Here is a 115,343-nt window from a genome sequence, read left to right on the forward strand (position 1 = left end):
GAAAGCTGTTCAAGCAAATACGTTCTACTCTTATCATTGAGTGCAAGTCCTAAGCCTAAAAGCAATCTACGATGAGGCTCTACTGGAGAGTATCCTGTCTTTCCTTCTGGCACGATCATGCATAATTGCTCATATAGCGAAATAGCAAACGCACCTACTAATGGTTTATAAATTAATGAAAGCATCCGATAATCTACGGTACTTAATGAGAAATCACGATAACAATAATATTGGTGATGCTCTGTAAATTCAAACAAATGCTGGATCCGCATTAAATCGACTCCATCCCTGACAATCTTCTTTCTATTCTATCATAAAACTACTTCTTTCGTATGTTCGAAAAACTGGGTTATCTATATATATTTCTCCAATTAGAAAACTACTTACTTGAGCTTTATATTCACTATTTTTAAGGTCTATCTTCTATCCAGCTTCTATTAAAAACAAAAATCCCTCGAAATGAGGGATTTTGATTAGAACATTTTAAATCCGCTTTTGCGAAGGGCTTTCATCGTTGTTCCACTTAATAATGCGCCTGCAATAGCTCCAATAACAGGAATGAAGTCGATAACCGTATAATTGCTGATGACATCGATTAGTTTTTCATCATTGCCACCCCAAGGCGCCCATACAGCTAATACGATAATGATTGCAATAATAAAATAAGTTGGAAACCATGTCGTTTTCACAAGCATATTAATTACAAAACCAATACCAAATGCCATTACTAGAAAAAGCATAGTCGCTATTATAATTTGAAGCACAGTGAATGTCCTCCCTTATGAAATATGTATATTATGTAATATTGCTGTCATAAGTGTAAAGAATGATTGCATGAAAGTCAATTACGACGGTGTATTTGTCACAAGTATGCCATTTGCTCCTTTACCATTGATTAGGCTACAATAATACTAGAACATAACTACAATCGAAAAGGAGTACTATATACGATGAGTGAAGTAGCACAAACACTTGAAGGTTGGTATGCATTGCATGATTTCCGTACCATTGATTGGACAGCATGGAGATTGGCCGATGAAGGTGAACGTAGTAAAGCGGTTACAGAATTGAACGATTTTCTAGCGCAATGGTCATCTGTAAGTGAAGCTCGTACTGGCAGCACTGTTGTATATTCTGTTGTAGGTCAGAAAGCTGATCTTGTGTTTATGCATTTGCGTGAAACACTTGAAGAATTAAATGCAATTGAAACAGCATTTAATAAAACAAGCTTCGCTTCATTTACATATAGTGTCTATTCTTATGTGAGTGTCGTTGAGCTAAGTAACTATATGGGACATTCAACAGGTGATCCTATGGAGAACCCTGAACTTGTAGCTCGCTTGAAACCTGCGCTACCTAATGCGAAGCATATTTGCTTCTATCCGATGAACAAACTTCGCAATGGTGCAGACAATTGGTATATGCTTAGTATGGACGAGCGTAAAACTCTTATGCGTAGTCATGGTATGATTGGTCGTACTTACGCTGGTAAAGTTAAACAGATTATTACTGGTTCTGTAGGTTTTGATAATTGGGAGTGGGGCGTAACATTATTTGCTGATGATCCACTACAATTCAAGAAACTTGTATATGAGATGCGTTTTGATGAAGTAAGTGCGCGTTATGGTGAGTTCGGTGACTTCTATATTGGAAATCAGTTAGACTCAGACAAGTGGCAAACTTTACTCTCCATCTAAGAGGTAGTTCAAAATGCGGACTTTGATAACGATGGGTATGCTTACGTAGAATACTCGGCATCGAATATGGAGTGAACTTGGAAAGTACGGTTCGCGTGTACCAATAACGTACACTTGCGCTTCCGCCTTTCTCAAGTAGCGCTCCATCTTCTTGGTTTTGAAAGCCCGCTTTTTGAACCTTCATTTTTATAGGTAGTTCAAAATGCTATACCCATATAAATATTACACAAGCCAACCTGACAGCTATTTGCTGTAAGGTTGGCTTTTTATATGGTGCAACATTTTGTATTTCCCTATCGTTTAATTGGTAATTACTACCTATAAAAGATAATTGGGAGGGCATAATGAAGCGATCAATCATTATTATTAGCTTAGTGCTACTCATATTACTCGTCGGATGTTCGAAGCAATCAAACCTTAATCATAGTACACAAGAGTACTTAACCGAGAATTCATCAAGAGAAAGAAGTTTGGCACAGAAAATTGCTTGGGAAAATCTTTCAGAAGAAGAAGTCAAATCAATTCTGCCATGGACACATGCTACTATTGGGAAAGTGGAAAACTCAAAGATACCTCATCATATAAGAAGTAACAATCCATCAAATGTATACAAAGTCACTTATGCCACTGTAAAAGATGAACTGTTAGGACCGATTGGTATTTACGTAGATATGGATGCATCAGAAATTGTAGGTTATGACCTCAGGCATTAAGCCCATATAAAAGAAAAGATGAGTAGTCTAATGACTACTCATCTTTTTCATCTTCCTCTTCTAAAGCAGCAAGTTCAGCTTGCAGAGCTGCAATTCGCTTCTCTTCAAGATATTGCGCAGTTGCCGCGTCACGAGCACGGCCTTTATCTTTCAATCGCTCAATGGCAGGCTGAATAAGCAAATCAACTTCTTTTTGCACCGTATAGGATAGATCATGGCGCATTTGCGATTCAAGATACGATCCTACCTCCATTAATGCGTTATAACGATCTAACTCATCGCGAGTTAATAACCCTCTAACTTGCACACTACAATGTCTCATTATAGGAACTTTCCTTTTTTCAGCACAAGTGGCACGCCACCGATAATAAATAAGTAACGAATATCTATCATTTTTTTCAACCAAGCAGCTTTACGTCCTCTGTACTTTTTACCGAATGCTAGGCCAATCGCTTCTCCTTTTCCAAGTGAAGCAACCGTACCTTTATTGCTGAATTCGAAAGTTTTCATGTTCTGATTACGAATCGAAGCTACAAGATTATGTGCACAGACAACACCTTGTTGCATAGCAATTTGTGCTGTTGGTGGATAAGGACGACCTTCCTCATTGAACATTAATGAATTGTCTCCAAGTACGTAAATATTTTCTGTACCAGGGCTACGTAAATATTCATCCACCTTCACGCGACCACGCATCGTATCGAAGCCAGCCTCTTCAATTAGACGATTACCACGAATACCACCAGTCCATATAACCGTTGCAGACTTGATTTCTTCGCCTTCGCCAACGACTACACCTTCTGATGTGCACTCTTTAATAGCTGTACCAATTCGGAATGTAACACCCTTTTTACGAAGCACTTCCATGCCATACTCAACTAATTCAGGATCAAATCCAGGTAATGCAGTTGGAGCTGCTTCTATATTGTATATTTTCACAAGTGTAGGGTCTACATCATAAAATTTACATAGTTCAGGTATACGATCAGATAGTTCACCTACAAATTCGATTCCAGTAAATCCAGCACCACCAACGACAAAAGTCAAGTAATCAAGGCGATGTGGTTCACGTTTGTAACGAGCAAATTGATATTCAATATGCTCACGAATGAGGCGAACAGAATTGATACTACGAATATTCATCGCATTCTCAGCTAGACCAGGAATACCAAATGTTTCTGGTTCTCCACCAAGACCGATAACTAAGTAGTCATATGAAAGTGTGCCATCCTCCAAAATAACTTTTTTATCTTGAGGTCGAATTTGCACAACTGTAGATTTTACGAAATCAATTTTGAATTCATCTATTAATCGAGAAATATTCACTCGCGCATTTTCAGGTTTATCCGTTCCTGCTGCAGGCATGTGCAGATGCGTCGTGAAATAGTGATAGTCATGTTTATTGACAAGTGTAACATCAGCTTCATTATAATTAAGCTCTTTTTGTAGACGTAACGCAGTAAGGATACCACCATATCCTGCACCGAGGATTACAATTTTCGGTATGTTACTCATCGTAGAATCCCATCCATTCCATTATCTGTATTTAGTATGCTCCATTATATGTGCATGTTCGACATATTCTCTTTATATGGTGTCGACATCAATTAACTAATAGTTCTATCTTATGATTAACATAAGCTTAGTCTTCCACATATGTAAAAAATAACACAGTCTTGTGTTGTGTTATGAAAAAATCATATATAGGTAAAAGCTAACTCTTTGCGCATTTATTTTTTATTTACAACGCATGATATAAGAGCTATTATGCTTCTAATTGTTATATACATCAGACATATTACAGAGTTTCATAACAATTTTCAAGAGAACATTATACGAAAAAGTTCGGCATAGTGCACAATTTCATAAAGTTGATTTTTGCATAACCTCATTCCTTTATTCGCGAAATTTGCTTATAATAAGAAAGAATATGAAAAATAGATATTTGGAGGTAAATCATGACTAATACAACAAGTCAAACAGATGCAGTAGATATATTGATAATCGGCGGTGGTCCTGCTGGTATGTTTGCCGCTTTTTACGGTGGTATGCGTCACGCATCTGTGAAAATAATTGAAAGTATGCCTCAGTTAGGTGGTCAATTGGCTGCACTATATCCTGAGAAATACATCTATGATATTGCAGGGTTTCCTAAAGTAACTGCTCAAGAAATCGTTGATCGTCTTAAAGAACAACTTTCACTATTTGAGCAAGAAATTTGTTTAGAAGAAAAAGTTACGAATGTGAAGAAGCTTGATGAGCGTCTTTTCGAGGTAACTACTGATTGTGGAACACATTTAGCTAAATCAGTAATTATTACAGCTGGTGTAGGTGCATTCTCTCCTCGCCGCCTTGAGCTTGATAATGCGATGAAGTTCGAAAAAACGAACTTGCATTATTTCGTTGGAGATCTTCAACGCTTCAAAGATCAAAACGTACTTATCAGCGGTGGCGGTGATTCCGCAGTTGACTGGTCTCTAATGCTTGAGCCAATCGCAAAAAGTGTAACGCTTGTTCACCGTCGTGATAAATTCAGAGCACATGAACATAGTGTAGAACAATTAATGAACTCATCTGTTAAAATAATTACTCCTACTGAAATTACTGCTCTTACAGGTGACGACAGCATTACAAGCGTAACGCTAACAGATGTGAAAACTAACGAAACGACTGAAATTCCAGTTGATGCAGTCATTGTTAACTTTGGTTTCATTTCTGCACTAGGACCGATTGCTGAGTGGGGTATCGAAATCGAAAAAGGATCAATTATTGTCGATACTCGTATGGAAACTAATATTCCAGGTATTTTCGCAGCAGGAGATATTACAACTTATCCAGGTAAGTTAAAACTTATTGCTGTTGGCTTTGGTGAAGCTCCAACTGCGATTAACAATGCAAAAGTATATGTTGATCCTACTGCTAAGCTTTCTCCAGGTCATAGTAGTAATATGAAATTATAAACAAAAGATCGCAGTTTCCACTTTCGTAGAAACTGCGATCTCATAAATAGGTAATCTATAGTTATCTATTTGGCTTACATACCAACAAGATGTAGTAAAAAGTATAATTAGAACGAAGAAAAGGTATATTTATTGCTACGCTGTATATTGTTTTTCTGGAAGTATAATTCCTCGTAGTTCCAGTTCAAGTACAAGCATTTGAATAAACTCACGGTCACATTGATAGTGTAACGCTTGAAGATACGTATCAATCAATAATTCATTTGAAAGCAATTTCACTAAAACCACCTCCCATAATTTGGATCAAATTCATCCTACCATTTCATTCCATATCCGACAATAGTCGCTATTATTAACAATATATTGTGGATAGGTTGTTGATTATTTGTGCATATCAGTCAAATTACCCCTATTCTCGCATGGGATAATGTGGATACAGTTATCCACAACCTACTAAACTAGTAATTCCATAAAAAACTTTAATAGATATTAATTTTTCATTAGTTTTTTATATCAGTCTATTAATCTACTAATTAGGACTCGTATTCACTTCGAAGATCCATATTTTACCGTTTTTATCAATGCCATAATCATAGCCAAGATGCGTTATACCGGGAAATCGTTGTTCTAGTACATACGTACACAACCGAGTAAGTTGCTTCATCTCCTCTATTGTATGGGATACTGCTCCCGCTCCTAATGTTCGTCTTATAGCCGTATTGCAATGAAGTACACGTCCCCCTTTACTAATATTAGTAATAGAAAGTCCAGGACGTGCTACCCTACCCAGTATTATTCGATACCTCCACATTCCCTTATCTAACACATATTTTACCCGATAATCTACTGGTGATCCGTCAATTCGTAGTAAGTCAATCCCTTGCTGAATAATATAAGCGCGTTTCATTTTACTACTCGCTAAACCTCTCAATAATGCTTCGTAACTAGTAACTTTATACTTTTTACTGTTTACTTTATAAGAATATCCACCATCTATTTTACTTACTTGAATAACACCATTACCTAAACTACCTTTGATCGGTTTCACAAAAACCATATTATATCTATTTAACATTTCTATTAAATTTGAATCATTATAAGTTTTAGTATGTGGAATATGAGGTGCAATTTGTGGGTGAGCCTCTAATGCATTTTGCTTTAATACTTTGCTCGATACTTTGCGACCTGGATGCCATGTCATGGTACATCCATCTCCTTTCGAGTCTATTAGACTATTGTTTATCTATTACTAAGCTATTGTATGTCAATCTTTCTATTATTCTTGTGCAGATGTACCGCTTTATAGATAGAATTATAGAATTTCACAAAAAAAACGTATGTATAGGTTGTACATTCCGCTCTAAAGGAATGATATACCTTATATACATACGTCTCTTCATTTATTGTTGCTGTTCAAGTGCTGCCTTTAGCTTATCAGCTAGACTATTTCCTATCGATGGCTGCTCTTGATTATATTGCTTCATTAAGCGCTGTGTTTCCTGTTTATTCATTTTCCCACTAGCTTTATCATCTAGCTTTTCAATGACATTACAAGGACGACATTGTGCATATTTCCCAGCCTTACCGTCATGTAGCTCCATTTTTTTACGGCATTGCGGACAACGCTTATTAATTTTCATCGGTTCAGCATGACGCTTGTAAGAACATTCACGATTAGAACAAACATAACGCTTTCCTTGCTTACCCTTCACTTCAAGTAATGGTTCACTGCAATCAGGACATTTGGAACCTGTCATATTATGAGGCTTGTACTGCTTGCTCTCGGTCTTCACCTTATTGACCCATTGCTCGGCTTGCACTCTAATCTGCTTCATAAATTGTTTCGCATCACCTTTACCACGCGAAATAGCTTCTAACTGTTGTTCCCACTGAGAAGTTAACTGTGGACTTTTCAGTTCATCAACGACAAGCTCAATCAATTGTTTACCCTTCTGAGTAGGGAATAAACTATGTCCTCTACGTTCAATGGTCTCTGTTGAAAGTAGCTTTTCAATAATATCTGCTCTTGTAGCTGGAGTACCTAGACCATGTTTTTCCATAATGGAAAGTAGCGATGCCTCCGTATAGCGTGCCGGCGGAGTAGTCATACAATCTTTCAGACTAGATGATTTCAGTTGCACTTGTTGCCCCTTTTGTAGTGCAGGCAATAAGGAAATCTCTTCTTCCTGCTCATCCCCATCTTTCGTTACCGTGTATACTGCACGCCAACCTTTATCCTTCTCAACTCGGCCTTTGGCATAGAAAGTATGTTTTCCAATGGTAAGCTCAACACTCGTCTCATCATAACGATAAGGTGCACAGAATAGTGCAATAAATCTACGGACAATGAGATCATAAAGCTTACGTTCATCTGTACTTAGATTTTGCAATTGAACAAATTGATCGGTTGGGATGATGGCATGATGATCGCTAACTTTACTATCATCTACAATTCGTTTTGTTATTTGTAATGGCTTACGTAATAAAGCTGAAGCTACTTCTCGATATGGACCAATTGCAACTCTCTCCAAACGATCTTTCAAAGTTGATGCCATGTCGCTAGTCAAATGTCTGGAATCGGTACGTGGATACGTTACCAGCTTATGCTGCTCGTATAACTTTTGTAAGACGTTAGAAGTTTGCTTGGCTGAGAAGCCTAGTTTTTTGTTCGCATCTCGTTGTAGTTCTGTAAGATCATAGGCAAGTGGGTGTAGTTCTTGCTTTTCCGTAACTTTCACATGACTTACTTGAGCAGTTTTCGCGTCCTTCACTGCACGCAATTGTTGATCCGCTTCATCTTTATCCCATAACTTCCCATCATGCCCATGGTTGGCTCTCCAAGTCGCAGTAAAGCCTGTCGCCCCCGTTTGTAATAACCAATACGGTTTCGCTTGGAAACCTGTTATTTCTTGCTCTCGCTCCATCAGAATTGACAGTGTAGGCGTCTGAACTCGTCCTGCTGCTAGTTGCGCATTGTATTTGCATGTCAGTGCACGAGTCATATTCAGTCCGATAATCCAATCTGCCTCTGCTCGGCAAACAGCGGATTTATATAGATCATTATATTGTGAACCCGGCTTCAAATTGCGGAAACCTTCTTTAATTGCTTGATCCGTTTGTGAAGAAATCCATAGACGTGAGAAAGGCTTTTTCCAATGAATAAGTTCCATAATCCAGCGGGCAACTAATTCCCCTTCACGTCCAGCGTCAGTAGCGACAACTAATTGTGATAGATCATTACGTTTACTTAACGCTTGAATTGCTTTGAATTGATGCGAGGTTTCTTTCATTACACGAATATTCATCTTAGCAGGTAAGAGAGGTAGATCCTCTAATGCCCATGTTTTATATTTTTTATCATATGCTTCTGGTTCAGCTAACTCAACCAGATGACCCAATGCCCAAGTTACGACATAATTAGGTCCTTCCATATAGTTCTTATGTTTCGTTGTGCATCCAAGAACACGAGCAATTTCCTTTGCTACACTTGGTTTTTCTGCTAATACTAGTGATTTCATTTCCCTATTGCTCCAATCTATTAACATATGGTCACAACATAACATACATCGGAAATTCAATCAATCTATAGAGTGAGTAGCACAGCGTACGTTATTGATACGCGGGCACCTACAATGTTTCTGCAAGAAACATACTTCGAAAGCTTTAGCTTGGCTTTCGATGGAGCGAATCTTCGCCACTGACTAAGCTACAACGCATTACCGCGTAATCACAAGCCAGAATTTTGAACATCATCTAGACAAGCACCTAATTTTTGTGGGGCAGATTAACTACCTTCTAGGTATATATCGGAGTCAAACTAGGTAGTAGACGTATATATTACTAATAGGATTTTAACTAACTAAAGAAAGTAGTGAATGCAGTGCAACATGGATCAGCAAGGCGATCATCACGACGGTTGCTGGCCATATCAGACATTCATGGACAAAGACAAGGATTTCTATCCTTACTAGAAGCTGCACATTACGATCCGAATAAGGATCAGCTTGTAATATTAGGTGATTATATTGAAGCGGGCGAGCCAATTACATGGCGATTGATCGATCTTGTTCACCAACTAGTAGACAAAGGTGCAATTGCTTTACCAGGTAATCATGAACTGAAACTAGCTACATTAAGACGTGGTAGTACGGCACATCGCTTGCGCTATTTGCGCTTCATAAGGCAACTGCCTAGTTATCATATGGAGAATGGCTATTTGTTCGTTCATGCTGGGGTTCGACCTGGTTTACAGCTCCAATTGCATCCGTTACGTGAGTTAACCGAGATTAGAGAGTCGTTTACTCGACATCCACTTTCGACACTCCGCACCAAGCTTGATTCTGATGCTGGTGGTACTGCTGGACAACGAATCGTATTTGGTCATACACCCACATTCAAATTAGGGGTTAACCCTGGCTCATTGTTCGTTGATGAATGTAGAATCGGCATTGATACCGGAGCGAAGCATGGCTATAAACTTTCATTAGTTGATCTGACTAATGGACTTTGTTATAGCTGTTCGACGAATGAGGATTATCGTGCGAGTGATGTTCACGTTTATCATGTACCGAGTGTCCGTAATCGCTAATCATACCAATACAGGAATCTGCTTTGTCATATCTGATTGGTCTCTTTCATTACAGTTCCTCCTCAAATAGGAATACTAATAGGGTATCACCCTGTTAAGCGCATCGTTGTGCTTAACAGGGTGATACCCTCATTTTTTGTCACGCATTCTTTAGCCCTTGCTTGCACCTGAGGTCAATCCTTCTACTAAAAAGCGTTGCAAAAATATAAACAGTAGTGTGACTGGTAAAGCAACTAACACTGCACCTGCTGCAAATAAAGTGAATTCCGTCGAATTACGCTGATTCACCATACGGAACAAACCTACGGCAAGTGTTCTTTGTTCCTCTGTACGCAGAATGAGATCCGCAAATATAAAATCGACAAAGCAACCATTAAAAATCATTAGACTTGCATAGGTTAACATTGGCTTAGACAAAGGAATCATAATAGAAACAAACATTTTTATATGGCTGGCCCCATCTATTCGTGCAGCATCCTCAATACTTTTCGGTATTGTATCAAAGAATCCTTTAGCGACAAACATATTGGTAATAATAGCACCACTGCTGTATACAAGTACAAGTGCCCCATGCGAATTAAGCAATCCCATCGTATTAAGTAGCACGTATATCGCGATCATTGCCATAAAACCAGGAAACATTTGCAGTACCAGCATAGTTGTAAGGGCCGTTTTTCTGCCCTTAAAGCGATATCTTGAGATCGTATATGCTGAGATAAGTAGCAACAACGTTCCAAGCAAGGTAGAGAATATCGCTACTTTTAAAGTATTCATAAACCAAAGAGGATAACTTGTGTTACTGAATAAGTTTCTGTAGTGCTCTAAGGTCATTTCGCGAGGAATCAATGTATCACTGAACAAGCTGTTTCCAGTCTTCAACGAAGACATCACAATCCAAAAAGCCGGAAACAAACTAATTACGCTCATCAGTATAAGCAATGTATAACTTAATCCTGCTTTCGCCCTGATCGAAGCTATTGATTTCATGATAACATATCCTCCTCTTTATAGGATTTGGTTCTTCTATAGCTCCAAATTGAAACAGAAGCAACCAGTACGAAGATGACGATACCGATAACTGATGCGAAGCTATATTGAGATTGATTAAGTGCTAGCTTGAATAACCATGTAACGAGCAAATCGGTATGCCCTGCATACTGATAATTAACATTGACTGGATCACCATTCGTTAGTAAATAGATAACATTAAAGCTGTTAATATTACCTGCAAATTGCATAATGAGTACAGGTGCAGTAGCAAATAATACCATTGGTAATGTAATTAAGCGGAATTTTTGTAAGGACCCTGCTCCATCAACCTCTGCCGCTTCATACAGGTCACGAGGAATTGTAGTCAAAATACCAATAGCCAATATCATTGTTACCGGAATACCAAGCCACATATTACAGATAATTACGGTAACTTTAGCCCAAAATGGATCAGTTAACCAAGGTAAACCCTCGAGTCCTATATTCTGCAAATAACCATTAATAGGTCCAAACTGATTGTTGAACATATTACGCATAACGAGTAATGAAATCATACTTGGAATAGCAAAAGGAACAATCAATAGTGTACGCCACAATTTTTTGAAGCGGATGGTAGGTTGTTGAATAAGGACCGCCGTAAACACCCCACCTACATAGGTCGTCAAAGTTGCTATAATCGCCCATATTAATGTCCAACTAAGCACTCCTCCAAATGTTTTGCTCCATACGTCCAAGTTGAGCATTTTAACAAAATTGTCAAACCCAACCCAATCAACCAAATTTGCAGGAGGCAATATCGGATCTGCATAATTCGTAAAAGCAAGTAGAATAGAGAATATAATAGGAAGAATACTTAAAAACAAAACCGAAATCGCAGGAACAAACAATATAACGTAAGCAAAATGCTTTCGATTCACTTCCTGCAATGACTGTACAAAATGATTTGGCGTGTGCCCCTGGTCGCGTAGCAAGCCGACCAAGTAAGCATCTCGAACATTCAAAACATAGATCGTAAGAAATACAAGTAATCCACATAATGCCATAAGTCCGTCAATCATCATGAAAATGGAGTGATCTCCTGCTACTAATTGAGTAAGCTTCCCTACCTTAGCCATACGGCTGGGCTCAGTGCCGAGTGTAATTAATCCTTTCAAGTAATCCATTAAGTGAAATAGGATGCCATAAAGAGCAGCGGTGTGCAGGCTGATTAACAACAATCCCTTTATGAACTGTCGATTATAAATCTGTCCGACGCCCATAAATAGAATAGACAGTATACTAGCTCCCGTTTTTTTCTGCATGAAACCAACCACCTATTTATTATTTCGAGTCAATATCAGTTTTTATCGTTTTAACAGTTTGATCGAGCAATTGCTTCACATCTTTGCTATTATCATCCCATGCTGCAATGAATACAGCTTTCAACGGCTCCCATACGGAGTTAATTTCGGATACAGATGGCATAGGAATTGAATATTGGAACTGTTCAAAGAATCCGCTAATTATTGGATCATTTTTGATCGCTGGATCCTCACCCGCTTCAATATTGGCTGGAATTGCTCCTGTCATCTCAAAATTTTTCAATTGATTTTCTTTGTTGCTTGCAAAACTCGCAAATAATCTCGCCGCAATAGGATAGCTAGAATACGAATTAACATAATAGGATTTCACTCCTGAGAATGACGTTGAAGGATTACCGTCAGGTGTTTTAGGCAGCGGAACTACACCAAGATTAACCTGATCCTTGAATGCTGCAATTGACCATGGACCGTCTATGTTAAACGCTAGCTTTCCTTCCTGGAATAATTGTGCCTTTACATCATAGGTAACATCTCCTGCATTCATAGGAAGAATTGGCTTAAGACTTTGTAGAAATTCAAAACCTTTAACTGTCCCTTCATTATTCAACCCAATATCACTTACATCTGTATTCTCATCCCCAAAGACATATCCTCCGAAGCTACCAATGAATGGATAAGAGTAATACCCTACAAACTCCCACATAATTGCATACTTATTTTGCTTTGGATCATTATAAGTATTTGCAAAATCCACGACTTCCTGCCATGTTGTAGGCGGGTTTGTCACTAAATCCTTATTGTAGAATAGTGCATATGTTTCTACTGACTTGGGATATCCATAAAGTACGCCTTCATAGGAAGAAGCTTTAATAGCTGCATCAACCATAGTGTTACGAGTTTCCTCCTCGTATAAATCATTGGGCAGAATCAAACCCGCCTTAACTGCCAATCCGATTTGATCATGCGGCAGTGTTAATACATCGCCGGCTAATTTGGAAGGACCATCAGTTGCCAAACGACCACCTTGATCTCCTCCCGCTACCTCTTCAAGTGTTACAGGAATTCCATACTCTGCTTCAAATGATGCAGCCAACTCTTGCATATAAGGCATTTGCTCTTTAGACTCCCAAACCACTAGCTTGGCTCCTTCTTCTGGCTTAATCTCCTCATCAACATTTGAGTTTGAATTTGAATTACTTTGTTCATTGTTCGTTTGAACATTGCCACCTTGGTTAACTGGTGGATTGTTACCATTTTGACTACAAGCTGTTAACATCATAGCTAACACTAGAATTAGCATAGCTGAACCCCATAATTTCCCTTTAGACTTCTTTTGCATAACCCATCTCTCCTTAATCTGAAATATAGTTGTAAAAACTTTACCTCGTCCAAATACAAAAAGGGCACAACCCTCTTTGCACTAAGTGCCGAGGTTGTACCCGTAATAGGTATCATTGCCTTTAGATTATTATCTAGCAACTAATCTTTTTGTCTTAGGCAAATCATACAGTAACCATAAAAGCGTTTGCAAACGTCGTTTTCAACTAAATTAAGTCAAAAATAGATGTATTTTCTATAAAACATCGCTTATTCTTTCTGTAGCTCTTCCTTTCTTCATATTCATTGATTTTCTATTTTTTTCTATTTTCGTTATTGTTTTTTATTTCAGTACTATGCTACAATATAGAAAATTTAAAGGCAATGTAACTTTCGGGTTCAACCTCTGTTCTAATGGGGTTGAACCTTTTTATTGTTACATGGCTAATTACTACGAATCGACATCAATATCCACATGGATAAACTAGTTTCTGACAATATATTTAACTATTGGCAGGCTACCAATCAAGTAGGAACAATAAAAGAGTATCTTTCTTGTACACCATCATGTATACAAAGTAAGATACCCTTTATTACCTTCATTATTATCGTAGTTCTTCCCTTGCTTGCCCCACACATATATCAAAGCGTAGAGAACTAATCGCTAGTGAAAAAGCGATAGCGGTCGTTTTTGTCCTCGGATTTATACCGCTATTACCATTACGATAAATCCGAGGACAACGGCGATTGGAACAGGGATTAGTTCTCGGAGTGGACTCCGATTGGAACAGCGACTTGTTCTCGGAGCGGACTCCTAATTAGTAACAGTAATTGATCCTTTTCGAATACTAGATAAATAGCTTCGACTGGCAAATAAGAAGTAAATCCCTTGCATAACAATGTATATTCCAAATACAACGAAAGAATATATCCAATTCGATGATTCTAATATGCTATCCAACGCAAACATTGCAAATAATGCATGAGAAATACCAACGACACAAGGCAAGAAGAAGATGATACCAATTTGGGTGATGACAACTTTTCTCATTTCCTTATATGTCACACCTATTCTACTTAAACTTTTGAACATCGTAATGTCTTCATCGCGCTCAGTAAATAATTTGAAGTAGATTAATGATCCTGCAGCGATAAAGAACAATAAACTAATGAACAACCCAATAAAAATAGTCAATGACATCGTCTGTGTATATTCAACGTAATAAATAATTTTATTCATATCTAATTTTTCATCAGTATCATTCGTATCCGCTTGAATCTTTTCTACGAGTGGTAACGCTTTTTTCCAGTTAGAGATTTCTATCCCATGAAACACAATGCGGTCTTGATCAGTACTTTGTTGATCCCATGTCGAATAGAGTTCATCTGGGACAACAATAGTTTCTCTATATTGAATTGCATGATTATTCATTAATGTTTCTTCATTCATTTTAGTAATTTCATACTCAATCGTTTCACCATTAATTTGTCCTACTAGTTTAGCTTCATGTGAATCAATATAACTTACACTAATATTTACAGCAGCCAGTTCATTCTCATCAAGATCTTTTATTTGATTCTCTTTTGAAGCATATTGATTATAGGTAGAGAGTGGGATCATGATCGCATCATAAAACCTCTCCGATTCTTCGCGTGATCCTAAAATAACGTTACTATTATGAAATGCAAGCGAGAAATTACGTAATAGTAATCCTTCCATCGTTGCCTTTTTCTCAATAAGATGCTTAGATTGTTCCACTACTTCTTCCATATATGCTTCTGTAGTAACAGGATTAGCGTCATTTTTCTGCTCTGTCCAAGCTATAGAATATGGTCTTCCATAACCATATTGCTCTTTGCCAAGTAGTTGCATAATATAAATTGTACCCATCGCCGTCATAACTACTGCACTTAGTATTGTAATCGTAAATAGAATACGTGCGTTATCTTTAATTTTATATCCGAGTTGGCCAATAATAAGCATATTGGATTTATTGTAGTAGAGATTACGATTTTTTTTCAATAGTTGTAAAAACACAATGCTAAGTTGTGAGTACAAGAAGTAGGTTCCTGCTACTACGAGAATTACAACCGGTAAAGCAACGACAATAAATGTCTCGATCGTCATCGTTGCGGCAAGACCATAGCCCCCCACGATACATATAGCGCCAAGTATGACTTGCCACATTGAATATTTCAACTGTCCTTTTGGCTTTTTATGAGCATGTAATAAGTCGATAATTTGCCCTTTACCCATGCGAAGTGTCGCATATAATGTAATAACAAAGAAAATACCTACGAATATGCTAACCGTAACTACTACCGCGCTTAATGGAATAGCAAAGCTAATATTTTCTTTCAAGTGTAATAATGAACCCAGTGCAAGGAAGAACAATTTGCTACAGAGAATACCAACTGCAATCCCTACTCCAGTGGATAGCACTCCAATAACCATGTTTTCAATAAAAACAAGCTTTCGCAACTGACGCTTCGTCATACCAAATAAGGAGAATAGACCGAATTCTTTTTTACGAGTTTTCAAAAATGATGTACTTGAATAGAGAATGAAAATAAAACTGAACATAGCTATAATATACAAGCAGAATTTCATACCCGATTTCACTTTTGAAGCTGCTGCTATATATCCACTAGTCACATCTGGATGTTGAATGAAAGCTATATAAATATAGAAAATAGCTACTGAGAAGACACTACTTAAGAAAAATGCACTATAGGAACGCCAATTTTCTTTTACATTTTTAAGCGCGAGGGAACGAAACGTCATCGAAATCGCCTCCTAGCAAACTTAATGTATCTAATATTTGTTGGAAGAAAACTTGGCGATTTGAGCCACGATAAATTTCTGTAAATGGTTTACCATCTTTAATAAAGATGATTCGTTTGCAATAGCTTGCTGAGAATGGATCATGCGTAACCATTAGAATCGTAGCATTCATATTCGTATTCATCTGTTGCAATGTATCCATTACATCCTTCGCTGACTTAGAATCTAGATTACCTGTGAGTTCATCTGCTAACAATAATGATGGCTCATGAATAATCGCTCTAGCAATCGCCGCTCTTTGTTTCTGACCACCTGATATTTCATATGTTCGCTTAGCAAGTAAATCTTCAATTTGTAGCATCTTCACAAGCGGACGCAGTCGCTCTTCAATTACTTTCGGTTTTAAGCCTTCCATAACAAGCGGAAGAATAATATTTTCTTGTACAGATAAAGCGTCTAATAAGTTAAAATCTTGAAACACAAATCCTAACTCACGGCGTCTGAATAACGCTAACTGATGATCATTTAATTTAGCTGGGTTAATCCCGTTAATTTCTAGCTGTCCACTAGTCGCCTTATCGATGGTAGCCAATATATTCAATAGAGTAGTCTTACCACTACCTGATGGCCCCATTACTCCAACAAATTCACCTTTTTCAACTTCAAGATCAAGACCTTGCAACGCAGTGTATAATACATTATTTTTTCCACCATACACTTTACTTAAGCCCTTCGTTTTCAATACGCTCATTATAATAACTCCTTTATATAAATGATAATGTTTTCGTAAATGTGTTGTTCATATGTTCATTATAATGGAGCTTTCTAATGACAGTAATCGAAGAAGCTTTCAGTATACAAAACAAACCTTACAGCTTTGTCACCTTTTATAGGTAGTTCAAAATGACCGCACGTGATCACGATGAATAAGCTTCGAAGGTTATTCGACGGCGAATATGATGGAGAAGTGCTACAGTCTATGGATCCCTGTTGATTGAATCGCTATGATGAAGGTTGCTCCTTCTCCTAGTTGCGATTCCACCGTAAGTTTATGTCCTAGACGCTGACAAACCTCTTGTGCCAAATACAGTCCCATACCCGTTGACTCTCCGATGGTTCTACCGTTTTCTCCTGTGAAAAAAGGCTGAAATACACGGCGAATATCGCTCGTTGCAATACCAATCCCTTGATCAATTACTTTTACAGTAGTGAGAGACTCTGTTTGTTCAAACTCTATAGTTAATGTCTTATTACCTGGTACTGGTTTGCTATATTTTAACGCATTACTAATGATCTGATGCATAACAAAACTGAACCATTTCTGATCTGTAGAAGCTGTAGCTTCCCCTATAATCCGAGGATAGATATTATATTGAATACAGATGCGTTTGTAACGATTAATAATATCTCTTGTTACTTCATGTAACGGAACAGATCGAACATAAAGATCAAGTTCAAGCTTGTCTACCCTTGCGGAATGCAACATCATCTCAAGTCCAGATTCTAGTCTATTGGATTCCTCTTGAATGCTAAGATATAACTCTGCTTGCTCTTGCAAATTCATTATTGATCTATGTTTAACCCCATCTTGAGCTTGTTGCATTAGCATATCGATAACCGATACTGGAGTTTTCATCTGATGAACCCATTGCAACGTAAAATGATATTGAATTTCTTGTTTTCTTCTTAAATTATCTAATTGCTCCATATACATCGATTGCTGATTAAGGAGTAGTTGCTTCATAAGCTGTTGCTCACTAGTTCGTGCATCCTGCAATAACTGAACCGCATATAGAGGATCTTCAGCAATTAATGCTTTAGATAATGATTCATAGTATGGCTTGATTCTGAAGTAATTAATAATAAGCCAACATAACAATATGACCGTAGTGAATACAATAAAGTAACTCATTGTACCCAGATCAATGTCTCCACTGGTTCTTTTCCATTCCAACATAAATAATCCTGCACCTAATAAGCATGCAAGATAATATATGAATATGTAATATTTTTGATCTGATATATACATACGTAGCATTGGAAACTTACTCTTCATATCCTAATACCCCATTCTCTCCTTACACAGAAGACTATTCGTACTATGTTAACTTGAGCATTCATTTCATATGCTCTACTGCTACACGAGCTTGAGTTTATAACCTAGACCACGAATCGTCTCGATAGCTGAAGGTAGTCCCAATTCAGCAAATTTCTTGCGGAGTCTAGTCATATTGACTGTTAAAGTATTATCATCGACGAACTGAACATCATCCCATAAAGCTTCCAACAACTTGTCCCTTGTAACAACTTCACCATAATAGGTAAAAAAGCATTCAGCAAGTAACAATTCATTTTTCGTTAGATCCACTAGCTGTTGCCCATAACTCAACTCATTACGAGAAAGCCATAGCGTCATACCTTCTATCTCAATTTTACCGATCTCTCCATCAGTATTCGAGAGTAAATTATCATCCACTAGAGCAGAATTTGTTGGAGTAATCGCATATTCGCCGTAAGCTCTTCGCAATTGACTTCTAACCTTGGCAACTAATAATTCAAGTTGCACTGGCTTCGTAATATAATCATCTCCACCATTTTCAATAGCCATAACTTGATCCATTTCACCGTCTCTAGCGGAGATAAATATGATCGGAATATTGTAATTTTTACGTACTTGCCTACACCAATAGAAACCATCGAAATACGGTAAATTAATATCTAATAACAGAATATGTGGTTGAATTAGTTCAAATTGATCCATTATATTTTTCAATTCGTTAGCGATAAACGCTTCGTAACTATATTGCTCTAACTTCGACTTTAATACTTGAGCAATTTTGGGGTCATCCTCAACAATCATAATCGAATACATCGTATAACTCCTTTTCTCATGGCCGGTTACAAAATAGAAAGACACCGCTCCGTTTGGCATAGTGAAAGTATTGAACCGTCACTATAATACAGAAGAGGTGTCCACTACATAATAGATCAAAACATATAATGAAATCAACTTTCCAATACCATCATATCATCTATCCAGTATAAGGAGATTGTTACTCTTTAATTTCTTCAAAATTCGCATCATAGAGTCGAAACATTGTTTTGTAACCAGACTCATCCACTTTAACACCCACATCAAGTCGACCAGTAATTTGAAGTGGTTTGGATGTATAACGTAGCTTCGTTCCATCCTCAACATAGACGATCATTATTTTGTTCCAATAGGTTTCATCTCCATTATCAAAGGGACATTCAGCACCAGGCTCTGGAATAAGAAGAAACCAGTTTTTATCTAAAGAGAGTATCTCACCCATGAACCCTTTTATTTGTACTGTACTTTTCGCCTCAGATAGATCCCAAAAGTCATTTGAAGGCGTATTTTGTTCTACGTTATCAAAGAAGCCATTCCAACTAATAGATTGATACTTGCTTTTCTTTGTCTCTTTTTTCGGTTCAGTATCAGGTTTTATAGGCTCAACAGTGGGAGCTTTTGTCGGTTCAGGCTTTACTTTATCACTAGGTTGCTTATTAGTAGCTGCATGTGTGGATGTTGATTGTTGTTGTGTTGAAACTTGCTCGGTCGGCTTAGATGTTGGAATTGCTATTGGCACCGTTGGTGTTGGCAACGTGGAATCTACTTCCTTGCTCCCTTGAGGCGATGGTATAGCAGACTCTTTAACGTTAATCTCATTAAGATCGGTCTGAGGTTCCAATTGTTGCTCTGGAACCAGCTTTTCTGAATCATTATGTTTCAAAAGTATTGGTATTGTTGCTATCGTATTTGCTGAGTCTACTGATTCGTCAGTTATTGTAATCCCTTCGCGAAAAGATCCCACTTGTTCCGCAGACTTCTGCTCCCCACAACCGGCAATCAGGAATAGTATAACAAGCATACATCCAATCGTTATAATCTTGCTAACACGATGATGAATCAATGAGATTCCCCCCTCTAATTACGAAACAAAGTTATCGCATCGGTGCGATAAACTTTCAATGCAGGTCCTAACGATGCAAGTAAAGCTAGAGATAATGTTGCGATAATAAGAAGCCACTCGTAGGTAGCAATCTGGAACGCCTGTAATTGCACGCCAGTTTGAATAAACAGAGAATCACTTATGACAACACCTACAATATGACCCAGTATAAGGCCCGCTATCAAACCTATTGTTGCTAACGCCATTCCTTCTGCTATCAGTGTACTCAATATGTAAACTTTAGACTTACCAATTAAGCGTAGCAATCCAACATCACGCTTCCTCTCTTGAATGGATGCTGTCAATGCTAGAAGTAGAGCTGCCATCGCAAGTAAAACACAGATAGACATGACAATCATAAGTAATTGAGAACCTGTATCCACTACATTCAATACATCTGCCACCGCTTTACTTGAATAAACAGCTTGCACATTATCCAATGTATCGAACTGTTGTTTCAAAGATTGAATACCTACCAACGATAACGGTTTAACAATAATTGAAGTTATTTCTTTAGCGCTATCATCATCATTATGAACCGCCCACGCATATTCCAATCTTGTAAATACGGTGCGATCATCAGCAGTGTTCAGCTTTGGTAATATACCCACTACTTTATAGTGAAAACTATTATGTTCATCTTTTTCATTACTTTCATGATCAAGATCAACATGTTCGACTAATCCATGAGCACCACTGAATTGATCGCCAATATGCATGCCGAGCTCCTTCGCTACTGCATATCCAACAGTAACTTCACCTAGCGCTGCATATAAATGTCCTGCTTCCAGATGACGATCCTCATATCGAGTAGCAAAATAAGCTGGAGAAACACCAACAATCGGATATCCATTATAATTATCCCCTGTTGTCAAACCATACGCTACATCAGTATGTTCACTCTTTTCTATTGTACTAAGTAGCTCTAGTGGAATATTGCCTGTTGGCACTCCTACACGATAAAAAGTGTTAAGAACTAGCTGTGAATCGCTTCCATCAGCACCAATGACTAGCTCAAATGGACCATATCCTTTTTGCGCACCATGCTCTACACTATCTTTACTTATGAGGAGAAGAACAAATAATGCTACCGTAATCATGACAGCAAATATGGTTAATGCAGACAAAAGAGAGCGATATCGCATATTGTTCCAGATATATTTCCAACCATTCATATTCTTCACCCTTTCTTCGAGAGTGCATGATGCTGTATACATAAATTAATATTGTCCATTTGAACGGTTGCAGGATACAATTGCGCTAAATGTAAATCATGTGTTACCGTCAATAGCGTCGCATTATTTTCTTCACATATATCTAGTAACAATTTCATAATAAACGCTGCTGTTTCCCAGTCCAAGCTTCCCGTCGGCTCATCTGCAAGAATTAGTGGAGGATGATTGATTAATGCACGGATAATAGCTACACGTTGTTGCTGCCCACGTGATAATTGATAAGGACGTTGATTCTGCTTCCCGGTAAGCCCCACTCGTTCAAACCATTGCTCAATCAGCTTATTATGCTCACTTCTACTCAAATTACGTTCCATAACAAGCTCGACATTCTGCTGCGCAGTGAGTGAAGGAATCAAATAAAAATCTTGAAAAACATAGCCAACCTTTCTGGCACGAAATCGATCCCGTTGCATTTCATTCATCTCACTAATAACTTCTCCAGCCACTTCAACTGTGCCTTGATCAACTGCTAATATACCCCCAATAAGATGAAGTAGTGTACTTTTCCCGCTACCACTAGGCCCAAGAAGTGCGATACGCTCACCTTTCTTCACAAACCATGAAGAGACACTAATAATGGGAAGTGCTCGTTGATGCAATTTATATGATTTTTCCAGACTGTTAACTAAGATCATATTTTCCATTACGATATAACTCTCCTCTCTCTGTTGTGAAAATGGACAGGAGAGCAATGCTCCCCTGTCCATAAGTCTTGCTTTTGAAAAAACAATTACTTCACAATGCGCTCAGATAAAGAGTCCCAAGTCATATTTTTTCCTGTAAGTTTATTGAAAGCAGCAAGTGATAAGTACAACTTGCCATTATCGAGATGACCTTGTAGTCCTGTATTTGTTCCGTTAAGGTTAACTTCGAGTTTGTTAGTTTCTACTTTCATAACGTTCGTGCCACTTGTAATTGTAATTAAGTGGGCAGTAGCGTTCCATTCTACTTTTGCACCAAGTGCCTCAGCAAGAACTTTAGCTGGGTATAGAACTTCATTATCTCTTGTAATCTTGAACTTAGGATATATATATTTTGCTTGCATAGTCGTTGATGTCGCCGTAAGATCAACATCAATAATTTGTGCTGATGCTTTGGCAATTTGTGTATTATCAATTTGACCACTCACGAAATCTAAAATTGGACCATACGCCCACACACCAACATCAACTGCCGAATGACCGTGACCGCTCCAACCAATTAGTAATCTTTTGCTAATCACTTGGTTATACCCACCTTCTCTTCCATATGAAGAGCCATCTCCTGCAAGAATAATTTTTGCTTCCTCATCTGTAAGGTCAGTAATCCAAGTATTTGCTTTCACAATTTTTTTGATATCATCAATAGTTACAGCAGCATTAAGTTTACTAATAAGATATTCTGATGAATTAAGTTGCTTATCCCATAGATCTAGATTCATTTCATAAATATTATCTCGAGCTAATGATAAGCCGCCCGTCTCGTGGTCTGCAGTAATTACGACTGAAGTATTGCCATATTTTTTAGCGTAATCTAGCGCTACCTTTACTGCTGCATCAAAATCAAGAACTTCCTGTACCGTTGAAGGGAAATCATTTGCATGCGAAGCATGGTCAATACGACCTCCTTCAATCATAATTGCAAAACCATCTTCATCTTGCTCTAGAATGCTAAGTGCCTTTGATGTCATTTGCGCTAGTGATGGTATTTCAGCTGTTCGATCTAACACATAAGGTATATGAGAGCTACTGAACAAACCAAGCGCTTTACCACTGGTTGCTGATAATGATTGAAGTTCTGAAGCATTGTCTATATAGGAATAGCCCTTAGCTTCAAAATCAGTAATGATACTTTTGTCTGTTCGCTTACCTCCATCAGCTTTGCTGAGGAAGAATGAGCTACCACCACCGAATAAAACATCTACGCCACTATCCAAATATTGCGAAGCAATGGCAGATTCATTATCACGGCTGCGGACATGGGACGCATACACCGCTGGTGTAGCATGAGTAATACGAGCTGTCGTTACAAGGCCTGTCGCTTTTCCCGCTACTTCCGCTGCTTCAATAACAGAAGCGAACGGTTTCGATACATCTTCGTTAGAAACACTAATTCCAGCATTGTATGTTTTGTGACCTGTTGCAAATGCAGTTCCAGCTGAGGCAGAATCAGTAACGACTCCAGATACAATTGTGCCACCATCTTCACCACGGTCTGCGTATGTAGTGGCTTGACCAACATAAATGCTATCAAGCGTTAAATAATCGATATTCTTGTTGTACTTCAAATAATTACGAGCTGCTGAAACTTGTGCAGGACCCATTCCATCTCCAATTAATACAATAAGATTTTTGGATTTTGCACTTTCAGATGTTTGGTTGTCTGCTGCTAGAACTGGATGAATGGATAAAGTAGAGAATACGAGACAGCTTGCTAGCGCTGCTTTAATAACTTTCTTTTTCAAATTAATCCCTCCATTTGTATGTTCCTAACCAACTCATTACTTCCTTATTATCCATAACAAAAGTTAAGAGAGTATTATGAAATTATATAGGTAATGTAAATTTAAGGGGTATTAAACAAATCAAAGCTGTTGAGCGCAAAAAAAAGAGTATAATCTAATGTTCATTAGACTACACTCTTCTTCTAATTCTATTGTTCAAAATTGCTACCATCTTCCTCCACGGAGATGTTCAATTATCGATTTAAGTTCTCCATCATGCTGTGGAGAATCATCTCCACCCTTTATCTCGATTTTTGTAATATCAAGTTTATAAGTTTCTTTAGCGTTTGTTGGAGCAAATATAAGTTCCTGTTCATTTTCAAGCTGAACCTGATACCCTAACTGCGCGAAAGCTGCAATGAAGTCTTTAATACTAGGTTTACGATCATCCGGAAGGAAGATAAGTGCTCTAAGCATTTTCGTATTCGGACCATCAATAAATTTGAAATGAAATATACATTCTCGAAGTGCCATTATTCAAATTAGCCCCTTTCATGTTGTTTTAAGCTATTTTAACCTTTTTTGAATCGTGTTGCCAGTTTAGCACCAACATTTTGTTTCAACCATGGAAGAACGAAGAAGTCACCACCGAATTTACCTGCGTTACCAGCTGCTAGCATAACGATAAAGCCAAGAAGAATCATATATGGGTTAGTACTAACTGTTCCAGCGAACATGAACATGAAGTTCATTAGTAGACCAAAGAATGCGGCTGGTAATGTTAGAACACCTAGAATTAAACCAACACCTACAAGAAACTCACCCCAAGGTAGAATGAAATCAATTATTCCTACGTTTGGCAATGCAAAATGCTCAATAAATGCATTATATAGAGGATATAGTGCTTCATCACCTTTTGCAACTGGATTAGTAACAGCGTTTTGTAGATATCCTGCTGCAGTGAATTCACCGCCAGTTATTTTTCCCCAACCACTTGTAATCCATTTGTATCCTAATACGATCCTTACTATTGCCACTATAGCGGCTGCGATTTTATTTTCTCTCCAAAACTTTAACATATCAATCACTCCCTGTTGTTTATGAACCTAGTATACGATGGCACCATAAATGAGTATGTGATTTTAATCACATATATAGTGAAATAATTCACATTTATTATTTGGAGGTTATTCAGTGGGATAAAACAACTGAAAGCGGTGTAGTTGTTGGGTTCACCCTTAATTACAATGGAATATAATTACATTGTTTTGTATCTATGTCATAATAGTAATACCTAGCTCTCTATAGACGAACATTACAATAGTCTTCTATTTTATTAGATTGTTTTATACGTTGAAGAAAGGTTTGATTACTATGAGAAAGGTTATTGCGATTGTTATCCTTTGTTTATTTCTTAATGCTCTGAGCTTGTAAGCGTTCGAACCTCTATGACGGCTGGTATTGGAGATACTATAAAAGTCATTAAACAATATAAAGGAAGTGATACTTTCAATAACAGTACGTTGGACTATGTCTCCAAAAAGCAGCTATCTAACGATGGGGATCAATTTCTAATGTTTTAATTGAAAACAACAATATCTATTACTCCTCACCTTATTACTCCACATTTATTAGTACGAATCCATTGCAAGATAATGTATTTCTTAAAGGTCCTTTTTCTGGATATAAATTGAAAGATATTATAACTCAGATCAAGACAAGGAAGCATCATAGCCAAAAGCGATAAAAGCAATTGGGAATCCGCTTATGAAATATTGAACAAGCTTCCTTAGATATCTTATATTTTGGCATTTGTGGTAGCTGACTCTGTATACAACTTCCTGTACGTATCCTACTGTGGAACTTAGGGGTAATAAGTTAGGCTACGGGAAGAAATTATTGGAATTTATTGATAAGACGTTTATTGAAATGGACTGTTAATCTAACAATGGAGTTGGTCAATGATGCCGATTATAAAAAGGTTATCGTTTTGGTTTATTATATTTTCAATTTTGATATGCTTTTTCAATATGTCAGGATATGATGATTATAGCATAATCATTTTTATTACAAATCCGATACACTGGCTGAACATTAAATGGTTAACAAGAATCAATGTAAACCCCGATACTACTTATTTGTTCTTACCAATTGTTTATTTACAACATATAGCCTTTTGGGCGATACTTGGACACTTAATTGATTTAATGAGAGTAAGAGTAAGGAACAATAGAAAAAATGATATTGTGTAACGAAAAAATAGACGCATATCCCAACCGAAGGATACACGCCATAGAGAAGAAGAAAAAAAGATTATGAAAGTCGGTAGGTTATGACCTCTTTCACGATCCTATGTCGTAGTATTAACGACTTTGTAATGAATATACTTCCATGTCTGTCATGGCCTTGAAATTTCCTTCATTGAAGATATAACGTTATAGATCAAAAACGACCGCTATAGGGAAAGTCCCTACAAAGCGGTCGTCTGTTTATTTCTATGACGTATTGTTATTTCGGCATTGTTAGTATTATTCGTGTTCCTTTTCCTGACTCAGAAGCGACTAGAAGTGCACCCCCAACACTGTTGGCACGCTCCTCCATACTGAATAAACCTACCCCCGTACGATCCAGCTCAGCATAATTGAAGCCTACACCTTGATCACTAATCGTAATTACGACTTGCTCGGCTTGATCTTCAAAAGAGACAACAGCTTCATCTACGTCTGCATATTTCGCAATATTCGTCAAACCCTCTTGAATAATTCGGTAAATAACCGTTTCCTTCATTGACGTCATTCGGTGCTTCAAACGACCAACTAGCTGGACTTTTATTCCGAAATGTTCGGTGTAATTGTCCATATAGGTTTTAATTGCTGGTTCAACACCAAGATCATCAAGGACAGATGGACGTAGTTGCCATGCCATACTACGAACATCTTGCATCATCGTAGCTACATTACTTCTCAACTGCTGAAGTTCCGATAATTGTTCATGGTCTGCTAACATTCTATCGATTTGAATCATAAAGGAAAATAAACTTTGCCCGATACCGTCATGTAATTCTCTGGAAATACGTTTACGCTCTTCCTCCTGAACTTCCATTACTTTAACCATCATATCTTTAAGATCTTTTTGCGCATCTTTAAGTTTAGTTACTTCATTACGAATCGCTAAGTACTGATATGGTTGATCAGATTCATCTAGAAATGGGACAATCGTCGTATTTACCCAATAAAACGTGCCATCTTTTGCACGATTTTTAATCTCACCCATCCATACTTCTCCACGAGAGATTGTACTCCATAACTCCTTGAAAAAAGCTTTAGGATGATAACCAGAATTGATAATACGATGGTCTTGTCCAATTAGTTCTTCTTCCGAGAATTTCGATATTTCTACAAATTTATCATTAATATATCGTATTTTTCCACGCACATCTGTAATTGCAACGATCGAAGATACACCTAATGCAAATTGCACATCAATCAATTCTGTTAATGATTTTTTCGTACGTTCATACAATTCTTGATCTTCCATCACTTCTTCAAGTCGAGACAGCAGTACATCAATATGTTCAAAGTGTTGCCGACGATTTCGATTATTGCTCATCTTCATCAAATTGCAGCAGCCCCTTTTGCAAAGCGAATTTAATCAACTCTGGTCTAGTTTTCAAACTCAGCTTCTCCATAATGTTACTTTTATGAGCTTCAACCGTCTTCACACTAATATATAGATTTTGAGCAATCTCTTTGTTCGCATACCCTTTGGCAAGCCAACTTAATACTTCTTTCTCACGTTCAGATAGACTCATATAAGCTGTATCATCTATTGTCTCTACACTTTGACGATTCATAAATTCGCTCATTAACGTTTTCGTTGCTGAAGGATAGAGATAAGCTTCACCCTTGGCAACAGCTTGAATTGCACCTACAAGTTCATCATGAGGGGCGTTTTTCAGTATATATCCAGAGGCTCCAACCTTTATTGCTTGGAACAAATATTGCTCATCATCATGCATCGTCAAAATAAGTATATTAACTTGTGGAAGCAGCTTTTTCAATTCTGTCGACGCTGTCATTCCATCCTTGCCATGCGGCATACTCAAATCCATAAGTATAACATTAGGTAAAAGCTCACTTGCTAGAGCAATTGCCTCATTACCTTCAGAGGCTTCACCTACTACCTCTATGTCATAACGACCATGCAACAGCATCGCTAGACCTGATCGAACAACTGCGTGATCATCGCATATAAGAAGCCTAATCATCTCTACAACCCTTTCATCACGGCATCATCTACATTTATTATAACGGTAAACGAGAATGTTTACAGCAAAATGTACGAATTCCGTAATTTCTAAACGGGTGTTTAAGCGATTAGGCTTTATTATTAATATTATATAAAGTATTTGGAGCAGTAAACAGATAGTTCATGCACAATGTCTGTTCCCGCTTCAATTTGCTCAGTGTTATATTTTCCTTCAATACGTTTACCTATTAATATAGCTCCGTAGATTTGAAGGTCGTTAAATATAATTGGCCATGCTGCCGCATGCAGAAGTTTCTCTGTCATCATAATAGATTCGCCTAAATCGAATAATTGATGTTTTGCAGCACTTGTTTGTAAAAAGCGTCCTGTACGGAGAACTTCACCTGTGAGACCAATATTAATCTGTTGTCTAATACGCTCCGTCCGATTACTTACACTGCCATACACGGAATACCAATGGATCTTTCTAGTTGCCCGATCTAAAACTCCAATAGCTGTTAGATCACTTTGTGTACGCTTTAACAATAGTTGTAGTTTTTCTTCTACAAAAATTTGAGTTGGAGTCATAAACCTGCTCCTTTCTGCCTAGTCGATCCAATAGTATTTGCTTTACCCTTATATTAACAGGCTAATGGTCATATGTATGTTAGGGAGATACCTTAAACAGATGTAGGGGATTCCCCAATATTAAGTATGATCATTTCAACGTATAGTATAGATATATAAACCGCACCAGAAAGGATGAAGCTTAGATGAGTATTTATTACGATACAGAGACAACTAAAGTGAAAAGACCGAGCAGCAATCATAGACCTGGTTCTCTAAGCACAGTGTTTACAGAAGAGCAACTCGATATTCTTGCTTCGGTTATGCACACCAAAAAATACTCTGCCGGCACACACCTATTCTGGGAAGGTGACGAAGCGAATGCAGTGTATTGGATCTTGAAAGGTCGCGTTAAACTGCGTAAATCTACTTCTGATGGCAAAGATCTTCTACTTTCTATTCTACAACCTGATGATATGATTGCCGACATTGACGCATGGGATACGACCCATCGTTACACTGCGGAAACGATTGATCAAGTAGAAGTAGGAATTATTCCTAGATTGCAACTTGAAATGCTAATGGTCAAATACGGTGATTTTGCTTATCGTTATGCGATGTGGATGGGGCTTATCCAACGCAAGACAGAATCTAAGTTGCGCGATTTACTAATGGGTGGAAAAACTGGCGCACTTGCATCTACACTTATTCGTCTATGTAATAGCTTTGGTGAAAAACAAGCTAATCACATTCATATTGATATTAAATTAACAAACAACGAGCTGGCAGAATTAGTAGGAACAACTAGAGAAGGTATTAATCGCTTGTTAGCTTCTATGAAAAAAGATGGTATCGTCATTAGTGAGGGAACAGGCTACTTGAAAGTAACAGATCTTGAGGCTTTGAAAGAAATGGCTGGTTGTCCGATGTGTCCAACTTGTCCAAAAGAAATATGCCGATTATAAAAAGCAACACAAAAAGACCAATAATGATGCTGAATCAAGCATATTATTGGTCTTTTCTTATTATCTTTTCTCCTAAGAAATTGAGTAAGGTTCCTCGATATCTGGGTTGATAAAATATTGCTCTTTATCTGATATTTGAAATCTCTCATCTCCGAACAGTTCCTCCCATATCCAAACAAAAAAATCTTTAGCATTTGTCGGATGATCAAATGGTGGGAGACAAGAATGGAACACTCTTTCAAAATCAATCTCAGAAGTCGATAAATAATAATTCAATGCTAGTTTTACCTTCTCTTGGTTCTCGATTGTTAGACTGTAAAAAGAGGCCGGAATTATCCTTCTAATAATTGCTCTATATTGTTCTTTATCTGCTATATCTAATTCTCTGTACTTCTCTACTTCCTCATCGACATCAGCCATTCCAGTAATTGGAATCAGCAATTGACTAAGAAAATGTGGATTAATGGTAATCAAACTGCATCACGCCTTTTCATAATTATTCTCCAATGACAGGAAATAACGTTATCATGTCACCATTTCTAAATACTGCAGTTACTCTTTTCGTTTTTACAAGCTTATCGTCTCGCACTCTATATCCCTCGCCAATCTCATAGTTAAGATCAAAGGTAAAGACATCCTTTTTCGTAACGTCATGTATTTTTTCTGCACGTTGAAGTACTTCTAGCTCTATAGCACTACTAAGAAATCTTGAAGAATCAACAGCTCTGCCTCTTACTCCATCAGGAGTTTCTCCTGTCGTTGCACGCTTTCTCTGTTCTCTTCGTGTCGTTTCAGCTCCATGCCTTGAAAAAAAATGAGCACCTGTTGTTCTACTCTCCACTTTTTCTAACTTCTCACGTGCTTTCCGTTCATCCTCTTTTCTTTTTGCTTTACTACCTTTAACTTTTCTCTCAGGGTTAATTTTAATATGAACATATGCTTCAGGTGTATCCCTATCAATAACTTCTATAATACTCAACCGAAATCGGACTTTTATAGATGGAAAATAAGTTTCAACTTCCTCCAAAGATCCATCATATTGGGTCAAGATTTGATCTATCGTTTTCTGAGCAAGGTTTAAATCTCTTTCCATCACTTCGCGATTTCGTTTCTCTGGTGATGGTGGCATAGCCAATATCTCTTCAACTGACATGTTTTCCATTGACTCTTCCATTATTTTATCATGACGCTGCTCCTGCTGATCTAGAGGCTCATTTTCCTTATACATACTACTCATGTATTGTTGTATTGCTTTATTACCTATACTTTGCTGTGCCTGCATCATTTGAGCAGTCATGAATAAATTCGGAGTCCTCTGATCGTGCTTTATCGTTGAATTATTTCCTTGCTTCCGCACGCTCTTCTGTTGATTTCCAGAAACTCTTGCTGGGTACTGATTAAGCATACAAATTCCCCCCAAGTTCTAATAAAACATTAGATTTTCAGTTGATTATATCAGTTATACAATTTTTACCATAAAAACACAATTGTTTTCCTTACTTACTCTACGCTCAACGTTGCAACACAATTGCAACGATTCATCAAAAACTTTGTGATATTTAGCACATCGTTTCACTGTTATCTACTCTACAATGTAATTATTATCATCGTTATATTGCAAGAAAAGTATGAAAAGTTTAAGGAGTGATCTGCTATGGCAGTAAAAGAGTCCAAACTCCAACATTTCAATAAAGATGATCTGCATATTCAACTATGTATTGAGCGAGCAAGCATAGCCGCCCAGCATTTCAGTACGATGGGCCAAGAACATATCGATGAAATGGTTCAACGTATGGCACTTGCAGGAATAAATCGACATATGGAGCTTGCAAAGCTTGAACTTGAAGAGACCAACCGTGGTGTATTCGAAGATAAAATTTTGAAAAATATGAATGCCACGGAGAGCATTTATCATCAATTGAAATATATGAGAACAGTTGGAGAAATTGAGAACAATCAATATGAGCAATACAAAGTGATTGCTGAGCCAATCGGTACGATTGTGGCCTTGATTACAGAAGTGTCACCTGTTGCTAATACACTGTTTCAATGTTTAGTAGCAATGAAAACACGTAATCCTATTATCTTTGTATTCCAAAAAGAAGTGACTCGTTGTGGCATTGAAGCCGTGCAAAGCGTTCGCGATGCAGCAATTCTTACAGGTGCATCAGCATTTTGTATTCAATGGGTTGAACATCCTACCCATGCATCGACTCTAGAATTAATGTCTCACGATGATGTTGCTTTAGTTATATCTAATGGGGATGATCTTTTATTGAAAGCTGCTAAACAACTTGGAAAATCAACATTAAGTGTTTCCTATGGAAACGTACCTTGCTATATTGAACGCACCGCAGATTTGAAACAGGCAATAACAGATTTGATATTATCTAAAAATTTCGACAATAGTATGATGTTCACTTCTGAACAAGCTCTACTAGTAGATCGACATATATATAATCAAGTGTTACGCATGATGAAAGTACTAGGCTGTCATTTCCTTGACGTAGACGAGAGCACTAAGCTTATGAATTATATCTTCAATGAGCAAGGTCAACTGAAAAGTTGCTATATCGGAAAACCAGCGGTTGATATCGCCACTGCCGCTGAATTAGACATACCTGAAGATACGAAGCTATTAATTGTTCCACAACAATATGTTGGCGTATCATTTCCCTTCTCAGGAGTAAAAGCTTGTCCGATCATCGCACTCTACATTGTAGAAGATGCTGAAATGGCGATTACAATAGCTCAACAACTTATTGCATTAGGTCATGGTAAACATTCTGCGATTATTCATAGCCATAATGAGCTAATCATCCAGAAATTCAGTCAGCGATTATCGAGTAATCGGGTCATTGTCAATGCACCAGCCATTCAAGCAGCAATGACTTATCAAGATCGTGAACAGTTACCATTCGCAGCTTTTGGCTATCAATCATCTACCAATCATCAACGAATAAATAGTGAATTACTTCACCTTAAACATGTTTCTAATCGTAATGTGGATATGCAATGGTTCAAAATACCACCGAAGCTATATTTCTCAGCTGGTGCAACACAGTATTTGACGAAAATGCCCAACATACACCGCATTATCATCATTACCGATCAACGGATGGAACAACTGGGGTACGTTGATAAAGTTCAATACTTCCTACGCAAACGTAGTGAACCAATACAGATCGAAATTTTTGCAGAGGTAGAACATGAGCCTACAATAGATATCGTTATGCAAGGTACAGATCGTATGAACGCTTTTCAACCAGATTGTATTATTGCACTTGGTGGTGGTTCTGTTATAGATGCTGCCAAAGCGATGTGGTTATTCTATGAAAGCCCTGAAACTAGCTTTGATACCATCAAAATGAAATTTATGAATATTCGTAATCGAGTATATAAATATCCGCATCTCGGTAAGCGGGCGAAGCTTGTTGCCATTCCAACAACATCAGGTACTGGATCTGAAGTAACGTCATTCGCAACGATTACAGATGTTAGTAAAGGTCATTCAAAATATCCATTAGCGGATTATGAATTGACACCTGATGTAGCAATTATCGATTCAGAATATACTGCTTCACTTTCACCTACGGTCATCGGTGATACCGGAATGGATGTTCTAACTCATGCGATAGAAGCTTATGTTTCCATCATGGCCAATGATTTCAGCGACGGTCTATCTATTAAAGCCATACAATTAGTAATTGAGAATTTAGAAAAATCACATGCGATAGCTGATCCAGTTGCACGAGAGAAAATGCATAACGCTTCAACCATTGCAGGCATGTCATTTTCTAATGCATTTCTAGGAATTTGTCATAGCCTCTCTCATAAATTCAGTGCGGAATTTCAATTGCCGCATGGTCGAGTCAATGCGATTCTGTTGCCTCATATTATTCGTTACAATGCTTCTCGACCAACCAAGTTTCAAAATTTCTCAAACTATAAGCATTTCCAAGCTGATGTACGTTATGCAGAAATAGCCCGCTTAGCTGGCTTACCCGCACATTCCACAACAGAAGGTGTGAATAGTTTAATTCTATGTGTTAGACAGCTAAATCGTTCACTTGGCATACCTGAAAGCTTCGAGCAATGTGGCATCTCAGCTATTTCATTCGACTCAAAAGTTGAATATCTTGCCGAGCGAGCATTCGAGGATCAGTATACGAATTATAATCCAAGGCTCCCTTTAGTATCTGAGCTTTCTCAACTATACCGTCAAGCTTTCTATGGTGAATTTCAATAATTATACTTCAGCAGCAACATGACGAGGAGGAATTAATAATGAGCACATTAAGCACAGTAACAGGTAATATAGTAGCATGGCGTAACTTTGAAGAAGGACAATGGACAAATGGCATCGATGTGAGAGATTTCATCGTGCGCAATATGACACCCTATCTAGCTGATGAGCAATTTCTAGCACCTTCAACCGAAGCAACTGATAAGCTTTGGGATCGAATTAGTCAACTATCACGTGAAGAGATAGCACGTGGCGGCGTATGGGATGTAGATACAACTACTGTCTCCACTATTACTTCTCATGCAGCTGGTTACATCGATCAAGAGCTTGAACAAATTGTCGGTGTACAGACTGATGCTCCATTTAAACGTTCTGTGCAACCATTTGGTGGGATTAAGATGGTCGTAGATGCTTGTAAAGCCTACGGATATGAAATTCCACAAGAACTTATCGATGTGTTCACTGTTATTCGTAAAACGCATAACCAAGGTGTATTTGATGCTTACACACCTGAGATGCGACTTGCTCGTAAAACGGGGATTATTACTGGATTACCAGATGCTTATGGTCGCGGTCGTATCATTGGAGATTATCGTCGCGTTGCTTTGTATGGTGTTGATCATCTTATTCAGTGTAAATTAGCAGACAAAACGTTAACTGATGCTGCACCAATGAATGAAGAAACCATTCGTGAACGCGAAGAGCATTCTGAACAAATTCGTTCGCTTCAAGAATTGAAAGAAATGGCAGCTACTTATGGCTATGACATCGCTCGTCCTGCAGAAAATGCAAAAGAAGCGATTCAATGGTTATACTTCGCTTATCTTGCAGCTATTAAAGAACAAAATGGTGCTGCTATGAGCTTAGGTCGTGTCTCTACATTCATCGATATCTATATAGAACGTGATCTGCAAGAGGGTAATTTGACGGAGCAAGAAGCACAGCAATTAATGGATCACTTCGTTATGAAATTACGTATTGTGAAATTCCTTCGCACTCCAGATTATAATGAATTATTCAGTGGTGATCCGACTTGGGTAACAGAATCTATTGGTGGGGTTAGCATCAATGGTAAACCTATGGTTACGAAATCTTCATATCGTATTCTGCATACGTTGTATACGCTTGGACCATCTCCTGAACCGAACTTAACGGTGCTCTGGTCTAATGATCTACCAGCAGCATTCAAGAAATATTGCGCTAAAGTATCAATTGAAACAAGTTCCATTCAGTATGAAAATGATGATCTAATGCGACCAAAATTCGGCGATGACTATGGAATTGCCTGTTGTGTATCGGCAATGCGTATCGGCAAACAAATGCAATTTTTCGGTGCAAGAGCTAACTTAGCTAAAGCATTACTATATGCGATTAACGGCGGCGTTGATGAGAAAATGAACGTTCCTGTCGTTTCCGCAGCACTGCCAGCTCTTCAATCCGAAGTACTTGATTATGAAGAAGTCATGCAACACTATGATCATGTACTAGATTGGCTTGCAGGATTGTACATTAATACATTGAATGTCATTCATTATATGCATGATAAATATAGCTATGAAAGATTAGAATTTGCGCTACATGATCGAGAAATTGTTCGTACGATGGCATGTGGTATTGCTGGTCTATCCGTTGTTGCAGATAGTCTGAGCGCTATTAAATTCGCTAAAGTATATCCGATTCGGAATGAGCAAGGTATTGCTGTTGACTTCCGCACAGAGGGCGAATATCCACAATACGGTAACAATGATGATCGCGTTGACCAAATTGCTGTAGATCTTGTTCATCGCTTTATGGAGAAACTAAGAAAACATCCAACCTACCGTAATGCGATTACAACGCAATCTGTGCTTACCATTACTTCGAATGTTGTGTATGGTAAGAAAACAGGTACAACACCAGATGGTCGTAAAGCAGGTGAACCATTCGCTCCGGGTGCTAACCCTATGCATGGTCGCGATCGTAAAGGCGCACTGGCATCACTGACTAGTGTTGCAAAACTACCATATGACGATTCGCTTGATGGTATTTCTAACACTTTCTCAATTGTCGGTCGTGCTCTTGGTAAAGATGAAATCACTCAGAAGAACAATTTAACTTCACTACTAGATACTTATATGTATCAAAATGCGCATCATCTTAACGTAAACGTATTTGATCGGGAGACATTGCAAGATGCGATGGAACATCCAGAACTGTATCCACAGCTAACTGTTCGTGTATCTGGCTATGCTGTTAACTTTATTAAGCTGACGAAGGAGCAACAGCTTGAGGTCATTAGTCGTACGTTCCACGGAGAAATGTAATGACTGATCTTGCAAAGCAAATAGAACATGACCGTCATATGAAAGGACGTATTCACTCCTTCGAAACGTTCGGAACTGTTGATGGTCCTGGTATTCGGTTCGTACTCTTCATGCAAGGTTGTGCGCTTCGTTGTCAATTCTGTCATAATCCAGATACATGGGATATGACGACTGGAAAAGTTATGACAGTGGATGAAGTTATTGCAGAAATCGAACCTTATCTCGCTTACTATCGTACTTCTGGCGGCGGTGTCACCTTCTCAGGTGGAGAGCCGTCGCTACAAGCTCCTTTTCTTGCAGCACTAGGTAGGGAGTTGAAACGTAGACATCAGATGCATATCGCTATGGATTCATCTGGATTTTGCGAGCCATCTCATCTCGACTCAACTAGATTGTTAGATGTATTAGATCTGATCTTGCTTGATCTTAAGTTAGTTAATGAGCAGAAACATATGATACTAACTACACAATCTAATGAGCGCATCTTAAGAATGGCTCGTCATGTAACTGAGCATGGTACGAAATTATGGATTAGACATGTTGTTCTGCCTGGTATTACAACTGAACCTGATGATGTTGAGGCGTTAGCTAATATGGTCGCTAGTTTACCTACTGTAGAAAAAGTCGAATTATTACCGTATCATGAGATGGGTAAATTCAAATGGAAAAGTCTTGGATTAGACTATGAGCTAGACCATATTCATCCTCCTTCACAGGAGCAAATGGCTAGCATCAAGCAGCAACTTGAATCTTCCTTAAACATTCCTATTATAGTATAAAACACTAAAAAACAAGTTGATTCTGGTATTTTACTGGAATCAGCTTGTTTTACTTAGTTTAAGGTCGATTTTGTCTATAAAATGAAGCAGTCGAATTTTCTTCTTTGTGCTTCTTCATTACTTCAGATAAGATAAAGATATTATTATGCTACTTTGAAAACTCACCTCTTTAAATAAAGTATGTAAATTGTACTATTGACAATTCTTTAATATAAAGATAATCTTGAAATAAATTACTAATATACATTTTACTGGGATTAACAAGTAATTAGTATGTATATTGTTCCTGAGAACATTTGTGAGAACTATCACCTTACTCCGATTTAGGACAACCTCGTCCGCTACTGTTTGTAACTAGATCAAGTAACTCCATGATCCAATCTCAAATAACTACATCTCGCACAATATAAAGTAACCGCTTACTATCTGACTTTATTCAATTCTTACCCACTCCAATCATCCACTAATTTCAAAAATTGTATTTAAAAGCTTAGTTTCTTTGTACAAGCTTTAAACTCTTCCCTTCCCTCGTAATTTCCATACGCATGAAGCGTGTATCCTATCTTGTCTCTTCACTTTTTATTTCATATGTTATAAAGCTCAGCCCTTTTCCAATATCAGTTAATCTCAACCTTAACTTAATTACAATAATATGTATGCGTTTTCATTCTTTCTTTGTACAATACCATACTCTAATAAGGGGGTGAATAACAACTCAAAGTCAGCTTCAACAACAAGGTTCAACTGCATTCTTCACAATGAATTAAATATGAGGAGGAAATGTTAATGTTAACCTACACCTATCGTAAATTATCTACTTTTTTAGTTGTCACCTTGCTATTAGCAAGCTTCATCGTGGAGACACCTCAAGTCGCACAGGCAGCAACTAGTGAGCCTTACAAGTGGCAAAACGTTGTTACTAACGGCGGCGGCGGCTTTATTCCTGGTATCATATTCAATCAATCAGAACAAGATCTCATTTATGCAAGAACTGATATAGGTGGCGCTTATCGCTGGAATCCAGCAAACGAAACTTGGATTCCACTATTAGACTTTGTCGGGTGGGACGACTGGGGAAAATCTGGGGTTGATGCGCTTGCAACCGATCCAGTTGATCCTGATCGTGTCTACATTGCTGCAGGAACTTATACCAACAGCTGGGAGTCAAACAACGGATATATATTAAGATCTACAAATAGAGGCGATACATGGCAGGAAACTGAGCTTCCCTTCAAAGTGGGTGGCAATATGCCAGGACGCTCGATGGGCGAACGTTTACAAATTGATCCCAATGATAACTCAATCTTATACTTTGGAGCTCGTAGTGGAAATGGCTTATGGAAGAGTACAGACTATGGCGTTACTTGGTCAGAAGTAACCAGCTTCCCTAATGCTGGTACGTATATACAAGATCCATCCAATGAATATCAAGGTGATATTATGGGGCTGGCTTGGATCACATTTGATCCTACTACCGGAACAGCTGGAAATGCTACCCAAACGATTTATGTCGGTGTAGCTGACTTAGCGGAAAGCGTCTACCGCAGTACAGATGGCGGAACAACATGGCAAGCTGTACCTAATCAACCGGTTGGATACTTGCCACATCACGGTGTGCTTTCCTCCAATGGAGAATTGTATATCACTTATAGTGACGGCATCGGTCCTTATGACGGTGAAAAAGGTGAAGTTTGGAAATTAAAAACGCAAACAGGAGTATGGACGAATATTAGTCCAGTAGCAGCGATTGATAATTACTTTGGTTATGGTGGTCTTGCTGTCGATGCACAGCAACCGAATACGATTATGGTCTCCTCGCTTAACTCGTGGTGGCCAGATGCGATTATTTTCCGAAGTACTGATGGTGGAGCAAACTGGACTCGTATCTGGGACTGGGATGGCTATCCGAATCGAAGTCTACGTTACACACATGATATTACTGCAGCACCATGGCTAGACTTTGAACAAAATCCAACGATGCCAGAAATAACTCCTAAGCTTGGTTGGATGATTGGAGCGCTAGAAATCGATCCATTTGATTCTAATCGAATGATGTATGGTACTGGTGCTACGATCTACGGTACAAAAAACCTAACCGCTTGGGACAACAATCAAAAATTCAAGCTTGAGGTTATGGCAAAAGGTATCGAAGAAACTGCTGTGCAAGATTTGGTAAGCCCTCCAACTGGACCACATCTCGTTAGCGCAATGTATGATGTTACTGGCTTTAGACATGATGATTTATTAACAGCACCCGCCAAAATGATGACTAATCCGAATAGCTCATTGAGCATCGACTATGCTGAACTTAACCCTACTTTCTTCGCTCGTGTAGGCACTGCGGATTACACATTAGACCCTAATGCCAAATCAATTGGATTCTCGTATGACAGCGCTGCTAATTGGAACAAAGCAAATAGTGAGCCTACTGGTACAAAAGGTGGCGGCAATGTCGCTGTCTCAGCTAACGGAAATGCCATTGTTTGGAGTACCAAGGATGTCGGTGTCTACTACTCTAGTTCAAGTGGAAACAATTGGACGAAAAGCACTGGTGTTCCAGATGGAGCAAAGGTACGCTCTGATCGTGTCAACTCTAGCAAATTCTATGCCTCAATTGAGGGTATGTTCTATGTAAGTACAAATGGTGGGGCTAGTTTTACTCAAACTGTATCGACAGGTTTACCAGCGGAAGGCACTCTGAATTTCAAAGCAATGCCTGGACATGAAGGAGATATTTGGCTTGCTGGTGGTAATGATGAAGGCGGCGTATATGGTCTATGGCATTCGACTGACTCAGGACAAAGCTTTACGAGGTTAAGTAATGTTCAAGAAGCAGATACCGTTGGATTTGGTAAAGCGGCACCTGGCCAAACCTATATGGCTATCTATGTTACTGCAAAAATTGATAATGTACGTGGCGTTTATCGTTCTGACGATGCTGGCACATCTTGGATTAGAATTAATGATGATCAACATCAGTATGCAGTTCCTAATACAACAATTACTGGCGATCCAAGAGTATATGGCAGAGTGTATCTTGGAACAAACGGTAGAGGAATTCTGTTCGCAGATCCTGTTAACGGAACTGAAAACCCGGGCGGCCCTGATCCGATTGAATCTTCTTCCATCACCCCAATAATCAGTAATTTTGATAAAAAAACTGAGCTACAAGCGAACATCGCTATATCGCTTACGCTGAACGGTAACACATTTGTCGGAGTTAAAAATGGAGGTTACACGCTTGTTTCTGGAACCGACTATACTGTAAGCGGAACTACGGTTACGCTATCTAAATCCTATTTGTCTAGTTTACCACTTGGTAGTACCGTTCTATCCTTTCAATTCAGTGCAGGCACTTCACCTAGTCTACAAGTGACAATTAGCGATTCTACAATACCTGAACCGAGTGAACCAGGAAACATTAAGGTAGAAATGTATAATGGCGGACTGAGTTCATCTTCTGTATCTATTAATCCACGTATCCGAATTACGAATACTGGAACTACCTCTATTTCATTAGCAGATGTCAACCTTCGATACTACTATACAGCAGACGGCACACAAGCACAGAACTTTTTCTGCGATTGGACAAGCGTAGGTAACGCTAATGTACAAGGTAGTTTCCACACACTATCAACTAGCAAGCCGAATGCCGACTCATATTTGAAAATTAGCTTTACGAGCGCTGCAGGTTCAATTGCCCCAGGACAAAGCATCGATGTACAGACTCGCTTCTCTAAATCTGACTGGTCCAATTACAATCAAAGCAATGACTATTCATTCAACGCTACGGCAACTTCATATGCAGAAAACAACAAAATGACAGCATATATTGGAAATGACCTACAATGGGGAATTGAGCCTTAATCTTATCGTCATTAGTTGATTAAAGTAAGCCCCTCCTTTCATCAAAATTATTAACTAAAAAATCCTCCTATCTCACTTTCAATGTGATTTAGGAGGATTTTTTCTGATATAACCATTTAATAGGATGCTCATATGTAAAATTAACCCATACTTGTTTATTCCATATTACTTAAACTTCCTGTATACTCTTTGCAAAGACTGATTGAATATAGAAGTAATGGGAGGTAAATATGAAGCGGATATTAACAGTATTAATGCTGATGGTTACGTTATTGGTAGCAGCTAGCTGTTCTTCTACTACAGAACGTCCCTTTATGATATGGATGGATTCTTACATTGCAGTAGATGTTAATACTCAGCAGATAATCAGTACATCTCTGTACTCCAAACAGAAACTATCTTTCACGCCTGAAGATATTATTAATGTACAATTTATCGGAGGAAATAACAAAATTGTTATCGATCAATATGAAATAACTGAAAACAAGGATAAGTCTACTTCATATTACCGATACGATTTGCTACTAACTTATAAAGCAATAGAAATAGGGAAATTCGAGACAATAGGTATTAAAATTACGACAACCACTTTGCCCATCATGTCATTTCCTATAGGTACTTGGCACTTCGATGTCAATGAAACGGCTGCAAATGTAATTGAATCTTGGACATCGGTTGCAGCAACATCTAATAATGTTATGCTTCCGTATAACTACACGTTAGTTAATGAAGCTATATTACTTACCACGATTCAATATAGTAAGCATGACTCCATCCATGATGCTAATGGTTTACCTCTAGAAGATAAAATCGATATTAGTAAGCAATATGAATCACCAATTGTATATGTACGAACAAAAATCAACTCTGTTGTAGATGAACGGAATGTGATTGATTATGGCAATGGAATTTATCTTCAATCGCCACTATCGTTAAAAGAAATCGTTGAGATTTCAAGAACTCATAATCAAGTGGAGTGATAATAAATGATTAATATTAATGTAGAGTTAGTTAGCAAGTTAATTAATGAACAATTTCCAGAGTGGTCTGATCTACCTATTAGACCTGTACAATATGGTGGACATGACAATAGAACATTTCATCTAGGAGACCATATGAGCGTACGGTTACCTAGTGCAGAGTGCTATGTGCCTCAAGTGGAGAAAGAGTATAAATGGTTGCCATTATTGCAGAAAGGGCTTTCCACACCTATTTCTACACCAGTAGCTATAGGACACGTTAGTGAGCATTACCCGTGGCCATGGTCTATCAATAAATGGTTAGAGGGTGAATCCTTATCTCCAACAAACGTGAACGATCTCAATTCAATTGCTACAGACTTAGCATTATTTCTAATTGAGTTGCAATCTATTAATGCTAGTAGCGGTCCAGTAGCGGGAGCACATAATTTTTATCGAGGCGGCTCACTTGCAGTATATGATGAAGAATCGATGTTGGCGATTAATAATAATAAAGAAACTTTTGATAAGCGCATATTGAAAGAAATTTGGGAACTAGCATTAAATTCTAACTGGGATCGTGAACCTGTATGGGTTCACGGTGATATTGCACCTGGTAATATTCTGGTTAAGGATGGAAAACTTTGTGCAGTCATTGATTTCGGAATATTAGGCATAGGGGATCCTGCTTGTGATGCTGCAATGGCTTGGGATTTTTTTGACTCTACTAATAGAGCAGTATTCCAAAATACTTTACAGATGAACGAGGCTACGTGGAACAGAGCAAGAGGATGGGCTCTATGGAAGGCGTTAATCACTTATAACAATAGTAAAAGTGCTGACAAATCAACAGCAAAGCAATCTCATCGGGTTATTAGTATAATCATAGAGGATTATCTTCTAGAGAAGAGCAAATGACAGGTTGTACCAAATTTCTGTCAGTGCTTATGTGATTAACATACAAAAAAGGATCATTCCTAAAGTCATTTTCACAAATGCTTTTGGGAACTCCCCCCCTTATCAACTACCCCATTACCCCTTATAACTATCCTGCCATTTCAATAGTTTTTCTTCAAGTATTCTTACTACTGAATCAGTTAGTTTCCCAACTACTGCAAAGATAAGAATACCTACAAACACTACTCCTGTACGCATATATGCACGAGCGTCTTGAATTAAATATCCAATTCCTTGGTCTGCTCCCATAAGTTCTGCTACAACTAGACATAGCCAAGATGTACTAAGTGAAAGACGCATTCCTAATAAAATATTAGGCATTGCCGCAGGTAATACGACCTTTGTAATTTGGTGAAAACGACTGAATTCTAGTACTCTAGCAACATCGAATAACTTAGAATCAACGTTACGAACACCTAGAAATGCATTTACATATAACGGGAAAAATGCTCCCATCGAAATTAATAATATTTTTGAAAGCTCCCCGAATCCAAACCACAAAATAAATAGTGGTGTAATTGCTAAAAGTGGCACTGTTCTTAGCATTTGTATCGATGGATCTAGCATATATTCTGTTCGTTTAAACAGACCTACTGCTATCCCAACACTTAAACCTAGTATCCCACCAATAGCAAAACCTGATAATGCACGAACCACACTGATTCGAAGATGAAAGAATAATTCACCAGACATCATCATATTCCAAAAATCATTGAATATTGATGTGGGTGCAGGAAACAGCATCGGGTTAATTAATTCAAATGCAACCGCACCTTGCCACGCTATTATTACAATTACTGGTATCAGACTACCAAGTAAAAGTCTTTTTAATTTCATAGATTTCAACATTTGTTTTTCTCCTCTAGCATGCTATATATGCCAATTAATCTCTTCTTCGTCATTGTGATTAAGTGCTTTAAGCACCTTCGCACGTAATTCTTGAAATGATAGACTTACTCGATCTCTAGGATAAGGCAAATCAATTGGAATAATTGCTTTGATCTTACCTGGTCGTGCATCCATCACAACAACTCGATTAGAGAGAAATATTGCTTCATCGATGTCATGCGTAACTAGCAACATAGAGGTCTGATTCTCTCGCCATATATCTAACAATGACTCTTGCATATGACTACGGGTGAAAGCATCCAGAGCGCCAAATGGTTCGTCTAGTAACAACACTTCAGGATTTCTAAGTAAGGCACGAGCAATGGCAACACGTTGTGACATCCCCCCAGATAATTGCTTAGGAAAAGCCTTTTCAAAACCATTCAGTCTGACCAAATCAATCATCTGATCCACTGCTTTTCTTACCTCAGGTTTTTTCAGTGATTGATCAGCAGCAATATTTTTTTCAACAGTTAACCATGGGAATAATCTATGCTCTTGGAAAATAAAACCCTTTTTCTTACTAGGTCCTTGAATAGGTACACCGTTAAGTTCTGCTTTACCTTCATAGTCGACATCAAGTCCTGCTATAATTTTCAACAATGTACTTTTCCCACAACCACTCGGTCCAATGATGGATACAAATTCCTCTTTTTTTAAAGTAAGATTTATCCCATCAAGTACATGCGTAGCTGATTCCGCCGCATGAAATGTCTTGTTCAACCCTTGTATTTCTAGTGCCACTGATGTCATCTCAAACGTCCCCCCGCTCTCGTTGCATAGCCAATTTAGAATTTATGGAGAATCTTATCAGACGATTTCTAGAAATGTCAACACCATTTTTTTGATTATTTTGTAATTTGAATATGTTATATCTTATTTGATTTGGTTATATTCCCTAAGGACATATTTCAAAAATTCTCGTTGCGCAATCGAAAAATGCTTACTTGTCAGTCTTGCCCAACCTAATGAAATTGTGGTTGGCTCATGGCTGACAAGCGATATCCCAACAATGTCTCCATTCAGTACTAGTGGATCGTATTTCATGCTTAATTCGATGAATATTCCAATGGCTACACCTTCTGCAATCGTCCGCTTTAATATGTCAACATTATTCGATGTGAAGATCATATTTACTTTCCCGTACTTTTCCATAAAGTCATTCATGAACCAATTTGAATAGTTATTTTCCGCATTAACAAACGTTTCATTAATTAACTCTTGTGGTGTTACGCTGTACCGGGATGCTAAAGGCGATCTCTTCCCTACATAAACAACAATTCTAGATTTTAATAAATGAGTTAGAGTTAAATCTTTCAAATCCTCTTGCTTATGACGATCAAAATATATTAATCCAAGATCAGTTTCATTTCTACGTAAATCTTGAATAATACTCTCAGAGTTTTTTGCGATAATCTCAAGTCGAACTTTAGGATGATCTTTCTTGTAAGCTACAATCGACCGCGATAAGATTGCCACAATATTAGGGCCCGCAGAGAATCGAACTTCCCCTTCAATCAGCGCACTCTGAATCTGTGACTCCTCTTTAATATCTTCTATTTTTGATAATATTTCATTAATTTTGTCGATGATGATCTTTCCTCGTTCAGTCGGTTCTGTTCCTAGCCTAGAACGATTAAATATTTTCATGCCTAATTCCTCTTCAAGTTTAGACAGTGATTTACTTACACCCGCTTGGCTAATATGAAGTTGTTCCGCTGCAATGGAGATAGAGCCTGTCTTTGCTATTGCAGCAACATTTTCAAACTGCTCAATATTCATACATAAGACCTCTTTCCATAACTTTCAGTTATATAATTATAATACATAGTTATTTTACTTGATTACTCGGATATAATACAATACTAATATTAATTCACATAAAGGAGACTATCATAATGACATCTAAATCAATCAAAAAATCAGGTTTATTCGTACTAGCACTTATCATCGCTCTAGTTGGTCTTACAGCTTGCGGCAAAAGTTCAGACAATTCTAATAAGGCAGTCGAGGTTAATATCGCAGTAAACGGTGGATTAAATCTACTTTCGATAGCAAAAAGCAAAGGCTGGTTTGAAGAGGAGTTTGCAACATTGAACGCTACTGTCAATTGGCATGAATTCCAAAGCAGTGTTCCATTACTTGAAGGTCTAGTATCAGATCGAATTGATTTCTCATTTATTGGAGACGGCACTGTAGTAACTGGTAAAGCGGCAAAAACACCATTCACTGTTATTTCTGCGACTGGTGTAGAAGGTAACCAAAATAGTATTTTAGTAAAACCAGATAGCGACATTCAATCCATCGCTGATCTGAAAGGGAAACAAATTGCACTTGCTAAAGGTTCTTCCGCTCATATCTTCTTAGTAAAAGCTCTTGAGAAAAATGGCATGTCTGAGTCAGACGTAAAAATTGTTCAACTTCAACCAGATGAAGCGAATGCTGCATTCCAAGCAGGTCAAGTTGACGCATGGGGAACTTGGGATCCATATGTAACAATCGAGACATCTGCTGATCGTGCTCGCATTGTGGAAAGTGTAAAAACAATGAACTTTGTTGCACCAGCAGTAATGATTGGTCGCGATAAGTTTTTGAAAGAAAATCCTGAACTAGCTGCTGCTTACTTGCGTGTATATCAAAAAGCAGTAGATTGGGTCAAAGAAAATACAGATGAAGCTGCAGAAATATTAGCAACGGAAAGAAAAATGGATAAAACTCTAGTGAAAACATTGTTAGAAAATACGAACTATATTAACGAGCCAATTACAGATGATATTGCTTCTGCTATCCAAACAACTGCTGACATTCTTTTTGCAACGGGTACAGTTACTACACAATTAGATGTGAACTCAAATGTGTTTGATAACTCTTATTATGAAGCTTCCAAAAAATAATGTCTCCTAGCTTCAACTAGATAATAGCACACTAATCTATATTCAGGAGGCCATCATATGAATCAAGCACATCAAGATTATATTCACAACTATTTGCAAACAGCCGTCATTATTCGTGAGAGCGTTGAAAATCTGTCTCCACAATTGTTATTGTGGAAACCAACAGCTACAGCTTGGAGTATTCAAGAAATTGTAGGTCACTTAATCGATTCAAACATCATCAACTCTTATCGCATTCGTAAAATCATTTCTGAACCAGTCACTCCAATTGCTACGTTTGCACATGAGGATTGGGTCGAGCAGCAACAATTCAATAGCTTCACGATCATAGAGTTGCTAGATGTATATGATGCGATTACAAAATACAATGGTATCTTACTTAGTAAACTGTCCGAAGAACAATGGTTGCGTGTAGGAATGAAAGGTGAAGAGCCAATATCTATTGTTCATATCATTGATAAATTTATATGTAATCATGTTAATAAACATATTGGACAAATCGCTAGAAATATCGGTGCATTTGAATCTATTTAAGAAAGGAATGTTACTATGACACTCCAATCATTACTATCTGAAGTTGATATGCTGCAACCAGAAGCTATTCAATGGAGAAGATACATGCATCAACATCCCGAACTTAGTTTCCATGAGAAACTTACTTCTCAATATATAGAACAAATATTACTGTCATTCGGTAATCTATTAGTTAGTAGACCTACTGCAACTAGCGTAATGGCAAGGTTAATTGGATCATCTTCTGGTAAAGTTTTAGCCATTCGAGCAGATATTGATGCTTTGCCTATTCAAGAAGATACAAATCTATCTTTCAGCTCAACGAATGATGGCGTCATGCATGCTTGTGGTCATGATGGTCATACAGCGATCGTGTTAGGTGTAGCAAAAATATTCGCAAAATATTTCTCCACTCATGAATTTTCTGGTGAGATTCGCTTTATCTTTCAACATGCAGAGGAGTTACCACCAGGTGGTGCGGATGAGATGATTGCCGCTGGTGTTATGGAAGGCGTAGATTGGGTCATTGGTGCTCATCTTCAGTCGCCAGTAGCTGTTGGTAAAGTAGGTGTAGTCGGTGGAGCTATGCTCGCTTCTCCTGATACTTTCCATATTACGATAAATGGTAAAGGCGGTCATGCAGCACAACCTCATACAACAGTTGATAGTATCGCAATCGGAGCTCAAATCGTTACTAATTTACAACATATCGTCGCTCGTGCGACTAACCCTTTAGAACCACTTGTCGTATCTGTCACTCAATTCATTGCTGGTCATGCTCATAATGTCATTCCTGGTAGTGTGCAAATGACGGGAACAGTACGTGCTATGGAGCCAACATTAAGAGAAGAAGTGCCACGACAAATGGAGCAAATTATTAAAGGACTTACACTTGCACACGGAGCTGAATATGAGTTCAAATATAGTTACGGCTATCGTCCACTAATTAATGATGCTAATGTCTCTAAGTTAGTTGCCGATACGATTGTTGAATTGTTTGGAGAAGATAACCTCTATACGATAAAACCGAGTATGGCAGCTGATGATTTCTCAGCGTATCTAAATTGCGTGCCTGGAACTTACTTTAATATTGGCGCAGGTAATGTTGAGGCTGGTATCGTATACCCACACCATCATCCGAAATTCGATATTGATGAGCGTTCATTAGCTGTTGGCATGAAAGTATTTATCGCTTCGACTTTCAAATTATTGTCGTTGGCGTAAAGTAGCTTGGAACATCTTACTATCCGTTATAAAATGTGAAAGAACAAATAACGAAGGGCTGTCCCTAAAGTCAGTGTTTCTCAATGACTTTAGGGACAGCCCATTTCTTTAACTCATAATTAACAAGGATCTGCTGCTGGGTTACCCGCTGCAGTAGCTGTACGGAAGCTAGAACCACATCCGCAAGTAGCTGTTGCATTTGGATTCTCTATCGTGAATCCGCCACTCATAGCTGCTTCTTTATAATCGATTACGAGTCCACGCAAATATTTAGAACTTTCTGCATCTACAGCAACTTTAAGACCATTAACATCAAGTAATGTATCTCCTTCTTGCTCCTCATCATCAAATCCCATACCGTATGAGAAACCGCTACATCCGCCTTCTTTGACACCTACGCGAAGAAACATTTGATCATTCTCTTCCGCTGCAAGCATTTCACCGAGTTTTTCCCCTGCTAGTTCAGTAATTGTAATCATATTATTTCCTCCATTCTATAATAATCTCCTTCAGAGATATGCACTTACCTTAGTATAGTATAATTATACTCCACTATTTCTTATTGCTCAATAGATGAGCTAATTGGTTTGTAATAATATAATAATAGCCCGTCTTATTAGGATAGACAAAAGCACGTAAATTTTACTATAGCGCAAGCATACTCTATAATGAATATCACATAAGTACTAACGTTTTTGAAATTGATCGGTTATTAATAATTGGAGATGACAAGATGAGTTATAAGTTAGTTGTGCTCGGCGGTGGATACGGTGGTTTGGCTTTAATTAATGAGTTGTTAAATAAAGGTTTACCGAAAGGAACAACGATTACATTAGTCGATCGTTCTCCATTTCAAGGGTTAAAAACAGAATATTATTCTTTGGCTGCAGGAACGGCATCAGATCTACAACTACGAGTAGCCTTTCCTAATTCCCCAGATGTAGATTTAGCATTGGGTGAAATTACCGAAATTGATCGTGAACATAAGATTGTTCATGTTGTTGGTCATGACCCTATTTATTATGACTCACTAGTTATCGGACTAGGCTGTGTCGATCATTACCATGGTGTTGAAGGAGCCGCACAGTATGCAAATAGTTTACAAACTTTTCAAACTGCACGAAAAGCTTATACTGATCTGAATAATGTGAAGCCATATGGACAAGTTACCATTGTAGGCGGTGGTCTTAGTGGAGTTGAAATGGCATCAGAGCTTCGTGAAAGTCGTCCAGATCTTAATATTGCATTAATAAATCGTGGTCCAAACCTATTAGGAAGTTTTCCCTCAAACGTACAAACTTATGTGGCAGAATGGTTCCTAGAACATAACGTTAATATGCTAATTAATACAGCATTACATCGTATTGAGCCTGGAGTATTATATGCTGAGGATCAATCTCATCCAATTGAAGCTAATGCTATTCTTTGGACTGCTGGAATTCAACCTGTAGCATTAGTTCAGCAGATACAAGCTAACAAAGATAAGCAAGGTAGATTAATTGTGAATGACCACTATCAACTACTCGATGACCCCAATATTTACGTCATTGGTGATTGCGCAAGTTCCGAATACTCTCCAAGTGCTCAAGTGGCAGGTTTGCAAGGAGAACGAGTAGCCAAAATACTTCATGCGATGTGGAATAATCAAACGATTCACCTGGAACCATTCAAGCTTAGAGGAACACTAGGTGCACTTGGTAAGCATAACGGTTTTGGCGTGATGGGAAAACTTTCAATGCGTGGAAGAATACCTCGATTAATAAAAAGCGGTGTATTATGGCGCTCTAAGCATTAATTAAGTATTCTTCCAGTTGTCACTAATTACAACTTTGTTGTCGTGTTAATAGGAATGAATTATTTCACATCGTATCAAGGAGCTTATCTAGAGCAGCCATATTCTCTTCTTCATCGATTAGAAATTTCTCAATTTTCAACTCTAACTCTTCAACAGAATCTGCTGCGACGACTGATCCGTTTACAAGCGCGAATGGCTTCAAATAGCATTCGCCACAATTACCTAAACAGCCATATTCTATTCCTTCAAAGTCATCATCTGCTTCATATTTATCTAGTAATTTTTCTGTGCCGTGGTGCATATTTCCAGCACAAAACTCAATCATTGGTTTCATCATGTTGTTTACACCTTACTTTTCAAGTTCTTAATTGACTTTGGTATGCATTTGTTTTACTTTGTACTATAATAGGATAGAAAGGAGATGAATGCAATGAGTGAACAAGTACAAGATACACAATACGATGAAGTATTAGACGTTCTTGATAAACTTCGTCCATTTCTACAACGTGATGGCGGTGACGTCGAACTAGTTGACGTGGAAGAAGGTATCGTAAAACTTCGTCTAATGGGTGCATGCGGAAGCTGCCCAAGTTCTACTATCACGCTTAAAGCAGGTATTGAGCGTGCACTTCTTGAAGAGGTAGATGGCATAATAGAGGTTGTTCAAGTATTCTAATATAGCCGCTACTATGTGGTCAAAAAGGCGATCCATCCCCTAACAGGGAATTGGATCGCCTTTCTTATTTCACGATATTAGCTCGGATTGGATCAAAGCCTCCTGTTACATCTATAATATTTCCAGTTAAATAACTCGATTTCTCATCACACAAAAATGCAATAACACGTGCTACATCTTCTCCGGTGCCAGGTCTACCAATAGGCGTCTCACCATCCCAATCATTAATGACTTCATGGATCGACTTTTCTTTGTAGCTACCTTTAATGTCTCCAGGTCCGATCAGATTAACTGTAATACCGTGGGGAGCTTCTTCTACAGCAAGGGACTTCGTAAATGAGACAAGTGCTGTTTTTGCAGCAGCATATACCGCTCGTTGTGGCCATGCACGAGCCTCATTTGCATGTCCAAAGCCGAAATGGATAATTCTTCCCCAGCATTTCTCACGCATATATGGTAATAATCTGTGATTCAATAACATCACCGATAATAAATTCCCTTGAACAAGTGATGTAATAAGTTCCTCATCGTACTGCTGGAATAATTTACGCTCTCTTACAAAAGGACCTGCATTGTTAACAAGAATATCTATACCACCCCAAGCCTCGACAGCCGCTACAAGCTTATTGATGCCATCCGGCTTTGCGATATCTGCTTGTACAACTTTTGCATCCACACCAAGTTCAAGTAGCTGCCTTTGCACTTCAAGTGCTTCCTGCTCGCTTACCATATAGTGAATCAAAATACTACAACCCTTTGAGGCTAATTCAATCGCAGTTCGTTTGCCTAGTCCTTTTGCACTTCCAGTTATTAAAGCTTTTTTCCCCTTAAGCTCCACAAACATTCTCCTTCTCCATGAAACCTCGGTCACTTACGATGCAGTAGCTCCTGAGCGTATTCGAATGTAAGTTTAATTGATTGCATAGCTAAGTCTAATCCGACCGATAAATCATCCATCTGTTGATCTACATTCTCAAGCATTAATTCCTGTCCATACATCCGCGTTCGTTGAATTAAATCATCATGCATCTCAGAATTCATATAATGCGTTTCCGTATTTCGTCTTTTTCGAAGTCGGTGAGTAGGTTCTTTGCTTTGTTCCTTTATTTCATTCAATGGCTTAGTTAACTTTACGTGTACTTGTCGTTCACGCATCGTTCGTAATACAGTAAAATAAGAAAAATGTGCTTTAATTCTTTCAGTTTTCAGTTCCAACAATTCATTCAGAAAAGTACCAAGTTTATCAAGAAGCGAAAAAACTCTAATAAAACCATTTTTGTCAAAATATACATATCTAGCGTAATCTAATTTTTGCTCCGCGTCCATCTCTTTTATCGTAGATAAAGTAATCTTTTCACGAAAATATTGTGCAGCATAATGGCTTGCATATAATTCATGAAGAGATGCTCTTAATCCTAACGTCCAAATTTCAAATTTCGTCCACTTCTCTTTGTTCTCATCAGTTCCGCCACTACGTGTTGCCATCTGTGAAGCAAACTTTTCTAACAGTAGATCTACCTCTGCATACATTCCTGTTGGTGCCTTTTCCGGTTGTTGAAACATAAACTGCAGCATACTTTTCACTCCAATCTGATGGATATAGTGTAGCAACTAATGATGAACATTATGTACTGCTAGAAGAAGTTCAAAAAGCGAACTTTGATAACGATGATTGACGATGTCGAATATCCGACATCGAATATGAAGCGAACTTGGGAAGTCTGGTACGCGTGTACTCAATATGTACACTTGCGTTTCCTCCTTCCTCAAGTAGCGCTCCATCTTCTCGACTTGCGAAAGCCCGCTTTTTGAACCTTCATTGGAATTTGGAAGTTCAAAAAGCGGACTTTACTTCATAATAACAAATGAGTATCGTTTATCAGCACCAAAAAGATGACATGAAGTTAGAGAAGCGAAGCGCGGAACGTACGTACTTGGTACGTGAGCACTTACAATGTTTCTGTAAGATACATACTGCGTAGGCATAAACAGCGAACGATGAATGTCATCTTCGCCGTCTACTAAATTACGTTGCTTAGTCATCGTGATCATATGTGTTATTAGTAAACATCCTATTCCGATGAAGTTTAATAATGACACTTATCAGCACCAAGAAGATGACATGAAGTTAGAGAAGCGAAGCGCGGAACGTACGTACTTGGTACGTGAGCACTGTAGCGAACGATGAATGCCATATTCGCTGTAGACTAACTACGTAGCTTAGTCATCGTGATCATATGTGTTATTAGTAAACATCCTATAAAAAAGCTGCTATTCCTTTATGGCAATAGCAGCTACTCATCATTCTTCCTTGCGATATATCCATGAGCGAATAACAAAATCCACCATTAAGCCGAACAGCGCAACTATTATTAAATTATGGAGTAAACTTGTAAATAAAAACCAGTTATCATTACCAATAGTGTTTACTAACCAAGCACCACTGAAGATCTGAGCAATGACTAGAACGACAATTGCACCTGAAGATTTCGTCAACGAGCTGTTGCCCGTATTGCGCTTCATATAGAAATATAATGCAATTAATACAATCCCTAAAATAGCGGCAGCTACTCTGTGAATAAATGCAATACCAGTTGCACCACTTAATTCAGGTATTACTTCACCATTACACAGTGGCCAACCAAGGCAGCCCCCGGATGACTCAGTATGACGAATGAAAGCACCTAGATATACAACAACATAGGTATAGATTGAAATAGCTAAAGCCCAAGGCATGAGCGATCGAGGATACCTGTGTTTTTCTACAATGCCTTTCTTTTCACGGTAACACCATATAACGAGTAATAACGTTGCAGCGAAAGCAATTAATGATATACCAAAATGTATCGCCATTACAGCATCAGATTGATACCATTTCACTGCGGCTGCACCCATCAATGCTTGAATAATAGTAAATAATAGTGCATACCAAGCATATTGCATTGGCTCTTTATAAGCATTACCTTTTGCCTTGTACTTACGATAAATGGATATAAATACACCAGCTACTAATATGCCTTCCAATCCACTTATTATTCTGTGGGAAAATTCAATTGCCGTTTCAACTGTATAAGAAGGTATTAATTTACCATTACACAGTGGCCAATCATCGCCACAGCCACGACCAGAATCTGTATTAGTTACTAATGCACCAGCTAGTAGTACAAGTAGCATACCTATGCAAGATGCTATTGCAAAAAATCTAAATCCTTTTGAAACCATCATGTATTCACCTAATTCCAAATATTATGTTTCATTAATTATAGCTATACAATTAGGTAAAAGCCATGTTCAAAATGTGAAACTTACGCCATAACTAGATCGCTTCAGCTACAGCAAGCGCACGGTTCACAAACTGTTCAATTTCCTCACGTGTTTTACGTAATTTGTTGACAAAACGAACAAGTTCTTGACCATTTTTGAATGCAATAAAGCTTGGAATTCCAAGAATGTTTAATTCAGAGCAAAGATCAGGTAATTCATCACGATCAATTTCAAGAAAATCAACTTTACCTTGATATTGTTCCTCTAACTCAGGCATAAATGGATTAATATAATGACAATCTCCACACCAAGTGGTTTTGAACACGATAATCGTTAATTGCTCTTGAGCGATTTGCTCACGGTATTGTGCGTCGGTTGAAATTTTATTCATTATGATTGCTCCTCCTTCACTGTTGAATATCATCTTTACTTATCAGGACTAATAAACAATTTCTCTTAATAAGCACTAAGACAACATTAATACTATTCTCAATTTATTAACGTATTATGATTGAACTACAACTTATCCTGCTCTAAGAACACGCATAACCTTCTTCATTGGTCCACGTAATTTCCCAGGCAATGATTCGACATCTGCCGTCGTAACAACTTTTAATTTAAGTAATAATACACCATATAAAGCACATAATATTACACCAGAAATTATTACAGCAAGTAAATAAGATAATTTATCAGCAATATTAGTCGTTAATTCCAAAACTCCATACTGAGCTAGCCAAGCAGCTCCGGCAGAAATAACAACTGCAATCAAGTAAGGTATCCAACGCTTACCTAGTACTTGTAATTGAACATCTTTTCGGATTAAGTATAAATTAAGTAAAGTTACCGCTAAGAAGCATGCTGTTGAACCTATAATAAAACCAGCAACTCCAAAATACATGCCACATATGGTACTAATTATAACTTTGGCAGCCAATCCAATTAGTGTATTGACCATAGTCTGACGTTGCTTACCCATTCCGTACAAAATTGAGTTTGTTGTCATCATTGTAATTTGTAATATTGTACCTGCACATAGCATAGCTACAACTTCACTGCCACGAGGACTAGAGAATAATAACCCTGTAACCGAATATGCTGCAACTGTTAGAAACAAAGCAATTGGAACACCTGTTATGCATACAATTTTTAATACCGCAGATGTTTGTTTATTTACCTCTTGCTGGTCTTTACGTGCAAAAGCAGCAGATATAATCGGAATTATCGAAGATCCTAGTGCAATAGCCAAAATCGGCGGAATCCCTGCTAACGATTGAGCTTTTGTACCAAGATCGGCATACACTTCCGTTGCTTGAACAATGGTGTAGACCTTTTCTGTTATTCGAACGAAGAATGTAGTATCAAAGAAATATACTAAATTTATCGTCATTGAAGTTACAAGTGCCGGTATAGACATTTTAAGTATTTCGCCATAAATTGATCTAAATTTCAGCTTAGGACCATTTTCGATTGTAAATGGTTGATTGGGCATAAATGCCGCTCTAGCTTCAGCATTGATATTCCCCTCGTACTTCTTATCTTGAATCTTAAGTTTACGAGCATAATGTAACATGACAGCGAAGGCACCAATACTCCCAAATACGCTACCGAACGTAATCGCAGCAGCAGCCCAATCATCACTATATCCAAGGCTTAAGAAAATATAGCCAAGTAATAGACCTAATATAACGCGTGCAAACTGCTCAATAATTTGCGATATACCACCTGCCGCCATCATCTGACGACCTTGGAAATAACCTCGCATCATAGCGATCACTGGGAATAAAATCAAAGCAGGAGCTATTGCTCGTACAGCAAGAACAATCGAATCCTTCTTTGCAAGTGAGGCATACATGGGTGCTAATATGTACATAAATACAGCTAATAACACACCTGTAACTGCACCGAATACGAGCGCCGCTTTATAAATACGCTTTGCTTCTTGATGTTTACCCTCAGCCATTCTTTGTGAGACCATCTTGCTGATTGCACTCGGAAACCCAGCAGTAGCAATAACAAGTAGTAATAAATAGATTTGATTGGCCGCTATAAATGCGTATTGTCCATCCTCATTCAACATATACTCTAGTGGAATTCGTTGGAACATGCCTAACACACGAGCAACGAGTGCTGCTAATGCAAGTATAAGTGTTCCTTTAAGAAGTGAATCTTTTTTCAACATAATATATCTAAGTCCATTCCATCTAATTTGTGTACTATAGAATCTCTAATGGTGCGTGATTTCCTCTTACTGGTGTAGCTGTTATCGTTGGCTTAGCCCAATGAATACCGTTGTCGATAACTTTTAGAATATGTTCATTATAGTAAGTTGGGAATGTTTCATGACCAGGTCTGAAGTAGAAAATCTTACCTTGTCCACGGTAGAACGTACAACCACTACGGAATACTTCGCCACCTTGGAACCAACTTAGGAAGATTAATTCATCAGGAGCAGGAATATCGAAATGCTCACCATACATTTCCTCATGTTCTAGGTTGATATACTCTGGTATACCTGATGCAATTGGATGTCCTGGATTAACTACCCAAATACGTTCCTTCTCGTTCGCTTCACGCCATTTCAGGTCACAACCTGTCCCCATTAACTTTTTGAAAATTTTAGAGAAGTGAGCAGAATGAAGTACGATAAGTCCCATACCTTCCATGACACGTGCATGAACTCGATCAACGATATGATCTGCTACTTGATCATGCCCCATATGTCCCCACCATACTAAAACATCTGTTTGCTGTAATACTTCTTCAGTTAAACCATGCTCAGCTTCTTCTAGCGTCGCTGTACGAATATTCAACTTATCCGATGCTAATCCCTTTTGCAGTGCTATATGTATCCCTTCAGGGTATACTCTAGTAACTTCCTCATGCAGCTTTTCATGTAAAAACTCATTCCAAATTGTAACATTAATCATTAGACAGCCTCCTGAAATTTTCATATTTACTAGAATAACTTCTCAAAGCAGGAAAAATCACTTTGGAAGTATGAGGTAATGGTACAAAGATCTACTTTTACCACACCCAAATAATATATAGGATAATCATAATGAGTTGAAGTATGATTTTCACTACGATGCTACTAAATAACCCCACTAATGAGCCCCAACCAATAAGTAATGACTGCTTAAATTTCGTTCCAATTATTAATTCGCCTAATACAGCACCTACAAATGGACCTACAATTAATCCGAAAGCTGGAAATACAAACGGACCAATAATAATACCTATCGTCGATCCGATTATAGAAGCTTTGGATCCTCCAAACTTTTTCACACCCATCGCACCGACAGCATAATCAGCTATAAGTAATGCTAGCAGAATTATCGATTGAATACACCAGAACCAAAATCCAAACTTCTCAAAACTAATTAAAAAACCATGCACAAAAAATGCAGCATAGATTGCAAATACACCTGGTAGTACAGGATATACTGTGCCTATCATACCAACGATAAAGAGCAGAATAACCAATACTATACCTAAAATTTCCATATTCCACCTCACTTTACAACATCATGTTTGTTGAATGCAACTATATATTGAAAATAAATTTTCTAATAACTTCTGCTACACCATGGTCATTATTAGAAGCTGTAATATAATCTGCAGCTTGCTTTACTTCCTCTTGTGCATTTCCCATAGCAACACCCAAACCACATTGTTGAATAGCTTTAATATCATTCAAACTATCACCCACTGCAATTACCTGTTCCATCGTAATTCCCATATGATCGCAAAGTTTCACAAGAGCTGTGGCTTTGGAAGTATCGAATGGATTAATCTCAATGTTATATGGTGATGAATTCGATAACTCAAGCTCACCCCATTGTTCTACTTCATGTCGTATGGCAGTAATCATCGCAATATCTTCAACGTAATATCCAAATTTCAACCATTCATGTTGATCATATTGATCAACAATATGATGCCAGTTTTCTTTGTTATATATTTCATCTGTAGTATATGCCCAAAACCATGCTTCAGAGTACCGTTGAGTAATGTCGTATAGTTTAACAATCCACCGATGGTCTAATAATGTACGCTCTAACAACTGATAAGGTTTCTCCCATATTTCACTTCCGTTTACCGTAATGAGAGGTGAATCTAAATGCAGCTGTTCAGCATAATCAATCGCTTTTTTGAAGCCTCGACCAGTAGAGAACATAACCGTAACTCCTGCTTCTCGTGCTTTATTCATCCAATGAACATTTTCTTCACTAATTACACTATGATCATTCAGTACTGTGCCATCCATATCTAAAGCAATTAGCTTATATTGGCTCATTTTCAGTCCTCCTAGAACTTTATATCTATTTGAAGTAAGTCATGTTAATAAATACTACTTATATCGTATTATATCGCAACTTAATATTACCATACTTGAGACAAAAAAAGCTCCTTCTCAAGTTTGAGAAGAAGCTAGACTACAATTACGTTATCCATTATAAATGACCACCAAAGCTAAATAGAAATATGCAGCCGACTAACTTCATCATTAACTCAAATCTGCGGACAGCTGAATTACGAGGTATACTCTTCATCAATACCCCTCCCTTTCCTTTAATACTCTATTGTATGCAGCTTTTATAAAGTTGGTTAAAGGAAACATTTTTGTGCGAGAGAAATTATTAGATAAGCATAAAAAAGGTGCAAATGAAGACATCGTCATATAACTAGTCTACACTTACACCTTCTCAATTATTAAAATATATATTGCTTACTCAGCTGTATTATTAGTTGGTGTATCTTCATCGGTAGTATTACCATCTACAGATTCCGTACTTTCTCTAGGCTTTCCGAACAATTCTTCATATAACACATCATTAGGCTTATCTTCAAGACCATAAACTGCATCATACGCATCAAAGATTTGACGAGCAATTGGGGCAGCACCCCAACTACCAAAACCACCTTCTGGAACAACAACAGCTACGGCTAGCTTAGGATTTTCAGCAGGAGCATATGCGATAAATACCGCGTTTTCTACACGTTTACCCGCTACATCTTGCTCAGACGTACCCGTTTTCCTATTAAATGAATGTTGGAATCCTGTAAACCCTTGAACACCAACAGCCCCCATGCCTTTCTCGATTAGTTGCCAATAAGCATCTGGCATATCAACTTCATTCAATATTTCCGGCTTATAACTTTGTAGTAGTTCACCGTCTGCTGATCGAATTTCGTTCACGAATTGCGGCTTCAAGCGTACGCCTCGATTAGCTAGTGTAGCTGCATACTGAGCCAACTGTAAAGTAGTGTAACGACCTTGTTGACCAAACGAAGCTTGCACTAACGCTGATTGCGTACTACCGCGCTCTGCTTCACTATAATAATCGATAACTCCAGCACTTTCATTAAACAGTCCACTACCCGTTGTCACTCCAAGTCCAAACTGTTTCATGTAAGAATCCCATATATCTAGACTCGATACACCATTAACTGAACCACGCATATATAGTCTATTGCCAATCCAGTCTGCCATAAATGTGTTAGAAGATTTTTCAATAGCTCTTGCACCATCAGTAAGTCCATAAGCATGTTTACCTGAGTTACTAATATATGTTTCATAACCTTTACGACCATAAGAAAATCTACCAGTATCATTGTATTTCTGATTAGTTGTAAACAATCCTTCATTCAAACCAATTAATACAGATAGCGGTTTAATTGTAGATCCAAGTGGTACAATGGAAGAAGGATGTTTACTCCGCTCTTCATCTGTATATGGACCATATACTGTTCGGATCGTTCCGTTATTCAGTACGTAACCATAGTTTTTCAAATTTTCTGGAGTTATTCTTCCACCTGACCAAATAACATTAGGATCATAATCCGGCATACTTGCCATTGATATAACTTTTCCAGTCTCTACTTCCATCGCTACGGCAAAGCCTGTTACTGCATAAGGTGCCTTTTCATAGGAGTAGGGTGAAGTACGAATCTTCTCTAGATGATTCATTATCGATTGCTCCGTATGAAGCTGAACTTCTTTATCAATAGTAAGATAAAGATCCGCACCCTTCTCAGGGTTCGTTATAGTTATATCACCTGTTATTGTTCCTTGATTATTAACTGGATAAGTTTTTACACCATTCGTTCCGCGAAGAACATCCTGATACATATATTCAATGCCATCAAGTCCAACTTCTTCTTCTTCAAGATATTTATAGAAAGGATCTGTTATGGCTAGCTTTTCCTTATAGAATTCATAATCCGTTCTAACACCACTATATTTTTTCAAATAACCGACAAGTTGCACTGCTATCGTACTCTCATCATAATTGCGCACACTTTCTTCAAGAAGAGAAACACCGACAAACTCAGATTGATTCTCCATAATGTAAGCTAACTCTTCATTCGTTAAATCTGTTTTAATTCTACGAGGTGTAGACATAATATTGCGACTAAATACAAGATCCATTTGACGAATAATATCTTCCTTCGTCATCATTTTTTCGGAGCTACCAAATTCTTCGAACACTTCTGCTAGCTTTTCTGCCATTTCTTCTGCTTGTTCATTACTAGATTTACCGCCTCTAACGGATGACTGAATGTTGTAATAGAGTGATTGTGTAGAAGTAGAGTAGGCTATCGGATAACCATTAGCGTCATAAATATTGCCTCGGATTGGAGCTATTGGAATTTTACGTTCCCACTTTTTATTAACTGCACTAGTAAAAGTAGGTCCTTCTACGAATTGTAATACAGCTAATCGCACAATAAGTACGCTAAATACAACAAATACAATAAAGAAAAACACATTAAGCCTGAATGAAAACTGTTTTCTCCGCAGTATTTCTTGTTGTTTTGGATCATCTTGCACTTACAACACCCTTTCTTCTACACATACCATATACTATTTATTTCGTACTATTTGCCTCAGCTTGCTTAATAAAATCTTTTACGATTGCACTACTTTTCACTTTGAAAGCTGGAGCACCTTTAACAGATATCGATACTTCATCACTACCAGGTTGACCCGTCAAAGTTATAGACGTAGTTTTCACTGTAAATGTTCCATCAGCATTAGATGTATATGTAGCACTAGTTACTTCTCCGACCATAGCATTGATAGCATCTTCCTTCGCACTATCAGCTACCTTTGAACCAATTTCTTTCAATTCCTCGATACCACTACTCACTAAGCTCGTGCTTAAGTTTTTTACATCATCAAGAGTATAACCGCTGTATACAATTACCCCTACAGCCACTACTAGAATTATAGCCCATTTCACCATCGTTTTCATCACGCGAATAATTAACATGATGACGATTAAAGCAATTAAAATGACATACCACTTTTCTTGTAAAAACGCTAACCACGTATCCGTATCATAATTTGAGAAATCCAAAAAACTCATCCCTTTTCCCCCTAAATTTTATTGTTCCATTTGTTCATTGACATACTTAAGACACTACTAAATAGTTGAAATGTTCTATCGAAAGCTTATGCTGTATTTTTCCTATAATGTATGTTCAAAACTACCTCTTAAGCAACATATTCAAAAAGTGGACTTTCGAAGATTTAGATGATGGAGCCTCACTTAGAATATTATATCCTACTATAACTACTAGAGTAAACTTAACCCAATAAATATAGACATAAGTTGTCCTGTTCTAGCGTACAAGTAGTTATAACCACACTTTAAGATATTTCTTCCGATACGAAGTCTCGTTTTTCGAATAAAACATCTAGTGGTAATACTATTTGTAGGAGGCTGCATAGTGAAAACCGCCATATGGCTCTACTTATTTTTATTTGTTGCTTTTTTTGACTTGCATGCACAATATCCGATATTGACGCCATTTGCTATCTCTCTTGGTGCTGCACCATCATTTATAGGACTAATAATGGGGATCTATTCTATTACTCATCTACCAGGTAATTTAATAGCAAGTGTATATGTTGATAAATTAGGAAGCCGATTATTCATCGTAGGTAGCTTACTACTAGCAGGTGGGATATTACTCGTACAATCTGTCGTTACTGATCCATGGCAACTACTTATTTTACGTTCTATTGCAGGCTTTGTATTAGCGTTTCTATCACCTGCTTGTCTATCATTATTAGCGAGACTTAGCTCAGATATAAGTCAACAAGGAAAATTAATGGCGGGTAATGGGCTTGTTCATACGTTAGCATCCGTTCTATCACCTGCCGCTGGTGCTATTCTAGTAGCAAAACTGGGGTTCACCAAAACATTTCTAGTACTTGGATGGCTCCTTATAGTTACTGCTATATTAGCTTTCTTTTTCATTAAAGAAAAGAAATTTGCTAAAGCTGATATGACTACCCCCATTCCTACCCATCATGCCCCTGTAGGTATGAAAATATTGCCTGGTAGTGATACTTCAGTTAAAAAAATGCGTTGGAACATTTTCCTCATCCCAATTGGATTAAGTTGCTCACTAGGAATACTAACATTTGAACTTCCACTAATGGCTGGGAATACGGGCTCTATTATGACTACTGGACTACTTTTTACCGTTTTAAGTATAGGTTCACTCATTACATTATGTATGTTATTCGTAAATAAATATAACCCTGCGGTGAGAACGATACTAGGAACGTTAGCACTCTCTTTATTATATTTCGTTCTCGCAGCTGATTTACCTGTTCCTTTCATGTTACTTTTATTACTAATAGGTATGAGTAAAGGCGTTGTTTTCCCTGCTCTTTCCCATTGGCTAATTCAACTTAGTGACGGGAGCAAATATGGCAGGACATTCTCGATGTTATCCATTGCCACATCTATCGGATCATTTCTAGGACCTTTTCTCGCTGGACAAGTTCGAGATCTCATTTCACCATACTTTATAGCCTTCGTTGTGCTATTCATTGCACTTGCTTTCAACGCTATTCCACCAAAGGCTAAGCCCTCTTTATCATCTAATATTTCGTAGATCCGGGTGGGTGAATGGCGCTGCAATGATTCATTTCTGTTCCAATCGCCGTTGTCCTCGGATTTATGATTGTAACATAGAGGTATAAATCCGAAGACAAAAACGACCGCTATAACTTTTCCACTAGTGATAAATCATCTCCGCTACTTCTTGGGAGAAAATAAATAGGACTGCTCCTCTAAACATAGGAGAAGTCCTATTTTATGTTTATTTAAGGTGAACATGTTACACTAATAGAAATTTCGTCTTGAGCTTTAGATGTGATTTTCATAGACAGGATGAGTTTCAAGAGTCTTTTGAAAAGTTTTAGCTTACGCTTGCGATGCTACTTTTCATTGCTATGATGAGTTTCAAGATTTTTCCGAAAAGTTTTAGGAGGATATGTATGGGTATTTCAATTATTGTTGAAGGCAAAAATGATCGCAGTAAATTGCAAAAACTACTTAATGATCAAATACGAATTTATTGTACGTATGGAACCCCTGGCTCGAATCAATTACAACGTTTGGGGCTAGATCTGCGTCATGATGAGGTCTTTTTGTTTACTGATAATGATTCTTCTGGAAGAAAAATTCGCGCCTTACTTAGCGATCTATTTCCTGATGCCACTCATATGTATACAAGACGTGGTTATCATGGAGTAGAAGGCACCCCAAATGAATATTTAATTTTGCAAATAGAAAAAGCAGGATTAGCGGAATATCTAAAAGATATTGCTAACCCTGCCACAGAATGGTTAAAAGATGAATTCTAATATAGTTTTTTCAACGATTTATATACATCTTCTGCAGTTAATTCTTTATCACCAGCTTCAAGATTCGGTGAAGCATTAATCCATTCACGAATGTTACCATCTTGATCGACAAGGATTAGTGGGTTGTTATGATAGAATGTTTTCGCTTCTTCATCATACATAACCGCGACACTGAACTCTCTCGCCAATTGAATCATTTCCTCGGAAGTTTCGCCCCTTAAAAATGTCCAATGGTCAAAGTCTACACCAACTTTATTAGCAAAGTTTGTAATTACTTCAGGTGTATCCGTTACCGGGTCAAACGTAATTGAGATTATTTCAACCTCTGTTCCGAGATCACCTTTTTCCTTAAGTATTTCCTGAACTTGGCTAATTAAGAACGTTGTCGGTGGACATACATCAGGACAACTTGCAAAATAGAAATACACTAATCGAACTTTACCGTCCGTTGAATCAAGTGTAACTGGATTATTGTCCAAATCATTCAGTGTAAAATTTGGTGCTGGGTCCTTAACACTAGGAACTGCTTCTGGCTTTAAGATGTAGGTGTAAAGTAAATAGAACCCCATTAATACGACTAAACAAGAAATTGCTATCTGAAATGCGTATTTCTTCAAAAATGCCAACACTGCTTTCCCCTTTCGCAAGTTACATTCTCGACGTATCGATGATCATTACAATAAACACAATCATTAAATAATTTACTGAAATTAAAAAATTGAATTTCGCCCACTTTTCTGTATCTTTGGCATATAAGCCCATAATGGTGTGTACAAGCCAAAAGACAGTTAAAATCGTAGAAAGAATCAAAAAGAACATACCAGTTAGATCGTAAACGTAGAACAATATAACTGTAACTAGCATTAACACTAAGTATGGAATCATTTGAATTTTCGTACGCTTAATTCCTTTTACAACGGGCAGTAATGGAAATCCCGCTGCTCGATACTCCTCAACACGACGAATAGCTAGTGACCAGAAATGTGCAGGCTGCCATAAGAATAAGAACGCGAATAGTAGAATAGCTCCCATATCAAATGTTTCCGTAACCGCGCAATAACCAATTACCGGAGGCATCGCTCCTGATATACCACCAACAGAGGTACTCCATGTTGATGTTCGTTTCAACCACATCGTATAAACAACAATATAAGCAAACCAACCAATAAGTCCTAAAATACCACATAACACATTAACTAATGTGAACAAAACAGTAACTCCAACTACACCAAGGACAATACCGTAAATCAATACTGACATTGGCTTCATTCTGCCCGCTGGAAGCGTACGATTTCGAGTTCGTTCCATTTTCAGGTCAAGCTCACGATCATAAAAATTATTAATAACTGTTCCAGAAGCCATCGTTAATGTACAACCAATTATCATCCATAATAATAGCCAGAAATCAAATGACCACTTGGATGCTACCCAGAAGCCTCCTATGGAAGCAAATACATTAAGACGCAGCAAACCAGGCTTAGTAAGTCCTATCAAATCTTTAAACACTTGTTGATCCTCCCGCTTCACGTAAAACGCTTTTCACGTTTGTCCTTCTATGTTGAATCGCTTCTAATCATACCGAAAAAATGACAGTGTGACAATGTTCACTTGTGTTGTTCATCAATTCGTCATTCAAATGTGACAGTTATACTGTCACATTTAGGCAGGGTACTCCATACAATGTCATATGGATTTTTGCCTAGTTAAAGTGAAAGGAGTTGCATGGACAGTATGGCAGTTATTAAAACTAATTCTGAGCAAACAAAGATGCTTGCTCGACTAATGCGAGCAGAAGCTGAAGGTGAAGGCGAACTAGGTATGCTAATGGTTGGTAACGTTGGTGTTAACCGAGTGCTTGGCGATTGTCTAGACTTTAGAAACATCCGCTCTATCCCTGATATGGTGTATCAAAATCCTGGTGGGTTTGAAGCAACCCAAAAAGGTTATTTCTACCAAAATGCTAGAGAAAAAGATATTCGCCTTGCCGAACGTGCTATTCGAGGAGAAAGAACACATCCTGCTTCAAATGCACTGTGGTTTTTCCGTCCTGCCGGCGATTGTCCTAGTACGTGGTATAACCAGCAAAACAGTGGCCGTTACAAAGCCCATTGCTTCTTCAAACCAACTTTTGATGATTGTAGAACCGTTTATTAATTTGTCAACACGAAAGGAAGTTGTTCATGAATTACTTTAATGCTTCTCCTTATTATTATCCTTATTCTTATCCTACATTCTACCGTGATGTAGAAACTATGCCTCCAATGGTACCAAGCGGAGCAGTGGTAACTCCTACGGGCGGTAACATCGTTACAGCTACACCTACTTATGAAGAATCATATGTGGAAAATATTTTGCGTCTTAATCGTGGAAAAGTGGGTACATTCTATATGACTTATGAAAATAACTCACAATGGAATGCTAAAATATTCCAAGGAATTATTGAAGCAGCTGGACGTGATCATATTGTTGTGAGTAATCCTCAAAACGGTGAGCGTTACTTGCTTCTTATGATTAATCTTGATTATGTTACTTTCGATGAGCCAATTGCATACGAGTATCCGTTCCATGGTCAAGTCGTAACTCCTGGTTCTCCGATGGAGTAGTTACAGCTTGTAAAATGCAATGAATGAACAATATTTCTTATTGTTCATTCATTGCATTCTTGTTACATAAATCATTTGTTTTCATTATCTATTTATTATGTAAGTAATATTTCCCAATATTTCGTGCATAATGGATGTAGACTCAAATACTTATTTGCAACTTATACTTCCGATGTAAGTTTTCACCACGAGAAGTATGGCTAGACGATATGAAAAGTTTTTGCTTATGCTTCCGATGTAACTTTTTACCACGAGAAGTATGGCTAGACGATATGAAAAGTTTTTGCTTATGCTTCCGATGTAACTTTTCACCACGAGAAGTATGGCTAGACGATATGAAAAGTTTTAGGAGGTTTTATTTTGGATACTGCATCACATTTCGTTGTAGGAGTAGGTCTTGCTGGATTATCTCAACTTGATCCAGTTGTCATTAGTCAACCCGCTATGCAGACCGCAGTTATATTAGCAACAATTATCGGTTCACAGGCACCAGATTTTGATACGATAACCCGATTACGAAGTAATGAGATCTATATTAGACAACACCGAGGAATATCGCACTCTATCCCTGCGGTACTATTATGGACAATCCTCATTTCCGCCTCATTTTATATGTTCTTTGATCTTAATGAAGGATATGGACATTTACTAAGTTGGACTTTGCTCGCAGTTGGCTTACATGTAGGAATGGATCTGTTCAATACATACGGTACACAGGCTCTTCGACCTTTTTCTAGAGTATGGATATCTTGGAATATTATCCATATATTTGATCCTTTTATTTTTATTACTCATGTCATAGCGGGTATTCTTTGGATATCTCGACTTCTTGATCCTTCGTTAATATTCCCTGTTCTGTATATCGTTATCGCTATCTATTATGTAGTAAGGGTAGGTTATCATTACTATCTAAAGAGATATTTAAATGAACATATTCCCATTCATAAAAATGAAATACTGACCATTATTCCTACAGTAAGATTTCGGATATGGCATCTTATGATTAAAATGCGGGATGGCAGTTATAAGTTAGGCACATTAAATAGAGGTAACATTCGTTGGGTTGAGCAGATCTCTTCTGACCATCATCCTCTTATTGATAAATCACGTCAGCACCCTACAGTAGCTGCTCTTCTAAGCTTTACTAAACATACTGTTGCTCATATTACTGAACATCCTTGGGGAACTGAGGTTCGTTGGTGTGATGCTCGTTATCGACATAGAAGACAATATCCATTTGTCGCGATTGTTTTCTATGATCACGATGAACAACCATTAGCATCTTATGTTGGTTGGTTGAATGATCAGAAACTTTACAAAAGATTGTATAACGAAGCTAAACTTTCTTCTCAATAATTTCAGGAATGAATTGTTTGTACTACTTTAACAAAAACCATATAATAAAAGAAGCTCAAGGTTCCCCTTGAGCTTCTTTCTTGATTATATCGAATGAAATAACGAGTTTAACGTTGTCCGCCAGACAAGTGCTGTTCAGCAATTTGTACTAGCTTACGAGTGATGTAACCACCAATTGAACCAGCTTCACGAGTAGTTAGGTTTCCGTTATATCCTTCTGGTGAAAGTTGAACACCTAGCTCCTGTGCTGCTTCCATTTTCATTTGGTTTAATGCTTGAGTTGCTTGTGGAACGATTAATTGATTGCTTTTATTTGCCATGATGTAAATCTCCCTTCGTCCTCATAGGTAAAATTCATATTGCAAGCTTGCAAACATATTATGTGCACGAAAAAGATTACTATACAGATTTTCTAAAACTTTTTTTTCAAAGGAGAATGAACTTGTCTAAATCACTGTCTTTACTGTTCTCTTGTCTAGGAATCTTCTGCTTAGCTGGAATGTCTATTGCAATGGCTCATAGTCTCAAGTGGGTAATTTTTTGGGGCGTTTTATCGCTTGTATCAATTGGAACGGGGTTTATGGTGAAGGTTAAACTGCGGAATAGGAACGCTCGATCCTCTCAAGAGGAATAATCAACTAATCCGTTGCGCTTAGAATAGGGTACATAGTTCCACGTTGACATATTGTAATTGGATTCATATAGAACACTAGCAGACCATCCTTTACGATTAGATCTTACTGAAAAATCGTATAGAATTTCTCCGTGAGTCCAATTGCGCTTCATCTTCAACGCATCGACTGCCAAAACTCGAAAACGATCTACTTGCTCCTTCGTTAATCCCGCGCCTTCAGCTTGAACTTCATCTTCTTGAATGTGAATTGGATGATGCTTAATACCAAACTTTCCGATTGTATCATTTCTCACAATAATTAAGACCGTACCTGCAAGAGCTCCCGTTAATTCATGCTCTAGCTGACGGAATACAAAATCAACTTGTCTTGCCAATGAAATTTCACTCATATTATTGCTCCCTTCAAATATTTTTTGTGTAAACTCAGTTCTAATATAACTCGAATTTTGTCTTCTTGCACCGAAAGATAGCATTGTATTTTCCGAAACATTTCGTGGTATTTCTCTATTCAATGATAAGATTTGCGCAACTATTGCACTATTTTTTGCACAGTTATCTAAGAAATATTGACTATTAATGTCATAGACCTATTAGGAAAGTGATGCTATAATATGGATATTATTGAAAAAGGAGCGCTTACAATATGGAGAAATTTACTAATTGGTTCAATTCGTTATCCGTTAGAAGCAAGCTTGTTTTCGTTACATATTCTAACCTTTCCATTTTAACTCTGCTAGCGCTAATCACCACAATTATTATGGACCAAAATTTCACTGCATTATTAATCGTTGCCGTAATATCATATGGACTAGCTTATCCTATTATTGCTTTTGTTGAGAGTGCGATTACAGCTTCATTTGATGAGATTCAAAGTGCTGCGAATCGAATTTCAAAAGGTGATTTTTCTCAAACTATTGATGTAACTGCAACTAATGCTGGTGAATTAGGACATACATTCAACAGTATGGTTATCAAACTAAGAGATATATTGTCTGAATCGATGAATATTACAAGACATGTTGCAGATACAAGTCGTAGTATCTTTGAAAAAAATAACAGTATTCAATCTACAATGGAGCAGGTAGCAGTATCTGCAACAGAGCTTGCGACTGGTGCTAATGCTATATCTGAAGACGTATCAGATATGACGGAGTCCATTAACGAGATTGAAGTACGTGTTACGAATTATGCTAATTCTACAAAAGAAATGAATACTCGCTCTGAAGAAACTATTCAACTTGTACATAAAGGTCGTATCGCTCTTGAAAATCAAAGCGTCGGAATGAATCGTAATATCGAAGCTACAGAACAAGTTGCTGTAACGATTAAAGAATTGGCTGAAAAAGCTAAAGGAATTTCTGCAATGACAAAAGCCATTTCAGAGATTGCAGAACAAACGAATCTACTCTCCTTGAATGCCTCTATAGAGGCAGCACGTGCAGGTGAACATGGACGTGGATTTGCCGTTGTTGCCCAAGAAGTTAGAAAATTAGCTGAAGAATCAACAGCGTCGACGAAAGAAGTATTCAATTTAGTAAAAAGCATTGATAAGGGTATTCAAGATACGATGCACAATATGAAAGTGAATGAAGAAGTCGTTAGTTTACAAGCAGCACATATTCGTCAGACCGAAGAAATCTTCAATCAGATTGTTGAAAGTATTCAATTCATTAGTGAACAAATATTCAAATTCTCTAAAGAAAGCGATAATATGCTTGAAAGTGCACAAAAAATTTCTTCAGCTATTCAAAGTATTTCTGCAATTACAGAAGAGTCAGCTGCAGGTACTGAGGAAGTTTCAGCTTCGATGAACGAACAAATTCCATCTGTACAAGTCGTTGTTTCGGAAACAGAACAAATGCTTAACATGGCAAATCAGCTTCAACGTACGATCCAAATATTCAAATTGAAATAATTAGGCGTTCATATTCGATGTCAAGTTACCTTCGATGCCCATCTTCGTGATCAAAGCCTATTCATAATGAAAAGCCTTCCTTGAGATTCAAGGAAGGCTTTTTTCACCATATTGGTACAAATATGTTATTATTTATTAACCGATGAAGATTTGAACCCATTTACCGTTCACATATCCTACACCAATTTTTGTAAAGTTAGCACTTAAAATATTTGCTCTATGTCCTGAACTGTTCATCCAATCGTTCATTACTTGAGCCGCCGATGTTTGACCAGTAGCAATATTTTCACCTGCATATGAATACGAAACACCGTATGTTTTCAACATATCGAATGGAGACCCATAAGTCGGTGATGTATGGCTAAAGTAATTATTAACATCCATATCTCTTGCTTTTTCCATTGCTACAGTATTAAGACTAGTGTCCAATGTTAATGCTGATAAGCCAGCTGAAGAACGTTGTGCATTAACCAAACTCAAAATTTCCTTCTGAGTTGCAGAAGCATTAGAATTCCCTGCATCAGGAGCTGGAGTTGCAGTTGGTTTTACCGTCGGTGTTGGTGTCGCCGTTGGTTTCACAGTTGCTGTTGGCTTAACTGTTGCCGTTGGCGTTACTGTCGCTGTTGGTTTAACTGTTGCTGTAGGTGTTACTGTAGGTGTTACTGTCGCTGTTGGTTTTACAGTTGCTGTAGGCGTTACTGTTGCAGTTGGTGCCACTGTCGCTGTTGGAACAGGTGTAACTTCAGGTTTAAGATTAGGTACATATATGCAGAACCCAGATTGAAGATTAAGTTTCCAATCACCAACTGTAATCGTTGTTTGACTTGAATCAGATAGCTTACTAAGTAGACTATTCATAAGATTAGATTGCCAATTCGATGTATAAGATTGCTTATTCATGTCAATCTTAGTAATATTAGAAGCTGCATCTACACTAGCACCCGTTAAAGTTGATGCACTAATAAGTGCGGTTGCCACAAATGTTGCGACACCCAATTTCCATTTTTGATTTGCCATAATTAAATCCTCCTATAACTTTTATTGACTTCTAGAATCCAGAAGCATCATCCAAAATTTGTGCGTACCAACATGTCAATTTCCACTTTATCGTATCAAAGCTTTTTTTAGGTTGCATGACGCAAAAATTACCAAACTTTTTATGTAAGCGATTACATATAGGTTATTACTACATTATTAAAATCCATTCACTTTGGTAATTGTAACTAACTAATGTAAAATAAAACAAAAAAAAGAGCATTTCGGAGTTTCCCGAAATGCTCTTTTCGATAAAATATATTAGTTCACTTTAATGATACGACCAGTCTCTTGAGACTCAAAAGCATCAAGAATAACTTTTAGAGATGCTCTACCTTCTTCACCTGTTACAGCTGGTACTGTATCGTTAACAATAGATTCGATGAACTTCTCAATTACGCCACTAGTTACTTGTTTTTCATTCGTAGACATTTCACCTGTTTGGTATTTCGTTACAGTTCCATCGCGTAGCTCGACAATAACATCATCTACTGGATCCGCACAAACACGCATTACACCATTTTCACACCATAATATCGTGCTATTATCTTCACCTTTGTAATATGTCCAGCTTGCAACTAGAGTACCAATTGCACCTGATTTCATGCGAAGGATACAAGAAGAGTTATCATCACTCTCTGTATCTTTTTTATCAAGAGTACCTACGAAAGCTGCAATTTCAGATACTTCATCATCAAGCATCCAACGGATCAAATCTGATTTGTGAACACCTAAATCTCCCATTGCGCCCATAATTGCTTCTTCTTTACGGAAGAACCAGCTATCAGCTCCATCAATGCTCCATGCATCAGGACCAGGGTGTCCGAAAGAAGTACGGAAAGTAAGAACTTTTCCAAGAATACCTGATTTCAAAACCTCTTTTGCTTTTTCATGTGCTGGCACAAAACGTTGGTTATGTCCAACCATAAGCTTCACCTTATTCGCTGTAGTTACTTCGATCATAGCTACTGCTTCTGCATCAGTAACAGCCATTGGCTTTTCTACAAGAACATGAGCTCCAGCTTTTGCAGCCTCAATAGTCATTTCAGCATGCAAGAAGTTAGGGGTACAAACGCTTACTGCGTCAGGTTTAACTGCTGCAAGCATTTCTTTATAGTCTGTGAATGCCTGTGCACCATGCTCATTAGCGTAAAGCTCTGCACGCTCAATAATTGGATCTACAAATGCAACTAGCTCAACATCAGCATTACCTGCATATTCAGGGATGTGACGATATTTCGAGATGGAACCACAACCAATAACTGCTACTCTAACTTTAGACATGAATTATATTCTCCTTTTGAGGTTGTTCAAGAAGTGTAGACTTTGATAACGAAGCGATGCATAATGCTTAATCGACATCGAATATAAAACGAACTTGGGAAGTCTGGGACTCATGTACCAATTACGTACATTGGAGCGTCCTCCTTCCTCAAGTTGCGCGCTATCTTCTCGGTTCTGAAAGTCTACATTTGAACTTGCACCTTATTAATCTATTATTTGAATTGATTTAGATAATTCTGTTGTACCCAATTGTAACTTGTTGCAATTGATTCAAGTGGTGGATTCACACATGAATCCTGCTCTACGATAATCCATTCAACACCAGCATCAGAAGCTGCCTTCACAATATCTAACAATGGAAGAACACCTTCACCTAGTTCAACAGTATCGATCTGTTTTTCAGGATCACGACTTTCCTTCAAGAAATCTTTCAAGTGAAGCAACGGTAAGCGACCAGCATATTTGTTAATGTAACCTACTGGATCGATTCCAGAGTATTGCACCCAACCGATATCCATTTCTACCTTAAGATCTGTAGCTGGAATACGCTCGAATAGTGCTTCGAACACCATTTGACCGTCAATTAGAGTACTAAATTCAAAATCATGATTATGATATAAGAATTCAATACCTTGCTCAGTACAAGCACGGCCAATTTCAGCAAGATCAATAAGGTGTTGGCTCCACGCATCTACATCACGAAGTTCTGGAGCTAACCAAGGGCAGATCGCATATTTCGCACCAATTGTTTTCAAATATGCAATTTCGTTATCTAAGTTATCTTTCAAATTTGATAATTGAATATGACTACCAATCGCTTTCATGCCAAGCTCATCTAATAGTTCACGCATTTTATCAGCTGGAATATCTCCATAATGGAAAAATTCTACACCTTCATACCCTAATCCTGCAACATGACGTAAAGTACCTTCAAAATCTGCTTCTAATTGTTCACGAAGCGTGAAAAGCTGCAATCCGATTGACATTCTATTCATCATATTCAAACTCCTTTATATAGTTATCAATTTATGTCTTATTTTGTCTACCTGTAATAAGTATAGCGCATACATTGTTATAAAAACATTAATTATATTAGCAAAAACTTATGCTATTTAGTCATTAAAGACTTTTCATAGTTGACTACTTCATCAAATTTTGTTTCTTTGAGCATACCAACTAAGCGCCGGAAGTACTAAGAGGTATATAAAGAGCAATCGAAACATTTGGAAGATCGTGACGACGGTAGAATCTGCTTTTATTGCAGCAGCAATTAGTGTCATTTGGTCCATTCCACCTGCAGCTGTACTCAAAAAACTTGTAGCAAAGCTTTCACCGATCATTTCCATTAACAGATAAGAGAATAAATAACTAATAACTAAAATCAAGATCGAACTTAATAGGCCCATTACAACAACTTTCCAAGGTAACTTAATCATATGTGGCTTGAGTAGTAGTCCTATATATGCACCAATCGTTAATTGTGCAATATGAAGCAGGTTTGATGGAACAACTGGTACATTTACACCACTAATATTAAGTATTATCCCTAAGATAACGGGCATCAAAAAATAAGGTACCGGTAGTTTTATCTTTTTCCCTACTGCTACAGATAAATAAGAAATAATTATTAATAACAAAACAGCCCAATAGGGAGACGCTTCCTTCATAGATAACGAATCATTAATCGTATGTCCACTCACTAGAAATGGCACAATACTTACAATAGATATGACTCGTACGACTTGAAAGAACGTCACTATGCCAATATCAATATTTTTATGTTCCTCTGCAAATGCAACGGATTGTGATAATCCCCCTGGTATACTTGCTGTTAAAGCGCTCATTAATGACACGCCCGTTACTTTTTGTGTGATCATTGCAAGTAAGATACAAGACATAATCAGAATTATATTCATGAAGACCATATATAACACATATTGGTCCATCTGCTTGAGAGCTACAACTGTAAATGCTTCTCCTATCGTTGTCCCAAGTATAACCAAGCCAATATTTCTAAAAGTAACTGGCCAACCCCATGTTGTTTTGAAAGTTAATTGAGAAAGCATTACTGCAAATAACGGACCTAGCATCCATGGCATAGGAAGTGAAAATAGGTGGAATAGCATAACCCCCATCACTGAAACTACACTAACTTTTATAATAGGTAAATAAGTAGTCTTCATGCTGTTCCTTCTCTCATCTAGTGTTGAGTATGGTATTCCATATTATAACTAGTATAGCAGTATACAGTACATGGACGTTACTAATTTAAAGATTCAAAAATGAACAACAGGACTTAGGTTACGGGCACCTAAATCCTGTTGTTCATTTATTTTGTTATCAAGCTAATTTAATTGTAAACTGCGCGTTACCTACCGCATTAAGTGCAATGCGACCTGCTTCAACGATTGCTACTACCCCTTCTACAGATGAAACCTCACCCTGACCTTTAACAACAATTGAAAGTGGATTTTCCACACCTTCCAAAGCTACCGAGATTGAATTACCATTACGAGTTGCTTCAACAGTCAAAGAAACATTGCCTTTAACATCACGAACAGCAGTCGTTGCTGTTACGCCATCCTGTAAGTTATGAAGTTGTAATTCAACCCCATTTGCGAAGTCATAATCAGGACGATCGTTAACTGCACCGATGGCAAGAATTGTATTTTGTCGAACGAACAATGGCAAGCTCATGAAACCATGTGTTTCTGATTTCCAAGTACCACCTGTTACTACTTCACCTGTTAATAGATGTGTCCACTGACCAGCTGGAAGGTAATAACTCACATCTCCTTCTTCATTGAAGATTGGAGCGACAAGTATACTATCACCTAACATATATTGACGATCAAGTTGTTCCACCGCTGGATCTCCATGGAACTCAAGTACCATTGAACGCATTGCAGGAATGCCTAGTTCATGGGCTTGGACTGCAGTATTGTATAAGTAAGGCATTAGTGAACATTTCAACTTCGTAAAGTAACGAGTAACGTCAACTGCCTCTTGATCATAATCCCAAGGCACTCGGTAAGATTTCGAACCATGTAGACGGCTATGACTAGATAGTAAACCGAATTGCAACCAACGTTTAAATACATGACTAGGAGCAGTATTCTCGAAACCACCAATATCATGACTCCAGAAACCAAAACCAGACATACCTAGAGATAATCCACCACGAAGGCTTTCTGCCATCGATTCATAATCCGCATAGCAGTCACCACCCCAGTGTACTGGGAATTTTTGTCCGCCAGCTGTTGCTGAACGAGCAAATACTGCTGCTTCATTTCTACCAAGTTTCTCTTCAAGAACTTCAAATACGACCTTATTATAAAGTTGAGTATAATAGTTATGCATTTTGTTCGGATCAGATCCATCAAAGTATATAACATCTGTTGGAATACGCTCACCGAAATCAGTTTTGAAGCTATCTACGCCCATATCTACAAGTTCACGTAAGTATGATGCATACCATTCACATGCAGCAGGGTTAGTAAAGTCTACAAGCCCCATTCCTGGTTGCCATAGATCCCATTGCCATACATCTCCATTCGCTTTTTTCACAAGGTAACCATTTTCTTTACCCTCTTCAAATAGACGAGAACGTTGTGCAATATAAGGGTTAATCCATACACATATTTTCAAACCGCGCTCTTTCAAGCGTGCAAGCATACCTTCAGGGTCTGGGAATACAGATTCATCCCATTTGAAGTCTGTCCAATGGAATTCTTTCATCCAGAAGCAGTCAAAGTGGAATACGTGAAGCGGAAGATCACGTTCAACCATACCATCTACAAATGAGTTCACTGTTGCTTCATCGTAGTTCGTTGTGAATGAAGTACTCAACCATAGACCAAATGTCCACGCTGGCGGTAATGCAGGGCGACCTGTAAGTTGTGTATAACGATCAAGCACACCTTTCAGATCAGGGCCATCAATAATAAAGTATTCCAGTGATTCGCCTTCAACGCTAAATTGAACTTTTTTCACTTTTTCAGAAGCTACTTCAAGAGATACAAGTTCAGGTTGATTGATGAATACACCATATCCTTTATTCGTCATATAGAAAGGAATATTTTTGTAAGCTTGCTCAGAGCTTGTACCAGCATCTTGATTCCAAAGATCAACCGTTTGACCATTTTTCACAAATGGAGTGAAACGTTCTCCAAGACCGTATACTAATTCACCAACACCAAGATCAAGTTCTTCACGAACATACGCACGCTCTTTACCTTCAGTAATATAGGCCATAGAACGTTGTCCGCTTCCAGTTAGACGTTTACCTCCACGGAAGAAATCAACTTTCCATTCTGGGCCCTTAGCGATATGAACGCTTAAGTCACCGCTAGTAAGCACTGCTTCGTGCTCATATTCTTCAATAATAGCGTTACTCTCGTCTGATTTAGAAAGTTCGAAGTTAGGACCAAGATTGCGCACGCCTGAATGATGAATAATTTTCACTCCAATAACCCCTGGAAGTGGAGAATGGAATTGAATCGTTAATAGCATTGTGTCTAACATACTAGCTCTATTTATAAGTGGACGTGGTGCAGCATAAGCCGTTAGTATGCCATCCTTTTCATAGAATTCATGTGCTTGGACTGCGCCTTGAACATTAAATTGCTCATGGATTAACCAGTTACCATTTGTAAATTTCATCGAAAAAGCACAACCTTTCTATTGTTAATGTATCGTAATTGGACAGTAAGTTAATTTGATATAATTGCATTATACTGATAAAATAAGAACAATTCTAACAGTATAATGCTAAAATATAGCACTATTTTGATATTTGTATAAGAGGGTGTCACAAATGGACTTAAGTATTAAAACATCACTGAAAGAAAATAGACTTCATGGTAATGAGCAATTTCCACTCGCAGCATATTGGATCGATCAAAATGTTGTAGGTGCCCCTATATTAGATTGTCACTGGCATAGCGAAATGGAGTTTTTCTTTTGTATGCAAGGAGAAGTATTATTTCAAGTGGATACAGATTACTATGTAGTCAAAGCAGGGGAAGCAATATTTATAGATAGTGGAGAAATTCATACTGGTCATTCGCACCATAATGCAACCTGTATGTACGGAGCTGTCGTATTCGATCCTCAGTTATTAGCAAGTGCTGGCTATGATGTGATACAAGCTGAGTACGTTGCACCTCTATTTGATCGTACTCGCAGTTTCCCCCGTCATATTAAGCCACAATCACGCTGGGAGAAACAACTCTTGGATACACTCAAAAATATATTATCACATTGTGATCAGCAAGATTTGGGATATGAGCTTAGTATTAAGTCACTCTTGTTGCATATGTTACAGACCATTTTACCTGAAGGTAGACATACTAATAGGAGCAACCGTGAATTACACGATCATACGAAAACGATTCGATTGAAAAAGGTCATTAGCTATATTCAAACCAATTACAATCATCCGCTCAAAATTTCGCAAATAGCGGAACAAATTCCAATGAGTGATGGTCAGTTCTGTCGTTTCTTCAAAAGCATGACGAGACAAACTCCAATCGAATATGTTAATTCCTATCGCATACGTCGTGCCTGTGAGCTATTACTAGATCCATCCAACAAAATCTCAACCGTCGCATTAGATGTTGGTTTTGATCATATGAGTTATTTCGTTAAAGTATTTCGTCAGCAAATGAACTGTACACCATCTGAATACCGTAAAAAAATGCTTGTTCATTCCGTTGAGCATACTTCCTAAGAAAATTCTAATGTGATTTTGTATATTTCTAGTAATTTTATTACAGTTTATATTCGATTTTTAAGGTAATCTTAAGGTTGATTCGCTACAATACATTCATACTTTGTTGTGTTGGAGGAATAAATCATGACAACTACAGTTGTATTCCAAGAAAAACAGATACCTGTATATATGCAAGAACTCAATAAGAAGGCCATGCGTAAACTAGAAGCTATCTTGAATCAAAAATGGGAAACAGGTAAGCAAGCTTTGAAACTTTGCTTAGCTACACTCATCAGTATCGAAGTTATTGGTTCAGAAGCGACGCTACATGCGTTAACAGAACATCATACTTTAACGATATCTCTTTACTAAATACATAAAGGGACGGAACTACTTTTCTAAGTAGCTTCGTCCCTTTTGTTGTTATTTAAAATCATAATAAGAAGCGATTATGTTATAGTATTGACCAATTTCTTTCTATTTCGATCTCGATTGCCCCATATAAAGACAAATGTTCCGATCCAAGCACAAACCGACGCAATTATAAGAATAATATTAATTTCCATAATAGAAGTCAATGCTGTTCCTAATAATGGTCCGATTGTTCCCCTTACTCCAAACGTCATCAGATGAATGCCAAAGACCACGGCTTCTCGTCCAGGCGCGATTTTGAAGATGAATGCCATAATTCCTATTTCCCAGATGGCTTCACCTATTCCTTGAATCGCATTCCCAACTAATATAGCAGTAAAGTTACCCCAGAGACTATATAACATTGGTACAATCGCATAGGCAGCTATACCAATCAAAAGCGTATACTTTATATCAAAGCGATCAATCATAATACCGCCTAACCAGAACGTTAATAATAGTGCAATATAATAAGCGACACGTGCATAACCTATTTCTACATTAGATAATCCGAGTACATCGACTTGAATAATCTGATATAGCGGGATAGACATCATATTTCCAAAGCCGGAGAAAGTTGTTGCCATAAGAAATAATGCGAGCACTTTATTGCTCTTCACTAGCTGAAGTTGTTCGAGCAATTGAGCCTTTTTACCAACTTTAGCTATAGCAGCAACTCCTCTATTAGAATGAGTGCCTTGTTTAGATACTTTAATTGAGTTGAAGATGCTTACTGAAATAAAACCAGCAATAGCAGCTGCAATTAATGGTCCTCTTGGTCCCATCATATCTGTCCAACTACCAATTAGATACGCCATTGGAATCATTAATACCCCCATGCCAACACGAACATAGCCCATTAGTCGACCACGCACATTAGATGGATAGATTCTTGATACTAGCGAAGCATAGGCTGGCGCTTGAATTCCCATTAGCAATTGAAACATAATAGCGGTTACTACATATACATTAGGATCAGGGAATATAGCAGGTAATAATAACATTAGACGACCGATCATATTTGGAATAATAGTAAAGGGCTTCGGCTTGTCGGTTCTTTCAATCCATGAAGCCCAAATAGGTGAAAAGATCAACCCAATTGCTGGAGCAGCTGACAATATCCCTACTTGTAAATTAGAAGCACCTTCTTGTATGGCAAAAGCGATGAAAAACTGATTCATCACTACATTGAAAAGGCTAAAAAACAAAGTCGCAACAAAATCTACACGTACATTCCACCAAACTCGGGGTTGTATTTCCATCCCAAAATGTTGATGTTGCTCGGTTCTTGATGTTAGTGACATGTGAAAGTGATCCTTCTTTTTCAGTGAATTTACCTTTAATTACTGTCCGAGAATGAACATACTATAAAACTTGACTATTTGTATAGTATATACTTCAAAAATCCACGAAAATTTTACATATAAAAACACCATAGTACTGTGATTCTAGATAAGAATCATACAGACTATGGTGTTAAATACTTTCTATTCGCCTAACAATATTTGAGCATATGGAGAGTCAATCGGCATCATAATGACTGGATTATTACTCATCGTGACAACATAACTTTCAAGCGTTCGATACAGATTGTAGAACTCGGGGTCCTTGCCGTAAGCTTCATTATAAATTTTCGCTGCCTCTTGTTCACCCTCAGCAACGATCTTCTTTGAATCCGCCTCAGCTTGAGCCATTAATTCTAGAGCTGAACGATCTGCTTTCGACGTTATTTTCTTAGATTCTTCATCACCTTCTGAAAGATAACGGGCAGCAATCGACTGACGATCGGAAATCATGCGATTATAGACACTTTCCTTATTACTTTCAGGTAAGTCAGTACGCTTAATACGAACATCGACGATTTTAATACCATAATTATCACGTTGTAGTGATAGTGCTACATCCTTAGTGATTTCATCATTCAAATCACCTCTTGCTGTATTTTCACTAATAATTTCATCATAATTCACTTCAGAAAGTTTACGTCGTACAGAGTTGTATACTGCTTCATTAATCCTTTGTGCTCCGTCACTTACATTATGGCTCGTTTTATTAAATTTTACCGGATCATCTATTCTCCATACCGTATAATTATCGACTAGAATAACTTTCTTGTCTTTCGTCATTATTTGAGTCGGTACATTTTCATAGGTCATCTGATACTTAGGCAACACCTTAATATTGTCGATAAACGGAACTTTCATATAAAGTCCTGGTTCTGACTTCGAATCAATGGCTTCACCAAAGCGCAATATGATTTTATATTCGCCTTCTTTGACGATAAATAATGATCCAAACAAGCAAATAACGACTAGAATACCTGCGATAATAAATCCAGTAAGTTTAAATTTTTTCATATTTTCTCCCCCTACTGCGTGCCAGCAGAGCTGGAATCCGAACTGCCAGATGATGAATTATTTAATGCTGAGCTATTTGAGGATGAGCTGTTCGTTTTATTCAAAAGCTCATTAAGTGGTAAATAGTTCACCGTATCACTACCGTTATTTGTAATAATAATTTGAGCTTTAGGCAGAATTTTTTCTAATGTCTCGATAATTAATCGACTTTCCGTAATATCTTTATTATTGGCATACTCTGCGTAGATGGCATTGAACTTAGCTACATCACCTTGTGCATTCAGAATACGCGATGCCTTTTCCGCTTCTGCTAATTCAATTAAAGCTTGCGCTTCACCACGAGCTTTTGGAATACGATCATTTTCATACTTTGTCGCGTTATTAATTTTTGTGTTCTTCTCTTCTCTTGCATTTGTCACCGCACGGAAAGCATCTGCTACTTGACCATCTGGTGGTTCAATATCTTGGAATTTCAAGTCAATAATAATAATTCCTGTCTCATACTTTTCTTGCAAATGCATTAACTGTTCTCTTGCTAATTCTTGAATAACTGTTTTACCGTCAGTAATTGCATAATCTAACTTCTGTGCACCCATCACCGAGCGAATTGATGCTATGGAAGAGTTACGTAAAAATGTTTCATGATCATCAATATTCGTTAAGTAATTTTTGATGTTTCCTATTTTCCAAGTAATAACAGCATCAGCAGACACAATGTTTTCATCGCCTGTAATCATCATCGCCTCGGCCTCATCAACAATGTCACCATTTGCCGATTCACGATATCCAATTGTAATATATTGAGTCATTTCCGCTGGCACAATGACTACATCTTGAATAGGATATGGAAATTTGAAATGTAAACCTGAAGTTTCCTCATGTGTAATCTTACCAAATGTTAATATCGCAGCACGTTCTCGTTCCTCTACTGTGTAGAATGAAGTAAATCCGATGTACAATAAAATAATAGCAATACAAACACCCATTACTGATTTACCAATAACTTTCGGATTCCAAGGAACATCATTCCTTGATTGCTCTCGCTCTTCGTTGTTTCTAGTTTCAAAGTTCAAATCCAACTCCCCTTTCAATTTCGATACATCATATTACTTTATACGAATTATTTGCCATTTGGTCACAGTTTTTTAAGCTTATTTTAAGGTTTACTATTACTAGGCATTCTCAACGACCCATTAGTTCCTTGATATCCTTCGAATCATTGAAATTATTCAGACCTTTCAAATCACTGTAACTAGGCATAATTAGGAAAATAAAAAGAACTATCTATTATACGCAAATAGATAGTTCTTTTATGATATAACAAATTAAAAACTCTAATCTTAAGTGTTATTTTTTCCCTCTATATTATCAATTACTTCAGATAACGTTGTTTGTGCCATCGATGTTAGAATTAACGAGCAATGCTCGAACGTAAAATGTTGCGTGACCGGATTTGGAACTGCGACGCAATGCATCCCCGCTGCTACCGCAGCTATTGAACCATTATGAGAATCTTCAAATGCAATCGCTTCATGGCCTTCGACACCTAACAACGATAAAGCTCGCAAGTAGAGCTCTGGATTAGGTTTAACATGCGTGACATCATCAGAAGTACAAATATAATCAAAATATTGATATAGATCAAACCTAGCAAAAAAATCATCTATCCATTTGCGGTTAGAGCTGGTTGCTAACGCAATTTTCATATTCATTTGTTTGGCCTGATGTATATAATCCATTACACCATCGCGTAACACAAGGTTAGGTAACTGCAATTGTAATCTTTCTCTATGAAGATTTTTCACGAATTGAGCTTCTATCTCTTGGTTTAACGCATTTGAAAGATTAGAATATGGATTAAATTCACCTATATTCGATCCAATGTTTTGCGCATAGGTCTCGATTAGCAACTCAACCTCATATTCCGCGTAAATTTGTTGTAGCAACTCGTACTCAAGTGTTTCCGTATCAATTATCAACCCATCAAAATCAAATACAATAGCTCGTATCATATACTCTCCCCCTAGATAATTTAATTTTGTTTTCATCCATTACTATACGCGATAACCACCATGTTACGTTGCATTTTCTTCGTGACCATCAGCAATGTTTTTGAACATGCACGATAATTTAGTAAGAGTAAAGGACTACACCTTTACAATAATTAGCTTACTCGTTGTCATATCTTCCACAGCGTAAGGTACGCCTTCTTTGCCAGTACCGCTAAGCTTTACGCCACCATAAGGCATGTGATCTACACGATATGTTGGAATATCATTAATTAGCACTCCGCCTACTTGTAAATTAGCAGCCGCTTTCCAAGCTGTTTCAAGAGTTTTGCAATAGACGCCTGCTTGCAAGCCATATGCTGAATTGTTGACCATTGCAATGGCTTCATCCATCGAAGCAACCTTATTTACAATAACTATTGGAGCAAATACTTCTTGGCAGCTAATTGCTGAATGTTGTGGCACGTTTAGCATAATTGTTGGCTCAAGAATTACATCATCTTTAATTTTACCTCCCAAGGCTAGAGAAGCACCATCTCCGATCGCTTCTTGAATCCATTGTAAAGAGCGAGAGATTGATGCCTTAGATATAAGTGCTGAAACATCAGTCTCATTAGATAATGGGTCTCCAAGTTGTAATTGTGACGCAGCTTCAACAAGTTTTTCTACAAAACTCTCGTACTGATTTCCAATTACATATATCCGTTGCAATGAAATGCATACTTGTCCATTATTGCTAAATGCCCCCGTGACGCAACGCTGAATAACTTGTTCAGTCATCATCTCATCGTCAATAATAACTGCTGAATTAGATCCAAGTTCAAGCGTACGCTTCTTAATTCCTGCAAGCTGAGATATTCTCTTTCCTACCGTTGGGCTACCTGTAAATGTGATCATATTGACTCGTGGATCTGCTACAAGATACTCTCCGAGCAGCGCACCGTCACCTGTCACGATATTCAATACGCCATCCGGTAGACCTGCCTCCTTGAATAACTCTCCAATAAAGAATGCAGACAATGGTGTTTGAGGTGCTGGTTTTAATACAACTGTATTACCAGCTGCGATTGCTGGACCAATCTTATGGGCTACTAAGTTCATCGGGAAATTAAATGGTGTAATTGCTCCAACTACCCCGATCGGCTCACGAATCGTAAACGCTAATCTACCTTCACCACCTGGCATAGCTCCCATTGGAACCATCTCACCATTCAGCCGTTTTGCTTCTTCCGCAGCATATAGATATGTTTGAATGGTACGCTCTACTTCTATATAAGATTGCTTTAACGGTTTCGCTACTTCTAGACTAATACATTTTGCCGCTTCGTCCTTATGCTCCTCAAGCAATTGAGCTACTTTGCTTAAAATAAGTGCTCGTTCATGTGCAGCAAGTTTTCGTTGCAGTGTACTTGCTGCTTGTGCTGAAGCAATCGCATCATCTAATTGTCCTACTGTTGCTTGTGCAATCGTTGCAATTATTTCACCTGAATAAGGAGAACGCAAAGGCTCATAATGTTCGGCTGAAACTTCTTGTCCACCAATAAATAAATGCTTCTTCATCTCATAATCTCCTTCTTGTTGATATTCCTATGTTTAAGTACCGCTAGGCTACTATTCTCTACTACTTACTACCCATAGATGTTACTTTAAATATTTCTAACACTAGCTTCTTAGTATAACTACGTGACTAATGAAATTCAAATTTGATCACAGAACTTGTGGCAGTCGCTGGATTTGAATCTTTAGCTTAGATGAAAAACAGAGCCTTTCCAAAAGCAGCACGAAAACTACTTTTGGAAAGGCTCCTTAAACTATTTACTCTTGATTATTTTGTTGGTTCTCTCTTTGAGTGTTATACATTAAGCGAGAAATAAGAATACCCACTCCACCTAAAAGGATGAAAATAACTGCTTTTATACCAAGATGTACATGCGGTATATCGATGAAGATGACTTTCATCAACACAGCAAATAATAATAAAATCCCTGTAATTCTAGGTTTAGTCCATTTTTTCAGCAGCCCAAGGACTATGGCACCTATAGCATAGATCGTCCAGAAGGCAGACATAAAGTAATGCTGCGTTTCAACTTCGAGTTCTCTACTAACTAGAAGCGATAACATCGATATAAATAAAAATCCAACAAAAGCTGAAAGCCAACGTATAACCGGCAACGTAACATCATCATCACTATTACTATGATTAACAATATTAGATTCATATTGATTATAAATGAACCACAATGAAACAAATATAATTATCCAATTTAACATTTCACCTGAGATTATATATGGTACTTTATGCAGCATAACTACAATAGAAACTGTTACAAAAACTAGACAGGAAAGGATTCCATATGCAATATATTTCATTCTTATCGCAATAATTAACGAAATGGCTACGATCAATTGTACCATTGTTGATTTATAGTCATTGGCTGCGAGATCAACAAATAGTATTAATGCAATGAAGCTAGAAATTATTAAACTTAGCTCATGGCGGAATCGATAATTTTTTTTATTTTCTGCTACTGCTACAATAATCTTATTATTGAAGAAGAAAGATCCTCCTACATAACAAAGAAGCATAAGAGCTAATCCTATCCAAAATGAATACTTATAATTGTCCGCTAATAAGGAATAAGTCCAAAGTAACGCGCTAGGTACTGCGACAGCTTGCATAGCAATGTAGTTTATCGTATGTCGTTTATCTAATAGGAAATGAACAAACAAACAAATGAGCTGAATAATGATTGCGATAACATATAAACTCTCTGGAATAGCAAAGAATTTTTCGTATGCAATAAGTAATGAGAAATGAAGTAGAACAAATGCAAACCAGTAAGCTACTTGATACATAAGTTTATAGCTTAGATTTAACATTAATATTGAAAATGCTAATTGTGAAATAATGAACAGTGAGCCATTAATCTCTGTTAGATCTACCAATAGAGCACAGAGAAAACCTGAGATGATTGCGATTGTAATTAATGTTTGAGATTTCCAACGTATAGACGAATATATAATTTGTGCAAATGCTATGATATAGCAAACAATTGCTAAAGGTATAGGAAGTATTTCATAGGCGAGATGTGCTACTGATATCGTAATAATTAGTAAACCATGAGAACCACCTAATAGTACTTTTCCAAGTGCAGCTCGTTTATGACGATATTGACTTAAACCTAATACATATAATACAACTGCAACAAATACCCCTAGCCAACAACGAACTGGTTCAGATAAATATCCTTCTTTCACAACTGCAACAAAGCCCCAAAGCATACCAACTAACATAACAATAATAAATACCGTAGGTAGCCAAACACGTGCTAGTACATTCTCGAAATTACGAGTAGATTTTTCTTTTTCTTCATTAGTATAAGGTTGGTAGTAGACATGTTGCTGCTGCTGTGGATTCGCTCCTTGTGGCGGGACTTGATTCCACTGCGCTGGATTCGCTCCTTGCTGCGGGACTTGATTCCACTGTTGTGGATTCACTCCTTGCGGCGGGACTTGATTCCACTGCGCTGGATTCGCTCCTTGCGGCGGAACTTGATTCCACTGTTGTGGATTCACTCCTTGCGGCGGGACTTGATTCCACTGCGCTGGATTCGCTCCTTGCGGCGGGACTTGATTCCACTGCGCTGGATTCGCTCCTTGCGGCGGGACTTGTCTATGCTGCTGTGGATTCACTCCTTGCGACGGGACTTGATTCCACTGCTGTGGATTCGCTCCTTGCGGCGGGACTTGGTTCCACTGCTGTGGATTCGCTCCTTGTGGCGGGACTTGACTCTGCTGCTGTTGATTCGCTCCTTGCGGCGGGACTTGTCTATGCTGCTGTGGATTTGCTCCTTGCGACGGGACTTGATTCCACTGCTGAGGATTCGCTCCTTGCGGCGGGACTTGGTTCCACTGCGCTGGATTCGCTCCTTGCGGCGGGACTTGGTTCCACTGCTGTGGATTCGCTCCTTGTGGCGGGACTTGGTTCCACTGCGCTGGATTCGCTCCTTGCGACGGAACTTGGTTCCACTGCGCTGGATTCGCTCCTTGCGACGGGACTTGATTCCACTGCGCTGGATTCGCTCCTTGTGGCGGGACTTGACTCTGCGGCTGTGGATTCGCTCCTTGTGGCGGGACTTGACTTTGCTGCTGTGAATTCGCTCCTTGCTGTGAGGCTTGCTGATCTGCTTCTTTTTGCATAGCTTTCAGCTCCTCGGCAAGCTTTGCGATCTGCTTTTCAATTTCATTCATTTTATTTTGCGATTCTATTATGAACTCCTCCTTAACTGTTTTCATATCCTCATAGATCAGAAAACATTAGAAATATATTCCAATCTTGAAATATTATATCACACCATTTTTATTCCTAGACTGTTATCTACATTCTTTTTTGTTGTAGCCTCAAATAAATCCAAATACACACCGAGAAGTATAACATCGGAACAAATAGTACAGTAACAATTGATCCTGCGGAATAATTTTCATAGTTAGATAACATATTAATCATTTGAAACGCTGGTGGTAATACCCAAAATGGATATATAGTCCAAGATCCTAATGTTTCTACAATTCCTTCCTTAGCTATTGTAACAGCAAGTATCATTAGTATGCATGAAACAGACAAACTACCGCTTTTAATAAACGAACTGTTAAAAAACAATGGAATAATAATGCCTAGAAGTGATATTTCGAGATGTACTGCTAGTACTAATAACAACATTTTCAAAGTTAGTGGCTCATTGAACATATTCATTGCGAGTGGATAAATTACTGCAAATAAACATAAACATAAACAAAATAAAGATACCATCACAATTTTACCGATTAAATATGTACGAACACTTCCGGCATGTAAAGAAATAATTTGGCCCTGGATTCTGTTAGTAGAACCTATGAAACTATAGCAAATCCAAACAGAAATAATATATAGGAAGACTGCTGACAAAGCGTACGTTTCCATAACAGGATTCGGTTTATTGGAGTAAAGGAGCATTATACATAATAACAAGAGTATGATTGCAGGAAAATAGCGATGAGAGCGAATATAGCTTTTTAGTAAATAGTTTATCAATTGTAAGGTCAAATTGAGTCCCCCTTACGATTGTAGCCTGTAAGCTCTAAAATACTCTTCCGTTGTATTTCCTTAGTTACAGAAATAATAGAATAGTTTTGTTGCAATAATTGTAGCAAGACAGAGTCTCGATATTGTTCTTTAACGATAAGCTCATTGCCATTATTGTAAGTTAGAATAAGTTTTGGATTAAGAAGATTACAAATAGGAACATCGCCATCATTAGCGTAAACAATTTTAAAAAGCGATTCGTTTACTTGTTTAATTGGGTTATCAGAATGAACTTTGCCATCCTTTATTACAATGACGCGATCAGCAAGTTCATCTAATAGTGAATTTTCATGACACGACATTATAATAGTAATTCCTTGATCTTTAAATATTTGGAGCATCGTTATCAATTCTATTCGAGAACTTGCATCTAAACCTGAGAGTGGTTCATCAAGAATAAGCACTCTAGGATCTCCGAGTACAGCTTGTAACAAATTAACCTTTTGCAACATACCTTTTGAAAAGTGTGTCATATCGTAGCTTTCGTGTAAATTAAATCTATAGAGTAAATCATTGATTTTTTGTTTTAATTCGTATTTGGGTAACTTTTGAATACGCCCCATTGCGTATAGGTACTCTTCAGCGGTAAATTTCAACTTTGGGAACTGTTCAGGTGCATAGCCAATTTTAGAATCTTTATCATATATTATCTCACCTGAAGAGCAAGGGATAAGGCTAGCGATCAATTTCAAAATCGTAGATTTACCCGAGCCATTCTGACCTAAAATTGCAATACATTGATTCTTGAATAATTTAATAGTAATCTCATCTAGTACCATATGTTCTTTTGAAAAAGATTTACTTACTTTTCTAAGTTCAATTATGGACTCCATCATTCACCTCAAATTGTTAAATCTGTACTATATATAATTATCTATACAAAATAATTAATAGTCATCTTTTCAACCCCATAAAGATACCACACTTTATAAATATTTCATATTAATGGACATATAATTAAACAACACTAACTACCTGTCACATTACCTAAATCAGGTTATCAATTAAAAAAGCTTCATTACATAAAAGATATCATCTTTTTATGCAATGAAGCGTGATCATACTACTAAATTATTTTAGTTTACTCTTTAAATAGAGGTTGGAAATATTTAAGTCCTGTAGAAATAATACTAACATATGGCTCTCCATCATCATCAAGCGATGTTATAAGAGCAATCTCAGTATCTTCTAATTTCCATACAGATACCAAATCAAGATCGCCTGCAACTAGACTTTCTCCATATTTTTCGAAATCAACTTCCTCAACTATATTTTCCGCCCAGTATTCAACATCTAATATCGGTTCACCGAATGCTGCTTCTAACTCATAATATAAATCATACGTAGCATAAATATAATCCATATTATCTTCAAAATAATTGTTTAAATAATAAGTTGCTCTACCTAATTTGTTATTGGCAAACGTATATTCTACAACAGCATCATAACCCGCTAAGTAAATACCACCGAAAAATAAATAATCAGTATCAGAACTGAATAATTTACCATACTCAACAGCTTTAACTTGTTTCATTGTCATACCCCAAGCTGCATCACTTAAAGTAGTTGTTTCAAATACTAACGGTATATAAAATGATTCAATTGTAATTGTACGAGTATCCTTATTCCATTCAACATCAGCACCTGTAGCTTCGCTAACAAAGCGAAGTGGTATCAAAGTATTTCCGTTTACAACTTTCGGAGCAACTAATAGAGTAACTTTTTCACCATTTACTATAGCAGTTTTATTACCAATCGTTAATTTAAGAGTAATATCATCATTGTAGCCAGTTACTGTTTTAGTCTTTTGATCCCATGAGTACTGTAACCCTAACGCTTTGAATACCGTCGTAAATTGGACTAACGTAGTCCCTTCTGTTTGAATAGGGTCAATATCAAATACAAGCTGCTCACCATCAACATATACTTTAATTATAGATAAATTATTAGCTGCGGATACTCCAGTTGGTACAAGTAAAATGATCGTAAGCAGTAACATAATTAACTTTTTCATTCCAGCTTCCTCCATATGTATAGTAGTGTGGAAAATATACCCTTTTTCCTTTAAGAAGTATAACCACGATTGGTGGATTTGACAAGTGAAATAAACTATATATAAGATTTTCTTCCATATAAAACCACAAAATTATAATACTTATATATACAATCCACATCTGAGAATCCTAAGTTTTTCAAACCCTTCAATTGTTCTTCTAAATTAGACATCTTATCAAGTTTTGTTCTTTTATATGCTGATTCTATTTCCTCATCACATAAATCGCTCGATTCTACTTTGTTTTTCCAATCTGATTTATAGAGTGAGTCAAGATAAGCTGTCTCTCCAAGAACTTGATCAGCGTTAATAAATATGCCGGTATCTTTCAAGTTATTATAGGTATTTTCATATAATTCTAACTTCTGTGGATCCGTTAAGTGATGAATCGAAAGTGCTGAGACAATAATGTCATACTGTTCTTTCGCAATATAGTTGGTATAATCAGCTATGAGATAGCTAACATTGGGATACGATTGAAGTCTTGTTTTAGCTACATCGAGCATTTTCTCAGAAAGATCAATTAAAGTAACGGATGCATTAGGGTATTTTTTCAAAAGAAATGAAGACATTAATCCTGTTCCCGCACCCAAATCCAAAATAGAAGGCGATTTTTTATTACTACTTGCAAGTGCAGTCGCTGTACCATAAAAATCATCAAAGCATGGAATTAACTTTTTGCGTTGCACATCGTATTTCTGTGCAACCTCATTAAATGCACTACTAATCTCTTGATGATTATCCATTCATTCTACCTCCGATGTAATCAAGTTTTCACTATCATATAAGAAGGAGACTTATAACAGAAATATATAGTATCTATAGTGTTAATAGGTTTTGTCTATGAACTTACATGAAATGATGTGGTTTCTCTATTACGAGTAACCTGATAATTTGAGTAACTGCTAAAATTTTCTTGATCTCACTTATTATGTAATGTGGTCAAACTATGAGGTAAAGTTCAGAGATGTTGTCTACGACAACTTTGAACTCTTATTTTAATAAACAAAAAAGCCCTTGCTATGCAAGGACTTTGAACGTTTAAGTTATTGGTGCGGTAAAGAGGACTCGAACCTCCACGGGTATACACCCACTACCCCCTCAAGATAGCGCGTCTGCCGTTCCGCCACTACCGCACATTGAAGAAAGCTATCGTACTAAAATATAATACAGGATAATTTACAAGTTGTAAAGATATCCCTAAATATTTTTCAAAAGTTTTTTCTTACATCAATTCCTAAGAAAAATAATTATATCCCAATAAAACAACAAAGCCTAGTATACGAACATACTAGGCTTCACTATATGATGGCTTTCGCCAATATGTACAATATAATACCATTCATCCAGCTGACTTAACATAAGAAGAAAACTGGTGAGCCATGAAGGACTCGAACCTTCGACACCCTGATTAAAAGTCAGGTGCTCTACCAACTGAGCTAATGGCTCGCATGATAATCATTACTCATGTGAGTTGCTCTCATAAGAATGGTTGTGGTGACCCGTAGGGGACTCGAACCCCTGTTACCTCCGTGAAAGGGAGGTGTCTTAACCACTTGACCAACGGGCCATCTTAGTTTGTCTTGAAAAGCGACAAGATGTATCTTATCACGTTCTAATTCACAATGCAACACTTTTTTTCGCGATTTTTTCGAGTATTTTATCAAATAAAAAAGACCGCTTGACGGTCCTCTTAAAAGAAAGCCTACAAGAAAAAATATGGCGGAGAAGGTGGGATTCGAACCCACGCACCACTTACGCAGTCTAACCCCTTAGCAGAGGGTCCCCTTGAGCCACTTGGGTACTTCTCCATAATGGCTCCCCGAACAGGACTCGAACCTGTGACAACTCGATTAACAGTCGAGTGCTCTACCAACTGAGCTATCAGGGAACAATAATAGTTAAAGCGAACAATTAATAATTTACCATGTAGGCTATATCTTGTCAAGCACCTTTATTATTAATTTTCCACCGCATTTTCCACAACGGTATTTGTTCACATCCATTCGACGCTTCCGATAATATTTCAGCTCGCATTGCGTGCATAATAACATATATTTATAGGCTGCACCTGTTCGTGCACTACGTTCAGGCAAAGTATTACAAAAACGTGATCCACCAACTTGTGCTAGCAATTGTTTGAAGTCCATATCACGATGTTTATATCCCCGTTTCAAAATATGGAGATGATAATGACATAGTTCATGTTTTATTATTTTCTCAGTTTCCTCTTGTCCGAATGCCTCTAACTGATGAGGACTAATCTCAATATTATGGCTATTTGTGAAGTAGCGCCCTCCCGTAGCCTTTAACCGACTATTAAATGACGCTAAATGAAGAAACGGTCTTCCAAAATATTGTAATGAAACACGCTCCACCCATTGTTGCAATTGCTTGTCGTCCATCATTTTTCACCTCTTAAAACTTTTTGTTCACTTCTTGAGACACTACTTTGCAAACAAAAAGTAGCTTCGGAAGCATAGTATAATATTTTGCAGCTTACTTCTACACTTCTGCACGAACAAAAAGCCACATCAAAAGCATCATCTAACTACTTGAATTGTAAGCTAACAATAGGCTACACTGTCAAGTAGGACATGCTTTTATTTGAGGGGAGAGTACCAATTTATTATGGCTACTATGCGCTACGTATTAATGCAACAACAAACTAAGCTAACATTCATAGAAATGCCCGCAACTCACGCTTATCAATTAAGCGCATTGAATTTGCGACTTCGTAAAGAAATCGACAAGCTGACTGCAGAAGAAGTTCCAAACTTACCTTATGCAGTTGCTGAATGTGATGCAGTAGAATTACATACTGATTTCGTACACATTCAATCCGGTCTTGATTATATTAATGATCTTGAAGCAGACTTTGCAGCTGTCAAAGAAAAATCATACCCACTAATTTCTTTACTTACTGAGATCCGTGCACTTCAAGCTCAACTTGAACAATGGTATGAAGAATTAGAAGATCAAGAATAATTTCAACTTTTAATACAGGTCATATTTGTTAGGTAGACAGACACCTATAATCTCCAATTGCCATATGGTAATGAATCATCATCGCCTAGGCTGGAGGGAGGAACTGATCATGCCTCATTGGCTTCGTAATCAATTGATGAAAGCCTTCTTAACACGTGATAGTCGGCAAATTCGTCTACTTAATGATTGTTGGTATTTCTATCGTACCCATAACTTTCATGTAAATTCTGAAGTTGATTCTAACTAGATCACTGATTCCAAAAATAAACAAAATTAAAGCCCAAAGCCATAGTAGCTTTGGGCTTACTTCGTAACACAGGCTTCCGATGAATGGCATCTTCGCCGTCGAATACGCTACTTCTACATACTCATCGTGATTACAAGCGACCGAGTTTAATAACCACTTCCAATTAAAGTTCAAATCGATCACTTGTCAGCACCAAGAAGATGACATGAAGCTAGGAAACGAGTAGCACAGTGTACGTTATTGGTACACGAGCACACACAGGCTTCCGATGAATGGCATCTTCGCCGTCGAATACGCTACTTCTACATACTCATCGTGATCACAAGCGATCGAATTGAACTACCACTTCTAATAAAAGTTCAAATCGATCACTTGTCAGCACCAAGAAGATGACATGAAGCTAGGAAACGAGTAGCACAGTGTACGTTATTGGTACACGAGCACACACAGGCTTCCTATGAATGGCATATTCGCCGTCGAATACGCTACTTCTGCATACTCATCATGATCACAAGCGACCGAGTTGAACTACATTATCTAGTGAGGTTTTTTCATTGTTAGCCCCACACGATTTCGCTTCATATCAACTTCTAGTACCCATACCGTCACTGTATCTCCTACCGAAACTACATCCATCGGATGTTTTACAAAGCGATCACTTAGCTGAGAAATATGGACAAGCCCATCATTTTTCAATCCAATATCGACAAATGCGCCGAAGTCTATAACGTTACGCACAGTACCATGCAATTCCATATCTTTCGTCAAATCTTCGATATTCAAAACATCCGTATGGAATATTGGAGCTGGTAACTCCTCACGCGGATCACGGCCCGGTCGCAACAAGCTATCAACGATATCCTTCATAGTCGGCACACCGACTTCTAACTTAGCCGCTATCTCTTCCACATTCAACGCTTTTAGTTCGGATGCCAATTGCTCACTACCAACTGTTTGTTCCTTCATTCCAATTTCTTTCAATAGTGCCTTCACGACATGATAAGACTCTGGGTGAATCGGGGTATTATCTAGCAGTTGCTCACCTTCAGCTATACGCAAGAAACCTACACATTGTTCAAATGATTTCGCACCCAAACGAGGAACTTTTTGCAGCTGAGCACGTTTAACAAAGCGGCCATTCTCATCACGATATTTCACAATATTTTTAGCAATTGTGCCATTAATACCTGCTACATAAGATAATAGTGATGCGGAGGCTGTATTCACATCTACACCAACATGGTTAACTGCTGATTCTACAACTCCAGTAAGTGTCTCATCAAGCTTCTTCTGACTAACATCATGCTGGTACTGTCCGACGCCAATTGCTTTTGGTTCGATTTTCACTAACTCAGCTAATGGATCTTGAAGACGTCTTGCAATCGACACTGCACTACGCTCGGCAACATCAAGCTCAGGGAATTCTTCTGCAGCTAATTTGGATGCTGAATACACACTTGCTCCTGCTTCATTCACAATAATATATTTCAACTGTGTTGCTTTTGAATGATTTTTAATCAATGTTGCGATAAATTGCTCCGTCTCACGTGAAGCTGTACCATTTCCAATTACAATAAGCTCAATATCGTACGTATCGATTAATTTGCTTATTTGCTTTTCGGCTTCAGCTGTTTTATGATGCGGCGCTGTTGGGTAGCAGACGCCAACTTCAAGCATTTTCCCAATATCATCAATAACAGCAAGTTTACAACCGGTACGGAAAGCAGGATCGACTCCTAGTACACGTTTGCCACGAACAGGAGGCTGTAATAATAGATTACGAAGGTTCTCTGAGAATATATCTATCGCATGAACCTCTGCTTTTTCAGTCAGCTCCGTCCTTACTTCTCGCTCAATAGATGGAGCTAGAAGACGCTTGTATGCATCGACAATTACTTCTTGAAGCACTTGAATAATACCGGAACTTGAAGAAGCATCCCGCTTCACAGTCTGTCTGTGCATATATTGTTCAATTCGCTCGCTATCTAATTCGAAACTAACCTTCAAAATTTCTTCTCGTTCCCCACGATTAATCGCAAGAATCCGATGCGGAGGTAGCTTACTAATTGGCTCTTGATAATTGTAGTACATTTCATATACTGATTCCGCTTCAGCGTCTTTCGCTATCGTTTTCAATATACCATTGTTAAATGTGAACGTACGTACCCATGTACGAATCTTTGCATCATCTGCGAATTGCTCAGCAATAATGTCTTTTGCACCTGCCAATGCATCTTCTGCGCTCTCTACGCCCTTCTCAGCGTCGATATAACGAGCAGCTTCAACCAACGGAGCAGTATGACTACTCTGAGCTAACAACCACTCTGCAAACGGTTCAAGCCCTTTCTCTTTGGCCACACTTGCTCTCGTCTTACGTTTCTGGCGGTAAGGGCGATATAGATCTTCTACTTCTTGCAATTTCACACTCTTATTAATTGCAACTGCAAGTTCTTCAGTTAGCTTGCCCTGCTCTTCGATCAGTCTAAGAACTTCTTGTTTGCGAGACTCAAGATTACGCATATATTGTAATTTTTCTTCAATGTCACGTAACTGATTCTCATCTAGCTCACCTGTCATCTCTTTACGATAACGTGCGATAAATGGAATTGTATTTCCTTCGTCTAACAAGCTCACGGCTGATTTAACTTTGCTTTGAGGGATATTTAATTGCTTAGCGATCTCGCTTATCATGTGGTGGGTGTTAGTTTCCATGTAGGTACCTCTTCCTTTATCTCATTGTAGATGATGTTCAAAATATTGGATTGTGATCGCGATGCTACTTATAGGTGACTATTCGGCTTCGAATTTGTCATTCATCCATCGCTACAGTGCTCATGTACCAATTTCGTACATTCCGCGCTTCGCTTCTCTAGCTTCATGTCAACTTCTTAACACTTACAATCCAAAATGTTGAACTTATATCTTTTTATTCAAAATATTGGATTGTGATTGCGACGCTACTCCTAGGTGACTATTCGGCTTCGAATTTATCATTCATCGATCGCTACAGTGCTCATGTACCAATTCCGAACATTCCGCGCTTCGCTTCTCTACGTTCTCTTTATGCGAACAGAAGCATCCCTAGCTTGCTGTTAGGAATGCTTCTCATGTTTGTTATTTTACGTATGGATTGTTAGCTTTTTCGTAACCGATTGTTGTTTTTGGACCATGTCCTGAGTATACAATCGTTGCATCGTCAAGCTTGTACAATTTATTTTGAATAGAGTTATATAGATCAACTTCTTTACCACCCGGAAGATCAGTACGACCAACAGATGAGCGGAACAGAACATCTCCTGAGAAGATGTGATCACCACATAGGAAGCTGACACTACCCGGTGAATGGCCTGGTGTATGAAGTACTTTGAATGAATGCCCGATTAGTTCCAACACTTGACCTTCGTCTAGTGCAAATTCTGCTGGATCAGTAGATAGCGGCTCCGTTACATCTTGCCAGCGCATAGACCCATTTTTACGAGGGTCAGTTAACCAATCTGCTTCGAGATCATGAATATATACTGGACAGTTAGCAAATTTACGTACCTCATCAACACCGCCCATATGATCAAAATGAGCATGGGTTAATAAGATAGCTTCAATATGAACACCTTGAATTTTCTCGATTAATCGCTTCGGATTCATACCAGGATCAATAATAATTCCTCGCTTCTCACCAGTAGATTCATCTTGAACCGTGAGCAAATAGCAATTGGTTTGAAGTGGACCTAATGAAAAGCTATTAATTTGGAATGTAGGTGTAGTCATATTAAACGCTCTCCAATACTTCACGTAATTCAGTGACGATATGAGTTTGATAACCAGTACCTTCGCCATATTGTGCCATAATACCCGCACGCACAACTGCCATACGTTCTGCATAATCAGCAGCTTCACGGTCAGGGTTAGTTGCTTTGAATTGGGCCATAACTTCTTGCACATGTTTCGGACGAGGACCCCATTGTCCTAGTACAACTCCACCAGTGTCAGCAATAATTACGATCGGAATAGAGCGACCACCGTATGTAAGAAATTGATCAATCGTATCAAGATGGTCTTCCATAATTAGCACATCAATTGGAATTCCGCTATTTTCAAGCACATTAAATACTACTGGAATATTACGAACAGCATCGCCACACCAATCTGCCATTACGATTAAGCAACGAAGATCATCTCTGTTATTCAACGATTCATAGAAAGCTTTATCTTCTTCAGAAGGCCATTGGAATTTTTCTTTCCATGAAATAAATTGTTCTTTATTTTTCGTCATTCCTGCAATAAACTGTTCAGGGCTAATTCCATTACCTATTTTACTCGCTACATTTTTGCTCATTATATATACCTCTTTCCGAATGTATCATTCATTGTAATCAATTCACTTAATTATAACTAATTTTTGCGGAATCTGCGAATGTAGAAAATAATAAATGCAATACCGCATATTGCAATTAATCCATACGCAATGTTGGAGTATACATCCATAAATGCAACAATATCCTCCCAACGATCGCCGAGCATCGCTCCAAGTGTGACTAGAATTGTGTTCCAAATTAAAGTTCCAAGTGTCGTAAATAGAAGAAACGGTACAAGCTTCATACCCGACATTCCAGCAGGAATAGAAATCAAGCTGCGAATTAATGGAACCATACGACATAAGAACACAGCCCAATTACCATGTTTATCAAACCATGCATCAGCACGCCTAATATCTTCTTTCTTTACCCGTAAAAATTTTCCCCATCGATCAATAATCTTTTCTAATCTCTCAACATCAAGTATACGTCCGATATAATATAAGATAATTGCTCCAATAAGTGAACCTAACGTTGCGATTACGATTACACCAATTGGCGTCAGTTCTGTTTTTGTTGTCATAAATCCACCAAAAGTCAATATTATTTCAGACGGTATCGGTGGGAACACGTTTTCAAGTGCGATCAAAAATAAAATCCCTAAGTAACCAAACTGCTCCATAAATTCTGTTATCCAATTTTCCATTTTCATCCCCCATCAGTTCTATTACTAAACGATATTCTACCACACCAGCGGACATGCTTCCAATTTCATTGAGTGACCAGCCTAATTATACTTGCATATTATGAGTTAAGTATTATAGAAGGAGCTGAACTCATAATGAAACATCAAGTTACTAATCATAGCCCTCAATTACCTACTGCGAGGAAAATTCGTAGATCATGCCAAGCAGAGTTATATCGAACGATTAAACGACTTAAAGTATACATTTCCCCTGAAAAAGTAGAGGAAGCAGAAATAATCTATTACAAAAAAGTCGTAAATCATGCGGTTTGGCTTCACGAAAACCGAAGTAATCGCAAGAAACAAGTGGAGTGGTGGGAAGAGAACGTATGCGATGAGCTAGTTGCTGTGCTAGAAGTTGATCGCATAGCATTCGCAAATGCATTTCGCGAAGCTTACGGTGGCTAATCCAATATACGAAACTTAGATAAAGAACATCCCATTAGTTCTCCCGATCCATAGGCGTATATAATTAAATAATTTTTCTCATACAAAATAAGCGCAGCCACCATAACGGTACTACGCTTATTTTTATTGCCATCACTTTCTGAGATAAGGTAACTGTTTTCTTTAATTTATCAACGAACCAGCACGCTCCACAGTTTAAAGTAAGTTTTTCTTTATCCTATTGATATTCTAAACTACCTTGCAGTTTAAACTAACTTTATAACCCTCCCACGACTCATCGCAGCGGACAATAAGCACCTTACTCTAAATCCTGCTCTACAATAATCCCCATCGAATCCGTAGTTGTCTCATCTACTAATCCATTATGCTCAGTTACATACCCTGCACCAAGCCCCTCGTTGACCATTCTGTCAACATCCATATCATAATGCTCCCGTCCTCCATGCTCATGTGTTATTATCTCCTCTTCCTGCTTTCTACGTTCTCCATCGTTTCGAAATGAGTTATTCATTCATCCATCCTCCTCTAAGTTATTCCAATTAATCTTGGAATCAAATCAAATTTCTATCGCTAATTTCTCCAATTTCTAGCTAGTTCATGCAGCCGATAAACAGAATCTTTCAGACAACTTTGTAGCTTAATGGCATGTTTTATAGTTTCTCAGAATAAATAGTGATAGAACGTTCTAATTTTTAAGAAAGTTTGAAGACGGAAGGAGTATTTGTGTGAGGCATAAGCAGAACTCAAATTGGTCGTTTCTATTGATGCGCGGGCCTGATCAGTCTGTGAAACAATTTAACGTGACAAAGCGATCTCTTATTGCTACACCAGTCGCTCTCATAGCTGTAGTGACCAGTTGCGTAGTCGGTCTACAACTGCAAGCCGCTTCCGAACTTAAACGGATCGAGCAACAGCAATCTTTACTACAGCGGCAATACGATACAATGCTTTCCGAGCATAGCTTGGAAATAAATAATAAAGACAGCTATATCAACACATTACAATCCGAACTTGTTAGCCTACAACAAAATCAAGTAGAAATAGATGCAAAGCTTGATGAATTACAATTGCTTGAGGCACAACTTCAACAATTTATCCAAACGTATGGAGAAGAAGTTCCTATTAGTTTAGATAGAAGCATTATCGAAGATGATGGTAACTTACAGGGGCAACAGCAATCTTCCTACAGCATAGCTACGATGGCATATCAAGCCAATGCTCCACTACAAGAAATGAGTGACTATATCGAGTCGATGGGTATCTCTATGCAACAAACGCTACGTCAAGCGAGCAAGGTCCGCGAAGAGGTAGATGCATATCCTAATCTTTGGCCAACTTCAGCTACGCAACTTACTTCAGGTTTTGGTTATCGAAGTGACCCATTTTCAGGTCAATCACGTTTTCATGCAGGTATTGATATTGCAGGAAAGAAAGGCGATACCATTTTTAGCGCTGCAGATGGTGAGGTCATTGAGACTGGATATGACAATCAATATGGCCGCTACATTGTCATTTCACACTTACATGATTTGCAAACTATATATATGCATCTAGAAACAATCGTTGCTAGCGAAGGTGATATCGTCGTTAGGGGTGAAAAGATTGGATTAATGGGAAATACAGGGAAAAGCACGGGTACGCATTTACATTTTCAAATTGTTCAAAAAAATGTTCCAGTCTCACCCCTACCCTTTCTGAACAATCAAAAGCATATTGAGGAGGAAAGCAATGTTTAAAGAAACGAAACGTCTTACGGCAACCGATACGTTAATTGGGCAAGGAACGATTTTTGAAGGAAATATTCAGACAGAGGCTAATCTTCGGATTGAAGGTGAATTTCACGGGGAAATTACGTCACAAAGTGAAATCATTATCGGAGAATACGGAGTCGCTAAGGCAGAGATTAAATGCTTGAATCTAACGATTGCAGGTCAATTACATGGCGATGTGACGGTTACTGGCAGACTCATTATTACTCCATCAGGACAGCTAATTGGCAATGCAATTGTACAATCTATTATCGTTCAAGAAGGCGCTAACTTTAATGGAGAATGTAAGATGATCAGTGTTGCAAACAAAGTAAATACGGCAGATGTGGAATCAATTAATAAAAACCTTGAAAACAAAGCGGAAAACCGTAAAGCAAAACAAGCAGGTTAATTACAGGACTATAAATGTTGATGTTATCGCATCAAGAAATCTACATACTACTTTACTAATATACAAGGTATTGAGAGCGAATAGATCAGCTCCCAATACCTTGTTTTCATATCTATAAAACCTTTTGCTGACGTCATCCCATCATTTGTCTATTTGTAAGTCTAAATACTTCTCTTGTCACTATCCTTTGAAGTATCGTTTGCTGAGCTTTGAGGGATAAATCAAAAAAACTAATATCATTGCTTATTTCAAGTAAAGCCACCTTTAACGCTTCCGCAGCTAGTTCGTCATCCATAAGGAGATAATGAGCAATGGAATAACCGTGGTCTTCTAGCCCTCTTAATTGTTCAATTTTCTTATTCAAACTGATGGTTGAATACATGCATCATGCCTCGTTTACTAATCTTCTTATCTATCGATTAATCCTAATATTTAATAATCGAAGTTTTTCCATGGCATCCTTCGCTTCTGAATCTGGTCCATCATAAACGACTTCGCCAATGTATAGAACCTCTCCATTATGAATATCTACTGTTGCAGCCATTGGAATGTTATTACGCTCGAGTAGGACGTACAGTCTGTTGTCTTCCATTATTGAATTCCCGATGCTCGTTATACCCAAACTACTAGCTGTAATGACTGGCTCATTCGTTTTATACTCTCCAGTTAAAAGATTATAGCTCGACAGCGAGATCTCCTTATCATTTACATTTGCATAGACGAAGACTTTGTCGGTTAGAATACCCTGACTGTTTTCACTGCTCTCAAATGGAATTTGAGAAATTTCACCGTTTCTATAAGAATAAGTATAATAACTCTCACTTACCCTTTCCGTTGTATAAGAATTACTTCCATCAACATTAATAATCTTTTCCTCGTATTCCCTTAATACAATAAAGTCACTTGGAACGATGTATGCAAGTTCGGTTATTGCTGACACTTGGAATAAATAATTATCTTTATTAGTGTTAATGTCGACATTACTATCATTAATAATAAGTTTGTTCGTACCTTTCAACTGACCATTTTTAAAATCAACAATGTAATCATACACTCGATGTTTTTTCCCTTCATCGAAGTATAAAGTCATTAAAATATGAAGATCTCCCTCAATTAGCTGTACATCTCTCACACCAAATCCGAAAGCGTCTTTCTCATTTAGCGTTAATTCATACTCTGTTATTAGCTTGGAAGATTTATTTATCGAGCTAAGCCTTAGTGTACCTTCACCAATCAAAGGACCGCTACTTTTTTGTATAAAATCTACATAAATTAGCCATTCTTCATCACTGTACATACGCTCCATGCTATCCTTACCTCGCATGAACTGACGATAATCCACTATAAGTTGCTTTACTTCTGTGTTATCTAAAAGCCAAGAACGGTAATCTAACATACCACTACGTAAATTGGATTTTTTAAAATAATATTTACTACCCTCTGCCTTCACAGTTAACCCATCCGAAAACATATAAGGCAAATAGTGGCCCGAAAGTTCTATTACTTTCCCTTCACTCGGATCACCTTGAATGGTAGCTAGCTTATATTTAGGCAAATGATCAATGGAGCTATAAATATAGCCGATCCCTACGCCTCCGACCGCTAACAACGCGAATATTACCGAAAATAAATAACGTTTCAAGCTAATCCCCCTAAACTTCTTGATATCCTTCTAATAGGCTCCCTTGCAAATAATAAGTTACACCGGAAACAACGATTTACACTGTAATCTTTTTAGATAGAAGTCTGAAACTGAGTAGTAACGAGACCACTAATACTATTCCACACAGGGACATTACAGTAGCATACATTTCACCAGGATATAAATAAGATTCGTACGAGTTTATTAAAAAATAAGTAAGTAAGAACAGTAGAATACAAGCTGTAATATAGAGAATACCGTACAAAATACCAATTCCTCGATAACATCTCTCCAATAAGATAGCCGTAAAAATCACGATTATGGCAAGAAAACCTAGCCCATATACATATAAAAATTGCTCAAAATCAAGTGGCCATAATATTTTCAGTGCTTGGTTAGATTTGATAATCTCTGAGAAGAACGACTCTACTCGTAAGTCTGCGGGAACAATGAGCTTGAATATGATATTTCCCATAAAGAGTAAGAGCATTTGAAAAGATAACAGACTTAAAACAAAAAGAAAAATAGCTGTAATTTTTGCCAAATAGATATGGCGCCTAGCTGTTGGCAGCATCAACAACCGATACATAAATGTAGATCGCCCCACCACATCTCTATACCAAATGAGAAAAACATAGATAGCTAGTACCGCAATAGACATTAACATCGGAATAATGAACCAACGCTGCGAATTAAATATTATCCACGCAAACGACAGCGGTTTAAGTGTGTATTGGCCGTCTACGAAGCCCATGTGCTTTAGGTCACTCGGCAAAGCTATAATAAGTCCGGTTATTTGCAAAATTGCTGTAATGCCCATCAAGACCGCGAGAATATATCTGAATCGATGAATTTCCATATGTACAAGCTTTAAATATCTACTCAAGGTTGGTATACCTCCCGCATCACATCAATGACGGACTTCCCTTCACTGATGCGCATTTCTTCACAATCGAATTCCTTATGAACGATCCCGTCTTGTAGCAGTACAGCTTTATCGAATAGATGCTCCATATCATTGATTTCATGAGTGGTTAAAAGTACACCACGTTCCTCTATTAAGTGGCTTGAAAACACTTCAGCAATGGACTCTCTACTAAACATATCAATCCCCGAGAATGGCTCATCCATCAGTATATAATCAGTATTTTGGCTTAAGCCCAGTAATAAACTATACTTTGCCGCAGTCCCTTTAGATAAATTCCCAATTCTTTCTTTGGGATCTAGCTTGAAGAAACTCATTAGTTCAGTAGCACGCTCTGAATTCCAACTATTATAAAATTCATCCATAAATGCAACACCCTCTAATAATCGCATTCCGAGTGGCATGGTTAGATGATCGGGCACAAAAGCTAGTTTTTCATAAATTTCCTTACTAAGTGATTGACCATCAATTTGGATTGAACCACTTTTTAGTGGGGTCAAACCCATTATCGCTTTCATAATTGTCGTTTTTCCAGCACCGTTTATTCCTATAAGACAAGTAATTTCCCCTTTTTCCGCTTTAAATGTAACGCCGTTAAGTATCTTTCTCCTCATACGTTGCTTACAAATATTTGTAACCTCAATCATATTTCTTCTTCCCCTCCATCTATTTTGTATCTAATATACGAGCCACTCCGTACTTACTAGTTACTAATTCAATTAATTCTTCGAGTGAAACATCAATTTTATGTACAGATAAGAAGAAGCTATCTACCGCATCATTAAGTAGCTCTGCACGAATATCTTGTAAAACTCGTGCGTCATTTGTAATCCTACTTGGCAAATTTCCTTCTGTAATAATTAATAGCTGCTCTTCCATCTCCTTATAGGCTCGTTGTGCTGTATTAGGGTTAATTTTCATCTGAGCTCCTAATTCTCTCCGAGAAGGAATTACTTGTCCCGCTTGAAGCTTCCCGATTGCAATTTGCTCCTTAAAGTGACGGATGACCTGCAAATAGAGTGGGTCCCGACTATTGAAAGTAACCTCTGTCCATACTCCACTTTCTTTCATACGATGACCTCTCATTCTTATTGAGTGTATGTATTAAGCAGTTAATACACTTTAACTGTATTATGCACTTAATACACTTTTATGTCAATTGTTGGATTATTATATATATGATATCTATTTTTAGTAATTTACGTAATCTTTCTGTACATATGATCCTGCTTGTGTATATACAGATTTAAGATCATGGATCTACGCTAGAAGCATCTCGAGTCTGTGATTTACGGGTTTCAGAACTAACATCTGGAATCTAGGATTTTGGGTTTTGAAAAAAATCAAACAAAAAGGCTGTAATCAAACTAGTTTTACTAGTTTGACTACAGCCTCTGAATCATCTCAATATTATTGAGATGATTTATCTCTTTACTGAATGAAGCATCGTATTTCAACAGCTAACCATCTTACTTCACAGCTAGTAGTAATTCTTTTTTACTTGATTCAAAAGCAACTAGCAATGCATCTTCACCAGCATGACCTTCTTGCTGTGCTGATTTAATATGCTGTAGCATTTTTTTATAATCTTTCGGAATGACTTTAACAAAGTTTTTCAACTCTGCATTAAACTCACCTAGAATACGAGAAGCTACTTCACTTTCCGTATAAATGACATGCTTCTGTAACATTGAACGAAGTTCTTCAACATCTTCATGCTCTTCGATATGCTCAAGAAGAATCATTTCTAGATTACTATGGCTTAATAATAGACGGTCTGGATCGTATACGTAAGCTACGCCACCAGACATACCAGCACCAAAGTTACGTCCTGTCTCACCTAGAACCACTACACGTCCGCCAGTCATATATTCACAGCCATGGTCACCAACACCTTCAACGACTACATTAGCACCTGAGTTTCTAACTGCGAATCTCTCACCAGCTATACCGCGAATATAAGCTTCTCCACCAGTTGCACCATATAATACTGTATTACCAGTAATAACATTTTCCTCAGCAACAAATGTAGAACGTTTAGATGGCGCTACGATAATTTTACCACCTGATAGTCCTTTACCGAAGTAATCATTCGTATCACCCTCAACGGAAAGCGTAATCCCTTTCGGAACAAATGCACCGAATGATTGACCAGCTGTACCGACAAATTGATACCAGATTGTATCTTCAGGAAGTCCTTTCGCACCATAGCGACTAGTGACCTCAAAACCAAGCGTTGTACCAACAACACGGTCTGTGTTCAATATTGGGAACGTACCACGAACTTGTTCACCATTCTCAAGTGCCACTGTTGCATTCGGGATAAGTTCTCTAGCATCAAGTGAAAGCTCTAGTCCATGATTTTGCACCTTAGAATTGTAACGAGTAGAACCTTCAGCAGGCTGTTGCTCGTGTAAAATTGCAGACAGATCAAGACCTTTAGTTTTCAAATGATCGGCAAGTACCTTTGTTTGTAGACGGTCTACGCGACCAACCATATCTTGAACGCTGCGGAAGCCAAGCTCCGCCATAATTTCACGTAACTCCTCAGCAATAAAACGCAGGTAGTTTACGATATGCGATGGATCACCCGTGAACTTTTTACGAAGCTCAGGGTTTTGCGTAGCTACTCCAACTGGGCAAGTATCTAATTGACATACGCGCATCATAACGCAACCTAGAACAACGAGTGGAGCTGTGGAGAAGCCAAATTCTTCTGCACCAAGTAATGCAGCAATGGCAACATCACGACCATTCATCATTTTACCGTCAGATTCAAGTACGATCCGATCACGTAAGTTATTCAACATCAATGTTTGATGTGTTTCTGCAAGTCCAAGCTCCCAAGGAAGACCAGCATGACGAATAGATCCGATAGGAGAAGCACCTGTACCACCGTCATAACCACTAATCATAATTAGATCAGCGCGACCTTTTGCAACGCCTGCTGCAATTGTTCCAACACCTGCACCAGACACTAGCTTCACACTAATACGGGCACGAGGGTTAGCATTCTTTAAGTCATGAATTAATTCAGCCAAATCCTCGATTGAATAAATATCATGATGCGGTGGAGGTGAGATAAGACCAACTCCTGGAGTAGAACCACGAACTTCCGCAACCCAAGGATACACTTTCTGACCTGGAAGTTGACCACCTTCCCCTGGTTTAGCACCTTGTGCCATCTTAATCTGAATTTCATCAGCATTAACAAGGTAATGACTCGTTACACCGAATCGACCAGACGCAACTTGTTTAATCGCACTACGACGTAGATCACCATTCTCATCAGCAATAAAGCGTGATGGATGTTCTCCACCTTCACCTGTATTAGATTTACCACCAAGACGGTTCATTGCAATAGCTAAGCTTTCATGAGCTTCTTGGCTAATAGAACCATATGACATTGCACCTGTTTTGAAACGTTTCACGATGGAATCTACCGATTCAACTTCTTCAAGTGGAATAGATTGACCGTCTGTTTTGAAGTCGATTAGAGAACGCAACATAAGGTGCTTTTTGTTCTCACCTTGAACTAGGGTTGAGAATTTTTTGTATAATTTATAGTCATTGTTACGAGCTGATGTTTGAAGTGTATGAATTGTCTGTGGAGTAAGTAGATGATCCTCACCATCACGTCTCCATTGATATTCACCGCCAGAATCAAGTTCACTTTCAGCACCTTCTTGTGCGGCAAATCCACGATCATGTGAATTTTGAGCATCTTTAGCAATTTGCTCAAGATCAATACCGCCAATTCTAGATGGAGTCCAAGTGAAATATTTCTCGATCAAACTTTCTTGTAACCCAACTGCTTCAAAAATTTGAGCACCACGATATGACTGAATAGTGGAAATACCCATTTTGGATAATACTTTAACTACACCTTTAGTCGCTGCTTTAATGTAGTTCTTCACAGCTTTTTCATAAGTTACGCCGCGCATTGATCCATTGGCAACCATATCTTCAAATGTTTCATATACAAGATAAGGGTTAATAACGTTAACACCGTATCCAAGCAATAATGCAAAGTGATGTACTTCCCTAGGTTCACCAGATTCAAGTAGAATCGATACTTTTGTACGAGTACCTGTACGAATAAGATGATGATGAAGGGAAGATACAGCAAGCAATGCTGGTATTGCCGCATTTTCTTGATTGACGCCACGATCAGATAGAATAATTAAGTTATGACCTTTCTCAATAACACGATCTGCTGCAGCAAACATCTCATCCAAAGCTGTCTCAATTCCAGTAGCCCCGCTACCAGCAGGGAAGAACATTGGAATAGTTATTGCTTTGAATCCTTCACGACGGATATGACGTAGCTTAGCAAATTGTTCATTAGACAAGAATGGCGTGTCTAATTTCACATGGCGGCAGCTTTCTGGTTCTGGATTCAATAAATTGCGCTCAGGTCCTATTGTCGTAATAGTCGATGTAACAAGCTCCTCACGAATCGCATCAATTGGCGGGTTAGTTACTTGTGCAAACAATTGTTTGAAGTAGTTATAGAGCATCTGTGGACGCTCTGATAACACCGCTAGTGGCGCATCATAGCCCATTGAGCTCAAAGGTTCTTGACCACCAAGTGCCATCGGCTCCATTACTTTACGAATTTCTTCGTAAGTATAGCCAAAAGCTTGTTGACGTTGTTGCAAGCTTTCTTTACGAACTTCCGGCAACGTAGGTGCATCTGGCAAATCAGTTAAAGCAACAAGATGCTCATCAAGCCACTGTTGATAAGGCTGCTCAGCAGCAATCATTGCTTTTATCTCCTCATCCGGTACAATACAACCTTTCGCTGTATCCACGAGAAGCATACGACCTGGACGTAGGCGGTCTTTATATACGATATCTTCTGGGGCAACTGGTACTGCGCCTGCCTCAGATCCTAGAATGATATGATCATCTTTTGTTACATAGTAACGAGCTGGACGTAGTCCATTACGGTCAAGCATTGCACCGATCTGCACTCCATCTGTAAAGCCCATTGCTGCTGGACCATCCCAAGGCTCCATCAATGAACTATGATATTCGTAGAACGCTTTACGATCTTTATCCATATTTTCGTGGTTAGACCAAGGCTCTGGAACCATCATCATAGCTACATGCGGAAGAGAACGTCCTGCAAGCGATAAAAATTCGAACGTATTATCAAACATCGCAGTATCAGATCCATCCGGAGCAATAATTGGTTTGATTTTTTCTAGATCATCACCAAACAATTCACTTGCGAACAATGTTTGACGAGCATGCATCCAGTTCACATTACCTCGTAATGTATTAATTTCACCATTGTGAATCATATAGTGGAATGGATGTGCTCTTTCCCAGCTTGGGAATGTATTTGTACTGAAGCGAGAATGTACAAGAGCCATAGCAGATTCTACAGCAGCATTGTTCAATTCGATATAGAATGAGCCAACTTGCTCCGTTGTAAGCATACCTTTGTATACAATTTTGCGGGAAGACATACTAGAGAAGTAGAACATCTCTCCACCTGCTTGCTCTCCGTAACGAATCGCAAGCTCAGCACGTTTACGAATGACGTACAATTTTCGTTCAAATGAAAGAGTATCCGCAAGGGCAGCATTACGTCTAATAAATACTTGAGCCACAAACGGCTTTACAGACAATGCAGATTTCCCAAGCTTCTCATCGTTTGTTGGAACTTCACGGAAGCCGATCAATTGTTGACCTTCTTCAGCAATAATGGAGGCTAATTTATCCTCGATACCAGAACGTTCCTCTGCATTTTGAGGCATAAACATCATACCAACTGCATAGTTTTCTGGTTCAGGTAGAACAATACCTTCCTTATTAAGTTCACTTACGAAAAATGCATGTGGGATTTGAATTAATATCCCTGCGCCATCTCCTGTATTAGGCTCACTACCTTGACCACCGCGATGCTCCATATTTTCAAGCAATTGTAGCGCTTTACTAATAACATCATGAGACTTTACGCCTTTAATACTAGCGACAAATCCCATACCACAAGCATCTTTTTCAAATTGCGGGTCATATAGTCCTTGTCTAGGAGGTAAACTAACTGTTTGGTTTTTCATCGTATATTTCCCCTCTATATTAAAAATAAAGAATATTAATTAACTGCTTCTTCTTTAAGGAAAGTTATTATAAAATAGTAGAGAGTGTATTATTCCCTACAACCTCCCAATATTTATTGTTCATCTTGTCTAAATTACATTGTGATTTTTTGTGGTTTTCACACAATCAATACACAAAGCAATCTAAACAACGATTAGGAATAATATAATATTAGCACTATTTGAATAATAAATATAGAGGGAATATACCGAAAAACCTTGATACACAAGGGAATTGACTAGAAGGGATTTGTACTTTATGTATACTAATTTACAGTTTAAAAATTTCAGAGGAAGCGTCGTCATCGCCGCAATAACCGCGCTATTACTTGTATTTTCTGTCTTTTTTCCGATTTCTGCATACGCTGAACAACCATTGATCAGTAACGGAAAAATACAAACGAAAAAAAATAATTTTAATGTTGTAGTTTTAGGTGATTCTTTGGCTGCTGGTTACCAAAAAGGGTTTGATACGACTTCCGTACCTTATGGATTCGGAGAAATCGTTTATGAACAAGCCATGTTTCAAGGTAATCGTGCAACCTATGCGAATTACGGAGTATTGGGATTACGTTCAAAAGGATTATTAAATTGGTTAAATGCTGCTGAGAAACAACAATTTATTACTGCAAATGACGTACAACAAGGATTGAACGATCCAAGAGTGGATACGCTAATTGGAGACACTAAGGCACTATATGAGTCCATTACTGGTGCTGACCTTATCGTACTTGCTATTGGCGGAAATGACTTTTTGAACATTCTTGCAGGGTTAGACCTAACGAAAAGCGTCTCTTCTATGAGTGCTGATGAGAAAAATGCACTTGTAACCCAACTACAAACATCTACTGACGAATACAAAAAGAATTTGACAGCTATTCTAACTACTATTCAAAGTCTTAATCCCGATGTTATTATTGCAAGCCAAAATCAATATCTTCCACTTCCCAAACTAACAATCAACGGCCAAGTATTTTATGGTGATGTTCCAAAAGATTTAGCTGAATTACTTATCGGAGCACAAACCAACTTAAATAAAGAATTTGATACCGTTATTGAAGTTTTCAAGAAATCAGGGTTACACATTGATTATATTGATGCTGCCAGTGTTATAGACGGAAATGCTATCGGTTTAACTGATATCGTAACATTAGATGTACATCCAAATGCTACAGGGTATCAAAAATTAGGGGAAGCCTATAGTAACTTGCTATGGGGAGAATTCAAAACTGCAGCGGCACGAAAAGCTGGAGATCCATTGTCTGTTATCGTGAATGGCCAAGACGTGGTAAGTAACTATCCGACAAAAGTTATTAATGGTCGTACTTATCTTGTTTTACGTGATATTACAACTGCAGTTGGAGCAGAACTATCATGGAGCAATAAAACACAGACAGCCACTGTTCAATTAAACAATCGTACAGTGGAGTTGAAAGTTGGTTCTAATACTTATGTCGTTAACGGTAAATCATATCCTTTAGATGCTCCTGTATTTTTAGAGACTATCGGTAAAGAAAATAAAACGTATGTACCAATTGCCGCTCTATCTTCAGGTTTAGACTTATTCGTTCAATATTGGGGCAAACAAAAACTAGTATTTGTTAATAATTAAATAACGCCTCGTAGCTTATTCGCAGTTGAATAAGCTACAACGCTAATCATTGTTATCAGAATCTGCTTTTTGAACTACTTCTTCCAATAATGGATCAAAACCTTCGCTTGTCAGCACCAAGAAGATGGAGCGCTACTTGCGGAAGGAGGAAACGCAAGTGTACGTACCTGGTACACGCGTACCAAACTTCCCAAGTTCGCTTCATATTCGATGCCGACTAAGCAACAGCGTGTTACATCGTGATCACAAGTGGATGTTTTGAACTACTTCTCGTAATCTTGTAGTAGTTCTTTAAGGATGACAAGACTCTTCCCCGTCCATTGATTGAGTTTGTGCAATTGATTCAACTGTTGATGGGCAGCTATAAGTAACGATTCTTTATAGTCTGGAATTGAACCACTATATGGTTGAACATCTCTAGGTAATACCGTCGTTTTTTCTGTGTAACTAAGTGCTCTACGTTCATGAAACATAGCTACATCAGGTTCATTAGGATTATGTAAATCACCTTGATCAGGATGTTTAATAACCGCAAGTATTTTCACAACAAGTCGTGGAGAATAAATCTCATATACTTCACCAATATAAATACCTGTACGTACCTTTGCTTGTACAAGTTGACCAATTACATACGCTGATTGCTGTTCCATTTTGGACCTCCTACAACTTTTCATTAGATTATTGATTCACTTCATGGCGAATGAAAAGTTACATCGGAAGCATATACTTCTACTTTTCATTAGATTGTTGATTCACTTCATTACGAATGAAAAGTCACATTGGAAGCATATACTTTTACTTTTCATTTAAAATTACTGTAAATGAAGAAGATATGAATAGCAAGCAGAATAAACTGGACTTGTATAACATTGTGCAGGCAAGTAATATGATAGATATAAAGAAGGTGAATTTATGAGTAAGAAAAGAGTATTGCTGCTATCCGAAGGCTTTGGTTCCGGCCATACCCAAGCAGCTCATGCTCTTAGTGAAGGATTAAAACAACTTAATCCTGATCTTTCAACTAAAGTATTTGAGTTAGGTAGCTTTCTCAATCCAACAGTAGCTCCGCTCATCATCAGCGCCTACCGTAAGACGGTTAGTTCTCAGCCGGGTGTTGTAGGGATGATGTATCGAAGTAACTATCGTAAACCAGCGAACGGTATTACTAAGCTAGCACTCCATAGATTATTTTATACACAAGCACTAAGAATCGTGCAACAGTTAAAGCCAGATATTATTATATGTACACACCCTATTCCTAATATGATCATTTCTCGTCTGAGAAAACATCGTATAAAGACACCTTTAATTACAGTAATTACTGATTACGACGCACATGGTTCTTGGGTAAATAAAGAGGTTAACCAATATCTAGTCTCTACTACTAATGTAAAGCAACGACTACTTGATAAAGGTGTAAGAGAAAACCAAATTTCTGTAACTGGGATTCCTATCCACCCAAAATTTTGGAAAGCTATTGATCGTGATCATATCCGTTCTCGTTTCCATCTTCAAAACTTACCTACTGTATTAATTATGGGCGGTGGCTGGGGATTACTTCATGAAGATAGTGCTTTATCTTATATGACCAAATGGAGAGAAACAACGCAACTGATCATCTGTGTAGGTTCCAATGACGACATGAGAAAAAAACTGTTGGATGATCCACTATTCCAACATCACAACATACATATTATTGGCTTTACCGCTTATATTAATGAATTAATGGATGTCTGTGATATTTTAGTTACAAAGCCTGGTGGAATGACTTGCACTGAAGGATTTAACAAAGCATTACCGATGCTTTTCTATGAACCCATTCCAGGACAAGAAGAAGAAAATTGTGATCACTTTATAAATATGGGGTTTGGCGAAATGCTTACTTCAAATGACACCGTTGATCGATGGTTCAAATTATTGCACCAGGAACAAACTTTAGTAGAATATCGAAAAAAACTTAAAGAAATGCGAGACAGTACTTATTGTCCGCAAGCTTGCCCTAAGGCTGTACTGCAATTCATGTAGTACAGTTTTTTTGAAACCAATAATGGAGTATATCGTATTGTTTATTATTCATATATTAGTCCCGTATTTATGTTACACTGAATATACTTTACTAATAAAGGATTGTTATTTTTCAAACAATGTTAATATTGGTTGAGAGTTAAGATATACAATAAAAGGAGCACGCTTAGATGGATGCATTTCTCAAATTTTTGGAAAGTTTTGGTCCTTGGGGATTAGCCATACATTCCTTCCTAGACGCCGTAATTTTTCCTATTCCCGCATTTTTCACCCAAGTATCTTTAAGTATGGCTCATCCTCAATCAGCATTATGGCTCGCAACGATAGGTTTTATTGCTTGTTTGATTGGTACTCCAGTAGGATACCTTATAGGTAGATTTTTTGGTACCGCTATTTTACAACGTCTCCTAAAACCTGAATGGATTGAAAAAGCTACTCATTATTTCACGACGCGAGGTTCAAGCGCTATATTAATCGGAGCTTTTACCCCAATTCCATTTAAAGTGTTTACGATATTGTCTGGTGTAATGAAATATCCGTTATGGCAATTAATGGCTTATGCAGTAGTTGGTAGAGCGGTTAAATTCTACGCAGTAGGGATTCTATTCTATATGTATGGTAAAGCAGCAGAATCTATGGTCTCTAGTGTATCATTATATATTTTCCTAATAGCTGTACCGATCATTGTTACCTTCATCCTTGTTCGTAAAAAACTAATGAAGCGAAAAGCGCTTAAAGCGTTAGCACTACAAGAAAATAGTAATCAAACTTTGGACTCGTAATATTCTTATTCTAATTAATAAAAAGCAGCATCTAACATGGAGGGGACTATCCTCACCGTAGAAGCTGCTTTTTATATTTCATTTTTTTATATACAAACAGAAAAAGATGCATGTGTAATTCGACAGTTAAACTGTGTCATCACGATGCATCTTTCTGGAGAACTATTTCGTTACTATTTTATTGCGCTACCGCCATATAAGAAACGATATTCCCATGACGTACCTGTAACTTTACTAGTTGTTACGCCGCCACCTGCATTGGAGTAAGTATGAAGAACTTTTCCATCACCCAAATAAATCCCTACGTGAGTAATCGTCTGAGTGGATTTATTAATACCAGTGTAGCTAGATTTGTTTGATCCCTTAGAAGACATGAAGAACATTAAGTCTCCTCGTTTCAATTGAGAGACACTAGTTACTGTATTACCAAGCCCTTTAACATACGTCCCTTGCTTTCTAGAGTCCGCTGGCAAAGTAACACCTAGTGCATCCTTAAAGGCTTGTCTAACAAAGGCTGAACAATCAAAAGTAGCCGTCGAATTACGATCAGATCCATATTCATATGGAGTTCCTAAATATTTCATTCCTGCAGCAATTACTTTTTCTACAGATGAGCTAGTAGCTGAATTTGAGGTATCAGAACTTGAACCACTGTTTGATCCGCTACTAGAACCGTTTGAACTAGATCCACTATTAGAACCTGAATTGTTGGATGAACTTCCTACAACTTCAGTGTACTTACTCGCATTGGATATATATCCTTTTTTACCGTTTTTATCTTGGACTTGAAGCCATCCATTAGATGCAATTCCAATAACAGTAACAGTCTCGCCTTTCGATAACATTCTTACTACAGAGCTACTAGAGTTAGAACTAGTTCTCATATTAACTCCCCATGTTACTTCTGCCTGTTGATTAACCGCGCTTACTTCTGCTGCATATGCGCTAGGAGTCGCAGTAATAGACAGACCTCCTACGAATAAACTCACTGCAAGTGCTGCAGTTGTTACTTTGTATTTGATTGAATAACTCATTCTGCTATTCTTCCTTCCTCTTGCTGTATTCGCCTCGTTAAGCGTTGATGTCATTATAGGATTAAAAGGAAGGACTAGGCA

107 protein-coding genes, 5 tRNA genes and 1 pseudogene (1 of these 113 cut by a window edge) are annotated in these 115,343 nt (G+C 37.9%); 34 read left to right on the forward strand and 79 right to left on the reverse strand.

Going from position 1 to position 115,343, the window contains the following annotated elements:
* Together NV377_RS19020 and NV377_RS19025 are read right to left on the reverse strand one after the other, a co-directional pair.
* Positions 1-272 carry the 5' portion of a DnaD domain protein gene (locus NV377_RS19020; protein ID WP_258202387.1) on the reverse strand. It extends 1,297 nt beyond the left edge of the window, so only the first 272 of its 1,569 coding nucleotides appear in the window; the start codon lies at positions 270-272; its stop codon lies beyond the left edge, outside the window.
* A gap of 201 nt (positions 273-473) precedes the next feature.
* On the reverse strand, positions 474-764 hold the full coding sequence (locus NV377_RS19025) for a YuiB family protein (RefSeq protein ID WP_258202388.1): 291 nt from the start codon (positions 762-764) through the stop codon (positions 474-476).
* Between the two features lie 186 nt (positions 765-950).
* Between NV377_RS19025 and hemQ the strand changes: the two genes are divergently transcribed.
* Positions 951-1,697 carry a hydrogen peroxide-dependent heme synthase gene (gene hemQ / locus NV377_RS19030; RefSeq protein ID WP_258202389.1) on the forward strand — a complete coding sequence of 249 codons (747 nt, stop codon included), beginning with the start codon at positions 951-953 and terminating at the stop codon, positions 1,695-1,697.
* 344 nt (positions 1,698-2,041) lie between these two features.
* Positions 2,042-2,410 (forward strand): hypothetical protein, encoded by a 369-nt coding sequence (locus tag NV377_RS19035; RefSeq protein WP_258202390.1) that lies wholly within the window; start codon positions 2,042-2,044, stop codon positions 2,408-2,410.
* Positions 2,411-2,444: 34 nt separating this feature from the next.
* On the opposite strand, the gene NV377_RS19040 is transcribed toward NV377_RS19035, so the two are convergent.
* Both NV377_RS19040 and NV377_RS19045 read right to left on the reverse strand, forming a co-directional pair.
* Positions 2,445-2,732: a hypothetical protein gene (locus tag NV377_RS19040; RefSeq protein WP_258202391.1), complete on the reverse strand. Its 288-nt coding sequence runs from the start codon at positions 2,730-2,732 to the stop codon at positions 2,445-2,447.
* Positions 2,732-3,925, reverse strand: coding sequence for an NAD(P)/FAD-dependent oxidoreductase (locus NV377_RS19045; protein ID WP_258202392.1), 1,194 nt, complete (start codon positions 3,923-3,925; stop codon positions 2,732-2,734). The genes NV377_RS19040 and NV377_RS19045 overlap by 1 nt, the downstream gene beginning before the upstream one ends.
* A gap of 443 nt (positions 3,926-4,368) precedes the next feature.
* On the opposite strand from NV377_RS19045, the gene NV377_RS19050 reads away from it, so the two are divergent.
* Complete coding sequence (locus NV377_RS19050) at positions 4,369-5,370, forward strand: NAD(P)/FAD-dependent oxidoreductase (protein WP_258202393.1); 1,002 nt, start codon at positions 4,369-4,371, stop codon at positions 5,368-5,370.
* A gap of 135 nt (positions 5,371-5,505) precedes the next feature.
* On the opposite strand, the gene sda is transcribed toward NV377_RS19050, so the two are convergent.
* The gene (sda, locus tag NV377_RS19055; protein WP_258202394.1) at positions 5,506-5,649 is read right to left on the reverse strand and encodes a sporulation histidine kinase inhibitor Sda; all 144 of its coding nucleotides are present in this window, start codon (positions 5,647-5,649) and stop codon (positions 5,506-5,508) included.
* Positions 5,650-5,679: 30 nt separating this feature from the next.
* Between sda and cas5 the strand changes: the two are divergent.
* Positions 5,680-5,751 (forward strand): annotated as a pseudogene (gene cas5 / locus NV377_RS25960) (CRISPR-associated protein Cas5); the annotation flags it as partial.
* Positions 5,752-5,899: 148 nt separating this feature from the next.
* Here cas5 and NV377_RS19060 read toward each other — a convergent pair.
* Positions 5,900-6,571 (reverse strand): YheC/YheD family protein, encoded by a 672-nt coding sequence (locus NV377_RS19060; RefSeq protein WP_258202395.1) that lies wholly within the window; start codon positions 6,569-6,571, stop codon positions 5,900-5,902.
* Positions 6,572-6,770: 199 nt separating this feature from the next.
* Positions 6,771-8,888 carry a DNA topoisomerase III gene (locus NV377_RS19065; protein ID WP_258202396.1) on the reverse strand — a complete coding sequence of 706 codons (2,118 nt, stop codon included), beginning with the start codon at positions 8,886-8,888 and terminating at the stop codon, positions 6,771-6,773.
* 362 nt (positions 8,889-9,250) lie between these two features.
* Between NV377_RS19065 and NV377_RS19070 the strand changes: the two genes are divergently transcribed.
* Positions 9,251-9,958, forward strand: a complete 708-nt coding sequence (locus tag NV377_RS19070) for a metallophosphoesterase (RefSeq protein ID WP_258202397.1) — start codon at positions 9,251-9,253, stop codon at positions 9,956-9,958.
* 150 nt (positions 9,959-10,108) lie between these two features.
* Here NV377_RS19070 and NV377_RS19075 read toward each other — a convergent pair whose 3' ends face one another.
* The 16 genes from NV377_RS19075 to NV377_RS19150 all read right to left on the reverse strand — a co-directional run bounded on the left by NV377_RS19075 (position 10,109) and on the right by NV377_RS19150 (position 28,818).
* On the reverse strand, positions 10,109-10,945 hold the full coding sequence (locus NV377_RS19075) for a sugar ABC transporter permease (protein ID WP_258202398.1): 837 nt from the start codon (positions 10,943-10,945) through the stop codon (positions 10,109-10,111).
* Positions 10,942-12,249: a carbohydrate ABC transporter permease gene (locus NV377_RS19080; RefSeq protein ID WP_258202399.1), complete on the reverse strand. Its 1,308-nt coding sequence runs from the start codon at positions 12,247-12,249 to the stop codon at positions 10,942-10,944. The genes NV377_RS19075 and NV377_RS19080 overlap by 4 nt, the downstream gene beginning before the upstream one ends.
* Positions 12,250-12,268: 19 nt before the next feature.
* The gene (locus tag NV377_RS19085) at positions 12,269-13,588 is read right to left on the reverse strand and encodes a sugar ABC transporter substrate-binding protein (RefSeq protein WP_258202400.1); all 1,320 of its coding nucleotides are present in this window, start codon (positions 13,586-13,588) and stop codon (positions 12,269-12,271) included.
* A gap of 792 nt (positions 13,589-14,380) precedes the next feature.
* Positions 14,381-16,351 carry an ABC transporter permease gene (locus NV377_RS19090; protein ID WP_258202401.1) on the reverse strand — a complete coding sequence of 657 codons (1,971 nt, stop codon included), beginning with the start codon at positions 16,349-16,351 and terminating at the stop codon, positions 14,381-14,383.
* Positions 16,326-17,102 carry an ABC transporter ATP-binding protein gene (locus NV377_RS19095; protein WP_258202402.1) on the reverse strand — a complete coding sequence of 259 codons (777 nt, stop codon included), beginning with the start codon at positions 17,100-17,102 and terminating at the stop codon, positions 16,326-16,328. The genes NV377_RS19090 and NV377_RS19095 overlap by 26 nt, the downstream gene beginning before the upstream one ends.
* A 219-nt stretch (positions 17,103-17,321) precedes the next feature.
* Positions 17,322-18,407: a sensor histidine kinase gene (locus tag NV377_RS19100; protein WP_258202403.1), complete on the reverse strand. Its 1,086-nt coding sequence runs from the start codon at positions 18,405-18,407 to the stop codon at positions 17,322-17,324.
* Positions 18,408-18,488: 81 nt separating this feature from the next.
* Positions 18,489-19,223, reverse strand: coding sequence for a response regulator transcription factor (locus NV377_RS19105; RefSeq protein ID WP_258202404.1), 735 nt, complete (start codon positions 19,221-19,223; stop codon positions 18,489-18,491).
* Between the two features lie 181 nt (positions 19,224-19,404).
* On the reverse strand, positions 19,405-20,286 hold the full coding sequence (locus tag NV377_RS19110; RefSeq protein ID WP_258202405.1) for a hypothetical protein: 882 nt from the start codon (positions 20,284-20,286) through the stop codon (positions 19,405-19,407).
* Between the two features lie 14 nt (positions 20,287-20,300).
* Positions 20,301-21,500, reverse strand: coding sequence for an ABC transporter permease (locus NV377_RS19115; protein ID WP_258202406.1), 1,200 nt, complete (start codon positions 21,498-21,500; stop codon positions 20,301-20,303).
* A gap of 5 nt (positions 21,501-21,505) precedes the next feature.
* On the reverse strand, positions 21,506-22,204 hold the full coding sequence (locus NV377_RS19120; protein ID WP_258202407.1) for an ABC transporter ATP-binding protein: 699 nt from the start codon (positions 22,202-22,204) through the stop codon (positions 21,506-21,508).
* A gap of 86 nt (positions 22,205-22,290) precedes the next feature.
* Positions 22,291-24,003, reverse strand: a complete 1,713-nt coding sequence (locus NV377_RS19125) for an alkaline phosphatase (protein ID WP_373425836.1) — start codon at positions 24,001-24,003, stop codon at positions 22,291-22,293.
* A gap of 204 nt (positions 24,004-24,207) precedes the next feature.
* On the reverse strand, positions 24,208-24,516 hold the full coding sequence (locus NV377_RS19130; protein WP_258202408.1) for a hypothetical protein: 309 nt from the start codon (positions 24,514-24,516) through the stop codon (positions 24,208-24,210).
* Positions 24,517-24,554: 38 nt separating this feature from the next.
* A complete protein-coding gene (locus tag NV377_RS19135; protein WP_258202409.1) occupies positions 24,555-25,061 on the reverse strand; it encodes a DoxX family membrane protein in 507 nt (168 codons plus the stop codon).
* Positions 25,062-26,490: 1,429 nt separating this feature from the next.
* Complete coding sequence (locus NV377_RS19140; RefSeq protein WP_258202650.1) at positions 26,491-27,591, reverse strand: PAS domain-containing sensor histidine kinase; 1,101 nt, start codon at positions 27,589-27,591, stop codon at positions 26,491-26,493.
* A complete protein-coding gene (locus tag NV377_RS19145; RefSeq protein WP_258202410.1) occupies positions 27,581-28,249 on the reverse strand; it encodes a response regulator transcription factor in 669 nt (222 codons plus the stop codon). Before NV377_RS19145 ends, NV377_RS19140 begins: the two co-directional genes overlap by 11 nt.
* A 128-nt stretch (positions 28,250-28,377) precedes the next feature.
* On the reverse strand, positions 28,378-28,818 hold the full coding sequence (locus NV377_RS19150; protein WP_258202411.1) for a GAF domain-containing protein: 441 nt from the start codon (positions 28,816-28,818) through the stop codon (positions 28,378-28,380).
* A gap of 185 nt (positions 28,819-29,003) precedes the next feature.
* On the opposite strand from NV377_RS19150, the gene NV377_RS19155 reads away from it, so the two are divergent.
* The gene (locus NV377_RS19155) at positions 29,004-29,762 is read left to right on the forward strand and encodes a Crp/Fnr family transcriptional regulator (protein WP_258202412.1); all 759 of its coding nucleotides are present in this window, start codon (positions 29,004-29,006) and stop codon (positions 29,760-29,762) included.
* Between the two features lie 72 nt (positions 29,763-29,834).
* Here NV377_RS19155 and NV377_RS19160 read toward each other — a convergent pair whose 3' ends face one another.
* The gene (locus NV377_RS19160) at positions 29,835-30,236 is read right to left on the reverse strand and encodes a hypothetical protein (RefSeq protein ID WP_258202413.1); all 402 of its coding nucleotides are present in this window, start codon (positions 30,234-30,236) and stop codon (positions 29,835-29,837) included.
* A 22-nt stretch (positions 30,237-30,258) separates the two neighbouring features.
* Positions 30,259-31,167, reverse strand: coding sequence for a hypothetical protein (locus tag NV377_RS19165; RefSeq protein WP_258202414.1), 909 nt, complete (start codon positions 31,165-31,167; stop codon positions 30,259-30,261).
* A 249-nt stretch (positions 31,168-31,416) separates the two neighbouring features.
* Here NV377_RS19165 and adhE point away from each other — a divergent pair, with 249 nt between their 5' ends.
* The 6 genes from adhE to NV377_RS19195 all read left to right on the forward strand — a co-directional run bounded on the left by adhE (position 31,417) and on the right by NV377_RS19195 (position 42,834).
* Positions 31,417-34,011: a bifunctional acetaldehyde-CoA/alcohol dehydrogenase gene (adhE, locus tag NV377_RS19170; RefSeq protein ID WP_258202415.1), complete on the forward strand. Its 2,595-nt coding sequence runs from the start codon at positions 31,417-31,419 to the stop codon at positions 34,009-34,011.
* A 38-nt stretch (positions 34,012-34,049) separates the two neighbouring features.
* A complete protein-coding gene (gene pflB, locus NV377_RS19175; protein WP_258202416.1) occupies positions 34,050-36,311 on the forward strand; it encodes a formate C-acetyltransferase in 2,262 nt (753 codons plus the stop codon).
* Between the two features lie 38 nt (positions 36,312-36,349).
* Positions 36,350-37,090: a pyruvate formate-lyase-activating protein gene (pflA, locus tag NV377_RS19180; protein WP_258202651.1), complete on the forward strand. Its 741-nt coding sequence runs from the start codon at positions 36,350-36,352 to the stop codon at positions 37,088-37,090.
* Between the two features lie 786 nt (positions 37,091-37,876).
* The gene (locus NV377_RS19185) at positions 37,877-40,957 is read left to right on the forward strand and encodes a cellulose binding domain-containing protein (RefSeq protein ID WP_258202417.1); all 3,081 of its coding nucleotides are present in this window, start codon (positions 37,877-37,879) and stop codon (positions 40,955-40,957) included.
* Positions 40,958-41,187: 230 nt separating this feature from the next.
* Positions 41,188-41,937 carry a hypothetical protein gene (locus NV377_RS19190; RefSeq protein WP_258202418.1) on the forward strand — a complete coding sequence of 250 codons (750 nt, stop codon included), beginning with the start codon at positions 41,188-41,190 and terminating at the stop codon, positions 41,935-41,937.
* A gap of 6 nt (positions 41,938-41,943) precedes the next feature.
* On the forward strand, positions 41,944-42,834 hold the full coding sequence (locus NV377_RS19195) for an aminoglycoside phosphotransferase family protein (RefSeq protein ID WP_258202419.1): 891 nt from the start codon (positions 41,944-41,946) through the stop codon (positions 42,832-42,834).
* Positions 42,835-42,948: 114 nt separating this feature from the next.
* On the opposite strand, the gene NV377_RS19200 is transcribed toward NV377_RS19195, so the two are convergent.
* The 3 genes from NV377_RS19200 to NV377_RS19210 form a co-directional block, all read right to left on the reverse strand.
* A complete protein-coding gene (locus NV377_RS19200) occupies positions 42,949-43,722 on the reverse strand; it encodes an ABC transporter permease (protein ID WP_258202420.1) in 774 nt (257 codons plus the stop codon).
* A gap of 21 nt (positions 43,723-43,743) precedes the next feature.
* A complete protein-coding gene (locus NV377_RS19205) occupies positions 43,744-44,514 on the reverse strand; it encodes an ABC transporter ATP-binding protein (RefSeq protein ID WP_258202421.1) in 771 nt (256 codons plus the stop codon).
* Positions 44,515-44,637: 123 nt separating this feature from the next.
* Complete coding sequence (locus NV377_RS19210) at positions 44,638-45,543, reverse strand: LysR family transcriptional regulator (RefSeq protein WP_258202422.1); 906 nt, start codon at positions 45,541-45,543, stop codon at positions 44,638-44,640.
* Positions 45,544-45,659: 116 nt separating this feature from the next.
* Here NV377_RS19210 and NV377_RS19215 point away from each other — a divergent pair, with 116 nt between their 5' ends.
* From NV377_RS19215 to NV377_RS19225, 3 genes are read left to right on the forward strand one after another with little or no spacing between them, the layout of a single operon-like run.
* Entirely contained in the window at positions 45,660-46,655 is a 996-nt protein-coding gene (locus NV377_RS19215; protein WP_258202423.1) for an aliphatic sulfonate ABC transporter substrate-binding protein, read from the forward strand.
* 57 nt (positions 46,656-46,712) lie between these two features.
* Positions 46,713-47,189, forward strand: coding sequence for a DinB family protein (locus tag NV377_RS19220; RefSeq protein ID WP_258202424.1), 477 nt, complete (start codon positions 46,713-46,715; stop codon positions 47,187-47,189).
* A 15-nt stretch (positions 47,190-47,204) separates the two neighbouring features.
* On the forward strand, positions 47,205-48,392 hold the full coding sequence (locus NV377_RS19225) for an amidohydrolase (RefSeq protein WP_258202425.1): 1,188 nt from the start codon (positions 47,205-47,207) through the stop codon (positions 48,390-48,392).
* Positions 48,393-48,511: 119 nt separating this feature from the next.
* Here NV377_RS19225 and NV377_RS19230 read toward each other — a convergent pair whose 3' ends face one another.
* A complete protein-coding gene (locus tag NV377_RS19230) occupies positions 48,512-48,871 on the reverse strand; it encodes a HesB/IscA family protein (protein ID WP_258202426.1) in 360 nt (119 codons plus the stop codon).
* 254 nt (positions 48,872-49,125) lie between these two features.
* On the opposite strand from NV377_RS19230, the gene NV377_RS19235 reads away from it, so the two are divergent.
* Positions 49,126-50,187 carry an NAD(P)/FAD-dependent oxidoreductase gene (locus tag NV377_RS19235; protein WP_258202427.1) on the forward strand — a complete coding sequence of 354 codons (1,062 nt, stop codon included), beginning with the start codon at positions 49,126-49,128 and terminating at the stop codon, positions 50,185-50,187.
* A gap of 64 nt (positions 50,188-50,251) precedes the next feature.
* Here the strand turns inward: NV377_RS19235 and NV377_RS19240 are convergent, their stop codons facing one another.
* The gene (locus tag NV377_RS19240; RefSeq protein WP_373425837.1) at positions 50,252-50,524 is read right to left on the reverse strand and encodes a YuzB family protein; all 273 of its coding nucleotides are present in this window, start codon (positions 50,522-50,524) and stop codon (positions 50,252-50,254) included.
* Between the two features lie 93 nt (positions 50,525-50,617).
* On the opposite strand from NV377_RS19240, the gene NV377_RS19245 reads away from it, so the two are divergent.
* Complete coding sequence (locus NV377_RS19245) at positions 50,618-50,863, forward strand: NifU family protein (RefSeq protein ID WP_258202428.1); 246 nt, start codon at positions 50,618-50,620, stop codon at positions 50,861-50,863.
* 64 nt (positions 50,864-50,927) lie between these two features.
* Here the strand turns inward: NV377_RS19245 and NV377_RS19250 are convergent, their stop codons facing one another.
* The 11 genes from NV377_RS19250 to NV377_RS19300 all read right to left on the reverse strand — a co-directional run bounded on the left by NV377_RS19250 (position 50,928) and on the right by NV377_RS19300 (position 61,503).
* A complete protein-coding gene (locus NV377_RS19250; protein ID WP_258202429.1) occupies positions 50,928-51,701 on the reverse strand; it encodes an SDR family oxidoreductase in 774 nt (257 codons plus the stop codon).
* Positions 51,702-51,730: 29 nt separating this feature from the next.
* A complete protein-coding gene (locus NV377_RS19255) occupies positions 51,731-52,438 on the reverse strand; it encodes a Cthe_2314 family HEPN domain-containing protein (RefSeq protein WP_258202430.1) in 708 nt (235 codons plus the stop codon).
* A 273-nt stretch (positions 52,439-52,711) separates the two neighbouring features.
* Positions 52,712-52,963, reverse strand: a complete 252-nt coding sequence (locus tag NV377_RS19260) for a hypothetical protein (protein WP_258202431.1) — start codon at positions 52,961-52,963, stop codon at positions 52,712-52,714.
* Between the two features lie 201 nt (positions 52,964-53,164).
* Positions 53,165-54,088 (reverse strand): COX15/CtaA family protein, encoded by a 924-nt coding sequence (locus NV377_RS19265; RefSeq protein ID WP_308860181.1) that lies wholly within the window; start codon positions 54,086-54,088, stop codon positions 53,165-53,167.
* Positions 54,089-54,179: 91 nt separating this feature from the next.
* On the reverse strand, positions 54,180-54,518 hold the full coding sequence (locus NV377_RS19270; protein WP_258202432.1) for a thioredoxin family protein: 339 nt from the start codon (positions 54,516-54,518) through the stop codon (positions 54,180-54,182).
* A gap of 132 nt (positions 54,519-54,650) precedes the next feature.
* Positions 54,651-56,309 (reverse strand): putative polysaccharide biosynthesis protein, encoded by a 1,659-nt coding sequence (locus tag NV377_RS19275; protein ID WP_258202433.1) that lies wholly within the window; start codon positions 56,307-56,309, stop codon positions 54,651-54,653.
* 34 nt (positions 56,310-56,343) lie between these two features.
* A complete protein-coding gene (locus NV377_RS19280; protein ID WP_258202434.1) occupies positions 56,344-57,057 on the reverse strand; it encodes a ThuA domain-containing protein in 714 nt (237 codons plus the stop codon).
* A gap of 97 nt (positions 57,058-57,154) precedes the next feature.
* The gene (locus NV377_RS19285) at positions 57,155-57,634 is read right to left on the reverse strand and encodes a DUF456 domain-containing protein (RefSeq protein WP_258202435.1); all 480 of its coding nucleotides are present in this window, start codon (positions 57,632-57,634) and stop codon (positions 57,155-57,157) included.
* 40 nt (positions 57,635-57,674) lie between these two features.
* The gene (locus tag NV377_RS19290; RefSeq protein ID WP_258202436.1) at positions 57,675-58,427 is read right to left on the reverse strand and encodes a Cof-type HAD-IIB family hydrolase; all 753 of its coding nucleotides are present in this window, start codon (positions 58,425-58,427) and stop codon (positions 57,675-57,677) included.
* Positions 58,428-58,859: 432 nt separating this feature from the next.
* The gene (locus NV377_RS19295; RefSeq protein ID WP_258202437.1) at positions 58,860-60,965 is read right to left on the reverse strand and encodes a peptidoglycan D,D-transpeptidase FtsI family protein; all 2,106 of its coding nucleotides are present in this window, start codon (positions 60,963-60,965) and stop codon (positions 58,860-58,862) included.
* 37 nt (positions 60,966-61,002) lie between these two features.
* Positions 61,003-61,503, reverse strand: a complete 501-nt coding sequence (locus NV377_RS19300; protein WP_258202438.1) for a hypothetical protein — start codon at positions 61,501-61,503, stop codon at positions 61,003-61,005.
* Between the two features lie 364 nt (positions 61,504-61,867).
* On the opposite strand from NV377_RS19300, the gene NV377_RS19305 reads away from it, so the two are divergent.
* Both NV377_RS19305 and NV377_RS19310 read left to right on the forward strand, forming a co-directional pair.
* Entirely contained in the window at positions 61,868-63,046 is a 1,179-nt protein-coding gene (locus NV377_RS19305) for an MFS transporter (RefSeq protein ID WP_258202439.1), read from the forward strand.
* A 385-nt stretch (positions 63,047-63,431) separates the two neighbouring features.
* The gene (locus tag NV377_RS19310; protein WP_258202440.1) at positions 63,432-63,800 is read left to right on the forward strand and encodes a toprim domain-containing protein; all 369 of its coding nucleotides are present in this window, start codon (positions 63,432-63,434) and stop codon (positions 63,798-63,800) included.
* Here NV377_RS19310 and NV377_RS19315 read toward each other — a convergent pair.
* Complete coding sequence (locus NV377_RS19315) at positions 63,797-64,426, reverse strand: SCO family protein (protein ID WP_258202441.1); 630 nt, start codon at positions 64,424-64,426, stop codon at positions 63,797-63,799. The genes NV377_RS19310 and NV377_RS19315 overlap by 4 nt on opposite strands.
* A gap of 22 nt (positions 64,427-64,448) precedes the next feature.
* Positions 64,449-65,327 carry a heme o synthase gene (gene cyoE / locus NV377_RS19320; protein WP_258202442.1) on the reverse strand — a complete coding sequence of 293 codons (879 nt, stop codon included), beginning with the start codon at positions 65,325-65,327 and terminating at the stop codon, positions 64,449-64,451.
* Between the two features lie 204 nt (positions 65,328-65,531).
* Between cyoE and NV377_RS19325 the strand changes: the two genes are divergently transcribed.
* The 3 genes from NV377_RS19325 to NV377_RS19335 all read left to right on the forward strand — a co-directional run bounded on the left by NV377_RS19325 (position 65,532) and on the right by NV377_RS19335 (position 67,759).
* Positions 65,532-65,954 (forward strand): cell wall hydrolase, encoded by a 423-nt coding sequence (locus NV377_RS19325; protein ID WP_258202443.1) that lies wholly within the window; start codon positions 65,532-65,534, stop codon positions 65,952-65,954.
* A gap of 26 nt (positions 65,955-65,980) precedes the next feature.
* On the forward strand, positions 65,981-66,403 hold the full coding sequence (gene gerQ, locus NV377_RS19330) for a spore coat protein GerQ (protein ID WP_258202444.1): 423 nt from the start codon (positions 65,981-65,983) through the stop codon (positions 66,401-66,403).
* 360 nt (positions 66,404-66,763) lie between these two features.
* Entirely contained in the window at positions 66,764-67,759 is a 996-nt protein-coding gene (locus NV377_RS19335) for a metal-dependent hydrolase (RefSeq protein WP_258202445.1), read from the forward strand.
* 107 nt (positions 67,760-67,866) lie between these two features.
* Here the strand turns inward: NV377_RS19335 and NV377_RS19340 are convergent, their stop codons facing one another.
* Positions 67,867-68,079, reverse strand: coding sequence for an alpha/beta-type small acid-soluble spore protein (locus tag NV377_RS19340; protein WP_258202446.1), 213 nt, complete (start codon positions 68,077-68,079; stop codon positions 67,867-67,869).
* A gap of 122 nt (positions 68,080-68,201) precedes the next feature.
* On the opposite strand from NV377_RS19340, the gene NV377_RS19345 reads away from it, so the two are divergent.
* Positions 68,202-68,393, forward strand: a complete 192-nt coding sequence (locus tag NV377_RS19345) for a DUF5325 family protein (protein ID WP_258202447.1) — start codon at positions 68,202-68,204, stop codon at positions 68,391-68,393.
* Here NV377_RS19345 and NV377_RS19350 read toward each other — a convergent pair.
* Positions 68,381-68,782 carry an O-methyltransferase gene (locus NV377_RS19350; protein WP_258202448.1) on the reverse strand — a complete coding sequence of 134 codons (402 nt, stop codon included), beginning with the start codon at positions 68,780-68,782 and terminating at the stop codon, positions 68,381-68,383. The genes NV377_RS19345 and NV377_RS19350 overlap by 13 nt on opposite strands.
* Before the next feature lie 254 nt (positions 68,783-69,036).
* Between NV377_RS19350 and NV377_RS19355 the strand changes: the two genes are divergently transcribed.
* Positions 69,037-70,308: a methyl-accepting chemotaxis protein gene (locus NV377_RS19355; protein ID WP_258202449.1), complete on the forward strand. Its 1,272-nt coding sequence runs from the start codon at positions 69,037-69,039 to the stop codon at positions 70,306-70,308.
* A 135-nt stretch (positions 70,309-70,443) separates the two neighbouring features.
* On the opposite strand, the gene NV377_RS19360 is transcribed toward NV377_RS19355, so the two are convergent.
* The 5 genes from NV377_RS19360 to yicI form a co-directional block, all read right to left on the reverse strand.
* Complete coding sequence (locus NV377_RS19360; RefSeq protein WP_258202450.1) at positions 70,444-71,325, reverse strand: CAP domain-containing protein; 882 nt, start codon at positions 71,323-71,325, stop codon at positions 70,444-70,446.
* 279 nt (positions 71,326-71,604) lie between these two features.
* A complete protein-coding gene (locus tag NV377_RS19365) occupies positions 71,605-72,627 on the reverse strand; it encodes a Gfo/Idh/MocA family protein (RefSeq protein ID WP_258202451.1) in 1,023 nt (340 codons plus the stop codon).
* Between the two features lie 212 nt (positions 72,628-72,839).
* A complete protein-coding gene (locus NV377_RS19370; protein ID WP_258202654.1) occupies positions 72,840-73,622 on the reverse strand; it encodes a sugar phosphate isomerase/epimerase family protein in 783 nt (260 codons plus the stop codon).
* A gap of 153 nt (positions 73,623-73,775) precedes the next feature.
* Positions 73,776-74,810 (reverse strand): AbrB family transcriptional regulator, encoded by a 1,035-nt coding sequence (locus NV377_RS19375; RefSeq protein ID WP_258202452.1) that lies wholly within the window; start codon positions 74,808-74,810, stop codon positions 73,776-73,778.
* Between the two features lie 157 nt (positions 74,811-74,967).
* On the reverse strand, positions 74,968-77,289 hold the full coding sequence (gene yicI / locus NV377_RS19380) for an alpha-xylosidase (RefSeq protein ID WP_258202453.1): 2,322 nt from the start codon (positions 77,287-77,289) through the stop codon (positions 74,968-74,970).
* Positions 77,290-77,443: 154 nt separating this feature from the next.
* Between yicI and NV377_RS19385 the strand changes: the two genes are divergently transcribed.
* On the forward strand, positions 77,444-78,358 hold the full coding sequence (locus tag NV377_RS19385) for a helix-turn-helix transcriptional regulator (protein WP_258202454.1): 915 nt from the start codon (positions 77,444-77,446) through the stop codon (positions 78,356-78,358).
* A gap of 126 nt (positions 78,359-78,484) precedes the next feature.
* Complete coding sequence (locus tag NV377_RS19390; RefSeq protein ID WP_258202455.1) at positions 78,485-78,712, forward strand: 3-dehydroquinate dehydratase; 228 nt, start codon at positions 78,485-78,487, stop codon at positions 78,710-78,712.
* 77 nt (positions 78,713-78,789) lie between these two features.
* Here the strand turns inward: NV377_RS19390 and NV377_RS19395 are convergent, their stop codons facing one another.
* The 16 genes from NV377_RS19395 to NV377_RS19470 form a co-directional block, all read right to left on the reverse strand.
* Complete coding sequence (locus NV377_RS19395; protein ID WP_258202456.1) at positions 78,790-80,055, reverse strand: MFS transporter; 1,266 nt, start codon at positions 80,053-80,055, stop codon at positions 78,790-78,792.
* Between the two features lie 183 nt (positions 80,056-80,238).
* Entirely contained in the window at positions 80,239-81,108 is an 870-nt protein-coding gene (gene hflC, locus NV377_RS19400) for a protease modulator HflC (protein ID WP_258202457.1), read from the reverse strand.
* Positions 81,109-81,119: 11 nt separating this feature from the next.
* Positions 81,120-82,181 (reverse strand): FtsH protease activity modulator HflK, encoded by a 1,062-nt coding sequence (hflK, locus tag NV377_RS19405; protein ID WP_258202458.1) that lies wholly within the window; start codon positions 82,179-82,181, stop codon positions 81,120-81,122.
* A 267-nt stretch (positions 82,182-82,448) separates the two neighbouring features.
* On the reverse strand, positions 82,449-83,120 hold the full coding sequence (locus tag NV377_RS19410; RefSeq protein WP_258202459.1) for an HAD family hydrolase: 672 nt from the start codon (positions 83,118-83,120) through the stop codon (positions 82,449-82,451).
* Between the two features lie 135 nt (positions 83,121-83,255).
* The gene (locus tag NV377_RS19415) at positions 83,256-84,677 is read right to left on the reverse strand and encodes an aldehyde dehydrogenase family protein (RefSeq protein ID WP_258202460.1); all 1,422 of its coding nucleotides are present in this window, start codon (positions 84,675-84,677) and stop codon (positions 83,256-83,258) included.
* Between the two features lie 255 nt (positions 84,678-84,932).
* On the reverse strand, positions 84,933-87,413 hold the full coding sequence (locus NV377_RS19420) for a hypothetical protein (protein ID WP_258202461.1): 2,481 nt from the start codon (positions 87,411-87,413) through the stop codon (positions 84,933-84,935).
* An 82-nt stretch (positions 87,414-87,495) separates the two neighbouring features.
* On the reverse strand, positions 87,496-87,843 hold the full coding sequence (locus NV377_RS19425; RefSeq protein ID WP_258202462.1) for a hypothetical protein: 348 nt from the start codon (positions 87,841-87,843) through the stop codon (positions 87,496-87,498).
* Positions 87,844-88,196: 353 nt separating this feature from the next.
* Complete coding sequence (locus NV377_RS19430; RefSeq protein ID WP_258202463.1) at positions 88,197-89,075, reverse strand: ABC transporter ATP-binding protein; 879 nt, start codon at positions 89,073-89,075, stop codon at positions 88,197-88,199.
* A 245-nt stretch (positions 89,076-89,320) separates the two neighbouring features.
* A complete protein-coding gene (locus NV377_RS19435) occupies positions 89,321-90,253 on the reverse strand; it encodes a copper amine oxidase N-terminal domain-containing protein (RefSeq protein WP_258202464.1) in 933 nt (310 codons plus the stop codon).
* Between the two features lie 95 nt (positions 90,254-90,348).
* Complete coding sequence (locus NV377_RS19440) at positions 90,349-91,038, reverse strand: class I SAM-dependent methyltransferase (protein ID WP_258202465.1); 690 nt, start codon at positions 91,036-91,038, stop codon at positions 90,349-90,351.
* Between the two features lie 304 nt (positions 91,039-91,342).
* A tRNA-Leu gene (locus NV377_RS19445) sits at positions 91,343-91,428 on the reverse strand.
* Positions 91,429-91,665: 237 nt separating this feature from the next.
* A tRNA-Lys gene (locus NV377_RS19450) sits at positions 91,666-91,741 on the reverse strand.
* A gap of 46 nt (positions 91,742-91,787) precedes the next feature.
* Positions 91,788-91,862 (reverse strand) — tRNA-Glu (locus tag NV377_RS19455).
* Positions 91,863-92,012: 150 nt separating this feature from the next.
* Positions 92,013-92,103 (reverse strand) — tRNA-Ser (locus NV377_RS19460).
* A 4-nt stretch (positions 92,104-92,107) separates the two neighbouring features.
* Positions 92,108-92,183 (reverse strand) — tRNA-Asn (locus NV377_RS19465).
* A gap of 43 nt (positions 92,184-92,226) precedes the next feature.
* Entirely contained in the window at positions 92,227-92,697 is a 471-nt protein-coding gene (locus NV377_RS19470; protein ID WP_258202655.1) for a SprT family protein, read from the reverse strand.
* A 226-nt stretch (positions 92,698-92,923) separates the two neighbouring features.
* On the opposite strand from NV377_RS19470, the gene NV377_RS19475 reads away from it, so the two are divergent.
* On the forward strand, positions 92,924-93,280 hold the full coding sequence (locus tag NV377_RS19475; protein WP_258202466.1) for a hydrolase/acyltransferase: 357 nt from the start codon (positions 92,924-92,926) through the stop codon (positions 93,278-93,280).
* Positions 93,281-93,389: 109 nt separating this feature from the next.
* Entirely contained in the window at positions 93,390-93,527 is a 138-nt protein-coding gene (gene cmpA / locus NV377_RS19480; RefSeq protein WP_258202467.1) for a cortex morphogenetic protein CmpA, read from the forward strand.
* A 537-nt stretch (positions 93,528-94,064) separates the two neighbouring features.
* On the opposite strand, the gene NV377_RS19485 is transcribed toward cmpA, so the two are convergent.
* From NV377_RS19485 to NV377_RS19500, 4 genes are all read right to left on the reverse strand, one after another.
* Positions 94,065-96,239, reverse strand: coding sequence for a Tex family protein (locus NV377_RS19485; RefSeq protein WP_258202468.1), 2,175 nt, complete (start codon positions 96,237-96,239; stop codon positions 94,065-94,067).
* A gap of 402 nt (positions 96,240-96,641) precedes the next feature.
* Complete coding sequence (locus tag NV377_RS19490; protein ID WP_258202469.1) at positions 96,642-97,292, reverse strand: MBL fold metallo-hydrolase; 651 nt, start codon at positions 97,290-97,292, stop codon at positions 96,642-96,644.
* A 1-nt stretch (position 97,293) separates the two neighbouring features.
* Positions 97,294-97,860, reverse strand: coding sequence for a thioredoxin family protein (locus NV377_RS19495; RefSeq protein WP_258202470.1), 567 nt, complete (start codon positions 97,858-97,860; stop codon positions 97,294-97,296).
* A 56-nt stretch (positions 97,861-97,916) separates the two neighbouring features.
* On the reverse strand, positions 97,917-98,525 hold the full coding sequence (locus tag NV377_RS19500; protein WP_258202471.1) for a DedA family protein: 609 nt from the start codon (positions 98,523-98,525) through the stop codon (positions 97,917-97,919).
* A 135-nt stretch (positions 98,526-98,660) separates the two neighbouring features.
* On the opposite strand from NV377_RS19500, the gene NV377_RS19505 reads away from it, so the two are divergent.
* A complete protein-coding gene (locus NV377_RS19505) occupies positions 98,661-98,972 on the forward strand; it encodes a dehydrogenase (RefSeq protein WP_258202472.1) in 312 nt (103 codons plus the stop codon).
* Positions 98,973-99,270: 298 nt separating this feature from the next.
* Here NV377_RS19505 and NV377_RS19510 read toward each other — a convergent pair whose 3' ends face one another.
* Positions 99,271-99,483 carry a hypothetical protein gene (locus NV377_RS19510; RefSeq protein ID WP_258202473.1) on the reverse strand — a complete coding sequence of 71 codons (213 nt, stop codon included), beginning with the start codon at positions 99,481-99,483 and terminating at the stop codon, positions 99,271-99,273.
* 214 nt (positions 99,484-99,697) lie between these two features.
* Between NV377_RS19510 and NV377_RS19515 the strand changes: the two genes are divergently transcribed.
* Both NV377_RS19515 and NV377_RS19520 read left to right on the forward strand, forming a co-directional pair.
* The gene (locus NV377_RS19515) at positions 99,698-100,708 is read left to right on the forward strand and encodes a M23 family metallopeptidase (protein ID WP_258202474.1); all 1,011 of its coding nucleotides are present in this window, start codon (positions 99,698-99,700) and stop codon (positions 100,706-100,708) included.
* Entirely contained in the window at positions 100,701-101,132 is a 432-nt protein-coding gene (locus NV377_RS19520; RefSeq protein ID WP_258202475.1) for a bactofilin family protein, read from the forward strand. The genes NV377_RS19515 and NV377_RS19520 overlap by 8 nt, the downstream gene beginning before the upstream one ends.
* A 133-nt stretch (positions 101,133-101,265) precedes the next feature.
* Here NV377_RS19520 and NV377_RS19525 read toward each other — a convergent pair whose 3' ends face one another.
* The 6 genes from NV377_RS19525 to gltB form a co-directional block, all read right to left on the reverse strand.
* Positions 101,266-101,514: a hypothetical protein gene (locus tag NV377_RS19525; protein WP_258202476.1), complete on the reverse strand. Its 249-nt coding sequence runs from the start codon at positions 101,512-101,514 to the stop codon at positions 101,266-101,268.
* 30 nt (positions 101,515-101,544) lie between these two features.
* Positions 101,545-102,774 (reverse strand): hypothetical protein, encoded by a 1,230-nt coding sequence (locus NV377_RS19530; protein ID WP_258202477.1) that lies wholly within the window; start codon positions 102,772-102,774, stop codon positions 101,545-101,547.
* A 76-nt stretch (positions 102,775-102,850) separates the two neighbouring features.
* Positions 102,851-103,660, reverse strand: a complete 810-nt coding sequence (locus tag NV377_RS19535) for a hypothetical protein (protein ID WP_258202478.1) — start codon at positions 103,658-103,660, stop codon at positions 102,851-102,853.
* Positions 103,657-104,346, reverse strand: a complete 690-nt coding sequence (locus NV377_RS19540) for an ATP-binding cassette domain-containing protein (protein ID WP_258202479.1) — start codon at positions 104,344-104,346, stop codon at positions 103,657-103,659. Before NV377_RS19540 ends, NV377_RS19535 begins: the two co-directional genes overlap by 4 nt.
* A gap of 19 nt (positions 104,347-104,365) precedes the next feature.
* Complete coding sequence (locus NV377_RS19545) at positions 104,366-104,770, reverse strand: GntR family transcriptional regulator (protein WP_258202480.1); 405 nt, start codon at positions 104,768-104,770, stop codon at positions 104,366-104,368.
* Between the two features lie 398 nt (positions 104,771-105,168).
* Complete coding sequence (gltB, locus tag NV377_RS19550; protein ID WP_258202481.1) at positions 105,169-109,770, reverse strand: glutamate synthase large subunit; 4,602 nt, start codon at positions 109,768-109,770, stop codon at positions 105,169-105,171.
* Between the two features lie 298 nt (positions 109,771-110,068).
* On the opposite strand from gltB, the gene NV377_RS19555 reads away from it, so the two are divergent.
* Positions 110,069-111,421: a stalk domain-containing protein gene (locus NV377_RS19555; RefSeq protein WP_258202482.1), complete on the forward strand. Its 1,353-nt coding sequence runs from the start codon at positions 110,069-110,071 to the stop codon at positions 111,419-111,421.
* Positions 111,422-111,684: 263 nt separating this feature from the next.
* Here the strand turns inward: NV377_RS19555 and kapB are convergent, their stop codons facing one another.
* Entirely contained in the window at positions 111,685-112,071 is a 387-nt protein-coding gene (kapB, locus tag NV377_RS19560; protein ID WP_258202483.1) for a sporulation phosphorelay system protein KapB, read from the reverse strand.
* Between the two features lie 262 nt (positions 112,072-112,333).
* On the opposite strand from kapB, the gene NV377_RS19565 reads away from it, so the two are divergent.
* Positions 112,334-113,446 (forward strand): MGDG synthase family glycosyltransferase, encoded by a 1,113-nt coding sequence (locus NV377_RS19565; protein ID WP_258202484.1) that lies wholly within the window; start codon positions 112,334-112,336, stop codon positions 113,444-113,446.
* A 170-nt stretch (positions 113,447-113,616) separates the two neighbouring features.
* Positions 113,617-114,228: a YqaA family protein gene (locus tag NV377_RS19570; RefSeq protein WP_258202485.1), complete on the forward strand. Its 612-nt coding sequence runs from the start codon at positions 113,617-113,619 to the stop codon at positions 114,226-114,228.
* A gap of 173 nt (positions 114,229-114,401) precedes the next feature.
* Here the strand turns inward: NV377_RS19570 and NV377_RS19575 are convergent, their stop codons facing one another.
* Positions 114,402-115,262 carry a C40 family peptidase gene (locus NV377_RS19575; RefSeq protein WP_258202486.1) on the reverse strand — a complete coding sequence of 287 codons (861 nt, stop codon included), beginning with the start codon at positions 115,260-115,262 and terminating at the stop codon, positions 114,402-114,404.
* Positions 115,263-115,343: the final 81 nt, after the last annotated feature.

It is taken from the genome of Paenibacillus endoradicis, from assembly GCF_024721975.1.

Excerpts from the sequence above, each read along its gene's own strand:
- hemQ (WP_258202389.1), top strand. The coding sequence starts at position 951 with ATGAGTGAAGTAGCACAAACACTTGAAGGTTGGTATGCATTGCATGAT.
- NV377_RS19035 (WP_258202390.1), top strand. The coding sequence starts at position 2,042 with ATGAAGCGATCAATCATTATTATTAGCTTAGTGCTACTCATATTACTC.
- NV377_RS19040 (WP_258202391.1), bottom strand. The coding sequence starts at position 2,732 with ATGAGACATTGTAGTGTGCAAGTTAGAGGGTTATTAACTCGCGATGAG.
- NV377_RS19045 (WP_258202392.1), bottom strand. The coding sequence starts at position 3,925 with ATGAGTAACATACCGAAAATTGTAATCCTCGGTGCAGGATATGGTGGT.
- NV377_RS19050 (WP_258202393.1), top strand. The coding sequence starts at position 4,369 with ATGACTAATACAACAAGTCAAACAGATGCAGTAGATATATTGATAATC.
- NV377_RS19060 (WP_258202395.1), bottom strand. The coding sequence starts at position 6,571 with ATGACATGGCATCCAGGTCGCAAAGTATCGAGCAAAGTATTAAAGCAA.
- NV377_RS19065 (WP_258202396.1), bottom strand. The coding sequence starts at position 8,888 with ATGAAATCACTAGTATTAGCAGAAAAACCAAGTGTAGCAAAGGAAATT.
- NV377_RS19075 (WP_258202398.1), bottom strand. The coding sequence starts at position 10,945 with ATGAAATCAATAGCTTCGATCAGGGCGAAAGCAGGATTAAGTTATACA.
- NV377_RS19080 (WP_258202399.1), bottom strand. The coding sequence starts at position 12,249 with ATGCAGAAAAAAACGGGAGCTAGTATACTGTCTATTCTATTTATGGGC.
- NV377_RS19085 (WP_258202400.1), bottom strand. The coding sequence starts at position 13,588 with ATGCAAAAGAAGTCTAAAGGGAAATTATGGGGTTCAGCTATGCTAATT.
- NV377_RS19090 (WP_258202401.1), bottom strand. The coding sequence starts at position 16,351 with ATGACGTTTCGTTCCCTCGCGCTTAAAAATGTAAAAGAAAATTGGCGT.
- NV377_RS19095 (WP_258202402.1), bottom strand. The coding sequence starts at position 17,102 with ATGAGCGTATTGAAAACGAAGGGCTTAAGTAAAGTGTATGGTGGAAAA.
- NV377_RS19100 (WP_258202403.1), bottom strand. The coding sequence starts at position 18,407 with ATGAAGAGTAAGTTTCCAATGCTACGTATGTATATATCAGATCAAAAA.
- NV377_RS19105 (WP_258202404.1), bottom strand. The coding sequence starts at position 19,223 with ATGTATTCGATTATGATTGTTGAGGATGACCCCAAAATTGCTCAAGTA.
- NV377_RS19115 (WP_258202406.1), bottom strand. The coding sequence starts at position 21,500 with ATGAATGGTTGGAAATATATCTGGAACAATATGCGATATCGCTCTCTT.
- NV377_RS19120 (WP_258202407.1), bottom strand. The coding sequence starts at position 22,204 with ATGGAAAATATGATCTTAGTTAACAGTCTGGAAAAATCATATAAATTG.
- NV377_RS19130 (WP_258202408.1), bottom strand. The coding sequence starts at position 24,516 with ATGGCACTTCGAGAATGTATATTTCATTTCAAATTTATTGATGGTCCG.
- NV377_RS19135 (WP_258202409.1), bottom strand. The coding sequence starts at position 25,061 with ATGTTAAAGTTTTGGAGAGAAAATAAAATCGCAGCCGCTATAGTGGCA.
- NV377_RS19140 (WP_258202650.1), bottom strand. The coding sequence starts at position 27,591 with ATGAGCAATAATCGAAATCGTCGGCAACACTTTGAACATATTGATGTA.
- NV377_RS19145 (WP_258202410.1), bottom strand. The coding sequence starts at position 28,249 with ATGATTAGGCTTCTTATATGCGATGATCACGCAGTTGTTCGATCAGGT.
- NV377_RS19150 (WP_258202411.1), bottom strand. The coding sequence starts at position 28,818 with ATGACTCCAACTCAAATTTTTGTAGAAGAAAAACTACAACTATTGTTA.
- NV377_RS19155 (WP_258202412.1), top strand. The coding sequence starts at position 29,004 with ATGAGTATTTATTACGATACAGAGACAACTAAAGTGAAAAGACCGAGC.
- NV377_RS19165 (WP_258202414.1), bottom strand. The coding sequence starts at position 31,167 with ATGCTTAATCAGTACCCAGCAAGAGTTTCTGGAAATCAACAGAAGAGC.
- adhE (WP_258202415.1), top strand. The coding sequence starts at position 31,417 with ATGGCAGTAAAAGAGTCCAAACTCCAACATTTCAATAAAGATGATCTG.
- pflB (WP_258202416.1), top strand. The coding sequence starts at position 34,050 with ATGAGCACATTAAGCACAGTAACAGGTAATATAGTAGCATGGCGTAAC.
- pflA (WP_258202651.1), top strand. The coding sequence starts at position 36,350 with ATGAAAGGACGTATTCACTCCTTCGAAACGTTCGGAACTGTTGATGGT.
- NV377_RS19185 (WP_258202417.1), top strand. The coding sequence starts at position 37,877 with ATGTTAACCTACACCTATCGTAAATTATCTACTTTTTTAGTTGTCACC.
- NV377_RS19190 (WP_258202418.1), top strand. The coding sequence starts at position 41,188 with ATGAAGCGGATATTAACAGTATTAATGCTGATGGTTACGTTATTGGTA.
- NV377_RS19195 (WP_258202419.1), top strand. The coding sequence starts at position 41,944 with ATGATTAATATTAATGTAGAGTTAGTTAGCAAGTTAATTAATGAACAA.
- NV377_RS19200 (WP_258202420.1), bottom strand. The coding sequence starts at position 43,722 with ATGTTGAAATCTATGAAATTAAAAAGACTTTTACTTGGTAGTCTGATA.
- NV377_RS19205 (WP_258202421.1), bottom strand. The coding sequence starts at position 44,514 with ATGACATCAGTGGCACTAGAAATACAAGGGTTGAACAAGACATTTCAT.
- NV377_RS19210 (WP_258202422.1), bottom strand. The coding sequence starts at position 45,543 with ATGAATATTGAGCAGTTTGAAAATGTTGCTGCAATAGCAAAGACAGGC.
- NV377_RS19215 (WP_258202423.1), top strand. The coding sequence starts at position 45,660 with ATGACATCTAAATCAATCAAAAAATCAGGTTTATTCGTACTAGCACTT.
- NV377_RS19220 (WP_258202424.1), top strand. The coding sequence starts at position 46,713 with ATGAATCAAGCACATCAAGATTATATTCACAACTATTTGCAAACAGCC.
- NV377_RS19225 (WP_258202425.1), top strand. The coding sequence starts at position 47,205 with ATGACACTCCAATCATTACTATCTGAAGTTGATATGCTGCAACCAGAA.
- NV377_RS19230 (WP_258202426.1), bottom strand. The coding sequence starts at position 48,871 with ATGATTACAATTACTGAACTAGCAGGGGAAAAACTCGGTGAAATGCTT.
- NV377_RS19235 (WP_258202427.1), top strand. The coding sequence starts at position 49,126 with ATGAGTTATAAGTTAGTTGTGCTCGGCGGTGGATACGGTGGTTTGGCT.
- NV377_RS19240 (WP_373425837.1), bottom strand. The coding sequence starts at position 50,524 with ATGATGAAACCAATGATTGAGTTTTGTGCTGGAAATATGCACCACGGC.
- NV377_RS19245 (WP_258202428.1), top strand. The coding sequence starts at position 50,618 with ATGAGTGAACAAGTACAAGATACACAATACGATGAAGTATTAGACGTT.
- NV377_RS19255 (WP_258202430.1), bottom strand. The coding sequence starts at position 52,438 with ATGCTGCAGTTTATGTTTCAACAACCGGAAAAGGCACCAACAGGAATG.
- NV377_RS19265 (WP_308860181.1), bottom strand. The coding sequence starts at position 54,088 with ATGATGGTTTCAAAAGGATTTAGATTTTTTGCAATAGCATCTTGCATA.
- NV377_RS19270 (WP_258202432.1), bottom strand. The coding sequence starts at position 54,518 with ATGAATAAAATTTCAACCGACGCACAATACCGTGAGCAAATCGCTCAA.
- NV377_RS19275 (WP_258202433.1), bottom strand. The coding sequence starts at position 56,309 with ATGTTGAAAAAAGATTCACTTCTTAAAGGAACACTTATACTTGCATTA.
- NV377_RS19280 (WP_258202434.1), bottom strand. The coding sequence starts at position 57,057 with ATGATTAATGTTACAATTTGGAATGAGTTTTTACATGAAAAGCTGCAT.
- NV377_RS19285 (WP_258202435.1), bottom strand. The coding sequence starts at position 57,634 with ATGGAAATTTTAGGTATAGTATTGGTTATTCTGCTCTTTATCGTTGGT.
- NV377_RS19290 (WP_258202436.1), bottom strand. The coding sequence starts at position 58,427 with ATGAGCCAATATAAGCTAATTGCTTTAGATATGGATGGCACAGTACTG.
- NV377_RS19300 (WP_258202438.1), bottom strand. The coding sequence starts at position 61,503 with ATGAGTTTTTTGGATTTCTCAAATTATGATACGGATACGTGGTTAGCG.
- NV377_RS19310 (WP_258202440.1), top strand. The coding sequence starts at position 63,432 with ATGGGTATTTCAATTATTGTTGAAGGCAAAAATGATCGCAGTAAATTG.
- NV377_RS19325 (WP_258202443.1), top strand. The coding sequence starts at position 65,532 with ATGGCAGTTATTAAAACTAATTCTGAGCAAACAAAGATGCTTGCTCGA.
- gerQ (WP_258202444.1), top strand. The coding sequence starts at position 65,981 with ATGAATTACTTTAATGCTTCTCCTTATTATTATCCTTATTCTTATCCT.
- NV377_RS19340 (WP_258202446.1), bottom strand. The coding sequence starts at position 68,079 with ATGGCAAATAAAAGCAATCAATTAATCGTTCCACAAGCAACTCAAGCA.
- NV377_RS19350 (WP_258202448.1), bottom strand. The coding sequence starts at position 68,782 with ATGAGTGAAATTTCATTGGCAAGACAAGTTGATTTTGTATTCCGTCAG.
- NV377_RS19355 (WP_258202449.1), top strand. The coding sequence starts at position 69,037 with ATGGAGAAATTTACTAATTGGTTCAATTCGTTATCCGTTAGAAGCAAG.
- NV377_RS19360 (WP_258202450.1), bottom strand. The coding sequence starts at position 71,325 with ATGGCAAATCAAAAATGGAAATTGGGTGTCGCAACATTTGTGGCAACC.
- NV377_RS19365 (WP_258202451.1), bottom strand. The coding sequence starts at position 72,627 with ATGTCTAAAGTTAGAGTAGCAGTTATTGGTTGTGGTTCCATCTCGAAA.
- NV377_RS19370 (WP_258202654.1), bottom strand. The coding sequence starts at position 73,622 with ATGAATAGAATGTCAATCGGATTGCAGCTTTTCACGCTTCGTGAACAA.
- NV377_RS19375 (WP_258202452.1), bottom strand. The coding sequence starts at position 74,810 with ATGAAGACTACTTATTTACCTATTATAAAAGTTAGTGTAGTTTCAGTG.
- yicI (WP_258202453.1), bottom strand. The coding sequence starts at position 77,289 with ATGAAATTTACAAATGGTAACTGGTTAATCCATGAGCAATTTAATGTT.
- NV377_RS19385 (WP_258202454.1), top strand. The coding sequence starts at position 77,444 with ATGGACTTAAGTATTAAAACATCACTGAAAGAAAATAGACTTCATGGT.
- NV377_RS19390 (WP_258202455.1), top strand. The coding sequence starts at position 78,485 with ATGACAACTACAGTTGTATTCCAAGAAAAACAGATACCTGTATATATG.
- NV377_RS19395 (WP_258202456.1), bottom strand. The coding sequence starts at position 80,055 with ATGTCACTAACATCAAGAACCGAGCAACATCAACATTTTGGGATGGAA.
- hflC (WP_258202457.1), bottom strand. The coding sequence starts at position 81,108 with ATGAAAAAATTTAAACTTACTGGATTTATTATCGCAGGTATTCTAGTC.
- NV377_RS19410 (WP_258202459.1), bottom strand. The coding sequence starts at position 83,120 with ATGATACGAGCTATTGTATTTGATTTTGATGGGTTGATAATTGATACG.
- NV377_RS19415 (WP_258202460.1), bottom strand. The coding sequence starts at position 84,677 with ATGAAGAAGCATTTATTTATTGGTGGACAAGAAGTTTCAGCCGAACAT.
- NV377_RS19420 (WP_258202461.1), bottom strand. The coding sequence starts at position 87,413 with ATGAAAACAGTTAAGGAGGAGTTCATAATAGAATCGCAAAATAAAATG.
- NV377_RS19430 (WP_258202463.1), bottom strand. The coding sequence starts at position 89,075 with ATGATGGAGTCCATAATTGAACTTAGAAAAGTAAGTAAATCTTTTTCA.
- NV377_RS19435 (WP_258202464.1), bottom strand. The coding sequence starts at position 90,253 with ATGAAAAAGTTAATTATGTTACTGCTTACGATCATTTTACTTGTACCA.
- NV377_RS19440 (WP_258202465.1), bottom strand. The coding sequence starts at position 91,038 with ATGGATAATCATCAAGAGATTAGTAGTGCATTTAATGAGGTTGCACAG.
- NV377_RS19470 (WP_258202655.1), bottom strand. The coding sequence starts at position 92,697 with ATGGACGACAAGCAATTGCAACAATGGGTGGAGCGTGTTTCATTACAA.
- NV377_RS19475 (WP_258202466.1), top strand. The coding sequence starts at position 92,924 with ATGGCTACTATGCGCTACGTATTAATGCAACAACAAACTAAGCTAACA.
- cmpA (WP_258202467.1), top strand. The coding sequence starts at position 93,390 with ATGCCTCATTGGCTTCGTAATCAATTGATGAAAGCCTTCTTAACACGT.
- NV377_RS19485 (WP_258202468.1), bottom strand. The coding sequence starts at position 96,239 with ATGGAAACTAACACCCACCACATGATAAGCGAGATCGCTAAGCAATTA.
- NV377_RS19490 (WP_258202469.1), bottom strand. The coding sequence starts at position 97,292 with ATGACTACACCTACATTCCAAATTAATAGCTTTTCATTAGGTCCACTT.
- NV377_RS19495 (WP_258202470.1), bottom strand. The coding sequence starts at position 97,860 with ATGAGCAAAAATGTAGCGAGTAAAATAGGTAATGGAATTAGCCCTGAA.
- NV377_RS19500 (WP_258202471.1), bottom strand. The coding sequence starts at position 98,525 with ATGGAAAATTGGATAACAGAATTTATGGAGCAGTTTGGTTACTTAGGG.
- NV377_RS19505 (WP_258202472.1), top strand. The coding sequence starts at position 98,661 with ATGAAACATCAAGTTACTAATCATAGCCCTCAATTACCTACTGCGAGG.
- NV377_RS19510 (WP_258202473.1), bottom strand. The coding sequence starts at position 99,483 with ATGAATAACTCATTTCGAAACGATGGAGAACGTAGAAAGCAGGAAGAG.
- NV377_RS19520 (WP_258202475.1), top strand. The coding sequence starts at position 100,701 with ATGTTTAAAGAAACGAAACGTCTTACGGCAACCGATACGTTAATTGGG.
- NV377_RS19525 (WP_258202476.1), bottom strand. The coding sequence starts at position 101,514 with ATGTATTCAACCATCAGTTTGAATAAGAAAATTGAACAATTAAGAGGG.
- NV377_RS19540 (WP_258202479.1), bottom strand. The coding sequence starts at position 104,346 with ATGATTGAGGTTACAAATATTTGTAAGCAACGTATGAGGAGAAAGATA.
- NV377_RS19545 (WP_258202480.1), bottom strand. The coding sequence starts at position 104,770 with ATGAAAGAAAGTGGAGTATGGACAGAGGTTACTTTCAATAGTCGGGAC.
- gltB (WP_258202481.1), bottom strand. The coding sequence starts at position 109,770 with ATGAAAAACCAAACAGTTAGTTTACCTCCTAGACAAGGACTATATGAC.
- NV377_RS19555 (WP_258202482.1), top strand. The coding sequence starts at position 110,069 with ATGTATACTAATTTACAGTTTAAAAATTTCAGAGGAAGCGTCGTCATC.
- kapB (WP_258202483.1), bottom strand. The coding sequence starts at position 112,071 with ATGGAACAGCAATCAGCGTATGTAATTGGTCAACTTGTACAAGCAAAG.
- NV377_RS19565 (WP_258202484.1), top strand. The coding sequence starts at position 112,334 with ATGAGTAAGAAAAGAGTATTGCTGCTATCCGAAGGCTTTGGTTCCGGC.
- NV377_RS19570 (WP_258202485.1), top strand. The coding sequence starts at position 113,617 with ATGGATGCATTTCTCAAATTTTTGGAAAGTTTTGGTCCTTGGGGATTA.
- NV377_RS19575 (WP_258202486.1), bottom strand. The coding sequence starts at position 115,262 with ATGAGTTATTCAATCAAATACAAAGTAACAACTGCAGCACTTGCAGTG.